This window comes from Cupriavidus sp. GW823-FHT07A04 (assembly GCF_058794615.1).
Genome location: NZ_JBXAHA010000006.1, coordinates 1 through 113,561 on the forward strand (window position 1 = coordinate 1; position 113,561 = coordinate 113,561).

Genomic DNA, 113,561 nt, shown 5'->3' on the forward strand with positions numbered 1-113,561 from the left:
GCTGCGCATATCATCGAGCAACGCATCGACAACAAGATCATCCGCCCCAGCGCCAACTACACCGGGCCGGAAAACCTGAAGTTCGTGCCGATCAAGGATCGCAAGTAATCTAGCCGGCTGCCGGTTTGCTCCCCTGTACCGCCCGTGGGAGAAGGGGGTAGTTGGCCGCAAAGCTGGGCCACTACCCCCTGATCATTACTCTCTTTCGTCCCTAAAAAATGAACACTGCAAACCGCAAACCGCTGCCCGGCACCCAGCTGGATTTCTTCGACACGCGTGCCGCGGTCGACGCCATCCAGCCGGGCGCTTATGACAAGCTGCCGTACACGTCGCGGGTGCTGGCCGAGAACCTCGTGCGCCGCTGCGACCCGGCTACGCTGACCGATTCCCTCAAGCAGATCATCGAACGCAAGCAGGAACTGGATTTCCCCTGGTTCCCGGCGCGCGTGGTCTGCCATGACATCCTGGGCCAGACCGCGCTGGTCGATCTCGCCGGGCTGCGCGATGCCATTGCTGCCCAGGGCGGCGACCCGGTCATGGTCAACCCGGTCGTGCCGACGCAACTGGTGGTGGACCACTCGCTGGCCGTCGAGTGCGGCGGTTTCGATCCCGATGCGTTCGCGAAGAACCGCGCCATCGAAGACCGCCGCAACGAAGACCGCTTCGACTTCATCAACTGGACCAAGAAGGCCTTCAAGAACGTCGACGTGATTCCGCCGGGCAACGGCATCCTGCACCAGATCAACCTCGAGCGCATGAGCCCGGTGGTGCAGGTGAAAGACGGCGTGGCCTTCCCCGATACGCTGGTCGGCACCGACTCCCACACCCCCATGGTGGACGCGCTGGGCGTGATCGCCATCGGCGTGGGCGGCCTGGAAGCCGAAAGCGTGATGCTGGGCCGCGCTTCCTGGATGCGCCTGCCGGACATCATCGGCGTGGAGTTGACCGGCAAGCCGCAGCCTGGCATCACCGCGACGGACACCGTGCTGGCCCTGACCGAATTCCTGCGCAAGGAAAAGGTCGTGTCGTCCTACCTTGAGTTCTTCGGCGAAGGCACCACCCACCTGACGCTGGGCGACCGCGCCACCATCTCCAACATGGCGCCGGAGTTTGGCTCCACTGCCGCGATGTTCTACATCGACGAGCAGACCATCAAGTACCTCAAGCTCACCGGCCGCGACGATGCGCTGGTCAAGCTGGTGGAAACGTATGCCAAGGAAACCGGCCTCTGGGCGGACAGCCTGAAACATGCCGAGTACCCGCGCGTGCTCAGGTTCGACCTGTCCACCGTGGTGCGCAACATCGCCGGCCCGTCCAATCCGCACAAGCGCGTGCCCACCTCCGAGCTGGCCGCGCGCGGCATCAGCGGCAAGGTCGAGAACGAGCCCGGCCTGATGCCGGACGGCGCGGTGATCATCGCCGCCGTCACCAGTTGCACCAACACCAACAACCCGCGCAACATGGTGGCCGCCGGGCTGCTGGCGCGCAACGCCAACAAGCTCGGCCTCACCCGCAAGCCGTGGGTGAAGAGCTCGCTGGCGCCGGGTTCCAAGGCGGTGACGCTCTACCTGGAAGAAGCCAACCTGCTGCCGGAACTGGAGCAGTTGGGCTTTGGCGTGGTGGCTTATGCCTGCACCTCCTGCAACGGCATGTCCGGCGCACTGGACCCGGTGATCCAGAAGGAAGTCGTGGACCGCGACCTGTACGCCACCGCCGTGCTGTCCGGCAACCGCAACTTCGACGGCCGCATCCATCCGTATGCCAAGCAGGCCTTCCTGGCCTCGCCGCCGCTGGTGGTGGCCTACGCCATTGCCGGCACCATCCGCTTCGATATCGAGAAGGATGTGCTGGGCACCGACGCAGATGGCAAGCCGGTGACGCTGAAAGACATCTGGCCGTCCGACGAAGAGATCGACGCGGTGGTTGCCGCCAGCGTGAAGCCTGCGCAGTTCCGCAAGGTCTACGAGCCAATGTTCGCCGTGACCGCCGACACCGGCGAAAAAGCCAACCCGCTGTACGACTGGCGCGAGATGAGCACCTACATCCGCCGCCCGCCCTACTGGGAAGGCGCATTGGCCGGCGAACGCGCGCTCACCGGCATGCGGCCCCTGGCCGTGCTGGGCGACAACATCACCACCGACCACCTGTCGCCGTCCAACGCCATCATGCTCGATAGCGCGGCCGGCGAGTACCTGGCCAAGATGGGCCTGCCGGAGGAAGACTTCAACTCCTACGCGACCCACCGCGGCGACCACCTGACGGCGCAGCGCGCCACCTTTGCCAACCCCACCCTGAAGAACGAAATGGTGGTGGTGGACGGCAAGGTCAAGCCGGGCTCGCTTGCCCGCATCGAGCCGGAGGGCAAGGTCACCCGCATGTGGGAAGCCATCGAGACCTACATGGCCCGCAAGCAGCCCCTGATCGTTGTGGCCGGCGCCGACTACGGCCAGGGCTCCTCGCGCGACTGGGCCGCCAAGGGCGTGCGCCTGGCCGGCGTGGAGGCGATCGTGGCCGAAGGCTTCGAGCGCATCCACCGCACCAACCTGGTCGGCATGGGCGTGCTGCCGCTGGAGTTCAAGCCTGGTGTCAACCGCACCACGCTGGGCATCGACGGCACCGAGACCTACGACGTGATCGGCGCACGCACGCCGCGCTGCGAGCTCACCCTGGTGATGCATCGCAAGAACGGCGAGCGCGTGGAAGTACCGGTGACCTGCCGCCTCGATACCGCGGAAGAAGTGTCGATCTACGAAGCCGGCGGCGTGCTGCAGCGCTTCGCGCAGGACTTCCTCGAATCGTCGAAGGCCGCTGCGTAAGCGCGCGCGGGCGCATCGACCAGCAACGTGTTCGGGCGGTATGGCGACGTACCGCCCGCTTTCATCAGGACGAATTTTCCATGGCCCACGTACCCCAGATCAAGATCCCCGCCACCTACATCCGTGGCGGGACCAGCAAAGGCGTGTTCTTCCGCCTGCAAGATCTGCCCGAAGCCGCGCAGGTGCCGGGCGCCGCCCGCGACGCGCTGCTGATGCGCGTCATCGGCAGCCCCGATCCCTATGGCAAGCAGATCGACGGCATGGGTGCCGCTACCTCCAGCACCAGCAAGACCGTCATCCTCTCAAAAAGCAGCAAGCCCGATCACGACGTCGACTACCTGTTCGGCCAGGTCTCCATCGACCAGCCGTTTGTCGACTGGAGCGGCAACTGCGGCAACCTCTCCGCCGCCGTCGGCCCCTTCGCCATCAGTGCCGGCCTGGTCGACCCCAGCCGCATCCCGCACAACGGCGTGGCCATCGTGCGCATCTGGCAGGCCAATATCGGCAAGACCATCATCGGGCACGTACCCATCACCAATGGCGCCGTGCAGGAAACCGGTGACTTCGAGCTGGACGGCGTGACCTTCCCCGCCGCCGAAGTCCAGCTCGAGTTCATGGATCCGGCGGCCGAGGAAGACGGCGCCGGCGGTGCCATGTTCCCCACCGGAAACCTGATCGACGATCTCGAGGTTCCCGGCGTCGGCGCGCTAAAGGTCACCATGATCAATGCGGGCATTCCGACCATCTTCCTGGATGCGGAATCCATCGGCTACAAAGGCACCGAGCTGCAGGACGCCATCAATGGCGATGCCAAGGCGCTGGCGATGTTCGAGACCATTCGCGCCCACGGCGCGGTGCGCATGGGCCTGATCAAACATATCGATGAGGCCGCCACCCGGCAGCACACGCCGAAGGTGGCCTTTGTCGCCAAGCCGGCCGACTACGTGGCCTCCAGCGGCAAACGGGTTGCCGCCGGCGACGTCGACCTGCTCGTGCGCGCCTTGTCCATGGGCAAGCTGCATCACGCCATGATGGGCACGGCCGCGGTCGCCATCGGCACCGCGGCGGCCATCACCGGCACGCTGGTGAACCTGGCTGCCGGCGGCGGCGAGCGCAACGCAGTGCGCTTTGGCCATCCCTCGGGCACCTTGCGGGTGGGCGCCGAAGCCAGCCAGGTCGACGGCGAATGGACCGTGACCAAGGCCATCATGAGCCGCAGCGCCCGCGTGCTGATGGAAGGATGGGTGCGCGTGCCCGGCGACGCGTTCTGAGGCACGCTGACGTGGCGGCATGGGTTTCACGCTGGAGTGCGCTTGAGCGGGTGAGCCATGTCCTTAGCTGCGTAGCTCCGTAGTGCCAGCCACGGCGCCCGCCACCGGGACTATCCCGAAGCTGCCACTATCTGCATCGATCGCCTGAGTGGATCAGCGTCTCCCGCCCCGTCCGCCCCGCTCGAATGGCAGTCCGGTCGCGTAGCGACCGGACTGCCATTTTCCATTCAAGCCGTACCTCTCGCCCTGCAGGCTTGCCTGGCCTGCCGAAGCCGCGTGTGGCCCAAATTGCGGTATCCCGTGAGGTGGCACCGGTTGGGTCGTAGGGCGCAAATACCTGGCCGTTAATTGCGCTAATGATGTCGATTCAGAGATCTCAATCGTGCTGCTCAGGTGGCTTGGCGGTCTGTGGCTCGACAGGCACGAAGATGACCTCGCCCGAGGCCACCAGCCGAAGCTCGCCACCGGCCTGTTCCGCGAACACTTCCGCCCTGGCAAACACCTGCCGCTTGCCTGCCTTGGTCACGCTGGCCCGCGCCACGAACGCCTGCCCCACGGCCGGCGCCATGCAGTTCACCGAATAGTGGGAAGCCATCACCGGCCCCCCTACCGTGGTGGCCGCGAATCCACAGGCGGTATCGACCAGGGCGCCGATCACGCCCGCATGGAGGAATCCCGCATATTGCGTGGCTTGGTCGTGCCAGGCCATGCGCAACTCCGCCGCCCCGCCCTGCGCGCTGATCACCTCGAAGCCCAGCCATCGGTTGAAGGCGGCGCTCTGGTTGACACGCTTGACCGTGTCCAGCGAATAGGCGCCGTTGGTGGTCGCGCTGGTGGCCGCGCTGGTGCTGCTCGTATCTGCTGTCATTGCATTGCCCTGCCTGATTGAGATCCAAGGAAAAAACTCACTGCATGGCCCGAAACGTAGCGTTGGCCCTGGCGCAAGCCACGCCGTCGGCGGTGACGAAAGCCTGGGCAAAGCACAGCGTGCCGCCAACCTTGGTGAATGACGTTTCGAACATCAGCCACTGCCCGATCCTGGCAACGTTGAGGAAGTCGATCGACAGGTTCACGGTGACCAGGCTGCGCGGCTCGGCGAACTGCATGCCGCACGACAGCCCCATGGCGTTGTCCGCCAAGGCCGTGATCAGCCCGCCATGGGCAAAGCCGCGTGCGTTGGTGTGGGCCTGGGCGAGCTTCACCGCCAGCACGATGGCCTGGTCAGTGCGCATCGAGTACAGCGGCTCCCAGGGGTCGGTCAGCGGACTATGGCGAAAATGCGGCGCGAAGCCGGCGGGAAGGTCGGCATGTTCGGCCGTGGCGTTGGTCATCGTGGTGTCTCCTGGTTGAATCGTTGAGGCTGTGATGGCTCAACCACTATTTTTAATGTAGACCAGTCTATATAATTCCAGCAGGATATCAACCCCTCCAACGACCGAGAACTTCATCACATGGCCGCTCAAGCCAAGCATCGGGACAAGATCGTCCGCGCCGCCGCCGTGCTCTTTCGCCGGTATGGTTACGCCGCCAGCGGCACCAATGACATCGTTGCATTGAGCGGTGCGCCAAAGGGCTCGCTCTATCACTACTTCCCGAAAGGTAAGGAGCAGATTGCCGAGGAAGTCATCGTGTACGCCGGCGAACTGGTGCGTGCGACGCTCGCGCAGCTATGCGCGGAACACGACTCGCCGGGGGCGATCGTGCGGGCCTATGGCGTCTTGATGGCCGGCTGGATGGCCCAGTCTGACTATCGTGACGGCTGCCCGATCTCCACCATCCTGCTGGAAATCGCCCCGGAGGCCGAGGGCGTGGCGGCAGCGGGCAACGCGGCCTTTGCCGCATGGGAAGCCGTGCTGGCCGATGCCTTCGCGGCGCGCGGGATCCCGCGGGTACGCGCCACCGAGCTCGCCGGCCTGGTGATCTGCGGCTGGCAAGGGGCACTGACGCTTGCCAAAGTAGCCAGGAGCGGTCAGCCAATCCGGCGCGCGGTGGATGAGCTGGCGCGACAACTCGACGCCGAGCCGCGGAACGTCGCCCAGGGCCAGCCCGGCTGACACGGCTTTCGCGAGTGGCTCGCCATCTCCCAGCCCAAGACACCTGATGTCCTACAACATGGAGCGCATCGCGAACCTCATTTGTACCAGCCTGCCAGCTGAGATTGGTGCCGAAGCACCATGATTCGTGACGGCACTTGCGAAAGACAACCAAGCTGCCGGACTTAGGCAAAGTTACCATACAACATCAAGCAAGCGAGCGCCCCGACATAGGTCAGCACGGCCCTACCGCACCTGGACAGGACGCGCGCCGGCTCACGACGATGAGTCAGGCACCCTCGAAGATTCGACGCCTGGCATTCTCGATATGCCGGCGCATCGCGATCGAGGCTTGAGTCGGCGACCGCTGCACAATAGCCTCGATGATCGCCAGATGCTCGGCCTGGACCTGCTCGAAGCGCGTGGGATTGCGCGTCTGCCCCAGGTTACGGGCCAGTTCCATGCACTGGCGAATCGGGCCGAGCGCATGCTCGACCGTGGGCACGAAGAAAGGATTGTGAGATGCCCGCGCAATGGACAGATGCAACTGCAGGTCCTCCTCCACGCCCGACGTCTCGCTTTCCTGTGTGCGGTCCAGCGCGGCGTAGGCGGCGCGAATGGCGTCGATGTCCGCATCGGTGCGCATCTGCGCTGAAATCTCAGCCACGCCGACTTCCACACAAAGGCGGAATGCATAGTAGTGCTCGATGTCGGCGATGCTGGAGATCTGGGGAGTGACCGGCTGCCCGCGTACCGGCATGCGCTGGATATAGCTTCCGGATCCCCGCCGCGAGACCACGATGCCTTCGGATCGCAAGCGCGACAGCGCCTCCCGCACGGTTGTCCGCGATACCGCATAACGGCTGGCCAGATTGGCTTCCGTCGGTAGCTTCTGGTCCGCGGAGAACTCTCCCCGCAGGATCGCTCCGATGATCAGCTTGCAAACCTGCTCCGAAAGACTGGTGCTGTCGGTTGCCGTCAATACCAATTCGTCCACACCTTGCTCCTGCTGCTGCGCCGGTTGGCCGGCGTATGGGTTGTTGCGCAAGCTGTCAGACTAACATACTGCATGTGAGGTCTATCAACAGTTCAGCAAGCCAATTCACTTTTTGAAATATGGTCATTAAGCCATCTACGGCCGGGGGTAAACCCGATTTCCCGATCGTTGTCGTTGACAACCCTTTGAAATCCTAAGAAAGTTGTCCTACTTTAAATGCGCTTGTCGGACAAATAAGTTTAAATTTAGTTGTATGACGTCCCATGAATGATTGCGATGCCAGTTCAGCTGGCACGCTCCATGGGATCCGGGCGCGAGCGCTCCATACGCCAGGCCAGACCAAACAAGACGGAGATTTCATATCGTGACCAAGATTGCATTAAGCGGCGCCGGCGGCCAGTTGGGCACCGTCCTGCGGACCGCCCTGCTGGCGCGAGGCTATGGCCTGCGTTCGTCGGGCAACTCGCAGTCGCTCGCACCGGTCGCCGAGGGCGAAGAGGTAATGCGTGGCGACTTGCGCGACCCGGCCGTGGTCGACCGCCTGCTGGACGGTGTCGACGTGCTGATTCACATGGCGGGAACGAGTGTCGAGCGCCCCCTGCCGGAGATCATCGACAACAACCTGCGGGCGCTCGTCGAGGTTTATGAGGGCGCGCGGCGCCAGAAAGTCGGCCGCATCGTGTTCGCCAGTTCCAATCACGCGATCGGCATGTATCCGGTGGACCAGCAACTCTCGACTGACTGCGAGTTTCGCCCGGATGGCTTTTACGGCTTGAGCAAGATGTGGGGCGAAGGGCTTGCCCGTCTTTACTGGGACAAGCACGGCATCGAGAGCGTCTGTGTGCGCATCGGCAGCTGCGTGGAGAGACCGCAAGAGTTTCGGCATCTGAGTACCTGGCTGGGACACGATGATCTCGTGCATCTCATCGAGCAGGGCATCACGGTGCCTGACCTTGGCTTCCTCGTTGTGTGGGGCGTCTCCGCCAATACGCGCAGCTGCTGGAACAACGATGGCGCGGCGCGCCTGCGCTACCAGCCCAAACAGAATGCCGAAGACTTCGCCGAAGAGATTCTCGCAGCCCCGAACCCGCTCGATGCCATCGGCCGCCAGTACCAGGGCGGCAGTTTCGCGAGCATCGATTTCACGCCAGAGGCGCAGCGCCATGGCGGCGCCCACGGGTAGCCCCTAAGCCAAGAGGCTTGATTTCCAACCGATGCCCCACGCCGAGGATCAATGGCCGCTTGCTTTGGCCACCTGACCTGCGTGGGCTGGCCCTGGGGCCAACCGGGATCGAGAACGACGTAGCGCGGCACACAGCTTTGCCGCGAATCCATAAATACAAGGAGACATGATGAAACACATAAAGGGCATGCGCTGGTGGATGGTCAGCCTGGTCACGATGGGCCTGATCGTCAACTACCTGGCGCGCAATACGCTATCCGTTGCCGCACCGACAATGATGTCGGAGTTGCATATGACGACCCAGCAGTACTCCTATGTGGTTGTGGCCTGGCAGGTCTGCTACGCCATGATGCAGCCGGTCGCCGGCCTGGTACTGGACGCCATCGGCACCAAGATCGGCTTTGGCATCTTCGCGCTGGCGTGGTCGCTGGCATGCGCCGCCGCCGCGCTGGCCTCCGGCTGGCAAGGCCTGGCGTTCTTTCGCGGCCTGCTCGGCCTGGCCGAAGCCGCCGGCATCCCCGGTGGCGTAAAGGCAACGACGGAATGGTTCCCCGCCAAGGAACGCTCGATCGCCATCGGCTGGTTCAACATTGGCTCGTCGATCGGCGCGCTGTGCGCCCCGCCGCTGGTCGTGTGGACGATCCTGAACGGCGGCTGGCAACGGGCCTTCATCATCGTCGGCGCGCTGGGCGTGGCATGGACCGTACTGTGGATGCTCTGCTACAAGCACCCGAAGAATCAGCAGCGCCTGTCGGACCAGGAACGCGAGTACATCCTTGCCGGCCAGGAGGCGCAGCACAAGGATGCCAACGCGGCCAAGGCAAGCTGGCTCGAGATCATGCGCAGCCGGAATTTCTGGTCGATCGCGATTCCCCGTTTCCTGTCGGAGCCGGCCTGGCAAACCTTCAACGCCTGGATTCCGCTTTACATGGCAACCGAGCGCCATATGAACATCAAGGAGATCGCGATGTTCGCATGGCTGCCCTTCCTCGCCGCCGACATTGGCTGCGTGCTGGGGGGCTATCTCAGCCCGTGGTTCCACAAGCACCTCAAGGTGTCGCTGTTTACCTCGCGCAAGCTGGTCATGCTGGTCGGCTGCCTGGCGATGATCGGTCCGGCCTGCGTTGGCCTGGTGGACAGCCCATACAGCGCCATCGCGCTGTTGTGCGTCGGCGGCTTCGCCCACCAGACCTTGTCGGGCGCGCTCTACTCGATCACGTCCGACACGTTCGGCAAGAACGAAGTGGCGACAGCCACCGGCCTGGCCGGCATGAGCGGCTACCTGGGCGCGACCCTGTTCACGCTGCTGTTCGGCATTGCCGTCACGCATATCGGCTACAGCCCGCTGTTCGTCCTGCTGGCAGTGTTCGACCTGATCGCCGCCGCCATCGTCTTCCTGATGGCGCGTGAACGCGCTGCGCCCAGCGCGGCAGCTGCCAACCTCGGCTCCCCCGCACTCCACTCCTGACACCTGACGAAACACAGGCCGCGACAAGCCTGCCGGGCCCGAACGCGCACGCGTTCGCGGCCTAGGCAAAGTGCTGCCCACGATTAGCGGATGCACGCCCATCGGCACGGCGCACGGCGCACGGCGCACTCATAGCGGCTCGCGGTTGTGCAAAAACATCGGCACGGGACCAGCCGTGCTCGAAAAAACCAAGAACCTTAGAGGAGATCGTTGAAATGAGAATGAAATTGCTTGCGGCCACAATGGCTGCCCTGGCCGCTGTCGGCGCAAATGCTCAGTCGAGCGTGACGCTGTATGGCGTGGCGGATGCCGGCCTCGAATACACAAACAAATCCTCCGCGACAGCCGCTGGCGCTCCCGGCGGCAACGCTTATCGGTTGACCTCGGGCAATCAGTCCGGCTCGCGTTGGGGCATGCGCGGCGTCGAGGATATCGGCGGCGGCCTGAAGGGCATCTTTGTACTAGAAAGCGGTGTGAACTTTGACACCGGCTCGTCGGGCCAAGGTGGCCGCCTCTTCGGGCGCGCAGCCTATGTCGGCCTGCAAAGCCCGTACGGCACGTTCACCCTGGGCCGCCACACGACCCCGTTCTTCGACTTCGGCCTGCTCTACGACCCGATGGCGATCTCGACACGCTACGGCATTACCTCGACCGCGCCGGAATTTGGCTCGCGTGCCGACAACAGCGGCAAGTACATTGGCACGTTCGGCGGCCTGACCGTGTCCGGTCTCTACAGCTTCACCAACAATGGCAACGAAGTGGCGGGAGCCTTCACCAACGGCCGCGAATACAGCTTCCTGGCCAGCTACGCGGCGGGTCCCTTCGCGGTGGGCGCGGCTTATGACCAGGCGAACAACACCGGCGCCGCCAGTGCGCAGATGATTCGCCGTGCCACCGCGGCTGGCTCGTACACGCTGGGTGCTGCCAAGGCATTCCTAGGCTACCGCTGGGCAAAGGCTTACAACGGCGCCTCGCTGCCTGGCGGCCAGTTCACCAACGGCGGGGCGAACCTGTACTGGGCAGGCCTGGCCTACCAGCTGACCCCGGCATTTTCGCTCACGGGCGCCGCGTACTATCAGGACTTCCGCAATAGCGGTGCCGACCCCTGGGACTTTGTCGCCACGGCGGATTACGCCTTGTCCAAGCGCACCGACCTTTACGCTTCCCTGTCTTACGTCAAGAACAAGGGCAACTCGAACCTGAGCGTGAACGGCTTCAACAACAACAGCCCGACCGATAGTGCGTACGTTCAGGCTGGCGCGAACCAGCTTGGCGCGACGGTCGGCATTCGCCACAAGTTCTGATCCGGTGCGAGACGCCGGCATCCTGACCGATGCCGGCGTGGCGGCGGTGCCAATTCAGGACGTCCTCTCTCTCAGGAACAAGGTGCTGCTCATCAAGGCCTTGGCCACCAGTTCAACCTGGTTCTCCCCTTGGGCATAGACCGAGACCTCCGTCACCACCTGGCGGCGCCCTCGCCGCACCACGCTGGCAACAGCGCGCAGGTTGGCCGCACTAGCCGCTTCGAGATACTGGATATTCAGCGAACTGGTAGCGCCGCCGCGCAGGTTGCCGGCATCGGCGCCCGAAGCCGCCGCTGCCGCGCCCGCCACGTCGATCAAGGTGGCGATCACACCGCCGTGCACGATCTCGCCGACCGTCACGTTGTCGGGCCGGAACGGGAGCAGCAATTCCACCTGGTCGACAGCCAGCACATCCAGCGTGATGCCCAGGGCACGGGCCACGGGCGAGCCCATCAGCACCTGCTCAACGGTATGGCGGATACGGGGGTCGACAGGCAGCGTGGCGGCGGCGCTCGCGGTGCTGGACAAGGCGGGAATCAGGGACAGCATCATGGTCTCCTTGGGAGGATCGGTACGATCAGGCTGGTTCCAGCGTAGACGCGACGGCGGCGCCGCTCAATGACCTCCCACGTCATCAACCGGCAGCCAAGGCCGGCGCAGCCAGCCGTTTATAATGAGCGCCCATCCGCCCCGCCACCCAGCCGCATGCCGTCAAACCCGCAAGACCCCAGCCAATCCGCCCAGCCAACCGACGGGCAGCCGGAGTCACAGCCGGAATCACAACCGAATGCACCACGCGGCGACGAAAGCCTGTTCGACCGCCCGGACAGCCCGTGCATCGGCATCTGCTCGACCTTGTTCGACGAGATCTGCCAGGGTTGCGGGCGCAGCGCCATGGAAGTCAGCAACTGGGTCTTCATGGACGACACGGAAAAGCAGGCCGTGTGGGAACGCATCACACGCGAGGGCAAAGGCAAGCGCTTCCGCCAGGGCTGAGCCAGGCCCGACTCTTCCGCCCACGGTGGCCGGCTTAGGCTTAGCCGCCTGCCAGCCGCCGCTCCATATCCTCCACCTCGCGCCGCTCCAGCCGCTGGCGCGCCAGCTTGCGCCAGTTCTCGGCCAGTGCCGGCAGCGTCGCCATGGCGTACAAGGCGCCCGCATCCAGGCGATCCACATAGAGCACGTGCAGCAGCCGCTGCAGGCTCCAGTCCGGATATGGCCGCTCGACCAGCACCAGGCTGTCGCCCCGCGCCAGGCCGCCCTCTTCCAGCACCCGGTAGTACCAGCCCGTGCGCAGGCTTTGCTGGACCGCGCGCGCCATGCCGGCGTGCCCGAACCGATGGTTCAGCTTCCAGCAAGGCTGGCGTGCCTGCGACACCTCGACCAACGCCCCGCCCAGGCGAAAACGATCGCCAATGCAGACATCGGCCTCGGTCAGGCCAGCGGTGCTCACGTTCTCGCCAAACGCGCCGGGCCTTGCCAGTACCTCGGCCGTCTGCGTGGAAAGCGGTGAGAGTTCCTCGCGCCAGGCCGGATAGTGATCGAAGGCGTAGTGGTGGATGGCCTTTTCCGGGCCGCCATGGTGCCTGGAGTCTCCCTGCCCGTCCCCGGCCAAACCCAGCACGGTGACGCGCACCGCCCCGTCCACCGCCTGCTTGTCGATGCCGCTAGGCACACCCTTGGGCCCAAACGGGCGCACGGTGCCCAGCAACACGCAGCCAATGGGAATGGACACCTCGGTCATCGTCATCGCCTGCCGGCCGGTTGCAGCACCAGCGTGTCGAAGGCCTCATTGCCCGGCGCGCGGCGGCCCGGCGCCATGGTGATGTACTGCACCGCGGCCCACTTGTCGGTCCAGTCGCGGTAATGGGTCGACGTCACGTTGCCCGATTGCCCGGTCGAATCCATGAAGCGCGACTCGGCCAGGTCTGACAGGTCGTAGATGGCACGCAGGCTGGCCGCGTGCACGCTCTCGAACGGCGCCGCCTCGTCGCGCAGGTTGTGGCGCCCTACGTTGACCGTATAGGTGTCGCCGCCACTGGGTACCTTGACGTTGAACAAACCCGCCAGGTAAGGCTGTTTGCCGAACGGCTTGTGCTCGGAGCGGGCCGCATGCGCCTGGCCCCAGCGCCAGCGCTCAGGCTTGTCGCCGTAGCGCCGGTCCAGGTCGGCAATGGCGAGGCGCCAGGCTTTGGCAACGGCATCGTCGCAGCTCTCCGGCGCCGGGGTCGTGCTGTCGTCGCACCAGAACGCGCCTTGCCCCCGCGGATTGCGCAATACGTTGAGCATGGGCTGCTGCACGTTACGCTGCTCCCACAGGCGGTTGAACAGCGTATCTCCGACCTTGTCCTCGAACAGCACGCGCGATAGCTCGCGCAGCCATGCGGTTGCGACCAGCGGCTCGGACAGCCTGGGCTGCATATCGCCATCCCATTTGCGCAGCGATGCGATCAGCGCGCGCTCGCGCTCCGGCAGCGCCGGGTCGCTGGCGATTGGAGATGCCAGCAGCAGCGGCAAGGCATCGCGCACGGCGAGCGAGAGCGTGTCTTTCTGGATCGCGCCAAAACTGTCCATGGTGTGCCGCTCGGTGGCGTCGATCAGCGTGCGGATGCGCTGGTAGCGATACGGCACGGTCCATTCGCTGGTCAGGAAATACGGGTAATCGTCCTCGACGATCTTCTGGTTGGCGGTGGCGATCACGCCCTCGGGCGGATTGAAGCTGCGCGGCAATTGCTCGAAGGGGATGAAGCCGCTCCAGTCGTAGCGCGCGTCCCAGCCGGGGGCCGGCGCTAACCCCTTCAGGTCATTGTCGGCGCGGCGCAGCGGCACGCGGCCCGGCGCGATAAAGCCGATGTTGCCGTCGACATCGGCGTAGACGATGTTCTGCTGCGGCGAATGGAAATCGCGCAGCGCCGCCAGGAAGCTGGCCCAGTCGGTGGCGCGGTTCAGCGCCAGCCCGGCCTGCACGGTCCGGTCATCGGCACGCAGCGCGGTCCACTGGAAAGCCACCACGTACTGCGCCCCGAGCGGGGCCGCGGCGGTCGCCACCGGCTCGGCCGCATCCGAAATCACCGGGCCGTGGCGCGTCTCGCGCACGTTCAGCGTCACGTCGGGCGCGCCCTTGACGTGGATGATCTCGGTGCGCATGACGAACTCAGCCCAGCCGTCCGGCGTCTGGTAACGCTGCGTGCTGCCAGGCTGCAAGCGCTCGATATAGAGATCCTGCACATCCGGCGCGGTATTGGTGAAGCCCCAGGCGATGCGCTGGTTATGCCCGAGCACCACCGCCGGCATGCCGGGCAGCGTGGCGCCCGTGACATCCAGCCCGGGAGCCTGCATCTGGGCGAAGTACCACAGCGCCGGCGCCTGCAGCCCGAGGTGCGGATCATTGGCCAGCAGCGGCTTACCCGAACGCGTATGGGCGCCAGATACCACCCAGTTGTTCGAGCCCATGCCCTCCACATAGCCTGCCGGCGCCTGCTGCTCGACACGCGCCATGGCCGTGGCCAGCGGCGCCAGGTGCCGGTAGAGATTGCCGTAGTCCATGGTGCGCAGCGGCCGTTCGCCAGGATAAGGCGCCAGCAGCTCGTTGATGCGCGACACGGGCAGCACCTGCGCGAGCCGCATGCGCAACGTCTCCTGGGTCCAGTTGCCGCCCAGGTCCCACGCCATCATGGTCTGCCAGGCCAATGTATCGGCCGGCTCCCAGCGCTCGGGCTGGGTACGCAAGATCAGGAACTCCGGCGGCAACGGCCCCTTGCGGCCATCGATATAGGCATTCACGCCATCGGCATAGGCCTGCAACATGGCCCGGGTCTCGGCGGAGGATTGGGCCAGGATGGCTTCGGCATTGCGCCGCACGCCCAGGGTACGCAGGAAACGGTCGGTATCCAGCGCGCTCGGCCCCAGGATTTCCGCCAGCCGGCCGGACACGATGCGCTTGCTCATCTGCAACTGCCACAGCCGATCCTGCGCATGGACGAAGCCGAGCGCAAAGTAGGCATCCTGCGCATTGGCCGCCTTGATATGCGGCACGGCATGGCGGTCCCGGACGATCGATACGCTCTCGCGCAAGCCGGGCAACTTCAGCGTGCCCGCGGTCTGCGGCTGCGATGCTTGCCGATACCAGACATAAGCGCCAAACGCGCAGACCAGCAGCAACACCGCCAGCGTCAATACCAGCCAGGTCAGCCGTTTCAACCAACGCATCGATCCCTCTCCCCGCGTGGCGTGTCGCGCCCGCGCTCTTATTTATGTTTTTGGTCCCATACCTCTTGCCCCGTCCGCAGGTCCGCGCTCAACTCCGCGTTCAGTCCCGCTTGCCGGCCAATGGCACTCCGGCATTATCGCCGAATCATGCCTGCAGCCAACGTGAATCGAGCCTGCGAACCCACCCATGAAAAATGCCCGGACCAGCCGGGCATTTTTCCTCGCCAACCGCCGGCCTCAGGCAGCCGGCTTCTTCATCTGCAGCGACTTGTACTCGAGGAATTCCTCGAGCCCGTACTTGCCGGCCTCGCGCCCGTTGCCGGACTGCTTGTAGCCGCCAAACGGCGCCTGCATGTTGAACGGGCCACCGTTGATATCAACCTGGCCGGTGCGGATCCGACGCGCCACGCGGATGGCGCGCGCCTCGTCGCCCGACCACACGCCGCCGCCCAGCCCGTAGATGCTGTCGTTGGCGATGCGCACGGCATCTTCCTCGGTGTCATAGCAGATGATCGACAGCACCGGGCCGAAGATCTCTTCCTGCGCCACCGTGGCCTTGGGATCGACATTGCCCAGCACCGTCGGCTTGACAAAGAAGCCCTTGTCCAGCCCTTCGGGCGCCTCGGGGCCGCCTGCAACCAGCTCAGCGCCCTCGTTGATGCCGCGCTGGATATAGCCGGTCACGCGGTCTTTCTGCGCGGCTGAGATCAGCGGGCCAAGGCGGCTGGTTTCCAGCAACGGGTCGCCCACGGTATAGCCCTCGACCACCTTCTTGGCAATGGCCTTGACCTCGTCGTAGCGCGCGCGCGGCACCAGCATGCGGGTATGCGCCGAGCAGGTCTGCCCGGAGTTGAGGAAACAGGCGCCAACGGTACCCTTGACCGCGGCAGCCAGGTCCGCGTCGTCCAGGATCACCGAAGCGGACTTGCCGCCCAGCTCCAGCGCCACGCGCTTGACACTCTGCGCGCCCAGCTCCGACACCCGCTTGCCAGCGCGCGTGGAACCCGTGAACGACACCATGTCGACTTCCGGGTGGCTGGCCAGTACCTCGCCCACCACCGGACCGTAGCCGGTGACCAGGTTGAACACCCCCGGCGGCAGCCCGGCGGCTTCAATCACCTCTGCCAGCACGAAGGCATTGAGCGGCGCCACCTCCGAAGGCTTGAGCACCACCGTGCAGCCCGCGGCCAGCGCCGGCGCCACTTTCAGCGTGATCTGGTTGAGCGGGTAGTTCCACGGCGTAATGGCCGCGACCACGCCCACCGGCTCCCGAACCACCAGGGAATTGCCGACTTCTTCCTCGAACGCGAAGGTCTCGAGCAGCTTGGCGGCCTGTGCCCAGTTGTAGACCGGGCCGCCCACCTGAATCGCGCGCGCCATCTTGATCGGCATGCCGACTTCGCCGGCGATCAGTTGCGCCAGTTCCTCGCTGCGCGCCTTCAGGCCCTCGGCAATCTTGCGGATATAGTCCGCGCGCACGCTGGGCGGCGTGGCCGACCAGCTGTCGAAGGCGGCTCGCGCTGCCTGGATAGCATCCTCGGCGTCGCGCGCGTGGCCTTCGGGGATGCGGCCCATGACGGCTTCGGTCGTGGAGTGGATGACGTTGATCAGGCCGGTACCGTGCGGGGCAACCCACTTACCGTTGATAAAGAGTTTGTCTCGTTGTTGCATGGCCACAGTTTTCAGTTGGGTGAATAGGCGGGTGCAAATTTTGTTACTTTTATGGTGCATCACATTGTAGTGCGCTTTGGCGACTCTTTTTTTTGCAGCGCGCCAGCAGCCCAAACAACGTGGCGATAATCGGCCGGCGAGCCGCATGACGCAAAGTGCGGTATGCCACACAGTGCTGCTCGGCCTATCACAATGGAGCGAGACATGACCGACCCGGTTTTTCATAAGACCGAGCAAGGCCAGGATGAAATCCGCACGCGCGCGCGCAAGCTGGACCATAAGCTGCGCGCCTTGCTGCTGATCGTCAATGGCGAGCGCCGGCGCAGCGAACTGCTGGCCCAGACCGGCGGCATGGGCGTAGGGCCGGAGAGCATTGACGCCCTGCTGGCTGCCAGTCTGATCCGCGCGGAGAATGCGCCGCAGCCTGCGGCAGTGGCTGCCAGCCCCGCAAACCCGCCCGCCAGCGGGGATCGCTATGGCGATGCCAAGGCCGACAGCCTGTTCTCCATGTACGGCATGCGTGGTGCCAATGTGCCGTCATGGGACGACGCCTTGCCTGCGCCAGCCTCCCCGCAAACCGTGGGCGGCACTTACCAGCAGCTTTATCACTTCTATACGGATGTCATCGGCCATCACCTGGGCCTGCGCGGCTACCTGCTGCAAGTCAAGGTGGAAAAGGCCGGCAGCCCGGCGGAACTGGCGGCGCTGCGCGACCCGCTATACAGCGCCCTGCACAAGGCCAAAGGGGAGATTACCGCCGGCGCCATCATCGACCAGCTCGACAGGATGGTGCGCGACGACGGGCATGCATCGGCTTGAGTTGCCTTTAGTGGCCTTTAGTGGCCGCAATGGATCCCGGCCACAAAAACAAGAAGGGCCGCACATGGCGGCCCTTCTTGTTGGCTCGGCTGGCGCTAGCGGCTCAGCCGTCAATACCCTGCGACTCCAGGTACTCGTCATACGTACCCAGGTAATCGGTCAGCGTGCCATCGTTGCGCACTTCGATCACGCGCGTGGCCAGGCCGCTGACGAACACGCGGTCGTGCGAGACGAAGACCAGCGTGCCGGTGAACTTGTCCAGCGCGATCTGCAGCGATTCGATGGATTCCATGTCCATGTGGTTGGTCGGCTCGTCGAGCGCCAGCACATTGTGGCGGCCCAGCATCAGCTTGCCCCAGATCATGCGGCCCTTCTCGCCGCCGGACAGCACCTTGACCGACTTCTTGATGTCGTCGGCCGAGAACAGCAGGCGGCCCATCGTGCCGCGCAGCGACTGGTCGTCGTCGCCGGCCTGGGTCCACTGGCTCATCCAGTCGATCAGGTCGCGGTCGACCGGGAATTCCTCGAAGGTGTCCTGCGGCATATAGCCGACATTGGCGTTCTCGGCCCACTTGATGGTGCCGCGATCGACTTCCACGCCGCCCTTGACGGTGCTGCCCAGCAGGCTGCGCAGCAAGGTGGTCTTGCCGGCGCCGTTTTCGCCAATGATGGCCACGCGCTCGCCGGCCTGGATCGCGATCGACAGGTTGTTGATGACCTTGCGATCGTAGGTCTTGGTCACGCCCTCGGCTTCCACGGCCAGGTTGTGCAGCTTCTTGTCGAACTCGAAGCGGATGAACGGGTTCTGGCGCGACGACGGCTTGATGTCCTCGACCTTGATCTTGTCGATCTGCTTCAGGCGCGAGGTGGCCTGGCGGGCCTTGGACTTGTTGGCCGAGAAGCGGCGCACGAAGTCCTGCAGCTCGCCGATGCGCTCCTTGGCGCGCGTATTGGCCGCCAGCTGGCGCTCGCGCGCCTGCATGGAGGCTTCCATGTAGTCGTCGTAGTTGCCCGGGTAGACCTTGAGCGTGCCGTAGTCCATGTCGGCCATGTGCGTGCACACGGAGTTCAGGAAGTGGCGATCGTGGGAGATGATGATCATGGTGGAATTGCGCTCGTTGAGCACTTGTTCCAGCCAGCGGATCGTATTGATGTCGAGGTTATTGGTCGGCTCGTCGAGCAGCAGCACGTCCGGGTTCGAGAACAGGGCCTGCGCCAGCAGCACGCGCAGCTTCCAGCCCGGCGCCACGTTGCTCATGGTGCCCTGATGCTGGTCGGTGGGGATGCCCACGCCCAGCAGCAGCTCGCCGGCGCGCGCTTCGGCCGTGTAGCCGTCGTACTCGGCATACTTGGCCTCCAGCTCGGCGGCCTTCATGTAGTCTTCGTCGGTGGCTTCCGGGTTAGCGTAGATCGCGTCGCGCTCGGCGGCGGCGGCCCACATCTCGGTGTGGCCCATCATGACCACGTCCAGCACGCGCATGTCTTCATAGGCGAACTGGTCCTGGCGCAGCTTGCCCAGGCGCACGCCAGGCTCCAGCATGACGGTGCCGGCGGACTGCTCGAGGTCCCCGCCGAGGATCTTCATGAAGGTGGACTTGCCGCAACCGTTCGCGCCGATCAAGCCGTAGCGGTTGCCCTCGCCGAACTTGACCGAGATATTCTCGAACAACGGCTTGGGGCCGAACTGCATGGTGATGTTTGCGGTAGAAAGCACGTCTGGGACCTTGTATGAATGATGAGGCGCGGGACTTGCCGCGCTTGCCTCGGGCTGCCGCCCTGCTGATGGCTGTGCAAATGGCTAATCGCTTGATTTGCTTAGCTGCGTGGACGGCGCAAAGCCAGGCATGGCGACCTGGTGGCGCGTTGGCGCGGGGCCCGGGCAGGGAATTCGGGAAACAACCCGCGATTTTACCACTGGCGGGCAAAGGAACGAAGCGATAAGCCTCAGATGTGGGCGCAAGGCGCCGCTTTCAACACCGGGTAACCCGACAGCGACAGCGAAAATCCATCCGCGCGTGCGCTCAACTGCGCCTGCCCTCCCACTGGCAGGGTCAACTTGCGCGGGCAGTGGCCGAACGGCAGGCCGGTGAGGACCGGCACCGACAGGCGCTCCTGCATGTACGCCACCACGGCAGGCAGGTCATAGCCGTTGTCGTAATCCGTCACGCGGTAATTGGAAAAGTCGCCCAGCAGGATCGCGCGCTGGGCGCCAAGCACGCCAGCCTGGTCCAGCTGCAGCAGCATGCGCTCGACCCGGTAAGGCGGCTCGTTGACGTCTTCCAGGAACAGGATGCCGCCCTGCACCGCCGGCATGAACGGCGTACCCAGCAAGCTGCACAGCATCGCCATGTTGCCGCCCCACAGCGTGCCTGACAACGCGCCCGTAAAAGGCTGCCCGCCAGCCTGCGGCGCATCCACGTCGATGGTGTACGCCGGATCTCGCAGCACGCCGTTGAAGTGCTGCCACATGAACGGGTCGACCACGTCCGCGCCAAAATCCGCCAGCAACATCGGGCCGGCAAAGGTGACGCCGCCGGTGGCCGCCAGGTACGCCAGCTGGAAGGCCGTGAAATCGCTGTGGCCGACGATGGGCGTCTGGCTCGCGCGCGCCTGCTCGGCGATGCGGGCAAAGTCCACCTGCTCCAGCAGCCGTGCAATACCGTAGCCGCCGCGCACAGCCAGCGTCAGCTCATGCGGCGCGCCGGTGCCGATGGCATGCAGGTCGGCCAGCCGTTCGGCATCGCTGCCGCCAAAACGCAGGTAGCGGCGCGCCAGCACATCCGGGTTGCCGACATGAAAGCCCTGCCCCTTGAGCCAGGCGCAGCCGCGCGCGGCGATGGCGACGTCGTGCGGATAGCCGGAAGACGCGATCAGGCGGACTTCGGTGGCTGGCGTAGGCGTGGGCTGGCTCATGCGTCGGGGTTCTGGCTTGGGTCGGTGTCGGTGGAGGCAGCAGGCGCGGCAGCGGCGCAATGCGCGCAGGCAGGCGCATCGCTTGTCCCCGCAACCTGCGCGGCTTCTTGTTCGGCTACTTGCGCCGCTTTCTGCGCGGCCTTCTGGGCCCGGCGCCTGCCGCCGAAGAAATCCTTCAGCATGCGCGAGCACGCGTCGGCCATCACGCCACCGGCAATGGTGGTCTGGTGATTGAGCTGCGCCTGCTCGAACAGGTTCAGCACACTGCCCGCGGCGCCGGTCTTGGGATCGGTGGCGCCAAACACCACGTGGCGAATCCGCGCATGCAGGATCGCGCCGCTGCACATCACGCAGGGTTCCAGCGTCACGTACAGCTCGCACTCCGGCATGCGGTAGTTGCCGATCACGCGGGCTGCGGCGCGCAGCGCCTGCATTTCAGCGTGCGCGGAAGGATCGACCGAGCGGATCGGCAGGTTGTGGCCGCGCGCGATGATGGTGTCGTTCCACACCACGACCGCGCCCACCGGGACTTCGCCGGCGGCTTCGGCCAGGCGCGCTTCGTCGAGCGCGGCCTGCATATAGCGGCGGTCGCGCGCAAGCGCCAGATCCATGGACAGATCCGGGCTTGCCAGGCTGGCCTCGGGCGGGAGGGTCGGCTCGGTCATCGCGGCTGCATCATGCGGCGAGTCAGTCCTGCGCCGGCAGGCTGAAGGCAGCGCTGACCTCGGCCCAGCAGTTCGGGGTCTCGAACAGCACCAGGCGGGTGAGCTGCAACTGGTGCCCGAAGCAATCCTTGAACACCGGGGCAAGCATGTCGAAGGCGATCTGGGCCAGGTTCTCCACGGTCGGGATGGCATCGAGCACCACCGTCTTGTGCCCGTCCATGGTCTGCAGGAAGTTCAGCAGCGCGGTATCGCCGCGATGGATCAGGAAGGCGTGGTCCCACTTGGACACCAGGTGTTCCGTGGCCAGCGCCTTGATATCGCTGAAGTCCAGGATCATGCCCTCATCCGAGGCGCCGGCGCGATGCAGCACCTCGCCCGACAGCGTCAGGTCCAGGCGATAGCGGTGGCCATGGATGTTGCGGCACTGGCCGCCATGGTTGGGAATGCGGTGGCCGGAGTCGAACTCCAGCCGGCGGGTAATGGAAACTTGCTTGTTCATGTGGGCCAATGGGTGCCGAGGTGTGCCGGTGCGTACCGGCGCGATTTGCGCGATTTGCCTACCGGATGCCGAGCAGCTTGTGGGTCTGCAGCGAAAGGCGCCAGAGCGGGCGGCGCTGGCAGAACTCCACCGCCAGCGCGGTATTTTGCCGTGCCAGCGGGCCATCCATGGCCTGCACCAGGAAATAGCGGAAATCAAGGTGCTCGTATGCGGCGAAATCCTGGCCATCCTGCGGGATCACCACCTTGAGTTCGTCGCCGCGCTTCACCACCAGTTCGGAACCCATCTTGGGGCTCACGCAAACCCAGTCGATGCCCTCGGGCACCGGCAATGTGCCATTGGTCTCGATGGCGATCTCGAAGCCGCGCGCATGCAGCGCGTCGATCAGCGGCGCATCCAGCTGCAGCAGCGGCTCGCCGCCCGTGCAGACCACTAGCGGACGCCCGGCGGCGCTGCTATCCACCGCCTGCGGCCACTGGGCCGCCACCTTGTCGGCGAGCGCCTCGGCAGTGCGGTACTTGCCGCCCTCGGTGCCATCGGTGCCGACGAAGTCGGTGTCGCAGAACTGGCAGACCGCGCTGGCACGGTCTTCCTCGCGCCCGCTCCAGAGATTGCATCCGGAGAAGCGGCAGAACACGGCTGCGCGGCCCGCGTTGGCGCCTTCGCCCTGCAGTGTGTAGAAGATTTCCTTGACGGCGTAAGTCATGCTGGCTGGTAAAGCTCTGATCGCTTTTATAGGTAGTGCTGTGGGCGGTGCAGTGAGGCAGTCGGTGCACGGCGCGCGGCGAATGCCGGGCGGGCAACTGGCGACGCGTGGCGACTCTTGGCCAGACTATTGGCCAGGAAACTGCGGCGAACTCGCTATTTTCGCACAGGAGCGCAATCCGCTCCAGCCGCCTCCTTGATTTCCCCTATTGCCAAGGCCACGCTCAGGCGCTGCCCATGGCCCGCGCCGGCCTAAAGTTGCGCCCAAGCCGCCTCACGCAGCTTGCCACCGACAAAATCCAGGAAGCTGGCGATGCGCGCCGAAAGCTGGGTATTGAGGTAGTAGACCGCATTGATCGACTGACGCTCGTCAATGGTGTGCGCCATCAGCACCTGCACCAGGTCGCCGCGACGCCGGTCCGCGTCGGTCATGAAGTCCGACAGGCAGACCAGGCCCTCGCCCGCCAGTGCCAGCTGGCGCAGGGTTTCGCCGCTCGACGCCGACAGATGCGGCGTGATCTGCACCTCTTCACCCACGGCACCGCGCAAGGGCCAGCGATTGAGCGACTCGGGCTGGTTAAAGCCAATCAGGCTGTGGCCGGCAAGGTCCGCCACGCTTTCCGGGCGGCCCCGCGCCTTGAGATAGGCTGGGCTGGCCAGCACGCGCACACGGCTGCTGGCCAGCGCGCGCGCATGCAGGGTGGAGTCGCGCAGCGTGCCGATACGGATCGCCACGTCGGTACGATGTTCGAGCAGGTCGATGATCTGGTCGTTGGTATTGAGCTCCAGCTCGATTTCCGGATACGCCCGGCGGAATTCCCCGATCAGCGGCACGATCACGTGCAGCATGAACGGGGATGCCGCGTTGACCCGCAGCCGTCCCGCCGGCCGCTGGCGGCGCACGGCCATCTGCTCCTCCGCCAGTTCCACGGAAGCCAGGATCGCGCGCGCGTGGGCCAGCAGTGCCTCACCCTCCTCGCTCAGCGCCAGCCGGCGCGTGGTCCGGTGCAGCAGGGTGGTGCCCACCTTGTCTTCCAGGCGGCTCAGCGCACGGCTGATGCCGGAGACGGTTTGCCCCAGTTGCTCGGCCGCAGCCGTGATGGAGCCGCTGTCCACGACGGTGGCAAAGGCCTGCAGTTCTTCGAGAGTGATCTTCATTGTTGAATACTAATCAAATATCTTATCCAGATCACCCACTTAATCTGCAAAGAAGACAGCGGCAAACTGCGCCCATCCTAATTCCGGACGCTCCTGGAGCCCACCATGCCCATTGCCCTGTTCGCGCTGACCATCAGCGCGTTTGCCATCGGGACCACCGAATTCGTCATCGTCGGCCTGATCCCCACCATCGCCGCCGATCTGCACATCACCCTGCCATCGGCCGGCCTGCTGGTCAGCCTCTATGCGCTCGGCGTGGCCATCGGCGCCCCGGTGCTGACCGCCCTCACCGGCCGCCTGCCGCGCAAGGCGCTGCTGCTGTCGCTGATGGCCCTGTTCACGCTGGGCAACCTGCTGGCGTGGAAGGCGCCCGGCTACGAATCGCTGATCCTGGCGCGTATCCTGACCGGCCTGGCCCACGGGGTGTTCTTCTCGATCGGCTCCACCATCGCCACCAGCCTGGTGCCGAAGGAAAAGGCCGCGAGCGCCATCGCCATCATGTTCACCGGCCTGACTGTGGCGCTCGTCACCGGCGTGCCGCTGGGCACCTTTATCGGCCAGCATTTCGGCTGGCGCGAGACCTTCCTCGCGGTGTCGGCGCTCGGCCTGGTCGCCTTCGTCGGCAGCCTGATGTTCGTTCCGGCCAACATCCGCCATGGCGCCCCTGCCTCGCTGCTGCAACAGGCCAAGGTGCTGGCCGAACCGCGCCTGCTGCTGGTCTACGCCAAGACCGCGATCGGCTATGGCGGCTCGTTCATCCCCTTCACCTTCCTCGCCCCCATCCTGCAGGACGTATCGGGCTTCAGCGCCGGCGCGGTCGGGCTGGTCATGCTGGTGTACGGCGTATCGGTCGCCGCGGGCAACATCTGGGGCGGCCGCCTGGCCGACCGCCACGGCCCCATCGCCGCGCTCAAGATCGTGTTCCTGCTGCTGTCCATCGTGCTGTTTTCGCTGACCTTCACCGCGCCGCACCGCTGGCTGGTGGTGGTGACCGTGCTGGCCTGGGGCGCCGTCGCCTTCGGCAATGTGCCGGCGCTGCAGGTCTATGTGGTCAAGCAGGCGGAGCGCTATGCGCCGGGTGCCGTCGATGTGGCATCGGGCCTCAATATCGCCGCGTTCAATCTGGGCATTGCCGGCGCGGCATGGGCAGGCGGGCTGATCGTGACCCATATGGGCCTGATGCATACGCCGTGGATTGGCGCGCTGGTGGTACTGGCGGCGCTTGGCCTGACCGTGTTGAGCGGGCGGCTGGACCAGCTGGACCGGCTGGCGCAACACCCCAAGAGCGAGCGCAAGCTGGCCGCCACCAGGGCCTGACCCCGGCGCATCACGCCTGTTCCAGCACGGACACGCCGCCAGCCCGATATTGATGACCAACGTATGCACGGTATTGACCAGCGGACCGGGATGGGCGGCCCGCATGGCGCGGGCTCCGCGCCGAGGCTGGCGCCTTGCGCGACGGCGGCACCATGGCTGGCATCCTAGATGGTCTGATTTGTACTGCTTGGTAAAAAAAGGCCATAGGCGCAGCAGGGGCGGCCGGCAAAGGCCGCCCTCTCGATCAGGACAGGCCGAGGTAGTCGCGCTTGCCCACCGGCACGCCTTTGTGGCGCAGGATGTCGTAAGCCGTGGTGACGTGAAAATAGAAGTTCGGCAGCACAAAGCCCAGCAAGTAGGACTTGCCGTCGAACGTGACGGGCTCGGGGCGCAGCTTGAGCTCGATGGTGCGCGTTTCGCTGCCCTCTAGCTGGGCGGGCTGGATGGTGTTCAGGAAGGCCACCGTCCTGGCGATGCGCTCCTGCAGTTCCGGGAAGGTGGTTTCGGTGTCGGCAAAGGACGGCATCTCGATGCCAGCCAGCCGCGCCGCGCAACCCTTTGCGCTGTCGCTGGCGCGCTGCACCTGTGCCGGCAGCGGGTCCATGTCCGCCACCAGGCGGGTCTGGATCAGGTCGGCCGGGTCCATGCCCTGCGCCTGCGCGAATGCGGCGCCCTTGTCCAGGATGGCCGACAAGCTGCCGAAAGCCCGGATAAAGGCCGGGATCGATACTTCATACATCGAGAGCGACATGGGGGTGTCCTTGGATAGTGATTGCCAGACGCGGCATCCCGCCAGCGCGCAAATTGCGCCGCGGCGGGTTGCGCGACACGGCGAGGATAAACCTTCCTGCGGTTTCTCGCCGGCCGGCCGCTGGGGGCCGCGGGCGTGCACAAACCGGCGAGCGGGAATGAAGGCCGGGAAGCCTCAGGCCGGTCCCCGCCACTCGCGGACAAAGCCCTCGGGCGCCGGCCGGCTGGCCGGGCGCACCGCGTCCTTGGGCGTGCCGACATACAGGAAGCCAACCAGCGTTTCCTCCTCACCAAGGCCGAGCGCCTGCCGGACACTTTCGTCATAGCTGTTCAGGCCAGTTGCCCAGAAGCCGCCGTAACCCAGGATATGCAGGGCGTTGAGCATATTCATGGTGGCCGCGGCCGTTGCCAGCAACTGCTCGATCTCCGGCACCTTGTGCCCGCGCTCCACGTGTACGCCAAGCGCAATCAGCATCGGTGCGGCCATGGCCTTGGCCCGGAAGCGCTCGCCATCGCTCTGCGGGTCGCGGGCCCGCGCCGCCCGCACGAACACCTCGCCGAGCGCGGCGCACGCCTCGTCGCGGATCACAATAAAGCGCCAGGGCTGGAGCTGGCCATGATCCGGCGCCCGCAAGGCCGCCTCGAACACCAGGTCCAGTTCCTTCGGCGACGGCGCGGGCGCGCCCAGCGGCCACGGCGACTGCCGCGTCAGCAGGAAGTCAAAGGCCACCTTCTGCGGGTCGGAAAGCGCCAGATCGGCCAGATCGATATCGGCAGACATTACATCCTCTCCATAGGGTTCGATGGCACGCTCGGCGCGCCAGTCATTCCTGGTGGCTCGCTTGCGCCGACGGCGCTTGCGCGCTGCGCACGAACTGCATGGCCTGCGGCTGCTCGACCAGCACGCACTGCTTGCCCGTACGCGTGCAATGGTCCCGCACGCGCCAATAGGCGTTGTGGCTGACGCAGCCTGCCTGGCAGATCACCAGGTCGGCTGCGATCAGGCTGGCTTCCAGTGCCTCCCCGTCGTCAGGATCGGCGGCGTCGCCGCCATCGTGGTGCAGAAACTGGCCACCGGCCATCTCCACCACGCGCTGCGCGACGCTGGCACCCGATTTGTCCTGCCCCACGCAGAGCACGGACTTCGCGCGCAGACTAGCCCTCTCGCCGACCGGTTCGGTGTGCGTTGCCGACGCCCCCCCACGGCCAAAGCACGCGCTCGTCCATTCACGCAGGCGCATCCACAGCGCAATGCCGCCGCCAAGCCATGTCATGCGTCCAAGGCGGATCGGCACGACACCATCCTCGCGCGCATAGGCCAGCGCCGTGTCGCGCACGATCACCGCGGCGCGAAGGCGCATGGCCTCAGCCTGCAAGCGCACGATCTCGGCGGCCTGCGTGACCAGCAGTTCACTGCAGCGCGCCTGCGCGTAGCCATATTGCAGCATCAGCACACCATGCTCCTGCGCCAGGCATTCGAAGTCCTGGGCTTTGGTCATGCGCTATGCACGCTGGCGGCGTGCGTTGCGGGTGTGCGGGCGAGGTGGAGTACGGGCATGGGAGGCCTCAAGTGAAAGTCGGGCATGGCGGTCACGGGCGCGGAGCCAAGATCCGGATGTTGTTGACTCCTTTAGTATAAATGAGAATCATTACTATTATTTGTGCTTTGCGGGCACACGTCAAGCCGCTTTCGCTCGCGCCGGCCCTGTCGGGTTCAATCCCAACAAGGGCCAGCGCCCAGTTGGCCTCTTGATTTAAGATATCCCCTCCCCCTCCGGATGAGGCGCATATCGCCTCGACGACATGAACGTCCCCTTTCCGATTCGCAAGGAGTGTCCGCCAGGCGCCTGCACGTGCGGTCGCGAAGCGCTGCTGGACGACCCGCAATCCGACATGCGGATCCTGAGGCTGACCCGGGAAGAGGAAAAGCGACTGATCGCCCGCCTGGAAAGCCTGTCGAGTCTTGCCGAGCTCAAGGACATGGAAAAGCGCATGCATGCGCAACTGGGCATCGTGCTGACGATCACGCCCAGCATCCACGAAGTGCGCACGGTGCGCGGCATCAACATCCAGGTGGAAGAGCAAACCGGGTTATGCCGCAAGACCAAGCAGGCGATTCCCGCGGCGATACGCCGTTGCCTGGAGACAAAGCCGGATATAGCGTACGCGATCCTGAACGCGCGCGACTTGCTGGGCGGCGCCTGAGGGGCCTATGCCCGCCCCTCATTCCGCCACGATCTTCCTGCCGCTGGCGATGTGCTTCCACTGCGCAAGATCCTGCCTCATGCGCGCGCCGAATTCGGACGGACTCATTGCCTTGGGCGCCGAGCCGTCCGGCTCAAGCACGACACGCACATCCTGCGACGCAGCGATCTCATTGATCTCGCGGTTCAGCCGCTGGACCAGCGGCGCGGGCGTGCCGGCAGGTGCGAGGACACCGACCCAGATCTCGATCCCGTAGCCTGGCACCGATGCCGCCAGTGACGGCAATTCGGGAAACGCCGGGTTCGGCCGCTGCGAGGTCACCGCCAGCGCCCGTACCTTGCCGGACTTCAACTGCGTCACCAGCGAGCTGTAGTTGGACATCATGACGTCGATCTGCCCCGCGGCCAGATCGATCATCGCGTTGGAGGCCCCTTTGTACGGGACATGCATCATCTGGACTTTCGAGATGTCGCACAGCAACTCCGTCGCCAGCTGCGCCAGCGAACCGATCCCCGCCGAGCCGTAGGTCAGCGCGCCCGGCTTCGCGCGCGCTGCCGCGATCAGCTCGGCCGGCGACCTGATCTGGGTCGAGGACGAGACCGCCAGCAACAGCGGCCCCTCGGCGACCATGGACACCGGCGCGAACGCGGCGAGCGGATCGTAGGGCGAGCGCGGCTGGGTGGCGGCAGCGGTCAGGAAGGTCGATGACGTCAGAAGCAGCACGGACCCGTCCCGTGGCGCCTTGGCAACCGAATCGGCACCGACGACGCCTGCCGCACCCGGCTTGTTTTCCACGATGACCGTGGTCCCCAGGCGCTTTGCCAGCCCCGGCGCGATCGCACGCGCGATCACGTCGTTGCTCGCGCCCGCCGAAAACGGCACGACAATTCTGATCAAAGGCGGCACCTTGGCATCGGTCTGGGCCGCCACCATGGTTACCGCGGACATCGCGGCAAGCAACAGCGCAATGTGGGCTAACGTCTTTCGCATTCGGCGCTCCTGTCTCAATGGGTAGCAATGGGTAGCAATGGGGAGAGCAGCATGGATGTCAGGATCCGGGAGCCGGATGTCCACCCGGGGTCCCGTGGAATCCGGCGACGTCCTGCCTAGACGGGGATATCAAGGTCCAGCAGCGGCGCGTACTGCTGGGCGCCAAAGATGTCGCCATCGCCGGCGCTGCCGCTGGGCCGGGTGCGATAGATCGTGAACTTGATGGCGTACGCGGGATCGTATTCGACGAAATCGGAGATCCGTTCGACCGGGATCCCATATAGCGCGGCCATGCTTTCCCGGCTCAGCACGCGCGAGCGCTTGACGCGTTCGTACTCGTGCGCCTCGCGAAAGATGATGTCGAAGGTGATCTTGTTGACCCCCGCGTTCTTGCTGCGTATGGTCTTGGCGAGTTGATGCAGTTTTTGCGTTGCCATCGTTGTCGTCGTAGTCATCGTAGTCGTCGTTGTCGTCGTTGTCGTCGTTGTCATATGCGGCACCAGGCTCAGACGCCAACTTCAATGAGGTGGGTGGGGAACAGCGCCATGGGGTCTTGCACCTCCACCGTGTGGTTCAGCGTCCAACGATAGGCCGCGCTGGCGTGCAGGACTTCATCCAGCGGGAACGACACCGAACCGGCCGTGCCTTTGACGTCAGGCAGCCGCGCATAGAACATCTGGCGCAAGCCGATCATCGTCACCTCCTCGGCCATCGCGCGGGTCGGGGCGACCCCCTGCACCAGCACGCAGAGCTCATGCCCCGGCCGGTCGCGCAGCGGCTCCAGCTCGCCCATCACGCCATCGCGGCCGTACACGCTGTAGTGCAGTTGATAGCCGCTGTCGCCAAAACGCGCGCGCACCTGCTCGCGCGCCCACGCAATCACCCGGTCCACGTTGGCGATGGTGTAGGGGTCGCGGATGCCGCACAGGCCGACGAAGCGCTCGCCCACCTTCCCCGCGCCTTCCAGCTTGACCCGGACCGTTTCCGCCTCGATAAAGCGCGAGCCCGTGATGCGCGTGGTGCGATCGTCCACCTGCGCGTAGCGGCAATGCGTCATGTCCAGCCTGCCCCCGGCGACGAACTCCTCGTACGGATTGGAGCGCTCGTACATCGCATGGCCGGATACCGAGGCGACGGTGCAGCGCTGCTCGGGATGCATCGCCGTGACCTGGACGTCCTCGTGGGAAATGACGCCCATCACGGTCTCCTTGCCGCCATAGGGCTCGGCACAGAACGATGCGCACTCGAGCACCTTGCCCAGGTAATAGGCATGATCGGCGGAAAAGCCGTGGTGTAGCGCCGGCGCGGCAAAGACCGCGGCATCCGAGCTGCGCCCGCCGATAATCACGTCGGCGCCCTGGCGCAGCAGCGCCACATAGGGATGGACACCGGCCATGGCAACGATACGGTCGGTTGCATCGAGTTCGCTTTCGGTCAGGTCTGCAAACCCATCGAGCCCGCTCACCGTCTTTCCGCGCCGCATTGACTCGCGAAGAAAAGCCTTGTCCACCTCGGAATAGAAGTAGCCGACCCGGAACTTCTTCAGGCCATGCTTGGCGGCCAGTTCGCCGATGATCCGCACGTACAGGTCCACGCGGCTGTTCGACCCCGTATCGCCGGCCGAGCCGATGATCATCGGCACGCCGAGACGGCGCGACGCCAGCAGCATTTGCTCCAGATCGTGGCATTGCCAAGCTTCGGGACTCGTCGAGGTGTCCGAGCCCAGCGGCACCGGGCCCACGTCGTCGCTTCCCGAATCGGCCGCGATATAGTCAGGGCCCGCCTCCACCCCCAACCCAAAGCTCTCAGTGCGCAACGGCGCAAAGCCGAGATGGCCATTAGGGCAAATGATCTTCAGGGACTGCATGCAGTGTTCTCCAGATGGTGTCTTCCCCAAGCCGGGCTTGACGATTCATCTAGAGCAGATTGCGTGCCACAGGGCGAATCATGAAAAAATCTTTATATTTCATAGATTTAGCGCCACACCCTCCGCCTTTCGCGTGATTTTCACGCAAAAAACCATGCCGTAATTGCGTGAAGTTCACGCATCCCCCTCGTCGCTTCCGGCAGTCGGGGCCAGCAGTCCCAGCTTCATCATCTGGTGCCGCAAAGCGTGCCGGCTCAACCCCAGTTTCTCGGCCGCCGCACTGACGTTCTGGCCGCACGACACCAGCGTCTGCTCAATCAGCGCACGCTGGAAGCGAGCCGTGGCCTCCTGATAGTCCTGCCCCTGCTCGGACGCAACGTGCCCGTTCATTGCAGCCGGCTGCGCCACGGCATCGTCCACCGCGCCCGCGGGCCGCGCCACGTCCCGCAGGATGCGCGCCGGCAGGTGATGCGGCCGGATGCAATCGCCCTCCTCCAGCAGGCAGATGCGCTCCAGCAGGTTCTCGAGTTCACGCACATTTCCCGGCCACCGGTACGCGCGGAAAATGCGCGCCACCTCCGGTTCCAGCCGCTGGAAGTGGCTGCCGTACTGCGCGTTGTACTTCGCCAGCGCGTTGCTCGCGAGCAGGAAGATGTCGTCGCCACGCTCGCGCAGCGGCGGGATATTGATGGCAATCACCTGCAGCCGGTAATACAGATCCTCGCGAAACTTGCCGGCCTTGACCTCGCTCAGCAGGATCTTGTTGGTCGCTGCGATAAAGCGGGCGTCCACGCTGATGGGACGCACCGCGCCGACCCGCCGGAACCGCCGCGTGTCCAGCAGCGTCAGGATCTTGGACTGCATCACAGGATCGAGCTCGCGGACTTCGTCCAGGAAGACCGTGCCGCCATTCGCCGCCTCGATCAGTCCCTCCTTCCTGCTGACCGCGCCGGTAAACGATCCACGCTCATGGCCAAACAACTCGGATTCGAGCAACTGGGCGGGAATCGCAGCGCAATTGATATCGATGAACTCGCGCCCGGCCCGATTGGACTGCGCGTGGAGCATGCGCGCCACCAGGCTCTTCCCCGTCCCGGTCTCGCCATAGATCAGCACGGTGCTAGCCTGGCTGCGCCCGACGCGGGCGACCAGTTCACGCAGGGCGACGATGGAGGGATGCTCCCCAACGAGCTGCGGGCGAGAAGGTTCGTTCATCATGGGATACGAGAGCCGGCACCGGGGCGGAGGACGCCCCGGAGGCCGGCAAGTTGAGGTCGGTCATCTGCGCGGAAGATTAACCTATTCCAAAACGGCGACGGGGGGGTGAGCGGATGGGTGCATGTGCCAGGGGGACAAACACCGCGGCGGCAAGCGCTGGTCCAGCCGGGAATGATGGCGTGGGCGTTGCCATGGCACTGGCCCGGCACCCACTGTTGCCAGCAGGCCCGCCGGTGGCGATCAGCCTGCGAGACAGGCGGTCGCATTTCCTTCATGAGCGTATTCATAGGCAGATATGCCGCTCTACGCTCTAGGACTCAGGGCAATGCTTCTGCAGTATGCGCAAGTAGTCGCGGCTGACCGAAAAACCGGCAACGCCATGGGGCATCAACACTCGCCGCAAGGCGTCGCTGCCATATTGGTGATGGCCGCCGTTGCCCATGCCGTCCCTAAAGTACAGATTGACAAAGCCCTCGACAAAGCTGTCACGGAGACGCGCTTTCCACTCGGGGAACGGCAGCGGCACCACTGGCCGCCGGCAGACAATAAGAATAAATGCTGTCGCCATCCTGGCGCCGCACGATTTCGACCTCGATGCCGAACAATTGGCGCACCAGCTCGGGCGACACCATCGCGTCCGGCGCACCGTCGGCGACAAGGCGGCCGGCCTGCATCGCCAGCAGGCGATCTGCGAACTGACTGGCTTGGTTCAGGTCGTGCAAGACCATGACAATGGTCAGGCCGTAGGCGCGATTGAGCGCGCGCAACAGGCTCAGTATTTCGATCTGATGGCCGATGTCCAGAAACGTGGTCGGCTCGTCCAGGAGCAGCCAGGCGGATTGCTGCGCCAGCGCCATGGCGATCCAAGCGCGCTGACGTTCTCCGCCGGATAGTGTCCGGATATCGCGCTCACGCAAGCGACGTAGGCCGGTGGCCTCGAGCGCCCAATCCAGTGCTGTCTGATCGTCCCGCGACCAGCCGCCGAGCAAGCCATGATGTGGATAGCGACCATATCGCACCAGTTGCTGCAAGGACAACCCGTCCGGCGCGGAGGGCGACTGCGGCAGTGTTGCCATGGCCCGCGCCAGCGCTGCGGCCGGCCAGGCGGACAACGCCCGCCCGTCCAGTGAGACCTGCCCTGCCTGCGGCGCAAGCATCCCGGCCAGACCGCGCAGCAGCGTGGATTTGCCGCAGCCATTGGGGCCGATCAGACAGGTGATCCGGCCCGGCTCCAACGTCAGCGAAGTGGGCCGCACCACCACGTGCCGGCCATAGCCCAATTGCAATGCCGTGGCTTGCAGAATCATGGACACCTCCCACTCTGTCGCTGCAACAGTGTCAAGAACACCGGCACGCCGATCAAGGTGGTGAGCGCGCCGGCCGGCAGCTCCAGCGGCGCAAACAAGACGCGCCCCATCAGGTCGGCCGCGAGCATCAGGCCGGCCCCGCACACGGCACTGGCCGGTGCGAGGAAGCGCAGTTCGCCACCGACCAACTGCCGCGCCAAATGCGGCACCACCAGGCCGACAAAGCCTACCGGCCCGGCTACCGCCACCGCGCTGGCGGCGAATACAACCGCCACAAGCACCGCCGCCAGCCGCCAGCGGCGCACCGCCAAGCCTAGCGACCTTGCCATGTCGTCGTCAAAGCGCAGCACGGCCAGCGGCCGCAGCACCACGACCACGCCCAGCACGCCGACGCCCAGCCAGGGCAACAGCACCGCGATATGTTCGACATCGCGCCCATAAAGGCTGCCGCTCAGCCACAGCAGGGTGATTTCCGTGCGCCCGCCGCCCCAGCCCACCACCACCCACATCACCGCCGCGTTCAACATGGCGCCCAGCGCCACCCCGTACAAAGCCATGCGTAGTGGATGAAGCCGGTGGCGCCAGCTCAAACCCAGCAATAACAGCGCGGTCGACACCGCGCCGGCTATGGCGACAAAGGGCAGCATGCCGATGGACAATTCGAAATGCGCCTGGGCGCTTGCCACCAGCTTCAAGGCATCCAGCCACAAAATGAAACCCACCACGAACAGGCTGGCGCCGGCCGAGACGCCCATCACGCCCGGGTCGGCCAGCGGATTGCGGATCACGGTCTGCAACAACAACCCGGACAATGCAAACTGCGCACCCACCATCAGCGCCAGCAAGCTGCGCGGCAAACGCAAGCGCCAGACCAAGTGGTGGGCCAGCGGCGCCTCAGCAGCCGGCCGGGTCAGGCCGGCCCAAATTTGCTCGATGGGCAGGGCCACTGAACCAAAAGCGAGCGCCGCCAGCAACAGCGCCGTCAGTCCCAATAGCAGCGCCGCCATCAACGGCCAGAAGGGGTAGCGGCCAGCCGACCAGGCTGGTGGCCGAGACAAAGCCTTTACGCGGATCTCCGTCATCGTCAACGCACCCGTCGACCGATCAGATACAGAAACAGCGGCCCGCCCAGCACCACCATCAGAATGCCGACTGGTATGTCCTGCCTCGTTGCCACGACATCGGCCGACGCCAGCAACGCCGCGCCGACCAGCGCGGCCAATGGCAACAGCACCCGGTGGTCGCTGGCTGCATGGCCGACCGAGAGGCGCACGATATGCGGCACCATCAGGCCGATGAAGCCGATCGGCCCGGCCACGGCCACACTGGCCGCCGTCAGGATTACCGCCGCCAGTCCGGCCAGCACGCGCCAAGTCAACACCTTGACGCCCAATGCCTGGCAGACGGCGTCATCCAGCATCAGGACATTGAGAGGCCGGGAAAACAGCAAGCCCAGCACCAGACCCAGCGCCACCCAGGGAAACAGCTGCGCCAGATGCGCGGAGGTGCGGTCCGCCAAGCCGCCGATCAACCAGAAATACAGGCCATTGGCTTCATTGGCCGCCACCACCAGAACCACCATGATCGCCGCCGAGCAAAGGATCGCCACGCTCATGCCTGCCAAGGTCAACTGGATCGGATCGAGCCGAGCGCGCCAGGCGATCAGCATAGTCATGAGCGCCGCCAGCAGGCCACCGCCGATGCCCGCCAGCACCATGCCCGCCACCGACAGCGGCAGCCATATGGTGGCAACAACGATAGTCAATGCGGCGCCAGCGCTGACGCCGAGCAGATCCGGCGAGGCCAGCGGATTACGCGTGACTGACTGCGCGATCGCGCCGGCCATCCCAAGCGCCGCGCCGACCAGAATGCCGGCCAGCAGGCGTGGCAAGCGCAACTCCCACAACACGAAGCCAGCGGCAGAGTCGTCCGGCCGCCACAACAACGCAGCCAATTGCGGCAGCGACACGACGGCGTCGCCGTGGGTCAACGACAGCACGGCAGCGCCGACGGTCAGCGCCACCGCCGTTGCCGCCATCAACGCGACTCTGGCGAGGCCCTCCGAAAATGCAGCCATCCCGCTCAATCCCTGAAGCTCAGCGGCCGCGCCCGAGCCGCATCCGGAATGTCTTGCACCGGGGGAAAGACGCCTGGATACAGCAAGTGCGCCATTTCCCGCAGCACCATGTCGCGCGCCAGCGGACCGTGTACCTCGGCATATTGATTGCCAACGCGATACGCCTGCCTTCGCTGCACCGCCCGCAAGCGCGGCCAGACCGGATGGGCGCGGATCGGCGCATCGCCGGCCTGGAATGAGAAGATAAAATCCGGATTGAGCCGCAGCAGTTGCTCCATGCTGATCGCCTTGCCATGTGGGTTCATCTGCCGTGGATGCGGACTCGGCCCCAGCGCGTTGCGGACCTTCAGCGCCCGCATCAGCGTGGCGGTCATATGGTGATCGTAGTGTGCCCACAGGGTATCCGCCCAGTGCCAGATGAAGATGGCGGACGCCCCACCAGGAGCGCGCCGTCCGACTTCGCTCAGCCGCTGCGCGAAGTCGGCGTTCAAGCGGCGCCCCTGCTCGGCGAAGCCGGCCGCCGTTGCGGCCGAGGCGATGGCATAACGGGACTGCTCGTAGGTCACAAGGTCATAGGCCAGGAAGCCGCCGATCTCCTCGAACTGCTTTTCGAACATCTCCGTGTAGGTGCGAATGCCGATGGTCAGATCCGGCGCCAGTTGCGCCAGCATTTCCATATTGGTCTCGTTGGCTGTGCCCAGATCGACCGCCTTGGCGACATGGCGGCCAAGAAAGGCCGGCTTCTGATTGCCCATTGAGGACACGCCCACTACATCGCGGCCCAAGGCGCCCATCAGGTCGGCACCGAAGGCCGAGACCGAGGCTACCCTCGCCGGCTGCTTGACGATAGTTACGGCCTTGCCGCGGCCGTCCTGCACGCGCACAGGAAACGTGTCGGCCAGCACCGGCCCGACAGCCAGCAGCGCGACCAACAGCGCAGCACATTGCAGCATTCGCTTCATCGACGACGTCCTTCTCTCAGCGTAAGGAAGGTCATCCTAGTCGTCGCGGCCGTCGGTCGGCTACCCGAAAGCGGAGCGAATCCCCCGAAAACACAGTTGCGCGGCCGGACAAATCGACGTGCGGATGCAACAAATATTCCTGATCCGGCCATTAGCACTACCGTTGCGGGGAGCGGGCCTGTAGCGGCTGGCCCAGAGTGGTCGGCATCAATCCTGCAAGCCCATCAGGCCTGCCTGCGCCTATCGCGAGAACCCAAAGATGCCGACCTCCGCCGCTCTCCTCCGCCGGTTACTTTGCCTGGCGAGCACGGAAAAGAAACGATTGCTCGCCGCCCTGCCGCTCACGGTGGCCGCTGCGGCCCTGGAGCTACTACCCTACTGGATACTGTACCGCGCCATCGCACTGACGCTGCTGGCCGACGACGCACTTGCGGCCAGCGCGCTGTACCAGTTGGCTGCCTGGCTGGCGCTGGCGCTGCTCGGCAAATATCTGTGCTACACCGCCGCCTACGCCCTCAGCCACCAAGCCGCCTACCAGTTGCTAGCCTACCTGCGGCAGCAACTGGCGCGGCGCCTGTCGTGGTTGCCGCTGCGCGACTTGCAGAGCTTTCGCTCTGGCGAGCTCAAGCGCATTCTGCTGCAGGACGTCGAACAACTGGAATCCTTCATTGCCCACCATACGGTGGAACTGCTGGCCGCCCTGGTCACTCCGCTGTGCGTCGCGCTGCTGCTGTTCTGGACCGACTGGCGGCTAGCGCTGGCCACCCTGGCCACGGTGCCGCTAGCGGCGCTGGCCTCGGCGCTGCCGCTGCGCCGGATGAACGCACACTTCGAGCGCTACACCCGTGCCGAAGCAGCGCTCAATGCCACCCTGGTCGAATATGTGCGCAATATGCCGGTAATGAAGGCCTTTAATCAGGACGTCACGCGCTTCGAGCAGCTGCGTCAACAGTTGCACGACTATTACGCCTTGATCCGCGAGGTGACCCACAAAACCGTACCCGGCTGGTCGCTGTTTACGGTCCTGTTGAGCGCCAGTGCTTTTCTGATTCTGCCGCTGGGCGCCTGGTTGCACCGAGAGGGTCATATCGATCTGGCCGGCGTGATGCTAGCGATGATGCTCGGCGCCGGCATGCTCAAGCCGCTGCTCAAGCTGACCCAGTTTTTCTCGGACTTCCAAGCGGCGCGAACCAGCCTGGGGCGCATCCTGCCGCTGCTGGACGCGGCAACCGCGGCCCCCGGGCCCGAGCAGGCGCTGCCGGCGCCGCTGAACGTCGAACTGCGCGCCGTGTCCTGCGCCTATGGCACGCGCCAGGTGCTGCACACGGTCGACCTGCAGTTGCCGGCGGGTAGCGTCACGGCGCTGGTCGGCCCCTCGGGCGCCGGCAAATCCACGCTGGTGCATTTGCTGGGCGGACTTCTGCAGCCGTCGCAGGGCACGATCACGCTCAATGGCATCGCGCTCGACACGCTGTCCGATGCGCAGCGCTGCCTCTTGATCGGTGTCGCCACCCAGGAGGCCTTTCTGTTCCAGGGCACCTTGCTGGAAAACCTGCGCCTGGCGCGCACCGACGCCAGCGACGAGGAAGTGCGGCAGGCAGCGCGGGTCGCCCAAGCCGACGCCTTCATCCAGGCGCTGCCAAGCGGCTACGATACAGAGTTGGGCGAACGCGGTCTGACGCTGTCCGGCGGCGAACGCCAACGTCTCGCCGTCGCCCGCGCGCTACTGGCCGCCACCCCCATCCTGCTGCTGGACGAAGCCACCGCCTTTGCCGACAACCTGACCGAGCACCGTTTCTACCAGGCCTTGCGCCAAACCTATCCTGACAAGACCATTCTCATCGTCGCCCACCGCATGCACGCTGTGGCGCAGGCCGATCAAATCGTGGTGCTGGCGGACGGCCGGGTCCAGGACTGCGGCCGCCACCAGGTGCTCTTGCACCGCAATCTGCTGTACCGCGGCATGTGGCGGCGCCATCTGGATAGCGAAGACTGGCGGCTGCTCCCGCAAGATGCCGGCAACCTGGCCGCGCCGGCCACGGCGGGAGGCTGAGATGCACGACCCCAACTCCTCCACCCGCCAGTCCGAGCCCGGCCTGTTGCGCATGCTGCAGCGAGTCATTGCGCTCAGTGGCGCCTCGCCGCGCACCTTCTATCTCGGTCTTGGCTTGCGCGGGCTGGAACGCGCGCTGGCGCTGACGCCGTTCCTGATCGGCTACGCCTGGTTCCGCGACGCCGTCGCCGGCGGCGCGCCCACGGCGCAGCCGGCCAGCATCGGCGCGCTGGCCCTGGCGTTGCTGCTGGCGCTCGCCGCGCAATGTTTGTGCGGCTACGTCGGCCAGTTATGCTGCTTTCTGGGCGCTTACCGGCTAATGGGTGGCTATCGCGAGCATGTGCTCGCCACCGTACAGCGCCTGCCCTTGCACACCCTGCGGCAGCAGCGCGCCGGGCAATTGGCGGAAGTGCTGTCGGCTGACATCAAGAACGTGGAAAGCATCTTCACCCACGTCACCGCCGATCTGGTCACGGCATTCGCCGTGCCCCTGCTCGGTCTGGCGGCGCTGGCCTGGCTGGACTGGCGCCTGGCCACTTGCCTGCTGCTGGCGCTGCCCTTGGCGCTGTGGCTGCTCAATGCCGCGCGCGCGCTGTTCCTGCGCGCCGGACGGCGCAAACAGGAGCAATTCCGCGAAGCGTCCGGGCTGCTGGTCGAGTACGTCACCGGCATCGTCACCTTGCGGCTGTTCAATCAGTTCCGCCCGTGGCTCGCCCGGCTCGACCGCCATTTCGAACGCATGCGCCAGAGCAGCATTGACGCCGAGGCCTGGGGCGCAGGCCCAGTCCAGCTCTATCGCCTCTGCCTGGAGTGCGGACTGGTGGCGCTCCTGCTGACCGGCGGTTACCTGGCCGGTGCCAGCGCGTTGCCGACGCTGCACTGGTTCCTGTCCCTCGTCGTCGCCTACAAGCTACTGGACCCGCTGCTCGATGCTGCCGTCTACTTGACCGTGCTGCGCATCGCTGCGCAAAGCGAAGCCCGCATCCAGGCCGTGCTCGAACAGCCGCCGCTGCCGCAGGCCGTGCCCGACCACACAACGCCGCTGGCCTTGCCGGCGGGCTATGACATTACCTTCGATGCAGTCGAGTTCGCCTACCAAGATGCCCAGCCGGCCAGGGCGTCGCGTTGGCACTTGCAAACCCTTTCGTTTCATGTGCCCGAGCGTAGCTTCACCGCAATCGTCGGCCCGTCCGGCGCGGGAAAAAGCTCACTGGCCCACCTGATCGCGCGTTTCTTCGATCCGCAACAAGGCCGCATCCTGCTCGGTGGCGTCGATCTGCGCCAACTCGACAGTGCGGCGCTTTACCGGCGCATCGGCATGGTGTTCCAGGACGTACAGTTGTTCGACGGCAGCCTTCTCGACAATGTACGCATCGGCCGCACCGACGCCAGCGACGAGGCGGTCATCGAGGCCTGCCGGCAAGCCTATTGCGAGGAATTCGCGCAGGCCCTGCCCGAGGGCTATCACACCCGCATCGGCGAAGGCGGGCAACGGCTCTCCGGCGGCGAGCGCCAGCGCCTGTCGATCGCGCGCGCCTTGCTGCGTGATGCCCCCGTCCTGCTGCTGGACGAAGCCACCGCCTCGGTGGACGCCGAAGCCCAGCACCGGATCCAGCAGGCGCTGTCGCGGCTGGCTCGGGGCAGGACAGTGATCATGATCGCCCACCGCCTCAACACCATACGCCACGCCGACCAGATCCTCGTGCTGGACCAAGGCCGGCTGGTCGAGTCCGGCTGCCACGACACCCTGCTCGCCAAGCAGGGACTCTATGCGCGGCTCTGGCACGGCCAGCATGCCGAAGAGATCGACGCCGAGGTTGAGGATGCGCGTTGAGCGCCGCGGTGCACGCTGAGCCGCCCGCCGGCTTTCTGCAAGCCGATAGCGGCTTCGACGCTTTCGGGCCGGCCCACGTCGCTTTGCGCGCCACCCATTACGAGCTGCGGGCCTTTAGCGACGCGCTGTACCGCCATTACGGCATCGAGCAGCCGCCGGGTATCCGACGCGCCGTCGCAAAACGGCGTGCCGAATTCCTAGCCGGCCGCCTGTGCGTCGCCGACGCCATGGCCGCTCTCGGCGTGAATCCCGCGCCAGTGGCAATCGGCGCGCAGCGCGCGCCGGCATGGCCGCATGGGCTGGTCGGTTCGATCAGCCATGCCGAAGGCCTGGCCCTGGCTGCGGTTGCTCGCAACGATCAAGTCCATGCGCTCGGCATCGACTGCGAACGCTTGCTGTGCGCCGCTACGGTGGCCGAGGTGAGCGCCAGCGTGCTGCGCGCGGAAGAGAGGCGCTGGGCGGCAACGTTGGCGCCGTGCGCTCGGCAGCGGTTCGTCACCTTGGTGTTCTCAGCCAAGGAAAGCCTCTTCAAAGCACTCTATCCCAGCGTCAATGCCTATTTCGACTGCCAGGACGCCGAAGTCTTCGCCGTGGACGCAGACCGTTTCCAGGTCCGGCTAGCGCGCACCTTGAACGCAGGCTGGCGCCAAGGCCAGTGCTTCACCGGGCGTTATCGCACATGCGGCCAGCATATGGCCACGCTGCTGGTGGTGAGCGCGGTCTGAAGCCGACAACGCGCACAGCGACAAAAACTCCCGATAGGAGCACTGACACGACGGTTTCGGGGAGTTCGCCCCAGGCCGTCGCTGCGACATTATGGGAATGATTCTTGTTTCTCATCATCTCAAAGCATGACCGCATGCCTATGACCAAGCCTACGTCAGCGCATCACGGCACAATGCCAGCCACCCGTAGCGCGCTGCAGCCGACCCTGATTGCCGTGGCGCTGGCCATCCTGCCGTCACTGGCATGGGCGCAGGCCAGCGTAGATCCCGTCACGCTGCCCGCCATCGAAATCACTGCCGAAAAGCGGAGCGCCAGAGCCCAGGACGTAGCCGTCAGCCTGTCGGTCAAAACCAGTGCCGACCTGGAAGATGCCGAGATCCGCTCCCTCGCCGAACTCTCAAGCCTGGTTCCGAATCTGAACCTCTTTTCCTGGGGCGGCCGGCGCGACACCAACGTCTTCATCCGCGGCATCGGCCCGGGACTGTTTACTGAACCCACGGTCGGCTTCTATGTCGATGGCGTCAACTACCTCGGCAACGGCTTGTTCGACCTCGACCTGCTTGACATCGAACGCATTGAAGTGTTGCGCGGCCCGCAGGGCACGCTCTATGGCGGTAACTCACTGGCCGGCGTAATCAACATCGTCACCCGTCCTCCTGCGGACACGCCGCAAGGCAAGTTGTCGGTGCAAGCCGACGATCGCGCCACGCGCGGCGTCAAAGGCGTGCTTGACGTGCCGCTGATCGCAGACACCTTGGCGTGGAACCTGGCCTTCGCCGGCACCGAGGGCGACGGCTACGTCAAGAGCGGCATCACCGGCAAGAAGCTCAACGCGCGCGAAGACTACTCGCTACGCTCCAAATTGCGCTGGACGGCAAGCCCTCGCCTGACGTTGAACTGGAGCCTGGACGCGGAGAGTTTCTCCGGCGGCTCCTATACCTACGGTCCGCTGGAGGATATGAAACGGGACCGCTACACCTCGACCACCGTCTTGAGCGGCAATGACCAGCGCGAGTCACTCGGCAGTGCGCTGCATATCCGCTGGGCGGGTGATGATGTCGACCTCACCTCGGTGACCAGCTGGCGCGACTGGCGCTCCAACAACCGAATCGACCAGTTGAGTGCGTCCTACGGCTTCTACGACAGTCATAGCCGAGACACGCTGACGCAACTCACGCAGGAACTGCGCCTAGCCTCCAAGGGCGAACCGACATTGGGTTGGCTGGCCGGCCTATACGCTTATGACACCACGACCCGCTCCCGCTCGGTCAGCAACGCCGACTATACCGGCGTGGTGCTGGGCGGCCCGATCACTGACCGCTATGCCTACAACAAAGACAGTTTCGGCTACGCCCTGTTCGGGCAGATCAACTACCGGCTGACGGACACGCTCACCCTTAGCGGTGGCTTGCGCATGGATGACGAAACCCGCAAGCTTGACGCGCAAGTCAACCGCCAGAGCATGGGCACCGACTACCCACTGCAGGGGCGCCTGTCGTTCCGGAAGTGGCTACCCAAAGCCACGCTGTCGTATGCCCCCGCGAAGAACACACTGTGGTATGGCACTGTTGCCAAAGGCTACCGCGCGGGCGGCTTCGACACCTTGTACCTGGATCGTGAGCGTCCAACGTTCCGGCCCGAAGAGAGCACCAGCTACGAATTGGGCTACAAGGCTTCCTGGTTCGAACAGCGCGCCGAATTCAGCGCCGCGCTATTTCAGACCGACCTGAAAGACCAGCAAGTGCAGCGCATCATCCCCGGTGCCACCGCCTTCAATGTCGTCACCGACAATGCAGGCCGCGGCCGCAGCCGTGGGCTGGAAGCCGAAATCCGCGCGCTTCCCGCACGCGGCTGGATGCTCAGTGCAGGCGCCGCCTATACGCAGACGCGCTTTTTGCAGTACCAGTTCGACCAGGCCACCGACTATGCCGGCAATCGTTTCCCTTTCGCGCCGCAGTTCAGCGCCAACCTGGCGCTGCAGCACCGACGCCCGCTGAACGACGCCTTATACGTGCTGGCCCGGGTCGATCTGCAATACAAGGGCAAGCATTATTTCAACGCCGCCAACACCCTCAAACAGGACGCCTATACGTTGGTCAACCTCAAGCTCGGCGTTGAAGCACAAAGGTGGGATGCCTATCTCTGGGTGAAGAACCTGACCAACCGCTTTTACGCCACCGTGATCTCGCAGCAGGGACTGGTGCCGCTGGCCGAGATCGGCAGCCCTCGCACTATTGGCGCCACATTGACACTGCGCTACTGACGCGCCAAAACAGGGTTCCCCATGTTGAATCACGTTCACTCAGCTACCGTCACGCAACGCGCCGGCACGCCGGCCGCGCCCCTTACAGCGTGGTTGCGCTGTTGGCTACCACGCCCCCAGGCCCGGGTGCGCCTGCTCTGCCTGCCCCACGCCGGCGGCTCAGCCAGCTTCTTCCGCCCATGGAGCCTGGCATTGCCGGCGTGGATCGAAATGTCGGCTATCCAGTATCCGGGCCGCGAAGACCGCATCAACGAGGAACCCGTGCGTGACCTGCCAGCATTGGCCGCGCAGATCGCCCAGCAATTGCAGGCCGCGCCGCGATGGCTGGACCGGCCTTATCTGCTATTTGGCCACAGCATGGGCGCAGCGCTGGCATACGAGCTGAGCTTGGCCCTATGGCGCGCCGGCTGCCAGCTGCCGGGTCACCTGCTGCTATCGGCTAGTGAAGCGCCCAGCCGCCGACGGCCAAGCCGATTGCACGCCGGCCCGGATGCAGCGCTAATCCAGGAGGTGCTGCGACTAGGCGGCACCCGAGCCGCGGCGGGGTCCTCTCCCGAATTGGTCGCGCTGATCCTGCCAGCGTTGCGCGGGGATTACCAGGCCATCGAAACCTATGCGCCGCGCCCGGACCGCCCATGTCTGACGACGCCGATTACTGCACTAGTCGGTGACAGCGATACGGAACTGTTTCCTTGCGACGCCCAGGCTTGGGCCGAGGAGACCACTGGCGCCTTCACGCTGCGGCGTCTTCCTGGCGGCCATTTCTACCTGGTCCCGCAGCAAGCAGCGGTGCTCGCCACTGTGCTTGAGGCCGGTGTGTCGGTACCACAATCCGCGCCGTGGCCGAGCACACCTTAACTGGCCCGCCCGCATGCCCGCCGACATCGCCCTCTCCCGTCTGGACGCCTCGATGGCACGCTGCGGCGTGACCTTCGTCTGCGGCTACCGTTTCCACGGCGCCATTGACGCGGAGCGACTACATCAGAGCATCGCCGGCGTCCTTAGCCAAGTGTCCCGACTAGCGCGCTCGATCTGCAGCGATGCGCGCGGACGCGGACACTGGCAAGCGGCGCCAGCCGCCAGCGAGTACTTCTGGACCATGATGGTCTCCGACCTGGATGCCGGTTATCGCCAAGTATTCCGCGATGTCTTCGCCTTGAAGTCGCAGCGCCGCTGCGCCCCGATGTTCTTCATTCTGATGCGTACCGCGTTGTCGCCAGACGAGTTCATGATTCTCCAGTGCGGCGATCACAGCCATTGTGATGGCGGCAGTGTCGCGCTGCTCTTCAACCAGGTGATCCGCTACTACAATGCGCTATGCGCCGGGGATAGCCCGGTGATCGAAGGCATACAAGCTAGCCTGCGTCGATTGACCTCGCCTGCCCCCGACGCTATCTACGCCTTCGGTCGCGGCAAGACTTTGATCCGGCTTGGCCATGTCCGGCATCTCGCCAATCTCTGCCGGCTTGCCGCCTATCGCACGACAGACGCTGGCCAGTATGCCACCCCCTATCCAGCGATGGCCGGCCAGCTGGCACGGCACTCTCCGCAGATGGCGCAATGCGCGAGCGTAAGCTTCGATCTCTCCCGACTGATGCGCCAATGCCAGGGACAAGACCCTGACCTCACGCCTAACAGTTTGGTCTGTGCGTTGATTGCCAAGGCCTTGTATGAGCTGAACCACGGCTCGCGCAAGATCGCGCACACCGACACAATCAGTCTGCGAATCTTGATGGATATCCTGCCGCCCGCGCTGCGCCAATGCTGCATCGGCAATTACATCGCCTATCTGCCAGTAACGGTCGCCGGCGGACAAGCGCTGCACCAGATCGGACGGCAGATCCAGAACCTGCTGCTTGCCTGGCAAGCCATGGGCGCCCATCTCAGCCTGTACAAGATGCTTGAATTCGCCCTCGCCCGTGGCTTGGCCGGCGGTTTCAACGATACGACCTCGTGCACCCTGTCCAACTTTTCCAATTACCAACTGGACCGGCATCCAAACTGCCTTGCCGGCGCGCAGTGCCGCGACTATGTGGCGAGCGCCAACAGCAACCCCAAGGACCTGATCGGCGCACGGCTAAACAACCGGCCGGTCCTGTCCTTCCGCTTGTCGCCCGCCCATCGCCTGCAGCTCGGGTTTTTTCATACGCTGGGAGATCCCGGACTGAATCGGCAGGTCGCTGATCAGATAGATCGCATCATTCAACGCTAAACGCCGCAGCCGACGGCAGCGTGCTTGTTTCCGTTCTTTCTAAATATTCAAATGACCAGCACTCATGACAACAGCAAACATAAACTCTGCCCAACGCATTGTCATCATGGGCGGCAACGGGCGGGTCGGGCGCGAAACAGCACGTTATCTGCTCAAGCATACCCACCACGCTCTGGTCCTGGCGTCGCGACAGGGCGCTCCCGCAGATGACACCAGCTCGCTGCCGGTCTCGTCCCGGCTTTCCTGGATCCGGCTGGACGCGTTTGACCGCGAGGCGCTCAAAGCCATTTTGTGCGATGCCGCGCTGGTCGTCTCCTGCGTCGGCCCGTCCGGCCTGATTGGCGACCGCATCGCCAGCGTCTGCCGGGAAGTGGCGACTCCCTTGATCGACGCCGGGGGCTACGACCCCCTGCTCCAGGCCCTGGAGGCTGCCGAACCGTCGCCGGTTCCGCTGATCATCAGCGTCGGCCTGCTACCGGGGCTGTCGGGATTATTCCCCAAATACCTGATCGAGCGCAGCGCGCTTGGGCGCAGCCCGCTCAGCCTGCGCACCTACTGCATCGGCCGCGATGCATGGAGTTACAACTCGGCCTGGGACATCATTCATGGCCTCGGCGACTTCGGCCAGCGACGCGGTTTCCCCGAAATTCGCAATGGCAACCATCAACGGCTGCCATTGCACCGGGCTAGCCATCGAACCTGCTTCCCCAAGCCGGCGGGCCGGGTCACCACCCTGCTAATGCCGGCCGAGGAGCTAGCACGCTTGGCGCGTCAGCTGAACATCCCGCAGGCGCGCGCCTACGGCAGCAATATCGGGCCGCGCGCGGCCATGGTCTGCCTGCTGGCCAAGCTGTTCGCGCTCTATCGCCGCCATGAAACCATCGCGTGCGCCGCGAAATGGCTGGTCCGCGCCGCGCGGCAGGATATGCGGCATTTGCCGCCGGTATACGGCCTCAAAGCGGAAGTGCGCTACGAAGACGGCGAAAGCGCTAACGCGACGCTGATGATCTCTGACACCTACCGGGCCACTGGTGCCACCATCGCGATTGCCGCGCGCTGCTTGCTGGAAGGCCCCGCCATTCCCCCCGGCGTGCATCTATTGCATGAGGCCATGGACTGCCAGCGCTTCGTTGCGCTGTTGCAGGTCGAAGGGCTGATCGTCATCGATGGCTTGACGCAATCCGTAAGCCCCGTCAGGCAGGAGTCTGCGACATGAAGCCATTCTCGAACTTGCCGCCAGCCCGCATTGTCGTCATCGGCGGCAATGGCGAAACCGGTCGCCGCATCTTGCGCATGCTGCGCGCCCGGCACCCGACGCTAATCCTGACCAGCGCCTCGCGCCGCGCCGCCATTGGGGACCGCCTTCCCCCTGACGTGCGGCACATCGCTATCGACATGCGCGACTCTGATAGTGCCATCGCAGTGCTACGCCAGTTCGATCTGGCCATCCTCGCTCTCGGCCCCATGAACGCGTTCGCCGCCACACCGCATGCGCTATGCCTGCAAGCGGGCATAGATTGCATTGACATCAACGACAACCTGGACGCCGCAGACGCGATCCTGGCCTTGGACAGCGAAGCAAGTCGCGCCGGCCGACGCATTCTCACGGGCATGGGGCTAGCACCCGGGCTATCGACACTATTGCTGATGCAGTTGGCGCGGGAACTGGCTTCGCCCAGCGGCACCTACCGCAGCCGCTTTTACGCCGGCGCGGCCTATGGCGGCGGCGAGTCCAGCCCCCATGCGATCCTGGACAGCTTCCGCTCCCAGCGCACCTGCTTGACACAGGGCCAGCGCTGCCAGGAAAGCACACCACGCCGCGATGCTCGGCATCAGTTCCATTTTCCCGGACAGCGCGAAGCGCTGCCCTTGATCCCCTACTCGAGCCCGGAAATCGCCGGGTTGGCCAGCGCGCGCGGCAGGACCGGCTGCGCCGCCATCGCCACGCTAGACGCGCGTTACCACATCCAGTTTCTGTCACCGGGCATGGCCAGCCTGTTCGCACGCCTCGACCGCGGGCGCGGTATGCGCCAGCGACTGGCACGCCTGTTCTACAGCAACGGACAGTCGATCAAACGACGCAAGAACGCCGACCCGGACTGCAGCCTATGGGTGTACCCCGACGACCGGCCGCAGGATGGCCTGTTAGTGCACGGCGGCATTTCGTCCTACGATTTCACCGCCGCGATGGCTTGCGCTGCCGTCGAAACGATGCTCGACCGCGCGCTCGATGTCCAAGCCGGGGCGCATGCGGTCGAACATTTGCCAGACACGGCGCATGCGGCGCTGAGCGCCGCGCTGCGCAGCCACGGCGTCACCTATCGGCGGGCCAGTGATCTCCAGTACCAACGCGATCCCTTGCATTTCGGCTGGTGCCAGATCGTCGCCGACAAGGGGGAAGATTGGCCGCACTATGCACAGTGCTGGTATGACATAGCCCTCCATCCGCGCATGAGCGCGTTGCAAACCCGCTACCTCACCGAGTCGGCATTGTGGCGTCAGCTCAAGGCCAGCCTGTCGCCGCTGGGCCTTGCCCGCTTCGTGGCTCGGGTGATGCTCCACTGGCGCCGCCATTACATCGCCCTGGCACCAATGCGCAAGCGGCACGCCACGCAAGCTGGGCATTGGGCACGCATTACGCGCGATATCAGCATGTTCACCGCCGGCTATAGCCAGGCTCGCGCGCTGCTGGGCCAGGAACAGGCGTTCACCCTGTACCGGCGCATGTTTCTCGACACTGGGCGCATGGAAATGCGCTGGCTCTGGCCAATGCCGGAAGTGGTCGCGGAAAGCGCGTCGCCAGAGGTCGGCATCCGGGCGTACTGGCAAGCTTTCGCCGAACGCTGTCGAGAACTCGGCCTGCTGTCTGGCAACAGCACCGCCCAAGGCTACGACGTCGCGTACTGCGCTTATGCAGACATGTTCGGCCAACTTGAGTGCCCCGAACTCGGCAATCTGGTCAGAGAGATGGAGTGCGAGGCGTTGACGTACATGGCATCGGCGTCGCGGGTGCGCATAGACTGGCGCCAGGAAGAGTACGGACGGGCCAGCATCCGCATCGAAACGGCCTCGCTTGCCGATACCGAAGCACGTGGGCGCACGACGGGCGAGGAAGCGTGTCCGCCGCCATGAACTAACCGTCACGCAACGCGCTGCTAAGGCACGAAGGGGGTGGAAATGCTGGTGACCGTTTGCCAACCTAGCCGTTGCGCACGGCGCTGGGCAACATACCGAAATGTTTGCGAAAAGCCGAACTGAAATGACTGACGTTGCTGTACCCCAGCATCATCGCCGTTTCCGTGACATTGTGCTTGCGCAAAAACTGCCTCGCTTGCCGCATACGCTCCGCCTGGAAACAGGCATAGATGCTACTAGCGAACAGACTCCTAAAGCCCTGTTTCAACTTGAATTGATTCAGTCCCACCTTGCGGGAGATTTCGGCGATGGTGGGCGGCGCACTGAGATCGTGCAAGAGATAGTCCCTCGCCTCCAGCAGTCTGCGGCGCTCCCGCAGGCAGATATCGCCATGCCCGCAGTCTGCGTGAAATGCCTGCAGATGCCAATAAAGAAATTCGAGCGAGGCGGAGGACAGCAAGAGCTTGGCATCGCGGGCCTGTTGAAAACAGTGGACCAGTTGTCCCGCCGCCGCACTCACACGATGGCAGCCACGGCGGCTACGTGTAAAGAAGCGGTCGACGGTGATGTCGTCCACCAACGGACCGTCGCCACCGGCCAACTCCATGAGCAACTCGAAATCAACCATCAGTTCGACATCAAGCAAACTGCAGCAATGCGCTATGTCAAATCGTTCACCATTCGCGAACCCCACGTTCAAGTCGCCAGGCGACATCGCGATGGTCTGGCCCCTCACCTTGGCCTCGAACCGCCCTTGCATCAAGTAATTGAAGTGAATGTAGTCGCTCTGGTGTTGATAGGAAACCGCCTTCACAGGTTCGGACTGGCGGCTAGACGAAACGAGGTTGATGATCAGGCCGCGCTGCAACTCGACACACTCGGCCTTGATATCGAGTAGATCAATCTCCTGCTGCTCGCGATTCATGGTCTCACCCTTCCATTCAGATTGCTCCACATATGACATTGATGACGATCATCGCCCCGCTAATCCAACTGGAGACTCGACAAGCGCAGCAATACCCTCGCGCAAACGGTTCCACAGTCCAATATAATTGCTAATGCTTCTCATTACAATGCATATTCAATCCACTCGCTTCCGCCCTGTCAGCTGCCTTCTCGTTTCCAACGAATGGATGCGAGGCCCGGAGCTGGGTGCTCATGCCGGCGCCCCAGCTAGTGGAGGGGCGCAGGCTATGCTGACGGCCAAGGCAGCGCTGGGGAGAACCAGGCTGCCATGGTCCTCGCCCTCAAGCAAACGGAACTCGGCCCGCAATCCCTGCACGCCCTGCAGGCTCTGCGTGAGGGCGCGGGCAGAGCCGACCTGCTTGCGCGCCTGCTGGCGGCGCGCGCGTTCCGGATCCGCGTTCGGCACGCCTTCTTCGAGGCTGCCTGCCGTGATCAGCAAGCCGACGGGTGGCTCAAGCGGCGACGCCTGCCGCACGAAGTGGTCCCGGAATGGCAGGATGGCGCGATCGCCCCACCAGATCGACGGGCTGGCCGCAACGTAGTTCTGAAACATGCGGCTGCGGGTGAACAACGCGTACAAGGTCAGCAATCCGCCATAGGAATGGCCGAACAGAATCTGCCGTTGTGGGTCGATGGGAAGCTGCCGCGCCAGCCACGGCTGCACGTCATGCTCGATAAAGGCCAGGAAGCGATCTGCGCCGCTGCGGCTCGCTCCGGGCGTCGGGCCCGGCATCGCGGCCAGAGTGTAATCGTCGGTGCGCCCCTGCATGTCGTAAGGCCCGTCCGTCGCATATCCCAGCCCGACCACTACCGGTGTACTGGCCCGCGCTCCATCGGGGCGCGCCGCGCGGTTGCGCGCCAACTGCGCGAGCAGGGGAAACGACGCGTTACCGTCCAGCGCGTACAGGACGGGATATCCCTGCTGCGGCGCCGGCTCCGGCGGCAATGCGACGAAAATGCGCCGGCGTTGCCCGGCGATTGTCACGTCGAGCTGCCGGCTCGCAGGGACCTGAACGGGCGGCGAAGCGGCGAGGCTCGGCAAGTCACGGGACGAGGCGCCGGATCTCATGGCCGTGAGGCAGCCGGAGAGCGCGCCGCCCAGGCCCGCCAACAGCAGCGTGCGGCGCGTGATGGTTGCGGATATCGGCATGTCAAAGCCCGAGGCTCGTCCAGTATTCGCCCTGCAGCGCGACCGCGCAGAGCCGCAACAAAAATTTGCTTGTCTTTCTCACGCCGACTCCGATAATGCTAATGATTCTCATTTCATTTTATCCTGGAAAGGATGTGTGTTGTGGCGCCGTTTGTTTGGCAAAGCAACGAAATGGTTTGCGCTGCCCCGCCGGATAAGCAGTCGGCGCCGCCAAGCTCAAAGGGGTAGGCAGCATGGATGCGCGCGAAGACCGTCTTCTTGATCCCGGCAAGCCAGGATTGGCTACACACATCGCCAAGATCCGTGAGATGCGACCGGGCCTGCGCATGCACGCCGATGACGCGACGGACGAATTCAATGGCACCGTCTCCGGATGCTGCGCCCCCGGCCTGCACCTGGTGGTGCTGCTCGAGGGAAATCTGGACCTGTCGTATGGCAATCGGCGCGTGGTACTGACGACCGCCTGCCCACGCAACGCACACGAGCTATCCCAGCGGCCACCGGGCTACGCGAAGGCGTTCCTGATGAACGCCATCGAACCCGAAACCTTCAGCCGTCGATTCAGCAAAGGAACCTATGCGCGACGACTTAGTGCCGTCGTCTCCGGCGAATGGCTGCAGCACCTCCAAGAGGCCAGTTGCGCAGCGATGCCCGCGCGCTTGCGTTCTCTGCTGTCTTCTCACCTGCTGGCGCAGCCCTGGCAACCTACGCCACGCGCGATAGCCTTGGCCGAGCAGATCGTCCGACCGCCAGCCTTTGAACCGATCTTGCAGGCGATTTACCTGGAAAGCCGCATGCTGGACCTGCTGGCAGAGGCATTGGCACCGCCGCGGGGCAGCCAGAGCATCATCCACAATATCGCGCAGCCAAATGCGACAGGCCTTAGCTCAAGAGGGTATTGCCGCATGGCGGAGCTGCGGGCATTCCTTAGCGGCGCGGCAGCCAACCAGCTTTCGCTCGAGGATATGGCGCGCCAAATGGGCATGAACGCCAACACCATGCAGCGGCAATTCCGTACCGCCTACGGCACGACCATATTCGACTTTTTGCGCGAGAACTCCCTGCAGCGAGCCCGGCTGGCGCTGGAGCGCGACGCCCTCAGCATCAAGCAAGCTGCAGCACTAGCCGGCTATACCAGCCCTGCAAATTTCGCAACTGCCTACAAACGGCGCTTCGGGGTGACACCGAAACTTGCCCGGCGCAGCGGTCAGCGCTGAAGACAGTCGCGCAAACAAGTTCGTTTCTTGCACAAACACTTCACATGCCTTCAACGCAGATAATGAAAACGCGAATGACTCTCATTACCTAAATTGAAACCATGTCACATTCCTTACCCTGTTTTGTCCTCAAGTCCGCAGTGGCTGCCGGCGTCCTGGGGGCATCCGGTGCCTGGGCGCAGATACAGCCGGCGAAGCCATCAGATGGCGAGGTAACGCTGGAGGCCGTGGTCGTGACTGCCAGCCAGCGCGAGCAGGCCATCAAGGAGGCGCCGGCCAGCATTTCCGTGATCACGCGCAAGGACATCGAGGCCAGACCCTACAACTCGCTGGCCGACATCCTGCGCTCCGTGGAAGGCGTCAGCGTGGTGGGCGCCGGGCCGAACGACCAAGACATCTCGATCCGCGGAATGCCGGGCGAATACACGCTGATACTGGTGGACGGCAAACGTCAGAATACCCGGGAGACGATGAATCGGAGCACGGCTGGCGTTCAAGGCAATCTGCTACCTCCGTTGAGCGCGATCGAGCGCATCGAGGTGGTGCGGGGCCCGATGTCGTCGTTGTACGGTGCGGATGCGATGGGTGGCGTGATCAACGTCATCACGCGCAAGGTCCCCGAGAAATGGGGCGGCACGGTCACCGTCGGCGGCGTGTTGCAGCAGGAGAAAAACCAGGGCGACACCCGGAGCGTCGATTTCTGGGTCGGCGGCCCGATCAAGAAGGATGTGGTCGGCTTGCAGGTGTCGGGCAAGGCGTTGCATCGCGGCGAGGACAATATCTATTACCCGCTCAATGGCACCAGCGGGGCAAATGGTCAACGCGACCTCAGCTTTGACATCAAGCTGGCGGTCAAGCCGGCGCGCAATCAGGATCTCAGCCTGAATGCGGGACGAGAGCAACTGACCTATCTCAGCACGCCTGGACGGAGTATCGCGGTCGCGACACCACGCAATGTGCCGACGACCATCGTTGAGACTCGCCATGCGCGCGAGTACTGGGGCGTCACGCACAATGGGCGATGGGACCTCGGCAACTCCACCTTGTCCCTGTATGGAGAGCGGGGCACGCAGGACCAGTGGACGGCATCGGGCCGGACTCCGGTCAAGCCGGCGATTACCGACACGGTGCTCGAAGGCAAACTTGAGGTGCCATGGGCAGGAGAGCGCAATATCCTGACCGCGGGTGGTCAGCATATCTGGTCCCGGCTGTCCGGCGTGGGAAGGCAGGATGCGGTGCCGAAGGGGCATGCGCCGAATTCGGACAGCATCAAGCGCGATGCCTGGGCCCTGTTCGGCGAGAACGATTATTTCGTCAACAGCAAATTCACGCTGACCACGGGCTTGCGGCTCGACCATGACGATCGGTATGGCAGCCATGTCAGCCCGCGCATCTACGGCGTATACAAACTCAGCCCGACATGGACGATGCGCGGCGGCGTGTCCTCCGGCTTCAAACCCCCTACCCTGCGTCAGAGCACTGCTGGCTATTGCATGACAACCGGCGGCGTGGCGGGCGCTGTCCCCGGCACCTTGTGCGGGAACGCGAACCTCAAGCCCGAAACCAGCCTCACGCAGGAGCTGGGCGTGCGTTACGACCAGGGCAAGAGTCAAGTCAGCCTCACCCTGTTCAACAACCTGTTCAAAAACAAAGTATCCAGTTATGACACGGGGGTCGCTGACCCCAGCTCCCCTGGCCGCAATATCTACGCGTACAACAATATCGACAAAGTCAAACTGTACGGCCTCGAACTTGGCGCCGGCACGCATCTGGCCACGCAATGGAGAATTTCCGGGTCGTACACGATGACCCAATCGCGACGCGAGGGCAAAGCGGAAAGAGCATTCGATGGCAGCTCGCTGAACGGTTACCCTTTGGATAAGACACCAAAACACAAGCTCAATATGCAGGTGGATTGGACACCCCTGCCCCAGCTGAATCTCTATGCCGACATCAACTACATCGGCAGGGAGCAATGGGCAGCATTCCGGAATGGCGCCCGGGGCGTACGCGAAAGACCCTCCACCACCACGTTCGATCTGGGCGGCAGGTATCGCATATCCAAGAATCTCGCACTCAATTTTGGCGTGCTGAACCTGACAAACAAGATGGTACCCGTGGACGACCGTAGTCGCGCCAACGGCTTGAGCGGCAACTGGATGGTGGATCAAGGCCGCCGCTTTGCGCTGAGCCTGACAGCTCAGATGTGAAGAGCTTCAATCGTACTCACGGCGCTACTTCCCATGAGTTCATTAATGATGCGGTCCATTTAGATTGTTCGCATGACGATTGGCTCGTTCGTCATTGCTTGGCCATGGCCAGCACAATGAAAAGCAGCCCATTGCGCATGGCCGGGATAGGTGAAAAGAAACATGGGGACCGGTATGCGAATCCTTCCACGTCAACCTAAGTTGGGGCAGAAAGAATGAATGCAATTCCTCGCGCGGAATCTTCGCTCACGACACAGATCCTCCTGGACCTATACCGACCAGATTCACGTCTTTTTCTCTCCAGCCCCAGTCATACGTTGCTGGCCCAGGATGTCATCGACGAAGTGCCTCATTCGGATGATCCGCTAGGACAGCGTGTACAGCTTGCGCTGAACCGAGCCAGCGACACGGGGCATCCGAACGCGGTGGCGGCCGGCGCGATCCCGTTCGATGTTGGCAAGCGCGCAGCGCTTGGTGTCGTCCGCGCGTTGCTGCGTGCCGGGCCCTTGACCGTTTCGCAGGCGCCGCTGCCCGCAGCCGAACGCTACGCGACGCGTGCAGTTCCCCCGGGCGACGCTTACGCGGCTGGGGTGGCGCAGGCCATAGCGAACATTCACGCCGGATATCTGGACAAGGTCGTGCTGGCGCGGGTGCTGGAATTGTCCGGCGAGCACCCGGTAGATGTGCGCGCATTGCTCACCCGTCTCGCGGCGCGTAATCCCCACGGCTACACCTTCTCGGTGAAGGTCGGCGAAGGACGCACGCTGCTCGGAGCCAGCCCCGAATTGCTGGTCAGCCGCTACCAAGGCGTAGTGCGGGCCAATCCTCTGGCTGGATCTGCCCCCCGCAGCAGCGACCCGCTTGAAGATCGCCGTCGCGCAGAAGCGCTGATGGAGTCCGCTAAGGATCTGGAAGAGCACCGCGTGGTTGTCGATGCGGTGAAGGAGAGCCTGGCTCCGCTGTGCAAGACGCTGAATGTGCCCGGGCGGCCAGCGCTGATGCATACCGAGACGATGTGGCATCTGTCGACTGAAATCGGTGGCACGACACAGGCCGATGCATTGACGCTGGCACTTGCATTGCATCCCACACCCGCGGTGTGCGGCTATCCGCGCAGTGCCGCGCGGGAACTGATTCTGCAAACCGAACCGTTCGATCGCGGCTTTTACGCCGGCATGCTGGGCTGGGTGGACGCGCGCGGCGACGGCGAGTGGATCGTCACCATCCGCTGCGCGGAAGTCGCCGCTAATACCTTGCGTCTGTTTGCCGGAGCTGGCGTGGTGAGGGATTCGCTGCCGGATGGGGAGCTGGCGGAAACGACGGCCAAGTTCCGCACGATGCTCGACGCAATGGGTGTGGCGCATGATGCCGCGAGCGGTGCGGCGACGGAGGTAGCGGCATGATGCAGGCTCATTGCACGCCCTGGCCGGATGCGGTCGCGAATGAGTATCGCAGGAAGGGATATTGGCAGGGTCAGTCCTTTCCACAGTGGTTGGCGCGACTGGCCGAGCAATATGGCACGCGTACCGCGTTGGTGCAGGGCGAGACGCGTTGGACATACCGCCAACTCGCGGATGAGGCACAGCGTCTGGCCGGCGGTTTCGTCACACTGGGGATTCGCCCGCGCGATCGCGTTGTGCTGCAGTTGCCGAATTGCGCTGCGTTCTTCGCCGTTGTCTTCGCGCTGTTCAGAATCGGTGCGCTGCCGGTCTTTGCACTGCCGGCCCACCGCAAGCAGGAGATCGGCTATTTTTGCCGGCATGCCGAAGCGGTGGCCTATATCGCGGCGGACCGTCATGCCGGATTCGACTACCGTGAACTGGCGAAGAGCGTGCAAGCGGAAGCGCCGACGCTCAAGCATGTGCTGATAGCCGGCGATGCAGGAGGTCACATCGCGCTGGACAGCTTGCCTGCACGCGTAGACGAATTGCCCGCGGCTCCCGCCGCCAGCGACGTCGCCCTTCTACAGTTGTCCGGCGGCAGCACCGGCACCCCGAAGCTGATCCCGCGCACGCATGACGACTATCTCTACAGCATTCGCGAAAGCGTGCGCATCTGCGGCCTGACCGAGGACAGCGTCTACCTGTGCGTTTTGCCCGTCGCGCACAACTATGCAATGAGTTCGCCCGGCACACTGGGCACGCTGCATGCGGGCGGTACCGTCGTGTTGAGCGACAGCGGCAACCCTGATGCGGCCTTTCTGTTGATTGCGCGGGAACGGGTGACCATCACCGCGCTGGTGCCGCCACTCGTACCGGTCTGGCTCTCGGCCGCCTGGCGGCGCCGGGATGCGCTGGCCAGTTTGCAGGTGGTGCAGGTCGGAGGCGCCCGGTTCGGCGGCACGCTGGCGCAGCGGCTGGAGATCGGGTTGGGCGCGAAGCTGCAGCAGGTGTTCGGGATGGCCGAAGGACTCGTCAACTATACGCGGCTCGATGACCCTGTTGATGTGGTGGTGCGCTCGCAAGGCCGCCCGATTTCGCCGGACGATGAAATCCGCATCGTGGATGACGAGGATCAGCCCGTCGCGCCGGGCGAGGTGGGGCATCTGCTGACCCGCGGCCCTTACACCATTCGCGGCTATTACAAGGCCGATGCGCATAACGCGCGCGCCTTTACGCCGGACGGCTTTTACCGCACCGGCGACCGTGTGCGCATGACGGAAGCGGGCTATCTGGTGGTGGAAGGCCGCGCGAAGGATCAGATCAATCGCGGCGGAGAGAAGGTCTCGGCTGAAGAAGTGGAGCACTTTCTGATGACACATCCCGAGGTCGTCGATGCGGCGCTCGTGCCGATGCCCGACGCCTATCTGGGCGAGAAAAGTTGCGCCTATGTGATCCGCGGCAATCCGGCGCTGCACGCGGCGGGCCTTTTGCGTTTTCTGCGCGCGCAAGGCATTGCCGCCTACAAGATTCCTGACCGGGTCGAGTTCGTCGACGTACTCCCGAAGACGGCCGTCGGAAAGACCGACAAGCAGGCATTGCGCCGGGACATTGCGAATCGGCTGGCTGCCGCTGAGGTGGCGGTCAGATAAATCACGGTGAATGAACAGCTTATAACGCGTCATTCATCGCATCAGGTAAACACTCTTATCGTTGATATGGCAATCCCAAAGATCTCCTCTTACACCATGCCTGCGGATTTTCCTGCCAATCGGGTGGCATGGCGTTTCGACGTCAGCCGCGCGGCTTTGCTGGTGCACGACATGCAGGACTATTTCCTGGATTTCTATGACCGTCAGGCGGCTCCCATTCCTGATCTGCTGGCGCACACACGGCGCCTGATCGATATCGCGCACGCCACCGGCATGCCGGTGTATTACACCGCGCAACTGCCGCAGCAGACGGCAACCGAACGAGGCCTGCTGACTGACATGTGGGGCCCGGGATTGACGGCGCAACCAACCCGCAGCGCCATTTGCCCGAGCCTGGCCCCCGCGCCTGGCGATCATATTCTCGACAAATGGCGCTACAGCGCGTTTCAGCGTTCAGAACTCGAATCCATGCTGCGCCATCAACAAAAGGACCAGCTTGCCATTTGCGGCGTCTATGCGCACATCGGCTGCTTGATGACAGCCTGCGAGGCGTTCATGAGAGACATCCAGCCGTTCTTTGTCGCCGATGCGCTGGCCGATTTTTCACCGGAGGCGCACCGTATGGCGCTTGACTATGTGGCGCAGCGCTGCGGCAAGGTCGTGCGCACGGAAGAACTGGCCGCCGGAGTCGCCGCGCGTGGCTTCGTCAAGCCGCCGTCGCTCGCCGCGCTGACGGCACAGGTCGCGCGCAGCCTGCAGATAGCGGAAACGGAACTACAGCCGCAAGACAACCTGATGGACTGGGGACTGGACTCGGTGCGCATCATGGCCTGGGTCGAGGAATTGCGCCAGGCTGGCGCGGACGTCAGCTTCGTGCAATTGGCGCAGGAGCCGACGCTCGCCGCCTGGTGGCGATTGCTGCAAGGCGCCACCCACACGCGCGCATGAAGCGAGTGTTCCTATACACGTAACGCCCAATCTCACGAGCGAACGAGAACGCCATGCTTGTCAGTACCGCCGCAATCGCCTTGGCGCAAGCCGACAGAATCCTGTTCAAGATGTGCAAGCACTACGCCATCAAGGTGAGAGTCAAGTTTGACGAGAAGGCCGCCGCCATCGATTTTCCGTATGGCAGATGCCATATAACGCGCACGGATGACGTACTGAGCATGCGTTGCGAAGCCGAGTCAGCGGAAAAGCTGGAGAAGATTCAGGACGTCATGGACGAACATCTGGCGCTCATGGCACGCAACAAGCAACTCGTGATCGACTGGCAGCGTGCTTGATCCCCTGCCCGCTCTCTTCGCCGTCTATGCATTTCTCCCGTGGGACGCCACCTCATGCTGCAAACAAGTCAACGCATGCACACTACCTCCGCGCAATACGGCATCTGGGTAGCACAACAAGTCGATACCCACGATCCTGGCTATCTAACGGCGGAAACGATCGAACTCGGCGGCACCCTGGACATGGCTGCGTTCATGGCCAGCGTGCAAGAGGTGCTTGACCACTGCGATGCGCTGCACATGCGTTTCGAGTGGGATGACGACATCCTGTGGCAACGCCGCCAGCCGGCCTGCACGCAAGTGCCGCTGGTGGATTTCGGCGCGCAGGCCGATCCGGTGCGGGCTGCACAGGACTGGATGCAGACCTCCCTGTCCATCTGTTGCGACGTGACGTCGGACGCCTTGTATCGCACGGCGCTGTTCAGGCTCTCGGCGCAATGCCATTGGTGGTATTTGCAGGTACACCACATCGCACTCGACGGTTTCGGCTACAGCCTGATCCAGCAGGCCGTGGCTGCCCGCTACAACGCCCGCGTAACGCGCGCGCCCCTGCCGCCGTTGCCCGATTGGAAGCTGGACAACGTCGTGGCCGCGCAAGCGCATTACAGGCAAACAGGCAAGTTCGACATCGACCGGGCATTTTGGCGTGAACACCTGCGTGAGGTGCCCTCTGCCGCACGATTGGCACCAGAGCAAGACTTCGGCAACACGGCGATCCGCCATACGTTGTTGCTGGATCCGGCGCACGTCAAGGTCTTGCGCGCCGCCGCCGAAGCCGCTCGGGCCGATTGGGCCGCATGGATACTCACGGCCATCGGCATGTGGCTCGGCAAGCAGGCAGGCCAGCGGCACCTGACGTTCGGCCTGCCGGTACTGAACCGGCTAGGCACGCCAGCGCTGAGTGTGCCGTGCATGGCGATGAATATCGTGCCGCTGAGCGCGCATGTGCGCGCCGAGGCGTCGCTGCAGGCGCTGGTGGCCGAAACTGTCGGCAGGCTGCGCGCGATCAAACCCCATCTGTACTATCGCTACGGATGGATACGCGGCGACCTGGGACTGCTGGAGAGCAACAAGTTCCTGTTCAACCAGGCCGTCAACCTGATGCCGTTCGATCGGCAGGTAGCCTTCGCTCATCTGTCCAGCGAAACGCGCCCCGTGAGCGGGGGGCCCGTCAAGGACTTGAACGTGACGCTGGCCGTGCGCAACGGCGCATGGCACGTGACACTGGAAGCCAATCCCAACGCCTATGACGTGACGCGGCTGACGGCGCTGGCCGGCAGTCTGTCCGAGTGGCTCTTTGCGCTGGCCAGCCACGCGCCCGATGCGCCCCTGGCGCCGTTGCTGGGCGATATGCCGTCGCTGTCGATCTGCCGGGGCGAGCCGCTGGCCAAGCCGGCACTCGACGTGATCGCGTTGCTGCAACGAATGGCGGCGCGCTACCCCAACCAGATCGCCATCGAATCGAACGGCGCTCGCCTGGACTACCAAAGCCTCCTGAAACAGGTCGAGGCGTTGGCTGCCGCGTTAGCGCAGCGCGGCATGAGCGAGCACTGCCGGATCGCGGTACTGGCACCGCGCTCGCCGGCCGCTATCGTCGCGATGCTGGCTGTCCTGTGGGTGGGCGCGGTATTCGTGCCGCTGGATCCCGAGGGGCCCGCGCAGCGCACGGCGAGCATCCTGGCCAACGCGGCGCCCGACTTGGTGCTGACGCGTATGCCGTGGCAAGGGCTGGCCGGATCGCTGCCCGTGCTGGATCTGGATCAGGCCGGCGTCGTGATCGACGGCCCCGCGCGTTGCTGTTCGCCGCAACCGCAACATCCGGCGTATCTGCTATACACGTCGGGCTCCACCGGCGAGCCCAATGGCGTGCTGGTCGGGCGCGGGGCGCTCGCGCATTTTGTGGCCAGCACCCGTGCGGTGTACGGCATCGAGCCGGCGGACCGGGTGTTGCAGTTCGCTCCGCTGCATTTCGACACCAGTCTTGAAGAGATCCTCATCACGCTTTGCCACGGCGCTACGCTAGTCATGCGCGACGATGCGATGCTCGATTCGGTGACGGTGTTCGCCGCGTCGGTGAAACGCCTCGGCATCACCGTACTCGATCTGCCCACCGCGTACTGGCATGTGCTGGCGCATGCCCTGGATCCAGACACGGCACGTAAGCTGGATCGCCTGCGCCTGACCATCATTGGCGGCGAAGCCGCCCTGCCCGAGCGGGTAGCGCGCTGGCGAGACCTGCTGCCCGGACAGGTGCTGCTGAACACCTACGGCCCGACCGAAACCACCATCATCGCGACCACCGCGCGGCTGTGCGGTCCGCAAGCCGCATGGGAGCCCGGCGATGCCGTGCCTATCGGCTTGCCTCGTCCCGGCGTCGAAGCGCGCATCGTGGACGATCGCCTGTATCCCGTGGCGGCAGGCGTGCCGGGCGAACTCGTGTTGAGCGGCGACGCGCTGGCGCTGCATTATCTGCACGACCCACAACTCACGGCAGCGCGCTTTGTCCGCTTGCCCGATTGCGGCCAGCGCGCCTATCGCACCGGCGATCTGGCGCAACTGCAAGGCGGGCAACTGCGCTTTCTGGGACGCATGGATCATCAGGTCAAGATCAGCGGACTGCGCATCGATCCGCTGGAAATAGAAAACCTGCTGCTCGGCGCACCCGCTGTGCGCGAAGCGGCCGTGGTGCCAGTGCAGCGCGGGCCTGGCATATGCACGCTGGCAGCGTTCGTGGCGGGCACGGGCGACGTGCAGGCGCTGCGGGCGATGCTGGCCCAGTCATTGCCAGCGCCCGCGGTTCCGGACGCCTGGCATGTGCTCGAGCAATTGCCGCGCAACCCCAACGGCAAGACGGATCGCAAGGCCCTGTTGGCCCACGCCGCAGGCCGGATCGCGGACACGGATCTCGATGCGGACGGCGCGGGTGCGCTCGAGCGGCAGGTGATGCGGATCTGGCGTCAGGTGCTGGGCGACGTGCCGTTGACAACAGCATCGAATTTCTTCGATCTGGGCGGCAAGTCGTTGCAGGCGATGCAGACGGCCAGCCAGCTCGCGCTGGAGCTGCGCCGGGACGTGCCGGTGTCCATGCTGTTTCGCCACGGGACGGTGCAGGCGCTTGCCGACGCGCTGGCGGCGCCGCAGGCTTACCGGCCACAGGCCTTGCACGATGCCTTTGCGCCGTTGCTTCCCATCCAGACCGGCTCGTCCGCCGCCCCGGCGCTCTTCTGCCTGCATCCGGCCGACGGGCTCGCCTGGAGTTATCTGCGTTTGGCGCGCCACCTGCCCGATATGACGGTGCATGGCCTGCAGATGTCGATGGCGCAAACGCTGGAGGCGCAAGACTTCGACGCGTTGGTCGAGGGCTACATGCAGCGTGTGCGTGCGTTGCAGTCTGACGGGCCATACCACCTGCTGGGATGGTCTCTGGGCGGCGCGCTGGCCCATGCCGTCGCCGCCAGGCTAGCGCGGCAGGGCCACGCGATTGGCTTGCTGGCGCTAATGGACAGCTATCCCGCCTCGGCCTGGGCGGGGCACCCGCAGCCTATCCTGCGCGACGCGTTGCAGATACTGCTCACCGTCAACGGCGATTTCGATACGGGAGGACTGGCGGACGAAACGCTGCGTCAGCGGCTGTTGCGCACGAATAGCCCGTTCGCCGCGCTGGGCCGGTCCGGGCTCGACGCGTTCGCGCGGCAGACGCTGCGCCAGATGCAGTTGTTCCGCGCGAGCCAGACGCCATCGTATGACGGTGATTTTCTGCTCTTCCGGGCCTCCCTTAGTCCCGGCCACTTACCTGGCCCCGACAGCTGGCGGCCGCATCTGCGGCCAGGCCGCTTGCAATGCGTCGTGCTCGACTGCTCGCACGACGGCATGTCCGACCCAGCGCCCATGGCCGCCATCGGCGCAACGCTGGCTGCGCGCCTGGCATAGCCGGGCCGGCCGGCGACAGCTGCCGCATCCCCTCGTTCTACAGGAGTTTTATCGCATGGATAGCACCATCTCCGATTTCCCGGAATCCGTTGCCGTGGTAAGCGGCGCGGCCCAAGGCATAGGCGCGGCCGTGGTTCGCGCGCTCTGCGCGCGCGGCGTGACCGTCGCCGCGCTCGACATCCAGGCGGAAGTGCTGGAACAACTAGCGGCCGACGGTGCCGCAGCCGGGTATCGGATTCATCCTGTTAGGCTAGATATCGCCGATGGCGCCGCCGTGCGCGCTGCGGTGGATCGCATCGACGCGCAGATCGGCCCGATCGGCATGCTGGCCAACGTGGCGGGCATTTTGCCCGTCGCGAGCGTCGACGTCCTGCGCGACGAAGACTGGCACCGCAGCTTTGCCGTCAACATGCACGGCGTGTTCCACTTGTCGCGTGCAGTGGCGCAACGGATGATGCCGCGCCGAGCGGGCAGCATCGTCACGGTTGGCTCGAACGCGGCGTTCGTGCCACGCATGCAGATGGCAGCCTATGCGGCATCCAAGGCGGCTGCGCATCAGTTCACCAGATGTCTTGGCCTGGAGCTCGCCGAGCACGGCATTCGCTGCAACATCGTCGCGCCCGGCTCGACCGACACCCGGATGCAGCGCCAACTATGGACGGATAGGAACAGCAAGGAAGGCGTCATTGCGGGTTCGTTGCCCGCATATCGCACGGGCATCCCGCTGGGCCGCATTGCAGATCCCGAAGACATCGCGTCAGCCGTGCTGTTCCTGCTATCGAACGCATCTCGGCACGTCACGCTGCACAGTTTGTGCGTGGACGGCGGCGCCACGTTGGGCGTGTGACTCCAGCCGAATCTCGTCAGCGCCCCAGTCACTCAATCAAAACGTAGTGACTGACTTCGCTTGTTATCGCTCCCCCACCAGTACCTCTCCCTTCAGGACCGCCATGTCCACCAAATCTACCCAGACAACGTCCGCAGCCACTCTGCCCGTCGCAGAGTTGATGCCGCTATTGATCACCAATCTCACGACCATGGGCGGCAGCTACGCCTTTATCGCCGTGGCGGGCCCGATGGCCCGCCTGATGCATCTGCAGGCCTGGCATGTCGGCGCCATCATCGGCATGGTCGGTCTGGTTTGGATCGTAACCGCCCGCCTCTGGGGCCGAGCCGTGGATGCACGGGGCCGTGTGCCAGTGCTTCGCATGGCGATCGTCGGCTTCACCGTCTCCTACGTACTGTTGGCGTGTTACGTCTGGTGGGCACTGCAAGGTGGTACGCATCACGTTCCTGCCATGGGCTTGAATATTGCGGCGCTACTGCTCACGCGCGCGGCGATGGGTGGCTTCTTTGCCGGCCTGCCCGTAGCGGCCACCGCCTGGATCGCCGACCACACCGCAGCCGAGTCACGGGCTGCCGCCATAGCACGATTTGGCGCAGCTGGCGCCATTGGCATGGTATTCGCTCCGCCCTTGGCGGGTTGGATTGGTCAATACAACCTATCCGTTGCGCTGCTCGTCTTTGCGCTGCTCCCGCTCGCCGGACTGCCATGGTTGGGGCGCCTGCAAGACACGCACAAACCACAAGCTCTGCGCGCTCCGCAACGCCTGAAGATCACCGACATGCGCATCCGCCTGCCGTGGCTGAGTTCCTTTACGCTGTTCAGCGTCATCATGATGGCCAACAGCTCGCTGGGCTTTTTCGTTATCGACCGCCTGGACGTCCCGGCCCACCAAGCGGCCGCCGTTGCAGGCTATGCCCTGGGCTGCGCGGGGCTGGCCTTGATCCTGATGCAAGCGATTGTTGGCAGGCTGCCGCATGTCGCGCCCCAGCAATGGCTGCGATGGGGTGCATTGGCAGGTGCGGCGGGCTTTGCATCCGTCTTGCTGGTCGGACCAACGCAGCCGATGGCCGTGTGCCTGAGCTATTCCGTGGCCGCTCTGGGCATGGGCGCCGCGCTCCCGGCAGTTGCCGCGCTGGCTAGCAATGCTGTCTGCGCTTCCGAGCAAGGCGCTTGCGCCGGAGCCATGTCCGCTGCGCAAGGCTTAAGCATGGTGGTAGCGCCGCTACTCGGCACGGTGCTCTATGACCTGCTGCCGCACGCACCTTTTGCGTTGATCAGCATCCTGTTGCTGGTGCTGTTCGGCGCGACCTGGCGAGGCACACAGGAACATGTCGCGGCATGACGCTTGTCGCGTCCTGGTTCATTTCAGCAAGTGTGATTCCTCGCGCGTCGACAGCATGTCCATGGCAAGCCAGAATCTTTTTGAAATGGCCTCTAAATGGCGAGCATGAGCGGCGTTGCGATGGATCTCTCCATCAAGCAATCGCATGACCATCGCGCAAACGCCTTGCGCGACTCAGAATGCCCTCAGACGACAGACAGCGGCGAAGGCGCCAGATCGAGCATGATACGAAGCTCGACGTTGTCCGGATTGCGCGGCTGCCAAACGCGACCGATGACCACAAAGATGATTGGCTGTCCTGGGAACTGAATCAGGTCGCCGATCACGGGTGTTATCGCGCCGGTGTGGGGAGTCAGATCCAAGTCGATGTCTCTTGCCGCGGCTTGCGCGGCTAGGGTGAACTCAAGGGTGATCGTGAGTTTCATATGGACCCGTTCGTGGTTGAGAATATTGGATCATTGGATGCTTCCATTCTTCCACATTGCGCTGGCCCGCTCCTGCGCCACCGCGACCTGCTTGCGCGGCGCATGCGCTTTGCCGGCCTAGCTCTTCTGATTGGTATGTTCGCCGTAGTAGAACATTGCCGAGCGGGCTGTGTGAGTTAGGAAGGATCGGCAGTCTTCGTCTCCGATGCAGATCTTGGAGCGTTCCGTCGCGGCGCCAAGCAATACCTCCTTCGCCGCGCTGTCGGCCCGATCAAGGGCGACGGCCCGTGCGCGCTGGTCGGTGAGATCGTCATCGACAAGGAAATAGCGCTTTGAGAGCAGATGCGAAAGCATGAAGTCACTCAGTGCCTCCTGTACCGATATCGACAGGCCAAACACTCTCTTCGGCATGTTTGCCGGATTAACGCCTCCCCAGTCATATGTCCCACCCTCTCGGTTTCGACGTGGGTTGACGGTGAATTTCGATGACATGGTACCGACCGCCATCACGTGAATGCGGTCTGTCGGTTGCCCCATGGACGACTGCGCTTCGTGGACCGCGAGCATGCCCGGCGCATTGGCGTACAGACCGCCGTCAACATATTGATTGTTGTTGAACGTATATCGTGGAAAGTATGCGGGCGCCGCGCTAGTCGCCATGGCGACATCTACCAGCCGGCATTTATGATCTCGCTTGAAATCCGGATGATGCGGCGTCTTGAAGATCTGCGGCCTGCCTGTCGAGTAATTGATCACCGGTATGATGACCGGATGCCTGCATGCTCCGAGGACTTGATCACCAAATATCATCTTGTCACGAAGCAGCGACTGCAAAGGTGCGGAAGAAAATGGTGCGCGCCAGATTCCCGCCAGAGACCAGCGCCGCTTGAAGATCAATCCCCCATGACTGGCGAGAAGTTCGACAATGCGCTGCGCAGGGATTTCCATCGCAATGGCCAATGCCAGGATGCCACCGATCGATGTGCCCGTGACAAGATCGAACCGAGTGGCGATTGGCGCGCCAATCTCTTCTTCGAAGTCAGCTAGCAATTTGGCCGTATAAAGGCCTCGGAAGCCTCCGCCTGACAGCGCCAGGATCTGAAACCGTCCGGAGTCTGCATTTGTCATTCGGGACCTCCTCGCCGGAATTTCGATGACACGTCTTTATCCCGTTGCGTCGCTGTGCAGCAAGAAGCATGATAATCACTTGTCGAAGCAGTTGTCAGCATTCAGAAATGCAGCCTGACGCTGGCGCCGCGCATGCAGATGGTCAACGAGGGCATGCAAGCCTAGGCCGGGGGGCGCAACAGATCAACCAAGCCCTGATAGGCATATTACGACTGCTATAGCAAGCTTATCGACGTGTATCTTGACATGCCCCCTGGATGCCGGACCATACGATATGATCGCCTTTCCGGGCGCAATGACACAAAAGCATACGTTATGCCTGCTATTCGAAGCACATCGACAGGCGATGAAATCGCTGCTGAAATCGGTGCCCGCCTGCGCTCCAAGCGCATAGAACGCAACGTCACGATCGAGGACCTGGCGAAACGCGCCGGGGTCGGCCGGACCGCTCTGGGCGACCTGGAGGCCGGACGGGATGTGCGCGTATCCACACTGGTAAAGGTGATGCGAGCGCTGAGCATGATCGGCAGCCTGGACGCAGCCTTCCCGGATACCTTGCCACCAAGCGAAGCGCTGTCTGCGCGAGGCGAAGTCCGCAAGCGCGCCTACAAGCCCAAGGAACGATAGTTTGGTGACGCAAGGGAAGCCGCGCTCGCCGCGGCGCGCCCGTCCGGTACAAGGCGTTCCCGCGAGCGCCCATGTCCTCATGCGCGGTCAGACCGTTGGCGCCGTTATAGTGGGGCGCAACATGGAGCCTGCCACCGGCCTATGACCTGACGTTCTCCGCAGGTGCGGGTTATGTGTTCAACGGCCGGGCGGCGCTGGCCCGGCTCTGGAAAGTGGCACCGAAGGAGATTGAGGCGCGCGCCGGGCGCCCGCGCATGTTTACACTCTGCGCGCGTAAGTGCAACCGTTGCCAAAGCGGCCCTGGTGCAAACCGGAGGGACGTACACGACGGTCGTGTCGCCGCGGGAGACCCGCTTCATCCACGGCGACACCTCACACCAGCTCAAGAGCGCCAGAGCGGCAGTAGCCGGGGACTTACATGCCAGCAGCTTCGAGCTCGCGGCCACGGGTTTCCGGCAGCGTCAGCGCGGCAATGATGAGCACGCCATAGGCCGCCGCGGCGAAGATGCCGATGCTGGCGCCGAGTCCATATTGCTTGGACAGCGCGCCGATCAGGAAGGGAAAGAGTGCGCCGACAGCCCGGCCGAAGTTGTAGCAAAAGCCCTGGCCGGAGCCACGCACCCGCGTCGGGAACAGTTCGGTCAGGAACGCGCCCATGCCGCTGAAAATGCCCGAAGCGAAGAACCCGAGCGGGAAGCCCAGCCAGAACATGGCGCCGTTGCTCAACGGCAGCATCGTGTAGCCAAAGGCAACCGTCATCGAACCCACCGCGAAGAGAATGAAGTTCGGCTTGCGGCCAAGCCTGTCGGTCAGATAGGAACTGACGAGGTAGCCGATCCACGAGCCGAAGATGATCATGGCCAGGTATCCCCCCGTCCCCATCACCGTCAGGTGACGCTCGGTCTTCAGGTACGTCGGCAGCCAGGTCGTGATCGCGTAGTACCCGCCTTGTGCGCCGGTCGCCAGCAGCGCCGCGCGCACCGTCGTCGACAGCAGCTTCGGGCTGAAGATCTCCGTGAAACGGGGACGATCGCTCGCCTTGCCTTGCGCCGCCTTCTCTTTTTCGTAGACGTCCGGCTCCTTCACGTAGCGGCGGATGACCACCACCAGCAGCGCCGGAAGCAGGCCGATGAGGAACAGCGCGCGCCACGCCAGTTCGGCCGGCAAGACCGAGAACAGCACGGAGTACAGGATGGCCGTCAGACCCCAGCCAATCGCCCAGCCCGATTGCACCAGGCCGACGGCCTTGCCGCGATCCTTGGCGCGGATCACCTCCCCGATCAGCACGGCGCCGGCGGTCCATTCGCCGCCGAAGCCGAAGCCCATCAGTGCGCGCGCGGCCAGCAGTTGCTCGTAGTTCTGCGCCAGCCCGCACAGGCCGGTAAAGACCGCGAACCACACCACCGTCAATTGCAGCGTCCGCACCCGGCCGATGCGGTCCGACAGGATGCCGGCGGCCCAGCCGCCCAGTGCCGAAGCCAGCAAGGTGAGCGTACCGATGAAGCCGGCGTCGGCCAGGCTGATACCCCAGGTGGCGACCAGCGTCGGAATGACGAAGGAGAGCATCTGCGTATCCATGCCGTCGAGCATATAGCCGACCTTGCAGCTCCAGAAGGCGCGCTTCTGGCGAGACGATGCATCGCCGTACCAGGAGAACAGGTTGCCGCCGGCGTCGACAGACGCCGTTGGTGCAACGGAGGAAACCATTGCGGGATTGGGGGGGGGCGCCGCCGCGGGGGTCTTGTTGTCCATGAAACGCTCCTGGGCGCGTGGGTTGAACGGTCTTTCGCGCGGCTACCGGGGCCGGCCCATTGCCCATCGCCCATCGATGGATGAACGCAGCCCTCGGACTCGCGCGGATCTTTCGTTGGCCGCCGGTGGACTAGAACACGGCAAGCGAGGCGTTCTTGATATCGGTCACCAACATGTGGCCGGGCTTGTGCGCGATCGCCAGCGGCAACCTCGCGGCCATGATCGCGGTCTGGGGTGTGACGCCGCAGGCCCAGTAGACCGGCAGCTCTCCCGGCTTGATCGTGACGGGATCGCCGAACTCCGGCTTGGCCAGGTCTTCGATCCCCAACTCGTGCGGGTCGCCGATGTGGATTGGCGCTCCATGGACGGCAGGGAAACGGCTGGTGATCTGCACGGCGCGAATCGCCTCGGCACCGCGCATGGGCCGCATCGACACCACCAGCTCGCCACCGAAAACGCCCGCGCGCCGGTTCGCGATCCTGGTGCGGTACATCGGCACGTTGCGGCCTTGCTCGACATGCCGCAAGGGGATGCCTTCCTGCGCCAGCATGTGCTCGAACGAGAACGAGCAGCCGATGGCGAACACCACGAAGTCGCTCTGCCACAGGTCGGCCAGCGATTCGCTCTCTTCGGCCAACCGCCCGTCGCGATAGATGTTGTAAGCCGGCACATCGTTGCGGATATCCACCTCGCGCCCGAGTACCGGCACATGCCATTGTCCCGGTTCACCGACGCCCAGCAACGGACACGGCTTCGGATTGGCCTGGCAGAAGCGCAGGAAATCGCTAGCGTACGCCGACGGCAGGATGGCCAGGTTGGCCTGGGCGTAGTCGCCGCAATAGCCTGCGGTGGGGCCACGGAACTGCCCGCTGCGCACGGTCCGGCGAAAGTCGAAAGGCATCAGGTCTTCGGGCATCTGCGTTCTCATGGCGTTATGACATCGTCGTGGTTGCCTTGAACGATAGAGAGTAAAATTTTTTATCGCCAACGACTTTTTGTTGGCACCTATGTATAGAATTTCTTAACAACCTTACGGGTTTCCCCCTACCCGCACCGAGCTGGTGCCAAACCGGGATTAACGCCAACTGTCGGGATATCCCAAGCAATTTGGCGCCTTCTGCACCGATTCACTCCACAGCCGGATGAATACGCGATTCCTCGAAACCTTCGTCACGCTAGCCAAATTGCACAGCTTTCGTGCAACGGCAGCCGCGCTGCATGCGACGCCAGCTGCCATTTCCCAACGGATAAAGGCACTGGAAGATGAGCTGCAAACCGCGCTGGTCGACCGGGAGAGCCGCGAATTTCGATTGACACCCAATGGCGAGTACCTGCTCGGGTACGCAAAGGGAGTGGTAGAGGCCGCACGGCGGCTGCAGGCCGCCGCCTCTGGCGACAGCAAGATCCGCGGGCGCCTGCGCCTGGGCGTGATCGAGACCGTGGTGCACAGCTGGCTGCCGAACTACATGCGACGGCTCGCCGCGGACTACCCACAGCTGGAAGTCGAACTGACCGCCGACGTGAGCGTGGTGCTCCAGCGCAGGCTGATTGCCGACGAGCTCGATCTCATCATTCGCGTCGAAGGCAGTGACGAAAGCAACGTGGTGTGCAATGCGCTCGCCAACTATCCCGTGCACTGGGTGGCGCGCGCAGGCTTGCTGTCGCACACGCGCGGCTCGCTTGCCAGGCAGGTGCTGCAACATCCCATCCTGACGTTCGGCCGGGGGACCGCGCCGCATCGCGCGCTGGAGGACATCGTGTCCAAACTCGCGGGAGCCCACGGTGTGCCGCTTTCGGAAACCCGCATTACCGGGTCGCCGTCGATTGCCGTGATCGTGCAGCTCGTGCGCGATGGTTTCGGCGTGGCCGCGATTCCGCGCCTGTTCGTCGACAAGCTGATCGAGAGCGGCGAAGTCGTGGAGTTGCCGCTGCAGCCCGCGCCTCCGTCCATCGTGGTGTCGATGTCGCGGCGTGCCGACGCGCCGCTATTCGTGCACGGCGCAGCCACCTCGGCACGCGCAGCCTGCGCGGAATACTGCCGCAACAGCAACAGGCGGCTGGTTGAGCCGCTGTGACGGCACGTTGGCCAGCGCCCAGAGGCAGCCGACGGCCTTGCGGCTGGCGGCCTTCCCTGGTGCTTTCGCGCCCCGATTCAGCTCAGGGCTTCTTTGGCCGTACTGCGTCTGCCGTACCCTGGATGAAAGCCTGAATCTTCTCCACGTCCTGCGCGGTCAGCTTGCCGGTGAAATCCGGCATGCCCTGCTGCACGAAGGGACCGTTGAACACGATCTTGCCCAGGTTCTCGATCAGGCCGGACCCGACGTAAGCCAGATTGGGGATATTGCCGCCCTTGTCCACCCCCGGCACGCCATGACAGAACACGCAGTTGTTGACGTACAGCTTCTGCCCTTCCTGCACATGGGCGGGGTTGTACTTGACGCCGGACAACAACTCGGCCATCGGATATGCTGCCGCTTCGGCGGCCTTGGCCTTGCCGCCCACGGCAAACGTGTAGACCGTGCCGGGTGCCTTGCGGTCGGTGGCGCGTGCGCTCAGGCCGAACACGCCACCCCACCCTACCGCAATCGACACGTACTGCTTGCCGTCGACCAGGTAGGTGACCGGCGGGGCCACGACCCCCGTACCGACCGGCGCCTCCCATAGCTTTTCGCCATTAGCCGCGTTATAGGCGATGAAGCGGCCGTCCGCGGTGCCCTGGAACACCAGGTTGCCGGCCGTGGTCAGCGTGCCGCCGTTCCACGGCCCCGCATAGTCCTGGTGCCAGACCGCCTTCTGCGCGATCGGGTCCCATGCGATCAGCCTGCCAAACGGCTTGCTCGTCGGTGGCTCGGCATTGACCAGCATGCCGAGATTCCATCCTACCCCGCTGTGCGCTTCCTGAGAGTCCTTCTGGTTGCGCGCCCACGCCTTGTCGTCCGCCAGGGTCAGGGGCACGTGCTGCGCCGGAATATAGGCCAGGCCGGTGCGCGGGTTGAACGACATGGCATGCCAGTTGTGCGCGCCGAACGGGCCAGGCACCACGTCGACCGGCTTGAGGCTGGTATTGGCAAGCGGACTCTCGACCGGCCGCCCATCCTTGTCGTAGCCCGTGGCCCAGTTCACGTCGACGAAGTTCTTCGCCGAGATGAACTTGCCGTTGGTGCGGTCGATCACGAAGAAGAAGCCGTTCTTTGGCGCGTGCAGGATCACCTTGCGCGGCTGGCCGTCGATCTTGAGGTCGGCCAGGATGATGTCCTGCGTCGAGGTGTAGTCGGAATTGTCGCCCGGCGTTTCCTGGTAGTGCCAGACGTATTCGCCGGTATCGGGATTGAGCGCCACCACCGAGGCCAGGTAGAGATTGTCGCCGCCGCCGGGGCTGCGCAGCTTGCGGCTCCAGGGCGCACCGTTGCCGGTGCCGATATACATCAGGTTCAGCTCGGGGTCGAAGGCCATGGTGTTCCACACGGTGCCGCCGCCGCCATTGAGCCAGTATTTGCCGCTCGGGTCCCAGGTGCCGGCCGCGCGGGCCATGGCCTCGTTCTCGAACGGCTTGGCGGGGTCTCCCGGCACCGTGAACCAGCGCCACCGCTGCGCACCGGTCTCGGCGTCGTAGGCGGTGATGTAGCCGCGCGCGCCGTACTCCGCCCCACCGTTGCCGATGATGACCTTGCCCTTGTACACGCGCGGCGCGCCCGTGATGGTGTAGGAGAACTTGTGATCCACCACGGTGTCCTGCTCCCACGCCTTCTTGCCGGTCGCGGCGTCGATGGCCACCAGCCGGCCGTCGAAGGCACCGACGAAGACCTTGCCCTTGTAGACCGCCACGCCGCGGTTCACCACGTCGCAGCAACCCTTGTAGCCGAGATTGCGCGGCACCTTGGGATCGTAGGTCCAGAGCCGCTTGCCGGTGCGCGCGTCGATGGCATGGACGACGCTCCACGGCGCCGTCACATACATCACGCCATCGACCACCAGCGGCGTGGCCTCGACCCCGCGCGTCGATTCCAGGTCATAGGACCAGGCCAGGCCCAGCTGCGCGGCGTTGCCGGTGTTGACCTGGTCGAGCTGGCTGAAACGCGTTTCCGCGTAGTCCAGCCCGTAGGAAGGCCAGTTGGCGGTGCCGCGCTCATTGGCGCGGATCGCCGCGCCGTCGATACCTGCGGTGATGGCACGCACCTTTTGCACAGTGAGTGCCCTGGCGGGCGCGGCGTCGGCGCCGAGCGCCGCGCCCGCCGGTGATGCCAGCGCAACCGCCGCGAACGTTCCCAGCCACAGCGCGGCTGCCCTGTCCTGCTTGCTCTTGCTCCTGCTCCTGCTCCTGCTTCTTCTCATCATGGTCTGCTTTCCTTGTCAGGTCCGGTCAAAATACTTTGAGCACGCGAAGATTGAAACGGCTGCCTTCCATCGGCCCGTTGCGCACCGAGATGTCCTGCCCATAGGTGCCCAGCACCTGTACGGTCGGCGTCGGGAACCACGCCATCCCCAGTGAAAACTTGGAACTATTGGTGTTGTCGTTGCGGGAGACGCCGTTCACCTTGCTTTCGCCGCCGGCCGTGTAGGACAGCCCGCCGCGGATGTCGAAGGTGTCGGTGACGTTGTAGCGCAGCCAGCCCTGGCCCTGGAACAGCGGGGCTTGCTTCAGGGTGGCCGAGGCCGCGCCAAACTTGTTGTTGTCGCCATAGAAGGTCACGTCGGCGATCAGGTCGAGGGTGAACTTGCCGACCAGGGGCGTGATGTAGCCCGCCTGCAAGGCAAACTTCCAGCGGTTCTCGCCAAGGTTGAGTGCCCGTTCCTTGTCGTAGCTGCCAACCGGCACGTAGAGGAACGGCGTCATGCCGAAGTACCGCTTCTGCTGCGGCTGGTTGACCAGCCATACGGTCGCGGCCAGGATCGGATCGCCCATGCCGCCACTGCTGCCGAGCCCGCTCAGCTGGTCGCGCCCGCGCAGGTTGCCGAACGGCAGCAGGATCTGCGGGTCGACGGTAAAACCGGCGATGTCCATGAAATGCACATAGCGCGCGATGCCGATATCCGAGTTCAGGTTGCCGCCGGCCACCTGCCTGCCGCTGGCGTAGACCTTGTCACGCTCCGCGTGCTGGTAGTAAAGCATGCCCAGGTTGGTGCCCGCCGGCAGCGCGGTATAGTCGCCGGCGTCCACGTCGATGGCGTGCGCGGGCGCTGCCGCCAGCAGCAGGGCCGCGATGACGCTGCCATGGCGCAGGGCCGAACGCGTCCTCCGGCGCATGGCCGGTCCTTGTTGTTGCATGTCTCCTCCATTTTTTGTTGTGTGCCCATGCCGCGGCACAGCCAGAGGGCCGTGCCGGGTCTGACGGGCAGGATGCCGCAGGCGCTCAGGCTGCCTGCTGGCGCGCGATATTGATCACGCTCAGTTGCGCATATTCGGCCAGGCCCTCGGCGGCGAACTCCACGCCCACGCCGGACTCCTTGGCGCCCACCAGGGGGATGTGCGGGCCGAAATGCAGGTGATGGTTGACCCACGCAGTGCCCACGTCGAGCCGCTGCGCCACGGCATAGGCACGCGCCTGGTCGGACGACCAGACCGAGCCACCCAGGCCGTAGGGCGAGCCGTTTACGCGCGCCACGGCATCGTCCAGGTCTTCGTACCTGAGCACCGGCAGGATCGGCGCGAACTGTTCCTCGGCAACCAGCGCATTGGTGTCGGGCAGGTCGCGCACGATGGTGGGCGCGATAAAGTAGCCATCGCCCTTGAGCGCGGCGCCACCGGCCAGCACCTTGCCGTCGCGCCGGGCCGCGGCCAGGAAGCGGCCGGCCTTGTCGAACTGCATGGCGTTCTGCAACGGCCCGAGGGTCACGCCGGGCTCGGCGCCGTTGCCAACCACGGCCTGCCTGGCCAGTTCGGCCAGCGCATCGCAAAGCGCGTCATGGATGGAGGCATGCACGTACAGGCGCTTGAGCGCCAGGCATACCTGCCCGCAGTTGTAGAAGGCGCTGCCGAAGATCCTGGGCGCGATTTGCGCCACGTCGGCGTCGTCGAGCACGATCGCACCGTCGTTGCCGCCAAGCTCCAGCGTGATGCGCTTGAGGCGGGGCCCGGCGCTTTCCATCACTTTCTTGCCCGTCGCGGTGGAGCCGGTAAACGAGACCTTGGCCACGTCGGGATGCGACGTCAGCAGGCCGCCCAGATCGTTGAGATCGGTGATCACGTTGAGCACGCCTGCTGGGAAGATGCCGTTGGCGATGGCGCCGAGCTGCAGCGAAGCCAGCGGCGTGGTCGGCGCGGGCTTGAGCACCACGGTATTGCCCATCAGCAGCGCGGGCGCGATCTTGTAGGCGGCGATCAGCACCGGGAAATTCCACGCGGCAATGGCGGCGACCACGCCCAGCGGCTTATGATGGACTTCGATGCGATGGGTCGCATCGTCCTGCACCACCGATACCGGCAGCTCCATGCCGGCGATATGGCGCACGAACGCCAGCGCGAACTGCAGCTCCTGGCGTGCCTCGGCCAGCGGCTTGCCCTGCTCCAGCACCAGCGACGCGGAAAGGTCTTCCGCGTTGGCCGCCATTTCGTCAGCGAAGCGCAGCAGCAAGGCCCGGCGCGCTGGCAGGCCGAGCGCCGCCCAGGCCGGCTGGGCCGCCTTGGCCGCCGCCACCGCCGCGTGCGCATCGCGCTCGGTCGCGCGGGATACCGTATTGAACACCTTGCCCGTGGCGGGATTGATCACGTCCAGCAGGGCCCCGCCCTCGACCAGCTTGCCACCGATCACCAGTGCTGCATTGCTTGGCATATTGTCTGTCTCCTTTGTCTGTGCAGGCAGCGCTCATGCGCTCGTACTGCTAATTGCAAAGGCCGTGCCCAGCACACCGTGTGTGCGCTCGCCTGCCGCCGAATCCACGCCATCCAGCGCGTTGCGGCCGTTCCCCAAGCCGGATGGGCCCAGGTGTGCGTGCAAGCGGCGCCGTATTGCTGTCTCAAACTGCGCCGGTGTCTCGACACAACTGAGACATGCAGGGAAAAGAAAAAGCCCCCGATAACCGCGCACGCGATCATCGGGGGCCCTGAGAGAGGATGCTAGTCCGGCTGCGATCAGCCGGGGTTGTGGCGCGCCAGCTTGCGATACAGGGTGGCGCGCGAGATGCCCAGCGCGCGCGCAGCCTGCGAGCGATTGCCACTGAGCTGAGCCAGGGTCCTGTGGATCAGCTCGTTCTGCACATCCGCCATGACGGTGGAGTGGCCAAGGGCTGGCCGCGCCTCCAGCGCCGGTGTGCCGGCCGCCGCCGCCACCCAGCAGTCGTCGAAATGCTCGCGCCGCACGATTTCGCTATCGCCGGACAATGCAATGGCTGCGCGCAGCACCTGGTGGAGTTCGCGTACATTGCCGGGCCAGTGGTGCGACACGACCAGGGCCATGGCATCGGCGTCGAGCCACTTGGACCGCCCGCGCGCGAGCGACTGCAGCACGGACGCCACCAGCTCGGGCATGTCCGTGCGCTCGCGCAGGGCAGGCATGCGCACCGACATGCCATTCAGGCGGTAGAACAAGTCCTCCCGGAAGGTGCCCTCGCGCACCAGGTCGGGAAGATGGCGGTGGGTCGCGCAGATCACGGAGATATCGACCGGCACCGGCTTGCTGCTGCCGATCCGGGTCAGGCTGCGCTCCTGCAGCACGCTCAGCAGCCGGGTCTGCAGCGCCAGCGGCATATCGCCGATCTCATCGAGGAAGAGCGTGCCATGATTTGCCTGTTCTATCTTGCCCGCGCTGCCGCCCTTGCGGCTGCCAGTAAATGCACCGTCGGCATAGCCGAACAGTTCGGCTTCGGCCAGGCTTTCGGGAATCGCCGAGCAGTTGAGCGAGACGAAGGCTTCGCCCGGCCGGCTGGCCTCGTGCAGGGCGCGCGCCAGCATGCTCTTGCCGGTACCGGTCTCGCCCAGCACGATCACCGGCACCTGCTCGCGGATCACGGTCACGGCCTTCTCGACGGTGCGGGACAGCGCCGCATCGGCAATCACGCATGACCCGTTGTCGGCCGGCTTGGCGCCATCGCTGCCATGCTGCTGACGCCCGCGCCTGGGCGCCGTTGGCTGGTCAAGCGAAACAAAGAAGCGCTCGCCGCCGAGCGCGCTCAGCGATCCATGGCTGGATACCACCGTGCCATGCAGACCGCTGGCGAAGACCTGGCGCAACTCAGTACCGGCACCGCCAGCGCCGCGCAGTTTCAGCATCTGCCGCGCGGCACGGTTGGCGGCCACAATCACGTCATCGCCCGAGATCGCGACAACGCCCTCGGCCGGCGTGTGCAGCATGCGATGGTCATGATGCAGATGCAGGATGCGGCAGCCATGCAGCCTGGCGTACAGCCGGTTCTCGATCGACATGGCGGCCGACTGCACGAGGCTGAGCGCGTAGCTGGGCAGGTCCACGCCGAAACCGGTGATGTCGATCACGCCGATCAGCTGGTCGTGGCAGTCGTAGATCGGCGCCGCCGCGCATACCACGTCGACAGGCTCATTGAGATAATGCTCGCCGCGCCGAATCTCCACCGCCCCGCCGCCTTCGATCAGCACGCAGGCCGGCGCGTTGGTGCCGAGCGAACTCTCGCATACGCGCTTGCCGCCCCGGAGCACGGCCGCGGCAGCCGGGCCAATCCCGGCACGGGCGCCCGCGTTGGAGCTGACGATCATGCCGTCGGCGTTGGTGCAGAACACGAGCCAGTGCTGCGCGGGAAACGCGCGCGCCAGAATCTCAATGTCCTCGCCGGAGGCCTCGATCAGCACCCGATGTTCATCCTCGATCCATTGCAGCTGCGTGCGCGAGACAGCGATGCTGAACAGCGCCTGATCCTCGGGCCGCATGCCAGCGTTAGAGGCGCGTTGCCAGCTCCTGGCAATCAGGTCGGATACGGTCCCGGGAGGAATGCGCTTCCCGTCGAAAAAATTCCGTCTCGCAAGCTGCACGTCTGTTGCCGGGCCAATCGATGCATGCCTCATTCAGTCGTCTCCGTACGGTCTTGTTCTGATGGCGCTAACTGCCGCTGCTGCCGCGGCGGGGGGCGCGCGCTGGAGAGGAACTGTAAGTGAGGCACCCCCCGTTTTCAAGCGCATGACGGTGCGGAACATGGTTTTCACCTAGCGCGCAAGCACGAGGCCGGCTCCCCGCCCACGAAACGAGCGGCACACCGTCTCAATTTGAGACAGTGCCGGCCAATGCCGGCCAATTTTGCCAGGAACACTACAGGTACGGCCGGCACCACTAGACCCGCTTTGCCAGCCGCCGTTGCGCCAGGCAGTCGCCATTTTTGACGTGGCCTCCTGGTTGGCCACGCAGGCCGGATCCACTTCAGGCAGCAAAAATGCATCCCAGCGCCTAGTCTTTCCTTGTGGCAGCAGCCAGGAGAGCGCAATGAACGAAGAAACCTTCAACCTCAGCATCCGCAAGTTCCTCAAAGTCGTCGGCGTGAGCTCGCAGCGGGAAATCGAGCTGGCGGTGTCCAAGGCGATCGCCGCCGGCACCATCACCGGAACCGAACGCTTCCCGGTCGTGGTCACGCTGGAACTGGCCGCCTTGCAGGTCAAGGTCCAGTTCGACGGCGAGATTCAGCTCGAGTGAAGTCGCTTGCCAATGCACTGGCGCCACCATCAGTTGGATGATCCCGCTCGACGGGCGAAGCCCATGCGTTGATGTCGATGGCCGTTGAGTGAGCGAACTGCGATCCACCATGCAGATCGCGGTCAATGCCGATACTACGGCTGGAGAACCTCACGGCGTTTGCAGCGACACCCCGTACTGCGCGAAGATCTGCTGCAGCTCGCCGCTGCGGCGGATCGCGTCCAGCGCGTTCTGCAGTGACTCGGCGAGTTCGCTCTCGTGCGCCTTGACCGCCATGCCAATGGCCCAGCCGCGCGCCGGCAGCAGCGGCGAGGCAACGTCCACCGCGGCGAAACGCGCGGCGGACTGGCCGGCCGCCTTGAGCGCGCTTTCGTATTGCGAGCGCGTGACCATTGCCGCAGCAATCTCGCCGGCAAACAGCGCGCGCAGCGTTTCGTCTGGCCCGGCATAGATCTTCACCTTGTCGCGCAGCGCGCCCTGCGCTCCGGACAACAGGGCATTGGCACCGGCGGAGCCCGCTTCCGCGCCGGTAGGCTGCCCGGCCAGATCCCCTAGCTGGCGGACCTCGGGGACGCGCTCACGGTCGTGTACCAGCACGAACATCTCGCGGTGATAGGGCGCAAAGATCAGCGCCTTGTCGTTCGCGCGCATGAACGCACGGTCCACCGGCACATGCAGCATCACATCCGCCGGGCCATAGCCCAGGTAATGGCCACGCCAGACCATGTTGCGCAGGTCGTCGGACATGTTCTCGTCAGCGTCAAACGGCAGCAGCGACACCGCCAGCCCCATCTGCTTGCTCAGGGCCTTCGCCAGCGCCACGTCGATGCCCGGCAACGGGTTGCCCGCTGCCGTGGAGAATGGCGGCAGGCTCTTATAGACGGCCACCTTCAAGGTCCCGCTCTGGCGGATCTTGGCCATATCGGCCAGCGACGGCTGGGCGCAGGCGAGCGCGGCAACCGCCAGCAGTGCGCCGGCCAGGCGACGGGGGCCAGCCGGGACTGGCATGGAGGGAGCGAGGCCGCGGAAAGAGCTGGCGCGCATGGGAGGTCTCCTGTTTTTTTGATCTTTGTGGTTGTGAATCCGGGGGTACGGGAATCCGGGCAAGCGCGGGCAGCCCCCCTCCTCCCCTTACTCGTGGCGCGATTCAAGGTAAGTCTTGATGGACCAGACGGCTTCCTGGCTCAGCACCCCGTCGAACGGCGGCATGTAGACCCGGCCGTCGCGCGTACGCCCCTTGCGCACGGTGGCGGTGAAGTATTGCGAGACCTCGCCCATGCATTCCTGCTTCTTCTTCGCGTTGGCCAGCGCCGTGCAATCGCCATCGAGCTTGCGCAGATCCGGCGCGATGCCGCCGGACACCGCTTCCAGCCCATGGCAGCGCGCGCAGTTCTGGTTGTAGGCCGAGGAGCCGATACGCAGTGCTTCCTGCTGCGCATCGCCGGTCCTGTATGGATTATCCGGACGCCATTCTTCACCGAGTTGCGGTAGTGTCTTGGTGTCCACAGCTTGCGGCGTGACGTCGCCATGAGCCGATGCGGCTTGGGGTAGCGCTGCGGCCAGGAGCGTGCAGATGGCAATCAGGGCAAGTGTGCGGCGTGGTGTTTTCATCAGTGTCACCTCCAGTTCCAGTTGTTGAACTCGTTTTGAAGGTGACTTCCGCAAAAGCCATACCAAGCGCAAAGTGGGCCAAAAACCGGGCCGGGCCCCGGCAAATGGTTAGCGTGTGACACAGCAGGCCAACACCAGTGCCCTGGAATGCAACACCCTGGCAAGCGTTTTGCTTCATGACGCAACACTTCCGGGCCATGTCGATCACGCCAGGACCCGGAACGACCCGCGCACAGATCGCGGGCGACTTCCACAGGAGACAGAAAAAATGACATTCCAAGCGGCCGCTGGCCCGCATGTGCCCGGCGTCTCGCCGGCGGTAACGGGCAACCCGGCGGAGGGCGACCGGCCCGGCCTGATCGCCCAGGCCCACCAGCGCTCCGAATCCTATGGCTTGCGGCCCTATGAATCGCCGGACTTCTGCCCGGTGCTCCAGAACGAGCTGAAAACCCAGATAGAGCGCAGCCAGTCGCTGTTTACCTACGCGCTGCCGGTCATGGAGACACTCTATGACCAGATCGTCAACACGCAGAGCATGGTGATCCTGACGGACGCTGCCGGCCTGATCCTGCACTCGCTGGGCGATGACGATTTCCTGGCCAAGGCCAGCAAGGTGGCCTTGCAGCCCGGCGCCCTGTGGTCCGAGGAAAGCCGGGGCACCAACGCCATCGGCACCGCGCTGGCCGAGAACAAGGCCACGCTGGTCCACGGCGCGGAGCATTTCCTGGAGGCCAACCGCTTCCTCACGTGCTCGTGCATGCCCATCCTCGATGCCTACGGCAAGACGGTCGGCGCGCTCGACGTGACGGGTGACCAGCGCGGGTTCCACAAGCACACCATGGCGCTGGTGCGGATGTCGGCGCAAATGATCGAGAACCAGCTGTTCGCCAATGCCTTCCAGGACATGGTGTGTGTCCGGTTCCACTCGCGCGCGGAGTTTATCGGCACCCTGGTCGAGGGCATCGCCTCCTTTACGCCGGGCGGACGCTTCCTGTCGGCCAACCGCAGCGCGCAGTTCCAGCTTGGGATGTCGGTCGGCGCCTTGCACGCGCACACCTTCTCCTCGCTGTTCGGCCTGTCGCTGTCGCAGTTGTTCGACGCCGAGCGCAAGGTCCAGGGAGGCGTCGTGCACTTGCCGCTGCCAAGCGGCGTCAAGGTCAGCGCACGCATCGAGTGGAAAGCGCCCGCCGCTTCCGTTCCGGCGGTGGCCATCGACCGTGGCAGCGCGCAGGCCCAATGCAGGCCTGAAGCCACCTCCCTGCCCCACCGTGCTGCCACGCAGCCAACCCAGCCCGGGCTGGACGACCTGGACACCGGCGACGCCCAGATCCAAGGTGTCATCACCAAGCTGCGCAAGGTGATCGGCAAGGATATTCCCATCATGGTGTTGGGGGAAACCGGCACCGGCAAGGAACTGCTGGCCCGCGCCATCCACGCCGACAGCCCGCGCCATGCCGGGCCCTTCATCGCGGTCAACTGCGCCTCGATACCCGAGACGCTGATCGAATCCGAACTGTTCGGCTACGAGGAAGGCGCCTTCACCGGCGCCCGCAAGAAGGGCGGCATCGGCAAGATGCTGCTGGCCAATGGCGGCACCCTCTTCCTCGATGAAATCGGCGATATGCCCTTGCACCTGCAGGCGCGCATGCTGCGAGCGCTGCAGGAGCGCGCGGTCACGCCGCTGGGCAGCAGCAAGGTGATCCACGTCGACGTGTCCGTGATCTGCGCCACCAATCGCAATATGCGGGAACAGGTCGCCAATGGCTTGTTCCGGGAAGACCTTTACTACCGCCTGAACGGCCTCGTGGTGCGGCTGCCGGCATTGCGCGAGCGCAGCGACCTCGATGTGGTGGCCAACAAGCTGTTGCGCGAGGGCCAGGCCAGCGGGGGACCGCGCATCAAGGATGCGGTCATGGCAATGTTCCGCAGCTATCACTGGCCGGGTAATATCCGCCAGCTTGGCAACCTGCTGCGCACCGCGCGGCTGATGGCCGAAGGCGAGCCGGAGATCACCGAGGACCACCTGCCCGACGATTTCCTGGAAGACCGGCTGGCGCGCCAGGCCACCCACCCCACGCACGACGCCACGGTGGCGGCAGACGCCGCACCGGACGGCGAGCGCGCCGCGGGGGCAGCGCCCCGCGCCCAGCCCACCCGCCTGTCCGACGTCGAGGTGCTGACCATCGCCGCCGCGGTCAAGGCGCACCACGGCAATATTTCCGCGGCGGCCAAGGCGCTCGGCATCTCGCGCAATACGGTCTACCGGAAGCTGGACGAGGCCAACGCGCTGCCGCAGCAGGATGGCTGAGACGGCAGCCGTGCGCGCCGGCTGGCGCTCAGGCCAGCGGCTCGCCGTTCATCCACAGGTCTTCCAGTTCGCGCCAGGCGTGCTGCACATTCAAGGGATGGCGCGAAGCGAAATAGCGCCAATGGCGGTACGGCTCGGCGGCGGCAGGGCTGAGCACGCGCGCCGCATCGCCCCCTGCTTGCAGTGCGGCGGCAACACCGCCGGCCAACGCGTCCAGGTAAGCCAGCGTGGGCGCCAGCGTTTGCGCAGGCGTGCCCGGCGCGGTGCCCACCACGATATCGGCGGGTAGCGCGGACACGGCGCGCAGCGCGCGCCGCCAGCCTTGCAGGGAAGCCTCCTGCATCTCCGGAACGCGGTCGCGGTAGGCCAGGCTGCCCACGCATAATAGCCGCCGCCGCGGCGCATACAGCACAGTATCCGAAGCGCTATGCGCCCCCGCGTGGACCTGCACCTCCCATGCGGTGGCGCCGGTCTGCAGGCGCTCGCCATGGCGCAAGCCGGGTTCAGGCAACACGATCTGCGTGCCACGCATCGCCGCTGGCCCCAGTTGCGCGGCCAGCCGGGCCAGGCACGCCTCGCAGCGCTGCCGCATCAGGCCAGCGGTGGCGGCAGAGGCCAGGAACGCGGGGCGCGGCCGCAAGCGTGCGAACGCCGCGTTGGCCAGCACGTTCTCGGGATGCGCATGGGTATTGACCACCCAGCGCACCGGCTCGGGCGTCACGGCCCGGATCGCCGCCAGCAGCCCGTTCCCCCAGGCCAGATGCGGGCCCGGGTCGACCACCAGCACCCCGGCTCCGGTCACATGGACCAGGGTCGGCACCACCTCTGCGGCATTGGCCCGCGCTACCTCGGCATTGGCCGCGCTGGCTACATACACACCAGGCTGCAACCTCACCAGCACCACGCGGCCAAATGCCGCGGCCGGCCCGGCGCCGCCGAGCGCCATCACCAGCAGGCCGCCCATGAATCCGCGCCGGGTGGGATCCGTCACCGCTGCCGGCCCGCCGCGCGAATGGCGGCCCGCAGGGCCTCGGCCATGGCACCGACAGGCAAGTGTCCGCCAGGCACCCAGACCATCCGCGCCTGGGGCATGACCGCCTGCAAACGCACGGCGTTGGCCGGCCGGCAGACCGCATCGGCACGGCCATGCAGCAACGTCACCGGCACGTCCCGCGCGCCGATCTGCGCCGCTGCCTTCAGCAGCGCCGGCTTGCCCAGCCCGGCGCGGCGGCGCAGGTAATGCGCCTGGACCCGGTATTTGTCCACCGTCGCCATGCGCTCGCGCCACGGCTGGCGCACCAGCTGCGTCCGGCCAAGACCCAGCATCCGCCGTTCGGCGCGCTGCCACTGTCCGGCAGTGTCCAGTTTTTGAACAGTCGTACCACTTTGCAACACTCGCGACACAGTGAGCAGGCGGGCCCGGGCATCGGACGACCGCTCGCCCCTTGCCATGACGCGCCGCAACATTGCGCCGCCGCGCGGAGAAAAAAGCCGATGGATATCGTCGCGGCCAGTCAGGAAAGCGCCCCGCAGGACCAGGGCCGCCACCGCGTCGGGATAGCGCGCGGCATAGGCCAGCGCCAGCGCTGCACCCCAGGATCCGCCCACCACGCTCCAGCGCTGGACGCCAAGCGCTCGGCGCAACTGCTCCAGGTCTGCCAGCAGCGCGCCCGCCGTATTCCGGCGCAGCGTCCCGGCGGGCCGCGAACGGCCCGCGCCACGCTGGTCAGGCATCACTACGCGGTGCCGCAACGGATCGAACCACGCCACCATCGACGGGCTGCAGCCGCTGCCCGGCCCGCCGTGAAGCACCAGCCAAGGATCACCCGTGGCCGAGCCAGCCTGTCGCACATGCATGCGGTGGCCATCCCGCATACGGAGAAAAGAACAGTGGGATGGCGGCGGCGCTGCGGGCATGGATGTTGCCTCGGAAAGAACGCGGCGATGTCCGCCGCAAGACAACACGATGCATTCACTAACTATGCCACCCCTGAGGAGGAGACATGAACTGGACCACCCCCGCCTACAAAGAACTACGCCTGGGTTTCGAGATCACGATGTACATCGCCAACCGCTGAGCCTCTTTGCCTGAACGCGCCAACCTGGCAAGGCCCGCTCCCCGCGGGCCTTTTTTCTCGCTGGCGGGCTTTTTGCTCTTCGACTCTGTCACGAACCCTATCGATACGCGCCATGACAATACTCCGGGTCCTGGGATCGGCCGCAGGCGGTGGCTTTCCCCAGTGGAACTGCAACTGCCGCCAATGCGATGGCGTACGCAACGGCACGCTGCGCGCCACGCCACGCACGCAGTCGTCGATCGCCTTGAGCGACGCAGGGCAGGACTGGGTGCTGGTCAACGCCTCCCCCGACATCCTCGAGCAGCTGCGCCAGGCGCCAGCGCTGCAGCCGGCGCGCCAGCCGCGCGACACTGGCATTGCCGGGGTGGTGCTGATGGATGCGCAGATCGATCACGTGACCGGCCTCTTGATGTTGCGCGAGCATCGGCAAGCGCTGCCGGTCTACGCCACCGCGGCGGTCCTGCAGGATCTCGGCACAGCGTTCCCGCTGACACGCATGCTGTCGCACTACTGCGGGCTGGACACGCACACGCTGGCCCTGGACGACGCGCCCTTCACGGTGCCACCGCTCCATAGTGTGATGCTCACGGCGGTGCCGCTGGAGAGCAAGGCGCCGCCCTATTCTCCCAACCGCAACGCGCCGCAGCGTGGCGACAATATCGGGCTGCGCATTGTCGATGCCGCCACCGGCCGGCGCGCCTTCTATGCGCCCGGGCTGGGCCGCATCGAGCCGCGCGTGCTCGACGAACTGCAGCGCGCCGACGTGGTGCTGGTGGACGGCACCTGCTGGCGCGACGATGAGATGCAGCAGCTTGGCTTCTCCGCCAAGACCGCCGCGGACATGGGGCATCTCGCGCTGTCCGGCCCGGGCGGCATGATCGAGACGCTCGACCGCCTGCCCAAGGCACGCAAGATCCTGATCCACATCAACAACACCAACCCGATCCTGGTGGACGACTCGCCGCAGCGCGGCCTGCTGGCGGACCACGGCATCGAGGTGGCCTACGACGGCATGGAAATCTCGCTATGACACAAGCCACGGCCTGGAGCCCCGCCGAATTCGAAGCGCGCCTGCGCGCGAAAGAGACGGGCTATCACATCCACCACCCGTTCAACCTGCGCATGGCGGCCGGGCAATGCACGCCGGCGCAGATTCGCGCGTGGGTGGCCAACCGCTTCTACTACCAGACCAGCATCCCGCTCAAGGACGCTGCCGTGCTCTCCAACTGCCCCGACCGCGCCACGCGCCGCGAGTGGGTTGTGCGCATCCTGGACCATGACGGCACAGACACCCAGGAAGGTGGCATCGAAGCCTGGCTGCGGCTGGGCCAGGCGGTGGGACTCACGCGGGATGCGCTGTGGTCGCACCGGCACGTGCTGCCCGGCGTGCGCTTCGCCGTCGACGCCTATGTGAACTTCGCGCGGCGCTCGCCCTGGCAGGAGGCCGTGTGCTCCTCGCTGACCGAGATGTTCGCCCCGGAAATCCACAAGGAGCGCCTGGCCGGCTGGCCCGGGCACTATCCGTGGATCGAAGCGCAAGGCCTGGATTATTTCCGCTCGCGCATTCCGCTTGCGCAGCGCGACGTCGATCACGGCCTGCGCGTGACGCTTGGCTACTTCCGCACGCCGGAGCAGCAGCAGCGCGCGCTGGACATCCTGCAATTCAAGCTCGACATCCTGTGGTCGATGCTCGACGCCATCCAACTCGCCCAACCATGACCCCGACCGAAGCCGACCTGACCAAGCCGACGCTGCACCGGACCTTTCGCCTGCAGTGGGAAGACGCCCAGCAGAGCTGGATCCTGCTGTATCCGGAAGGCATGGTCACGCTCAACGACAGCGCGGCTGCCATCCTGCAGCGCTGCGACGGCAGCCACACTCTCGACATGCTGATCGACGACCTGCAGTCCGCCTTCGGCGTGCAGGGCATCGCACCGGAGGTACACGCCTTTGTCAAACATGCCATCGAACGCGGCTGGCTGGTCTGAGCCGCCAGCAGCCATGGCGCCGCCGGGGCCGCCGCTATGGCTGCTGGCGGAACTGACCTACCGCTGCCCGCTCCATTGCGCCTTCTGCTCGAACCCGGTGGACTATGCCCGGCATGATGCCGAGCTCGACACCGCCCAGTGGCGCGACGTCTTCACCCAAGCGCGCGCACTGGGCGCCGTGCAACTGGGCCTGTCGGGCGGCGAACCCCTGCTGCGCAAAGACCTGGAAACACTGGTCGAACATGCCCACGGGCTGGGCTTTTACACCAACCTCATCACCTCCGGCATCGGCCTCACGGATGCGCGGCTGGCCGCCTTGCGCGTCGCCGGGCTTGACCATATCCAGCTATCGTTCCAGGACTCCACGCGCGAACTCAACGATTTTCTCTCCAGCACCCGTACCTTCAACCTGAAGCAACGCGTGGCCCGCCTGATCAAGGCGCACGGCTATCCGATGGTGATGAACTGCGTGCTGCACCGGCATAACCTGCCCCATGTCGGCGCCATCATCGAGATGGCGCTGGAGATGGGCGCCGAATACCTGGAACTGGCCAACACCCAATATTACGGATGGGCCTGGGAGAACCGGCAGGCGTTGATGCCCACGCATGAGCAGCTGCGCGAAGCCGAAGCGGTCGTGAATGCATACCGCGCACGCATCGGCAACCGGTGCAAGATCCTGTTCGTGGTGCCCGATTACTTCGAGCAACGGCCCAAGAAATGCATGAACGGGTGGGGCACCACCTTCCTTGGCGTGGCGCCCGACGGCGTCGCGCTGCCCTGCCACGCGGCCCGCATGCTGCCCGGGCTCGACCTGCCGAACGTCACCACGCAATCGCTGCGTGAAATATGGCGCAACAGCGACGCCTTCCAGCGTTTTCGCGGCACGCACTGGCTGCCGCAGCCTTGCCGCTCCTGCGACTCGCAGGCGCAAGACCATGGCGGGTGCCGCTGCCAGGCGTTCCTGTTGACCGGCGATGCCGCCGCCACGGATCCGGTGTGCGATCGGTCGGGAGACCATGGGAAGGTCATGGAGATCGTGCTACAGGGCAGGCTGGCCGAGGCACAGGCGCGCGGCCGGGAGCACGGGATGGTCTTCCGCAGCGATGGGAATTCGCTCAGGCTAAGCAGCGAAGCGGACTGCGCTGGTAGTGAAAGAGGTAAATAGAAAATCGAGAACAGAAAAATCAAAGACGTTTCACACCGTGCCTGGGCAGCCATGCGGGCCGATGTGAAACGTCCTTGCGAATCCTTCCTTCGTCTCCGGTTTTTATCCGACCGTCAGGTCTGACACCGGTCTCCTCCAATGCTCCTCCAATGCTCATCCGATACTCAGAACCCACTCTGCCAGTTTCCTGGCATCCGTCTCACTGAGCTGATCGTGTGGCGGCATGGGAATCCGTCCCCAAACGCCTTTCCCGCCCTCACGGATCTTTTTCGCGAGCCGCTCGGGTGCTTCCCCGTCGCCCTTGTACTTGCCCGCTACCTCGGCAAAGCCTGGCCCGACTACCTTGGTCTTCATGCTGTGACAAGAAAAGCAGCCGCTCTTGTCGGCCAGCGCCTGCATATCGGGCGCCGCTTCGACCCGGGTGGCACACAGCACCATCGCCACCATCGCGACCGTGGCCGTGGCCGTCAACGGCAGGAATCCTTTCGCCTTCTGCATATCTACGTCCCAATGCTCTGATCATCGACCCGCCCTTGCGCGTGCCGGCGCCGGTGTGCGATGCCGGCACGCGCAGGGCAGCTACGCTACATGGTGTCCGGCAACATTCAGCTCTTGTGCAGCTTGAACACCCACACCGATCCGCCCTGCTCCAGGAAATTCACGCGCTTGGCGACTTCCCCGCCCCACAGCGGCACGGCGCCGCCCCAGCCCGACACCACCGCCACATACTGCTCGCCGCCCTCCTCCCAGGTAACCGGAGGCGCCACCACGCCGCTGCCCGTCTGGAACTTCCACAGTTCCTTGCCGGTCTTGGCATCCGCGGCCTTCAGGTAGCCCTCCGGCGTGCCCCAGAACACCAGCCCGCCGGCAGTGGTCATCACCCCGCCCCACAGCGGCGCGTAGTTCTTGACTTCCCACTCGATCTTGCCGGTCTTGGGGTTGATCGCGCGCAGCGAGCCGATGTAGTCCTCGTTGAGCGGATGGATGGTGAAGCCGGCGCCGAGGAAGGCGGCGCCCTTCTTGTAGCCCACGGGTTCGTTCCAGATATCCATGCCCCATTCATTGGCTGGCACATAGAACAGGCCGGTCTGCGGGCTGTAGGCCATCGGCTGCTGGTTCTTGCCCCCGAGGAAGCCCGGCGCGGCGAACACGGACTGGCCCTTCTTCGGATCGCTGCCCGCCGCCGGGTCGCCCGGCCGGCTTTCCGCGACCATGTTGGGTCGTCCGGTCTTAAGGTCGATGCTGCTGGCCCAGGTGATCTTCTTGACGAAGGGAAAGGCGTTCACCAGCTTGCCGCTGGTGGCGTCGTTGACGTAGAAGAAGCCGTTGCGGTCGGCCTTGCCGCCCAGGCGCTTGCCGTCCTGGTCGAAGGTCACGAACTCGTTGACGCCGTCAAAGTCCCAGCCATCGTTCGGGGTGTTCTGGTAGTGCCAGACAATCTTGCCGGTGGCGGGATCGAGCGCAACGGTCGAGGCCGAATACAGGTTGTCGCCCTTGCGCATGTGGCTGTTCCACGGCCCCGGGTTGCCGGTGCCGAAGTAGGCAAGGCCGGTCTGCGGATCGTAGGTGCCGCCAAGCCAGGTGGCCGCGCCGCCGGTCTTCCAGGTCTCGCCGGGCCAGCTGGCGTTCTGGGTGCCGGTCACACCGTTCTCGGTCTTGTTGCCGTCCTTGTCATACTTGTAGCCCATATGGCCTTCCACCACTGGCCTGGACCACACCATCTGCCCGGTCTTGGCGTCGCGTGCCTCGACCCGTCCCACCACGCCGAACTCGCCGCCCGAGACGCCGGTCAGCACCATGCCTTTGACGATCAGGGGGGCCGCCGTGTAGGAGTATCCGGCAGCATAGTCTTCGATCTTCTCCTTCCACACCACCTTGCCGGTCTTCTGGTCCAGCGCCACCAGTTGCGCGTCGAGCGTGCCGAAGATCACCAGGTTGTCGTACAGGGCCGCGCCACGGTTGACCACGTCGCAGCAGGGCATGATGCCCTCGGGCAGGCGGTGCTCATATTTCCACAGCTTGGCGCCTGTCTTCAGGTCGAGCGCGTAGATGCGGGAATAGGAGGCGGTCACGAACATCTTGCCGTCGTGGATCAACGGCTGCGCTTCCTGCCCGCGCTGCTTCTCGCCGCCGAAAGAGAATGACCACGCCGGCACCAGCTGGCCGATGTTCTTGGTGTTGATGCGGTTCAGCGTGGAAAAGCGCTGGCCTTGCGGGCCCATCCCCCACGACAGCACGTCGCCCGGCGACTTCGCGTCGTTCTCGATCATGGCATCGGTCACCGCGGCCTGCGCCACCAGGCTCGCGGTAGTCGCCGCGAGCACCATCATCACGCGTAACGTCCTCATTGTCTGCTCCTCTCTCTTGTTGTCGATCTTCGCCGGTGTGCCACGCACACCAGACAGACTCTTGGCAATTCCCATGCCAATGGAAAACACCCGCATCCGGGCCCGCGGCAGCCTGCCAATGCCTGGATGGCGTACCAGCGCGGAACACTCCGCTGCCGTTGTTGCGGAATTGAACAGCACACCTGCCCTGACTCAGCGTCCCAACGCGGCGTCCTCATACGCCGGGTAGAGGTGCGTCACATTGCGTACGTACTCCGCCGGCATGGCGCCCCAGCGTGCATATGCGTGCGGCACCGGCATGGCGATCACCTCGGCCAAGTCGCGCCCCTGGGCTGCCGCCTGGGTCATGCGGGCATCCAGCCACTGCAGGTAGCCGCGTGTCTGCGCGACGGCATCCGCGCTGCCGAGCGCCGGTCCGTGGCTGGGGATCAGCAGCCGCGCGCCGCTGTCGCGCAGCAGCACCTGCAATTGGTCCAGGCTGGCCAGCCAGCGCTTGAGATCCGCGTGGGGTGTGGTCGGCACGCGCTCGCGAAACGCCACGCCGCCCGCGAACACAATGCCGGCGCTGCGGTCCACGATCACCAGGTCGTCGGCGGTGTGGCCGTCCATCCGGATCAGATCGAAGGTGTGCCTGCCGATCGTGCGCCGGCCCGGGGTCAGCACGTGGCGCGGCGGCGCCGGTTCGGTGTCGCGCATCCAGTTGCCGCACAGGCGATAGAGGTTGTCGGCATAGGCAGGCCCTTCGCGCCGGGCGCCGTCGATGGTGCCGGCCAGCGCGCTGCCGCCCACGTCGGCATAGGCCTGGTTGCCGAAGAAGTAGTCCGGATGCAGGTTCAGATTGAGCACCAGCCGTACCGGCGCCGCCGTGACCGAAGCAATGGCACGGCGCTGCTGCTCGCCATATTGGCGCGACGGCCCGGTATTGATCACCACCACGCCATCACCCGTGTCGATAAAGGCGGTGTTGATGATGTTGCAGCCGTTGTCCGGCGCGAAATCCGCGTTCGCCCCTTCCAGCAGCCACACGTCGGCGGCGACCTGGCGTGGCGCCAGGCGATAGTCCCCCGCCTGCGCCAGCGCCGCCTGCGCTGCCAGCCATAGCAGGATACCGAGCACGCGCTTCATGGCGTCACCTGCGCCGCGAACCGGTTGCCGTTGTTATCGCGCCCGGTCACCGTCATGCCGCGCTCGCTGGCCCCGCGCAGGTCGAAGGAGAAGATCGGGTTTTCAGCGACCGGTTCGTATAGCGTCAGCCGCAGCATCGCTTCCCGCGTGGCGTCGAGCAGGTTCAGCGACTCCACATGGAAGGCGGGGATACCGGCCACCAGCCCGGTGTCCATCGGGTGCATCACGCGTAGCCGCACCCGGCCACCGGCGCCGCCGAGGCCGGGGAACACGCGCGATTCGACCCGGTTCAGCGTGGTGCTCCATGAGCCGTCGCGGCGGGTCGCGCCCGGCACCGTGCAGCCGCCGCCGCTGGCATCCACCATCACCCCGCCCACATGCCACACGCCGTCCGGCGTGCGGGCCGCCACGCGCACCGGCGAGGCCTGCTCCAGCTTGAAGCGGAACGACAGCGAGGGGCGCACCTTGAGCGGCTCGAACTCCAGCACCTTGCGGATCGGGTTGCGGTCCACCACCACCACGATGCGATCCACCTCGCCGAGCGCCGATGCATCGAAGGCGATCGGCACCCGCATCGGATCTTCGGCAAAGGCCGGCCCGGTGACCTTGACGCGGCTGTCGAACATGAACGGTGCCTGCTGCAGCGCTTCCTTGTGCACCAGCGGCCATTGCGGCGACTGCAACGGATCGCGGCTCTCCAATGCCCACGCGCCCGCTGCGGCCAAGGCCAGGCAAGCCGCCAGCGGCACGGCATGCCTCATGCCGCCCCCCCGGCCTGGCGCACGCGGCGCGCCATCCCGCGCTGCGGGTCGTAGCCGAGCAGCGCCAAGGCGAAAAACACTGCCGTGCAACCGGCCACCACCGCGAGGCTGACTGGCGCGGCCTGCCCGTACAAGGCGAAGCGGATCGCTTCCACGGCATGGGTGAAGGGATTGAAGCGCGCGAGCTGGTAGACCACGGTGGCGCCGGACTCCTCCAGCTTCCAGAGCGGATACAGCGCCGAGCTGATGAAGAACATCGGGAAGATCACGAAGTTCATGGTGCCGGCGAAGTTCTCCAGTTGCCGCACGTGCACCGACAGCAGCAAACCCAACGCCCCCAGCATCAGCGCGGCCAGCACCATCACCGCCAGCGCGCCGGGCAGGCATGCCGGCGCGAAGGTCACGTCGAAGGCCATGGCGACAAGCAAGAAGGCGATCATCTGCAGCAACGAAAGCAAAGTGCCGGCGGCCAGCTTGCAGGCCAGCAGCCAGGCCCTGGGCAGCGGCGCGGTCAGCAGCAAGCGCATCACGCCCATCTCGCGGTCGTACACCATCGCCAGCGAGGACTGCATGCCGTTGAACAGCGCGATCATGCCAAGCAGGCCGGGCGTGACAAAGACCTTGTATTCGACATAGGTGTCATAGGGCGGCACGATGGCAACGCCGAGCGCGTTCTGGAAGCCGGCCGCGAAGACCAGCAGCCACAGCAGCGGCCGCACGAGGGACGAGAACAACCGTCCAGGCTGCCGGAAGAACTTGTGCAATTCGCGCCCGGCCACCGCGCGCAAGGCGCGCCAGGCGTGGATCAGGGTGGTAGTCATGGCTCGGGCGTCGCCTCCTTACTTGCCTGGCCGGCACGCGGTGTCGGCGGCGTCGGCGCCCAGCGTGTCGAGATTGTTCTTCGGATGCAGCACGCCCTCCACCGGGGCCACGCCGACCACGCCGTCGGGATGCGCCAGCAGGACCGGCTGGCGCAGCTGGCGGTCCCAGCGCCGGAAGGACAGCGGCGGCCCCTTGAAGCCATCCACCACCACCGCTTCGGTGACCAGGGCCTCGGCTTGCCCGGCAAAGCCGCCCTTGGGCTGCCGCGCCACGCTTTCGGCGATCGCCTTCACAGCCACCCATGCGGCCCAGTCGTATCCGGTCATGGGACGGCCCGTTGCCTTGATAAAACGCCGGTTCAACTGCGGCCCGCCGTTGCGCTCCCAGGCCCAGTGCCAGGCCTGAGCGGTCAGGCCGCTGGCACCCACCACCGGGCGCGGCAACTGGGTGGCGTAGGGCACGCTGCGTGCGAACTCGCCGTCGGCATCGGCCACCACCACCACGTCGTAGTCCACGCCGGTGGTCAGCAGGCTGAGATTGCCCAGCTCGCGCTCGCGCGGATCGTTCGACAGCTTGAACGCGCGCTGCGCCGACCACGTAATGCCAAAGCGGCGGGCTGCCTGCGTGAGCACGGCGCGCTGCGCCGCGTCTTGCGGCGACGGCCCGCTCAGCAACAGCGCACGGCGCCACTTTCGCAGTGCCAGGTATTGCATCAGCGCATCCGCCTGCATGCGCTGGCTGGGCAGCGTGTGGAGCAGGTGCGCAGCGCAGCCGGCGCCGCGCAGTTCATCGTCGGCGGCGGAAACGTTGAACAGCAGCGCTTCGCCGGGCTTGACCGCGCGCGCCGCCAGCCTGACCGCCGGAGCCGGCAGGTCGAGCAGGATAAAGCGCGTGCCCTGGCGCGCCAGCGCGGCTACCATCGGCCCCACCTCGGCTTCGCTGCCGGCTTCCTGCGCATCGAGCCGCAAGACCTGCCCGGCGGCTTCCAGCGCAAAGCGCGATTCCGCCGCTGCCACGCGCGCGCCGTCCACGGGACGGCCTTGCTGCTGGCCGGGATAGCGTTGCTCCATCCGCCTGGGCGCATAGCGCGCATCGTCGGCCATGGAAACCACGGCCACCCGTACGTCAGCCGCGTGCGCGGTGGCCGCCAGCCACGCGAACACGGCCAGCCAGCGCAGCCCGGTCGCCGGGCTAGTCATCGATCGCCACCGAATGCGGCACCCTGCCCGCCTTGAGCGTGGTCACGGCCTTGCGGCTTGCGGTGTCGACCACGCTGACGTCATCCGACAGCCCGTTGGCCACGTAGAGCAAGGCGTTATCGCGTGTCAGCGCCAGGCCCCAGGCGCGGCGGCCCACCAGCATGTAGTCCAGCACCCGGCGCGAAGCCACATCGACCACGGCCACGTGATTGGCGCGGCCCAGCCCGATATAGGCGCGCTTGCCATCGCTGCTGGCGACCAGCCCGACCGGGGTCACGTCCTCGGCCCGGAAGCCCTTTGGCGTGAAGGCGATGGTCTGCACCACTTCCAGCGTATCGGTGCGGATCACGCTGACGCTGGCGGCCAGTTCATTGGTCACCCACAGCTCCTTGCCGTCCATGGCCAGCAGCAGGCGGCGCGGGCGGTTGCCGACCTGGATATTCCTGATCAGCTTGCGCGATGCCACGTCGATCACATGGACCAGGTTGGCCACTTCCGAGGTGACGTACACCCGCTTGCCATCCGCGCTGGCCTTCACGCCCTCGGGCTCTTCACCCACCTTGATGGCAAACACCTTCTTGCCGGATGCGATGTCGTAGGCCGACAGCAATCCGTCCTCCTCGTTGGAGACGTAGAGCGTGCGGCCGTCGGGACTGAGGTCGAACAGTTCCGGATCGTCGCCGACCGGCAGCGAGGCCACGGTCTTGCGGCTCGCCACGTCGACCACGTCCACCCGGTTATCGTCGCTGCAGGCCACGTAAAGGCGCCGCCGGTCCGGCGACAGCTGCAGGTGGCGCGGGCGCTTGCATTGCCGCCAGACGGCGATCAGTTGCCTGCTGGCGGCGCTATAAGCGGCCACGGCATCGTCTTTTTCGCTGGAGACGAAGACCTGCCCGGTGGCATTGCGGCTTTCGGCGGCACCGGCCACGCCGGCGGCAATCAGCAGCAGCATGGCGGCCACGGTGGCGCAGGCGATAAAGCCAAGGGTGGGCGGCTTGTTCATGCGGGGATGCGCTCGGTGGCTCGCTCGGTGGCACGGACAGGCGATGCGGGGAAGGTAGTCAGGGCCAGGAAGGCCTGCTCCAGGCTGTCACGCTCGGCGGCGCCGCGCAGCGCGGCCGGGGTGCCATCGAAGCGCACCGCGCCGCGATGCAACACGATCACGCGATCCGCCTGCTCGACCTCCTGCACCAGGTGCGTGGCCCACAGCACGCCGGCTTGCGCCTGCGCGGCAAGCCGGCGCGCATCGGCAACGAGCTGCGCGCGCGAGGCCGGATCGAGCCCGACAGTGGGCTCGTCCATCAGCAGCACGGCAGGCTCGTGCAACAGCGCGCGCGCCAGCTCCACCTTGCGCCGGTTGCCGCCCGAGAGCTCGCGCACGGCCGCCCCGGCCCGCTCGGCCAGGCCGAAATCCTCCAGCAGCCGGGCAATCCGCCCGGCGGCAACGCGGCGCGGCAGCCCGTGCAGGCCGGCATGGAAATGCAGGTTGGACAGCACCGACAAGTCCAGGTCGATGGCCGGCTGCTGGAACACGATGCCGAGCCGGGCCAGCGCGCGCACCGGGTGGCGCCGCATATCCATCCCCATGACCGTGACCCGCCCCGCGTCGGCCACGAACAAGCCGCTGAGGATCTGGAACAGCGTGGTCTTGCCTGCGCCGTTGGGGCCCAGCAGCGCAACGAATTCGCCGCGCCGCACGTCGAGCGAAACGCCGTCCAGCGCATGCTGGTTGCCAAAGCGCTTGCGCACGGCCTCACAGCGCAGCGCCAGCTGGGATTCCGGGGCCATCACAGGTGCTCCTTCGGCAGCGCCGTGCCCACCCGCTCGGCAAAGCGCCGCTCAACGTCCCAGGCGCGCTGCAGGTAGGCTTCGTACCGGGCGGTGTTCAGGTAGGTCAGTTCCTGGTCGTACCTGGCCAGCTCGGCCACGTGGCGAGGCTGGTACATGGCGATGCGGAACGCGTCGTGCAGGCGGCTGACGATCAGCGGGTTGGTGCCGCGCGGCACGCCGATGCCATAGGGCGAGTTGTGGATCGCGTGGTCGAAGCCCAGCTCGCTGACGGTCGGCACCTCGGGCCAGCGCGCCGAGCGCTGCGCGCTGAACACGGCCAGCAGGCGCATCCGAGCGCTGTCCACGAAGGGCGCGAAGCCGGTCGAGTTCACGCCCGCCATCAGCGAGCCATTGGCCACCGCCAGCATCTGGTCCGCGGTGCCGCGGTAAGGCACGTGCACATAGCGCACGCCGCTGCGCCCGAGCACATCCTCCATGGCGAGGTGCGCGGTGGTGCCGATGCCGGTGGAACCCACCGTCAGCGCCCCGGGATGGGCACGGCCCCAGGCAATCAGGTCATCCAGCGTGTGGAAGGGGCTGTCCGCGGGCACCACGATGCCGAACGTGTAGCCGGAGATCATCAGCACCGGCTGGATGTCGCGCAGCGGCTGCCATGCGGTTTTCTGCTGATGCGGGAAGCGATAGACCGTCAGCGGCAACTGGCCGATGGTGTAGCCATCCGGCCGCGCGGCGGCAAGCGCGCCGCCCACCAGCGTGCCGCCGGCGCCCGGTTTGTTCTCCACCACGATGGGCTGGCCGAGCTCGCGCCCGGCCAGCTCCGCCAGCACACGCATCGAGATATCGGTGGCACCGCCCGCCGGCCATGGCACGATCAACGTGATCGGGCGCACCGGAAAGCGTTGCGCGTCCTCCGCCGGCGCGGCCAGCGCATTGGCCAGCCCATGGGACAACCCCAGGCAGAGCAGCAGCGCGAAAGCAAGGCGACGAAGCATGGCGTGGCAGGAGGTGGAAGTGTTTATGCCAGTTAGAGGAGCAAGGCCGATACCATCTGCGGTGCAGCATGAGCGCTGTGCGCCGCCAGGCCTTCTCCCGCATCGTCCCGGAGGGCGCCTGCCAATCAAGCAGGGACGCGCGTTGTGCAGTGCGCTGGCGAGCGTTGTACCGCCACGGAACACGGCTTGCGCGCGCGGGGCAGCGCTGTCCCGTTTTGACACAGAGGCTCAGCCGAAGCCGTGCTCCACCGCATAGCGATGCATTTCGACCCGGTTGGCCAGGCCCATCTTCTTGCGGATCAGCGTCTGGTAGTTCGCCACCGTCTTGGTGCTGAGGTAGAGCTGCGCGGCCACTTCCTCGATCGCCGTGCCGCGCGCAAACAGGCGGAACAGGTCGAACTCGCGCGGCGACAAGGCCAGGTGGGGCGGCAGCTGGCTGCCGGCATCGACCAGGCCCGCGACATCGTCGGACAGCGCCTGCCGCCCGTTGGCCACCTTGCGCACCGCATCCACCAAGGCCTCCGGCGCGCTGCTCTTGGTCAGGTAGCCGGCGGCGCCGGCCCGCATGGCCTGGCTAACGATGGCGGCGCTGTCGTGCATGCTGAACACCAGGATCCGCAATGCGGGCACCCGCGCGCCCAGCCGCTGCAGCACTTCCATGCCGCCGCGCCCGGGCATCGACAAGTCCAGGATCAGCACGTCGGCGGGATGCTGCGCCAGCCAGGCGTAGGCGGCATCGCTATCGCCGAACTCGGCCACGACGCGCACCCCTTCCTCGAGTTCGAGCAAGCGACGGTATCCGGTGCGCACTACCGCGTGATCATCGGCAAGGACGACGTCGATCGTTTTCATTCGCTCTGGCTCCCATGCGGTTGAACCGGTTGAACCGGCTTGGCGCAGGCCTGCGGCACCAGCGGAAAGCTCGCACTCAGGCGGCAGCCGGGTGTGGCGAGGGCCGCAGCGCAGGCAGGTTCGATGTGCAGCGTGCCGAGATGGGCCCATGCACGCTCCTGCATGCCCCGCAGGCCATGACTGCGCTGCAGGGCCGCGGCGACGTCGGCAATGCCCTGGCCGTCGTCCTCCACGCTCCAGCGCACCGCTTGCCCGGCGGCCGTGGCAGCAATGCGGATCGCCACGCGGCGTGCGCCGGCATGGCGCATCACGTTGGTCAGTGCTTCCTGCGTCATGCGGTACAGCGTCAGGATCAGGTCCGGGCCCGGCGCCACGCCGCCAAGCGCCACCGCATAGTCCACCTGCACCTGCTGGCCCGGCTGGTCGCGCCAGGCCTGCACCAGATCCTGCAGCAGGCGCTCCACCGAAGCCAGCCGGCCGTCGGGCTGCACGCCGTGCGGCCGCAGCCGGTGCAGCAGATGGCGTACCTCGTGCTGGATCCTGGCGCAATGCCCGGCCAGGTCGTTGGCAACGAGTTGCAGCACGGGCTCATGGACGCTCTTGCGCACCAGGTAGGCGGCATCGGCGCGCATCGCGGTGAGCACCTGGCCGAACTCGTCGTGCAGTTCTCGCGCCAGGCGCGCGCGCTCGCTTTCCTGGGCGGTCAGCAGCTTGCGGCTCAACGCGCGGCGCTCTGCCTGGGTTTCGTCCAGCGTGCCGGCCAGGTGGTTGAGCGCGCGGCGGAGCTGGTCCATCTCGCGCGTGCGCATGGGCGGCAGGCGGGCACTGTAGTCCTTGTCTTCGTAGCCCCGGATAGCCGCCAGGATCTGTTGCAGGGGCGCGAGGGCCCGTCCCAGGGCCCAGTGGATGCCAAGCAGTAGCAGCGCGCCATAGAGCGCCAGCACGGCGAGGTTGGCGGCCATGTCGCCGCTGGCTTCCCGGATTTCGCTCTGCGGATTCCAGCGCAAGGCGGCGCGGTAGGTGGCGCCGTCGCGGGTGTGGATCTGCCAGCTGCTTTCCAGCCGCGCCGCATCGGCACCCAAACCCGGAAGCGCAAGCAGGCCGCCCAAGGGGGAGCTATCCCGTGGCTGCGGCGCGCTCACCAGCACCTGGCCCGTTGCATCCTCCAGATGCAGCCACAAATGGCGCATTTGCGCCGATGCGTTGATGGTGCGCAGGGCGGCAAGATGCGCCTCGCGTGCGGCCGGCGCCGCCGTCTGCAAGGCCGACAGGCGCGGAATCAGCTTCGCCATGGCGTGCGCGCCACGCCGCTCGTCGTCGATGGCGCGCACCGCGAGCCATAGCGCCACCACCAGCGCGCAGCACAGGCAGGCCGCGCAGATCCAGATGGCGCGGCTTAACAGATAGCGAGACATCGTCATGGCAATGACGCCCCCGGGAGGTTGCAGTGGACGGTAGGGATGGCCTGCGGATCGGGAGGTTTTCCCGAAGCCCGAGGTACGGAACCTGCTCCCCGTCCCTCAAGTTGTTTCCCCCAAGCCGGCACCCAACGCAGGTGCCCCGGCCAATCATTCCGAGGAGATGCAAGATGCCAGCCAACCTACCCCCACCCAGGCGCAGGACCCCGCCGGGACGCGCGACCCTGCGCCGCGGCGCGCCACGGCGCGGCGCGGCCACTGCCATCGCACTGGCCGTGGCATTGCTGGCCGCCCTGCCCGCTGTTGCACAACAGGACAGTGGTGTGCAATCCGGGGACAGTGCCACGCTGCCCGAAGTCATGGTGGTAGCCACCGCACCGCTGCCGGGCATTGGCGTGGACCGCGACCTGGTGCCGTACACGGTGCAGACGGTCAGTGGCGACGACCTGAACGGCACGCGCACCGGCACCCTCGCCGAATACCTGGCGCGTAACTTCACCGGCGTCAACGTCAACGACATCCAGGGCAGCCCCTTCCAGACCGATGTCACCTACCGCGGCTTTCGCGCCTCGTCGATCCCGGGTGTGCCGCAAGGGCTATCTATCTACCTGGACGGGATCCGCGTCAACGAGCCCTTCGGCGATGTGGTGAGCTGGGACATGATTCCCGAAGCCGCCCTGGAAAGCGTCTCGCTGGTTTCCAGCGCCAACCCCGCCTACGGCCTCAACACGCTCGGCGGCGCGCTGGCCATGACCACCCGCTCTGGCCTCACTTCCCCCGGTTTCACCGCCGATCTCTCCTATGGCAGCGGCAACCGCAAGCGCGCCGACCTGTCGGGCGGCATCCGCAGCGACAGCGGCTGGCACGCCTTCGCCGCCGGCACCCTGTTCCAGGAACACGGCTGGCGCGATCATGCCGAAGGCCGGCTCGGCAACCTGTTCCTCAAGGCCGGGTTTGAGGGCGAGACCAACAGCTGGGACGTCTCCATGCTGCACGGGCGCAGCACCCTGATCGGCAACGGCCTGGTGCCCAGCTACCGCGCTAGCGGCAATGCCATGCTGCCCGGGCTCTACGAGAGCAATCGCGGCGCCGTCTATACCTATCCCGACAAAACCGAGAACATGGTCACCCAGGCCGCCTTCAACGGCCGCCACTGGTTCGACGACAAGACCAGCGCCGCCGTGCTCGCCTATGTGCGCACCAGCCGCCGCGATACCACCAACGGGGACGTGAACCCGGTCTACGACGCCTACGCGGAAGACTGCGAAGATGGCTTCAAGGCCGACGGCAGCCCGCGCAAGTCCCGCTGCGGCTACACCCGGAGCGAAGGCGCGGCGCTGGATCCGGCGGTGCTGAACACCACGCACATGTGGCAGCAGTCCGTCGGCATGGCGTTCAGCTTCGCCAAGGAGACGGAAAAGCACCTGCTCAACGCCGGGCTGACGTTCGACCGCAGCCGCCTGACTTACTCGCAGTATGAGCAGCTAGGCACCTTTACCGACGACCGCGGCGTGATCGCGGACCCGAATGCACCGAACGAACTGTTCTCCGGCGTCAGCGGCACCTCGCGCGCGATTGGCGTGTACCTGTCGGACACCTGGGCCGTGACGCCCAGCACCTTCGTGACGGGTTCGGCCCGCTGGAACCACGTGGCCGTGAACAATACGCTGCGCAACAGCGACGGCAGCGAGCAGCCGAGCGAGAGCTTCACCTACCGCCGGCTCAACCCCGCGCTTGGCATGACGCAGAAGCTGGGCGCCGGGGTCTCGCTATTTGGCGGCTATGCCCAGAACAACCGCGTGCCGACGGTGCTGGAGCTGGGTTGCGCCGATCCCGCCCAGCCCTGCCGCCTGCCCGCCGGCCTGCAGGCCGACCCTTACCTCAAGCAGGTCGTCTCGCATTCCTATGAAGTGGGCGCGCGCTGGCGGCCCTCGAAGGACACGGAAGTATCCGGCTCGTTCTACCGCATTGATAACCACGATGACATCCTCTTCTTGCGCGCACCCAACACGCAGCAGGGCTACTTCGCCAACTTCGACCGGACCCGCAACCAGGGCTTCGACCTGTCCGCCCGGCAGCGTTTTGGCAATGTCACGCTGCGCCTCGGCTACAGCTATCTCGAAGCCACCTACCAGGCCACCGGGCAGCTCGCGGTGGGCGAACGGACCATCGACGTCAAGCCGGGCATGCGCATGGCCGGCCTGCCGCGCCACACCATCAAGCTGGGCGCGGACTGGCAGGCACTGCCCGAATTGACCTTGGGCGTCGACCTGGTTGGCGTGTCAAGCAGCGTGACCAGCGGCAACGAAGACGGCCTGCGCGCCGACCCGCAGCCCGGCAAGGCGCCCAAGTACGCGGACTGGAGCACGCCCGGATACGCCACGGTGAACCTGCGGGCGTCCTACCGCGTCAACAAGCATTTCGAGATCTATGCGCGCGTGGCCAACCTGTTCGACCGCCGTTACGAGACCTATGGCCAGATCTCTAACGATCTGTTTCCCAACGGCAACTTGCTGCGTCCGCACGTGACGCCGCAAGACAACGCCAGCGCACTGTTCGTCGCGCCCGGCGCGCCGCGCAGCGCCTGGGTCGGCGTGGTCTACCGCATGTAATCCGACAATGGGAGCGCACCTGGCTACGGTCAATGGGCGATGCCGGCTTCAGGCCATTGGCGGTTAGCCGGGGCGTCTGCGCGCAGACTTCGACCACATGGAGGCTGGCCGTGACGCCCGCCCGGCGGCATCGGGCGGATCACGGCGCGGGTCAGACCAGATGCAGTTCAACCTGGACGTTGCCGCGCGTGGCTTTCGAATACGGACAGATCTGATGCGCCGCTTCAACCACCGCCTGCGCCACCTCCTGGTCGAGACCCGGCAGGCTGACGTTCAGGCGGGCCTGCAGGAAAAAGGCGCCATCGGTGGTGCCGAGGTCCACCTCGGTATCCAGTGCAAGGTCCGCTGGCAGCTTGATCTTCATCTGGCTGGCGGCGCGGCCCATTGCCCCGATAAAGCAAGCCGACCATCCCGCGGCAAACAGCTGCTCAGGGTTTGTGCCGGCGCCGCTGCTGCCCGGTGAGGACAGCGTCAGATTCAGCCGGCCATCGTCGCTATGGGCTTGGCCATCGCGGCCGCCGGTGACGTGGACTTTGCCGGTGTACAGGACGTTCTCGATGCGGGTCATGATGTTTTCCTTGAGATGGGTTTGCGCTGGGCATTGCGCGGCCGGAGATCGCTTCGCATGTGCTCGGCATCGGGCCACGGAACGTATTAAAGGCGGTCGACGTATCAGGCACGTAGCACGTCGCGGCCGGTTCTGTCTGGCTATGTATCCCGATTGCCGCGTGATACAGACGCATACAAAAAACCTGCGCCAGGTAGCGCAGACGCGACACGGGACCGCGATGCGTGATGTGGCTTTGTATCGCTCTGTATCCGGCGGCCTGCCGCATACGCAACGTTTCAAATCAGAGGGTTCGGGAAACAGGCGCGATACGTCGGTCGCCGATGCTTCCCATCGGCAGCATTCCCAATGGAGAGAACCATGTCCGAACCGATCAATCAAAAACGGCGCCGCCTGTTTGGCTCGGCCGCGCTCACGCTGGCCGCCGCGCCATTTGGCTTATCTGACCTGGCGCACGCGCAATCCAGCAAGACGGCAGCACGCCTGCCAACCGCGCGGCCGGGTACGCATGCCCGATTCACGACGATCAAGCAGGTGACTGCCGGCGAACTCGATATCGGCTACGCCGAAGAAGGTCCTGCCGATGGGCCTGCCGTCATCCTCCTGCATGGCTGGCCGTATGACATTCACAGCTTTGTCGACGTCGCGCCGGCGCTGGCGGCGGCGGGGTACCGCGTGATCGTGCCGTACGCACGCGGCTATGGCAGCACACGCTTCATTTCCGATGCGACGTTTCGCAATGGCGAGCAGGTGGCGCTCGCGCTCGACACCCTCGCCCTGATGGACGCGCTGGGCATCGGCAAGGCGATCCTCGCCGGCTACGATTGGGGCGCGCGGACGGCGTGCATCATCGCGGCGCTCTGGCCGGAGCGCTGCAAGGCGCTGGTTTCCGTCAGCGGCTACCTGATCGGCAGTGTCGAGGGCAACCGAAAGCCGCTTGCGCCGCAGGCCGAGCTCCAATGGTGGTATCAGTTCTATTTCGCCACCGAGCGCGGGCGGATCGGCTATGAGCAGCACCGGCACGCGTTCACGAAGCTGATCTGGCAACTCGCCTCGCCGACATGGAAATTCGATGACCGCACGTTCGATCGTAGCGCCGTGGCTTTCGACAACCCGGACCACGTGAGCATCGTGATCCACAACTACCGCTGGCGGCTCGGCCTTGCCGAGGGCGAAGCCCGATACGCCGATCTGGAACGGCGGCTTGCTGCGTTTCCGAGCATCGGTGTGCCAACCATCACGATGGAAGGTGACGCCAATGGCGCGCCGCACCCGGAACCGAGTGCCTACGCCAGCAAGTTCTCAGGCAAGTATCAGCATCGGCTCATCACAGGCTGTATTGGCCACAACTTGCCGCAGGAAGCGCCGCAGGACTTTGTCAGCGCCGTGATCGACGCAGGCCAGCTCTGACGGCAGGTTGCCTGGTCAGGCACGTTGCCGCGAGCGTGGCCAGGCTGCTTAGAGGTGGACAGCGACACATGGAAACCGGGGCCCCGCCGAGCCACCGAGCAGGCCTGCCCCCTCTCCTTTGATCAGCCTAGCCTGACGATCGCTGCCAGCCCGCCCCCTTCACGGTTGCATAGCTTGAGCGAGCCGCCGATGGCCACCGCAAGCTGATGGGCAATCGCGAGGCCCAGGCCGGAGCCGCCGGTCTCGCGGCTGCGCGAGCTTTCCAGCCGGACGAATGGCTGCAGCACGGCTTCGAGCTTGTCTTCCGGGATGCCCGAGCCGCGATCGAGCACCTCGATGATCACGGTGTCGTGCTCGTGGTCCACGCGCAGTTCCGCCGCGCCGCCAAACTTGATCGCGTTGTCGATCAGGTTGGTCAGGATCCGGCGCAGCGCATGGGGGCGCGTCACGATGGCGCCGCCGATGTTCTGCAGGATGCTCACTGTCTTACCGGTGTCCTGATAATCGTAGGCCAGGCTCTCGATGAACGATCCGAGGTCGATTCGCGATGGCTTCTCGCCATCGCCATGCGTGGCGCGCGCGTAAGCCAGCCCTTCCTGCACGAGCCTTTCGATCTCGGCCAGGTCCTGCACCATCTTGCGCTTGCCCTCGGAGTCCTCCGCCAGCTCGGCGCGCAGTTTCATGCGCGTGATCGGCGTCTGCAGATCGTGCGAGATGGCCGCCAGGATCTGCACGCGCTCCTCGATGAACCGGGCGATGCGCTCGCGCATGGCATTGAACGCCCGCGCGGCGCGCGTCAGCTCGGTGGGGCCTGTTTCAGCCAGCGGCGGTGACTTCATGTTGGGATTGAGCGTATCAGCGGCATCGGCCAGTGCCACCAGCGGCCGAATCGACACGCGTACGGCGAACCAGCAGCACACAACCAGCAACAACAGCTGGATCACCAGCACATATGGCAGCCACTGCGCGATCGGGAGCATGCGCGGATGCACGTCGATGGTCAGGGCGCTGCCATCGCTCAGCGTCAGGTGCGCCTGCAGCTGCTTGCCGTCGCCCGGGATCGACTCCACCGTGACGGGAAAGCGGCCTTCGCTGGCTTGGGTGATCCGCTCGGCAATATCCTTGCCGCGTGGCGTCATCTCGGGCACGCCAGGTGAGCCCGGCCCCAATATGTATTGATAGTTGCCGCGATTCACGCGCGGCAGCCATTGCGCACGCTCGGCGGCGGGAACGCGGTCGAGGATGGCAATCGAGGTGGCCACATCGGTCTCCAGCGTGCCGAGCATGACTTCGCGCGCTGTCATGTATCGCTCGGAGAACAGCACGCCAAACGACAAACCATGCGCGACCACCAGCCCGGCAAGCAAGATCAGGAACAGGCGCGAACCCAGCGAGCGCGGCCAGGGCCAAAGGCGCGTGCGCATTGTGCTCGTTGTGCTCATTGGCGGGCCTCCTTGATCTGCACCGGCATCGCAAGAACGTAGCCCTCGCTGCGCACGGTCTTGATATAGCTGGGTTCGCGTGCGTCGTCTCTCAGGCGCTGGCGCAGGCGGCTGACCAGCAGGTCGATGGAGCGCTCGAACATGTCCGCCTCGCGGCCCTGCGTGAGGTTGAGGAGCTGGTCGCGGTTGAGCACGCGCTGCGGATGGTCGACGAACACGCGCAGCAGCCGGTACTCCGCGCCGCTCAGCGTGACGATGGTGCCGTCGCTGTCGATCAGGTGGCGCGCGGTAGTATCCAGTTGCCAGTGACCAAACGCGAGCATCTGCCCTGCTTCGGTAATCTGCAGATTGGGCGGCAGCATCCTGGTGCGGCGTAGCACAGCCTTGATGCGCGCCAGCAGCTCGCGCGCGGCAAAGGGCTTGGCGAGGTAATCATCCGCGCCCATTTCGAGGCCGATGATGCGATCCGTTTCATCGTCGCGCGCGGTCAGCATCAGCACGGGCGTGGCCTTGTGCTTTCCGGATCGCAATTCGCGGCACAGCACCAGGCCGTCATCGCCGGGCAGCATCAGATCGAGCACGATCAGGTCGACGGTATTGGCCTCCAGGAACGACCGCATGTGGCGGCCATCCGGCGCCACCGTCACGCGCAAGCCGTTCTTGGTGAGATAGGCCGAGACGAGTTCACGGATTTCCCGGTCGTCATCGACGATCAAGATATGGTCGATGTGCGCTTCCATCGGGTTCACCTCGGCAGGATTGGGCGTGTTCGGCCAGTCGGTTTCGTCGCCATTGTATGGCGGCCTTCGGCCCCGCGTGTATCGCCATGTATCCGGCCGCCGCACTGGCACACAGAGGTACATACCCGCTTGTTTGCCACACATCCAGGCGATGTCCGCGGTGCCTGATGGAGGGCTTGCCCAGCCGCACCTCCCGAAGCCGGTTGAGCGCGTGATGGATTCCCAAGCCCCGATCTCTCCGCCCAAGGCGGCTTATCGGCTGTCCTGCGCACCGGGGACTGAAGCGGGATTCGACTGCTTGCGAATCTCGGTGGTCGTGCGGCCCCCGAAACCCCAGTTGTCGGTATCCACCTCCTCGATCGCGATGTGCGTCCATTCGGGCGGTTTGTGCAGCACGCGCTCCAGGGTCTCGGTCACTTCCTTGATGACCTGGGCTTTCTGCTCGGCGGTGGTTCCCTCGCGGGTAATGCGAATGCTGACGAAAGGCATGGCGGCCTCCTGCATGGATTGACGTTTCGAGATGAGCGCGATGGATTCCGGGCCGCGGCAGGACACACGTCCGGCCGCGGCTGCCGGCTTCAGCGGCCTGCGCTGAAGCCGCCGTCCACCGGCAGCACGGTGCCGGAGACAAAGTCGGCCTTTGCCAGGTAGAGCACGGCGTCGCTGATCTCGGCGATGTTGGCGATGCGGCCCAGCGGGTGCAGGCTGCCGAGTGCGGCATGGGTTTCGGCGGCATGCATCGGGGTGTCCACGACGCCCGGGGCGACCGCGTTGACCGTCACGCCGTGGGGCGCCAGTTCCAGCGCAAGCGCGCGCGTGGCCTGGTTGATGCCGCCCTTGAGGGCCACGGCCAGCAGCGCTGGCACGCCGCCGTGCGGCTGAAGCGCCAGAGACGCGGTGATGTTGATGATCTTGCCGCGCTTGCGTTCGCTCATGTGCCTGGCCGCTTCCTGGGACGGATACAGCACGCCCTTCAGGTTGGTGGAGATCTGCTCCTCCACTTCGTCCGGCGTGAACTGCACGAAGGGCTTGGCCGTGAAGATGCCCGCGTTGTTCACCAGCACGTCGACCTTGCCGTACTTGGCAATGGCCTGCGCGAAGACCTGGCGCGCCGATTCGGGCTTGCCGACGTCGCCCGCGACACCCAGGAAGCGCTCGCCGGCATTCAGCCGTTCAGCGGTGGCTTGCAGGCGCTCGGTGGAACGGCCGGTGCCGACGACGTTGTAGCCCGCCTTGAGGAAGGCTTCGGCCAAGCCCAGGCCGATGCCGCTGGTGGCGCCGGTGATGATGACGGTGTTGTCGGTGTTGTCGGTGTTGCTCATGATGGTCCTCCGATGGATCCAAATTCAGGTTCAGATTCAGGTTCAGGGTCCGGTGCCGGACTCCAGAGCCGTCACCGGTGTGGAGGGACTATATTGCTGCTGTTGAGCGCAATAAACGGGGTTTGCTACACTTGTCCTATTACATGACGTAAAGAATATGCATCGGCAATTCGACGACATCCTGCTCGGCAGCATCGAGCTCTTTTGCCTGGCCGCCGAGGCCGGCAGCTTCACGGCGGCTGCCAATACCGCAGGCGTCACGCCTGCCGCCGTCAGCCGCTCGATCTCGCGCCTGGAAAAGCGCCTGGGCGTGCGCCTGTTCGTGCGCTCCACGCGCAGCATCCGGCTGACCGAAGGTGGCAAGGAATACTTCGAGCAATGCCGCGCCGCGCTCAATCAGCTGGTCGAAGCCGAGCGCAAGGTCACCGGCGAGCAGGTGCAGCCCTCGGGCACGATCCGCATCAGCGCGCCGACCACCTATGGGCACCATCGGCTGTTGCCGCTCCTGCCCGCGTTTCGCGCCAGGTACCCGCTGATCAAGGTGGAAGCCCACATCAGCAACCGCAACGTCGATTTCCATGAGGAGAACTTCGACGTGGCGATCCGCTTGCGTGCGCAGCCGGACTCGATGATGGTCTCCCGGCACCTTGAAGACGCGGCACTGGTGGTGGTCGCGAGCCCCGCCTATCTGAAGCGCGCCGGGGTACCTAGAATGCTGTCGGACCTGGACCAGCACGAGTGCATCCAGTTCGATCTACCGAGCAGCGGGCGGCAGATCTCCTGGCTGTTCAAGGAAGGTGAGCACGAGAAGGAGATCTTCTCGACGGGCAACTACATGTGCGCGGAAGACGTGCTGGCCGGCGTGACGCTGGCCAAGGCGGGCGCGGGGCTGTTCCAGACCTACCAATTCGTCGTCGAGCGGGACCTGGCGCAAGGCGATCTGGTCGAGGTACTGCAAGCTTTTGCCGGGCGCATGCGCCCCGTCAGCCTGATGTATCCGCACGGCCGTTTGCTGCCATCGCGCGTGCGTGCGTTCGTCGATTTCATGATGGAACAGGCGCGTCCGCCGACGGCTGATCAACACGGGGCTTGATGACGTTGGCAGCCGTATTGAGCATGATTTTCGGTGCATCGGTCGCGCCTTTTTGCTCACATTCCGCAGCGAATCACCCAAACGCCACAATCCTCGCGCCCAACGATCCCAGCCCCCCCACAGGGGCGTAAGGAAATGTATCCAGCGTTGCGAGCTTGTGCGTCTCGATAGAAAGTGTGTTGGCATTTCCATGACGCAGCCGCTGGCTGTAAAGCAAGCAGCCCATCCCCTTCGCCGGAGACGAAGATGCTCAGCCCACATGAAATCGCCGCCTTGATGATACTCAAGAGTGCAAACGAGAATCTTGATTTAGACCCCGCTGACCTCAAGACTCTTGAGCGACAGCGGCTTGTAAAACGGCATCGAGCCGCGCAAGACCTGGGACAAGTTCGCCTCACGAACGAGGGGCGAGACTATCTGGACACGGTCGCCAAAATGTGTTGACGCGTGGCCTGTGCGGGCCACGCCCACTCGCCCGTCAGAATATCGTCTAGGAACAGAGGACGGCCTGGCCGATCCGGCGGCCTACTGCCAGCAACCGGGCGCCCACCTCACCGCGCTCGCGCCCGATCGACCACGGCGGCGCGCCATCGCGCGCCCGTGGCTGGTGGTCGAGAAGATCCTCGCAGAGAAGGAGACGCTGCGCGCGGACCGGCGTGCCCGACCGCTACCAGGGCGCCGAGGACCGGGATCTCAGCCTGGTCGATCCCGACAACCGCCGTCCCGTGGATTTCGAGTCGCTGCGCGCCCGGCTGGTTGACACATCTGGGTGGCCCGAATGGCTTGCCAACTGGCAGAACGGCCGCGTCAAGCTGCAGTTGATCCGCAGCGGCTTGGCCGCATGGCAGGCACATGCGGGGTTGTTTGTCGCCGGCGACTATGACCCCATCGCGCTGGCCGGCCTGCTCGCCGCGCACGCGCTTGCATTCATGCGCCGTCGTGGGCAAGAGCAGGCATTGGTGGCCGGCACCCGACTGGCCGCCCGGTTGGCCGAGAGCGACCGGTCCATTCTCGCGCCAGCACAATGGCGCGACACCGTCCTGCGAGTCGGACACGGGGACGACAGTCATTGGGTGGATGTCCTGACCAGCCGCCCGCTGGACACGCGCGCCGGCCGCTTGGCCTTGGCCAAGGTGCTGGAGATGCTGCCAGTGGCGCTACTGTTGCGCACCCGGTGACGCGCATCTGATCTGCGGCATTGGGAAAATGCCGCATGGCCCTTGCGACGTCGGCCGGCTACCAATTCAAATGCACGTTCCGATCACCCATCCGCAATTGGGTGTGCTTTTCTACGCCATTGTAGGTTGCCACGACCTGATAAGTCGCCCTTGGTGCTTTGATGAGGCAGCGCGGCCCACTCGAACGGAAGGATGCAACCTCGACTCCGTTGCGCGAAAGGGTGATTGCCACATCGGATAGATACTCACCGCGCGCGCCCTCAGTGAATAACAGTCCCATATCAAAATCCTTCGATTCCGACTTGATTGCCTGCTGCTCGTCCTCACCAACACCTCCGCAAACGTAGCTGACCGGGCCTATGGTCTGGCGCGCAAGATCGGTTGCGTGTGCGCCAGGGCTCGCCAACAAGGCAACAAGTGCGCCGGCAGTAAGCGCGCAGAGGCTGTTCTGCTTGAGCGTCGGACTGCCCATAGGGAACAGGCGGCGCCATACATGAATATGACGAATTGCTTGCATGGAGTATCTCCAACTATATCCATACAAATTTGACGACTTTACATTGGAATTGTTCTTCCTTATTTTAAATTACTTAATTCTATTAAGTACATTAACCAATAGATAATAATTATACTTAATCATGTGTGTTTCGTTGTCAAAAATCGACAAGATGACCCGAACCGACAGATTATAAAATAGTGGAATATCCACTCGTTGACAAATCGATGCACGCCGCCGATCGCTCCCCGAATCGAAGGCATGGCGAGCGGCGGGTTCCCGATCATGTTGGTGCCACACCCCGGGAGTTTCGCCGGGGCGGGCCGGTTGCGGACTAGCGCGATAACACCTTCAGCTCGTCGTTCACCGAACTCACCCCCTCGACATTACGCGTAGCATCGATTGCGATCTGGTGCTGTTCCTTCGTCGGCACCGAGCCGCTCAGGTTGACCGTGCCGTTTTTGGTCTTCACGTGAATGCCCGTGGACTTCAAGTCCTTGGTGGCAAGCAGCTTAGTCTTCACCTTGGTTGTAATGGCGCTGTCGCTGACGGAATGCTCGGCCTTCTCTGCGCTCATTTCAGTGGCGGCCGCAAGCCGCTGGTCGCGGTCACCCTCGGCCTGGCCCGGCATGACAGGGGCCGGGCTGGGTGGCGCAGCCATGGTGGTGTCGGTGGCGACGCGCATGATGCCGCCCGTATCGAGCGCGAACGCGCCGCCAGCAGCTGCCGCCATCGCTGCAGCGACACAAGTCATACGCAGGGTAAGTGCCGGAATCTTCATCGCTCTCTCCTGATGGTGTGGTCACACGGTTCGTCATGAGGACTCGCGGGAGATGCATGCATCGAAACCACCAGTTCTCGTGAGCCGCAAGAACATGAACCGCAAGGAGCGTACCTGCCGACAGGCGCGGGAAGCCGCGGCGACCTGCTGCGTTTGTCACGCTCGGGCCACGCCGCTATATGTAATTTGGAGCCGGATTTTGTAATTTCGGCCAACACATAAGCGAAACCAACACCGCTTCTGCACGCCGAGGATTGCTATCCCAGGCACCAGAGGAGCGACATTTACGTGGCGCCCCGGCCGGGTTTCGGTAACCGCCCGGCAGGGTTAAATAGGAGTGCCGTCCGGGCCACGGTCTGCGCTGTCAAGGGGCGGAGCGATGTCGGAGCTATTCGCCGAAGGCGACGCCGTCGCAGTCCTATGCGAGCAGGGTGTTGACTAGTGCGAGCGGCTTGCCTCCTTGTTTGTCAAGCGCGTTCGCGCGGCCTTGCGGGCCGCTTCGGAGCGTACAGCCGGCCCCTTGGTGCTAGCGGCCTTTTTGGCGGAAGCTGAACGATCAGCAGCAGTGCGGGTGCTTGCCGCGCGCTTGGCCTGGGCGGACAGCGCCTGACGTGACACGCCTGCTGTGCCCTCGCGCTTGAGCGCCTTGATGGCAGCGCGCGCGCGCGTGGCCTTGCTTTCTGAGCTGGCCCGTCGCGGCGTCACCTTGCCGTTGCCACCCTTGCCGGCGGATTTGGGCGCTGAACTGGTGCCTGCGGGCTTGGTCTGCGTCCTTGTAGCGCCCTTCTTCGGCGGCACCTCAATGCCAGCGCGGCGTGCCTCCGACAACCCGATCGCTATGGCCTGCTTTGCCGAGCGCACGCCGTGCTTACCCCGGCGCACTGCTTCGATCGCATCGTGAACGAAATGGCCTGCCTGCGTGGTCGGTGCCTTGCCCGCTCGCTGGTCTGCTCTGGCCTTGGCTATGCTTGATGCTCTGGGCATGGTCGTCTCCATGACTGTCCGCGGTCATCCGGCAACGGGTCATGGCAGATGCGACGTCCGCGGCGCCGATATCGGAGCCCGCCATCTGCCAGCGGGCTAAGAATGCTCGACGCAATTGCCGTTCCAGGCTCGCATCCGTGGGACCGCTTGGAAGCACTGCGTCCGCAGCACAGCAATTGTGTTCCCTGGCAGCATAGGTCGCCGGGCACTCCGAGAATCTTGCCGATCTCACTGCCTTCCCGGCACAGAGCCCCTCGCTGCCTCCCGCTCAGCCATGGTGGGCCGCCGGCAAGAGACCAGGCCGAGTGCTGACAAGTAGGTAGGACGGTGTCCGATGGCGAGTTTTTACCGCCTTTCCTACCCTGTAGTTACCGTCTCCAGAGGAGTTCAGATGCGAAGAGACATTATGGTTTGTGCCGTGCGCGCCGGTTGGATCTTGAAAACCTGTGGTGCGGCCACCGCAATCTTGGAATTCGAAGGCAAAGACGAAGCAATCCACATTGGTCAGTCCCTGGCATCACGCTACGGCGTGAATCTCATCATCGAAGAATCGCACGGTACGTTGCAGTTCGCTCGCCCGGCTTTGGAATTGGCGGCGTGAGCGATGTCCTGTAGAAGCCTCCCCCGCGTGGGCAGGTCCGCATGATCCTGCCAGCGATTTCGCCCCGTCGTCCCATCCCTGCGTCGGCGGGGCGCTTTTCCTGTGAAGGGTGCGCCCTGATATCTGCGATGGCTATTTCTCGACCTCCAGGCCGTCCACCACGGATTGCACGCCCTCCACTGCACGGATGGCGTTCAAAGCTGTCAGCTTCTCTGAATCGTTTCGAACCTTGCCATCGAGATGCACAACACCGTTTTCGGTTCTCACTCGGATCGCGGTGGGCCGGAGTCCCTTCGTGGCAAGGAGCTCGGCTTTGACTTTCGTCGTGATCGCGTTGTCACTGAGCTTCGTCGCTAACTCGGTAGACGGTGCCATGCTGTCAGACTCGGTGCGCACCGGCGTTCCAGGCGAGCTGTTCATGAGCAAAGCGCCATCCGTTGCGGCTAGAGTTCCGGCACCCGCCAAACTAGTAGCAGCCGAAGCGGCAAGCAAGGCGGCAAGCAAGGCGGCAACACTAGCAAAGCATATCCTTTGAATTGATTTCATCACTGTCTCCTGCTGTTATTCGCGCAGGCCGCGACACATATCCCCCGGGCAACGCGCCCCTGCAATTGCTCCTTCTCCTATATAAAAGGGACCATCCAGAAAAACAGTGAGTTCCGCAGTGACGTGGCTACGTTACACACGGAAATAGGTATTGCGATTCGGTCACAATGGAAGGCTCTAAGACGCGTGAAAAAGTGTATTGGCTGGAGCCTCTAACCTGGCGTGATCGCTGCCGTCGATCTGGATCAGTTCGCTGAGACACGTCCGACGGTTGCGCGGCTGGTGAAGCTTGGGCGGGCGCTGCCTGTGCAGTACCCCGAAGCGTGCGTCGACCATGATCCGCTGCACCGTCTCGTTGTCCAAGTGGACGCCGTGTCGCTCGCGCAGCTTAACGCAGGGCCAGCGCCGGGCCAAAAATCGGCGGGGCGATCATCAGTGCGACATGTTTTTGTATGCCGTGAGTCACTTGGCAACATGTGGCCGGCCCGACACGACTGAGTCTTCTTAGCGTGGCGAAGGCCCGGCACCGGCCGCAAGCCGCGGTACGGCGCATTCGCCGATAGCCGTCGTCGCAAAGCGACCGGGCTAGCCACGGCCCCGGGGTAACCAGAAATGCTGCAACCCTGCGAATGTCCTATTATGCACTACAGTGAATTCGGAATTTTTCGGGTACTTCTGCCGGTTATCGAACGTTGGGATATTTGCCTTTCTTCCCTTTTGGAGCGGACCCTACGAGAACAATGACGTGCAGGGAACTCGGCGGAAAATGCGACCAAAAGCTGTCGGCCAGTTCTTGGGATGAGATGATCAAGGTCATGACGAGACACGTCCTGGAGAAGCACCCGGACGTAGAAAAAATGATGGAGAAAATGCATAACGAAGATCCTACGAAATGGGGCAAGGAAATGAGGAAAAAATGGGATGCGGCTCCGGAAACCTAATGCGGATAATATCGTCCAGACTTTGCCAAAAATCCTTGCTGCTTGAGACAGCGCGGGACTTTTGCCACGGGTTGCTAAGATAAGACATAGGAGATATGTCAATGAAAACGCCAAAAAACATCGACGTGCTTTTCGTCGCCGGTTTTGGCCCGATCGTTCGCGACCCGGCCGCAAGCCGAAAATTCTATTCAGAGGCATTGGGACTGTCGTTCCAGGAAGATGCCAACGGCTATCTGCATACGGGAGGGCTAGATGGCG

Annotated in this window: 101 protein-coding genes (1 of these 101 running past the window's edge); 43 read left to right on the top strand and 58 right to left on the bottom strand. The window is 64.9% G+C overall.

What is annotated here, in order from left to right:
- The first annotated feature begins 218 nt into the window (after positions 1-218).
- Together acnD and prpF are read left to right on the top strand one after the other, a co-directional pair.
- The gene (gene acnD, locus AC1Q7Q_RS11745) at positions 219-2,816 is read left to right on the top strand and encodes a Fe/S-dependent 2-methylisocitrate dehydratase AcnD (RefSeq protein WP_492375537.1); all 2,598 of its coding nucleotides are present in this window, start codon (positions 219-221) and stop codon (positions 2,814-2,816) included.
- An 80-nt stretch (positions 2,817-2,896) separates the two neighbouring features.
- Entirely contained in the window at positions 2,897-4,087 is a 1,191-nt protein-coding gene (gene prpF, locus AC1Q7Q_RS11750; protein WP_492375536.1) for a 2-methylaconitate cis-trans isomerase PrpF, read from the top strand.
- 376 nt (positions 4,088-4,463) lie between these two features.
- On the opposite strand, the gene AC1Q7Q_RS11755 is transcribed toward prpF, so the two are convergent.
- Positions 4,464-4,955: a PaaI family thioesterase gene (locus AC1Q7Q_RS11755; protein WP_492375535.1), complete on the bottom strand. Its 492-nt coding sequence runs from the start codon at positions 4,953-4,955 to the stop codon at positions 4,464-4,466.
- A gap of 37 nt (positions 4,956-4,992) precedes the next feature.
- Positions 4,993-5,418, bottom strand: coding sequence for a PaaI family thioesterase (locus AC1Q7Q_RS11760; RefSeq protein ID WP_492375534.1), 426 nt, complete (start codon positions 5,416-5,418; stop codon positions 4,993-4,995).
- A gap of 120 nt (positions 5,419-5,538) precedes the next feature.
- On the opposite strand from AC1Q7Q_RS11760, the gene AC1Q7Q_RS11765 reads away from it, so the two are divergent.
- On the top strand, positions 5,539-6,141 hold the full coding sequence (locus tag AC1Q7Q_RS11765; protein ID WP_492375533.1) for a TetR/AcrR family transcriptional regulator: 603 nt from the start codon (positions 5,539-5,541) through the stop codon (positions 6,139-6,141).
- Between the two features lie 268 nt (positions 6,142-6,409).
- Here AC1Q7Q_RS11765 and AC1Q7Q_RS11770 read toward each other — a convergent pair whose 3' ends face one another.
- On the bottom strand, positions 6,410-7,117 hold the full coding sequence (locus AC1Q7Q_RS11770) for a FadR/GntR family transcriptional regulator (protein ID WP_492375532.1): 708 nt from the start codon (positions 7,115-7,117) through the stop codon (positions 6,410-6,412).
- A gap of 364 nt (positions 7,118-7,481) precedes the next feature.
- On the opposite strand from AC1Q7Q_RS11770, the gene AC1Q7Q_RS11775 reads away from it, so the two are divergent.
- From AC1Q7Q_RS11775 to AC1Q7Q_RS11785, 3 genes are all read left to right on the top strand, one after another.
- Positions 7,482-8,300 carry an NAD-dependent epimerase/dehydratase family protein gene (locus AC1Q7Q_RS11775; RefSeq protein ID WP_492375531.1) on the top strand — a complete coding sequence of 273 codons (819 nt, stop codon included), beginning with the start codon at positions 7,482-7,484 and terminating at the stop codon, positions 8,298-8,300.
- Positions 8,301-8,469: 169 nt separating this feature from the next.
- Positions 8,470-9,768, top strand: coding sequence for an MFS transporter (locus tag AC1Q7Q_RS11780; protein ID WP_492375539.1), 1,299 nt, complete (start codon positions 8,470-8,472; stop codon positions 9,766-9,768).
- A 215-nt stretch (positions 9,769-9,983) separates the two neighbouring features.
- Complete coding sequence (locus AC1Q7Q_RS11785) at positions 9,984-11,072, top strand: porin (protein WP_492375530.1); 1,089 nt, start codon at positions 9,984-9,986, stop codon at positions 11,070-11,072.
- Positions 11,073-11,126: 54 nt separating this feature from the next.
- Here the strand turns inward: AC1Q7Q_RS11785 and AC1Q7Q_RS11790 are convergent, their stop codons facing one another.
- Positions 11,127-11,621, bottom strand: coding sequence for a PaaI family thioesterase (locus tag AC1Q7Q_RS11790; RefSeq protein WP_492375538.1), 495 nt, complete (start codon positions 11,619-11,621; stop codon positions 11,127-11,129).
- A gap of 156 nt (positions 11,622-11,777) precedes the next feature.
- On the opposite strand from AC1Q7Q_RS11790, the gene AC1Q7Q_RS11795 reads away from it, so the two are divergent.
- Entirely contained in the window at positions 11,778-12,068 is a 291-nt protein-coding gene (locus tag AC1Q7Q_RS11795) for a DUF1289 domain-containing protein (RefSeq protein ID WP_492375529.1), read from the top strand.
- A gap of 40 nt (positions 12,069-12,108) precedes the next feature.
- Here AC1Q7Q_RS11795 and AC1Q7Q_RS11800 read toward each other — a convergent pair whose 3' ends face one another.
- From AC1Q7Q_RS11800 to AC1Q7Q_RS11810, 3 genes are all read right to left on the bottom strand, one after another.
- Positions 12,109-12,816 carry an MOSC domain-containing protein gene (locus AC1Q7Q_RS11800; protein WP_492375528.1) on the bottom strand — a complete coding sequence of 236 codons (708 nt, stop codon included), beginning with the start codon at positions 12,814-12,816 and terminating at the stop codon, positions 12,109-12,111.
- 2 nt (positions 12,817-12,818) lie between these two features.
- On the bottom strand, positions 12,819-15,281 hold the full coding sequence (locus AC1Q7Q_RS11805) for a penicillin acylase family protein (protein WP_492375527.1): 2,463 nt from the start codon (positions 15,279-15,281) through the stop codon (positions 12,819-12,821).
- 237 nt (positions 15,282-15,518) lie between these two features.
- Positions 15,519-16,952 carry an aldehyde dehydrogenase family protein gene (locus AC1Q7Q_RS11810; RefSeq protein ID WP_183031158.1) on the bottom strand — a complete coding sequence of 478 codons (1,434 nt, stop codon included), beginning with the start codon at positions 16,950-16,952 and terminating at the stop codon, positions 15,519-15,521.
- Positions 16,953-17,156: 204 nt separating this feature from the next.
- Here AC1Q7Q_RS11810 and AC1Q7Q_RS11815 point away from each other — a divergent pair, with 204 nt between their 5' ends.
- On the top strand, positions 17,157-17,771 hold the full coding sequence (locus AC1Q7Q_RS11815) for a hypothetical protein (protein ID WP_492375526.1): 615 nt from the start codon (positions 17,157-17,159) through the stop codon (positions 17,769-17,771).
- Positions 17,772-17,874: 103 nt separating this feature from the next.
- Here AC1Q7Q_RS11815 and AC1Q7Q_RS11820 read toward each other — a convergent pair whose 3' ends face one another.
- The 6 genes from AC1Q7Q_RS11820 to AC1Q7Q_RS11845 form a co-directional block, all read right to left on the bottom strand.
- Positions 17,875-19,485: an ABC-F family ATPase gene (locus tag AC1Q7Q_RS11820; RefSeq protein ID WP_492375525.1), complete on the bottom strand. Its 1,611-nt coding sequence runs from the start codon at positions 19,483-19,485 to the stop codon at positions 17,875-17,877.
- Between the two features lie 230 nt (positions 19,486-19,715).
- Positions 19,716-20,684 (bottom strand): muramoyltetrapeptide carboxypeptidase, encoded by a 969-nt coding sequence (gene ldcA, locus AC1Q7Q_RS11825; RefSeq protein ID WP_492375524.1) that lies wholly within the window; start codon positions 20,682-20,684, stop codon positions 19,716-19,718.
- On the bottom strand, positions 20,681-21,349 hold the full coding sequence (gene tadA / locus AC1Q7Q_RS11830) for a tRNA adenosine(34) deaminase TadA (RefSeq protein WP_492375523.1): 669 nt from the start codon (positions 21,347-21,349) through the stop codon (positions 20,681-20,683). The genes ldcA and tadA overlap by 4 nt, the downstream gene beginning before the upstream one ends.
- A 22-nt stretch (positions 21,350-21,371) precedes the next feature.
- The gene (gene queD, locus AC1Q7Q_RS11835; protein WP_006159634.1) at positions 21,372-21,848 is read right to left on the bottom strand and encodes a 6-carboxytetrahydropterin synthase QueD; all 477 of its coding nucleotides are present in this window, start codon (positions 21,846-21,848) and stop codon (positions 21,372-21,374) included.
- Positions 21,849-21,906: 58 nt separating this feature from the next.
- Complete coding sequence (gene queE, locus AC1Q7Q_RS11840) at positions 21,907-22,554, bottom strand: 7-carboxy-7-deazaguanine synthase (RefSeq protein WP_492375522.1); 648 nt, start codon at positions 22,552-22,554, stop codon at positions 21,907-21,909.
- Between the two features lie 251 nt (positions 22,555-22,805).
- Positions 22,806-23,711, bottom strand: a complete 906-nt coding sequence (locus tag AC1Q7Q_RS11845; protein WP_150983378.1) for a LysR substrate-binding domain-containing protein — start codon at positions 23,709-23,711, stop codon at positions 22,806-22,808.
- A 105-nt stretch (positions 23,712-23,816) separates the two neighbouring features.
- Here AC1Q7Q_RS11845 and AC1Q7Q_RS11850 point away from each other — a divergent pair, with 105 nt between their 5' ends.
- The gene (locus AC1Q7Q_RS11850) at positions 23,817-25,028 is read left to right on the top strand and encodes an MFS transporter (protein WP_492375521.1); all 1,212 of its coding nucleotides are present in this window, start codon (positions 23,817-23,819) and stop codon (positions 25,026-25,028) included.
- A 244-nt stretch (positions 25,029-25,272) separates the two neighbouring features.
- On the opposite strand, the gene AC1Q7Q_RS11855 is transcribed toward AC1Q7Q_RS11850, so the two are convergent.
- From AC1Q7Q_RS11855 to AC1Q7Q_RS11865, 3 genes are all read right to left on the bottom strand, one after another.
- Positions 25,273-25,779, bottom strand: coding sequence for a DUF1993 domain-containing protein (locus AC1Q7Q_RS11855; protein ID WP_492375520.1), 507 nt, complete (start codon positions 25,777-25,779; stop codon positions 25,273-25,275).
- Positions 25,780-25,953: 174 nt separating this feature from the next.
- A complete protein-coding gene (locus AC1Q7Q_RS11860; RefSeq protein ID WP_492375519.1) occupies positions 25,954-26,559 on the bottom strand; it encodes a nitroreductase family protein in 606 nt (201 codons plus the stop codon).
- Positions 26,560-26,602: 43 nt separating this feature from the next.
- Positions 26,603-27,277: a DUF2325 domain-containing protein gene (locus AC1Q7Q_RS11865; RefSeq protein ID WP_492375518.1), complete on the bottom strand. Its 675-nt coding sequence runs from the start codon at positions 27,275-27,277 to the stop codon at positions 26,603-26,605.
- A gap of 304 nt (positions 27,278-27,581) precedes the next feature.
- Between AC1Q7Q_RS11865 and AC1Q7Q_RS11870 the strand changes: the two genes are divergently transcribed.
- Positions 27,582-27,983, top strand: coding sequence for a hypothetical protein (locus AC1Q7Q_RS11870; protein ID WP_492375517.1), 402 nt, complete (start codon positions 27,582-27,584; stop codon positions 27,981-27,983).
- 18 nt (positions 27,984-28,001) lie between these two features.
- On the opposite strand, the gene AC1Q7Q_RS11875 is transcribed toward AC1Q7Q_RS11870, so the two are convergent.
- The 8 genes from AC1Q7Q_RS11875 to AC1Q7Q_RS11910 form a co-directional block, all read right to left on the bottom strand.
- Entirely contained in the window at positions 28,002-28,973 is a 972-nt protein-coding gene (locus tag AC1Q7Q_RS11875; protein WP_492375516.1) for a tripartite tricarboxylate transporter substrate binding protein, read from the bottom strand.
- Between the two features lie 116 nt (positions 28,974-29,089).
- Positions 29,090-29,410, bottom strand: a complete 321-nt coding sequence (locus AC1Q7Q_RS11880; RefSeq protein ID WP_492375515.1) for a DUF4387 domain-containing protein — start codon at positions 29,408-29,410, stop codon at positions 29,090-29,092.
- 68 nt (positions 29,411-29,478) lie between these two features.
- A complete protein-coding gene (locus tag AC1Q7Q_RS11885; protein ID WP_492375514.1) occupies positions 29,479-30,840 on the bottom strand; it encodes an acyclic terpene utilization AtuA family protein in 1,362 nt (453 codons plus the stop codon).
- Between the two features lie 174 nt (positions 30,841-31,014).
- Positions 31,015-32,058: a sigma-54 interaction domain-containing protein gene (locus AC1Q7Q_RS11890; protein ID WP_492375513.1), complete on the bottom strand. Its 1,044-nt coding sequence runs from the start codon at positions 32,056-32,058 to the stop codon at positions 31,015-31,017.
- Positions 32,059-32,543: 485 nt separating this feature from the next.
- Positions 32,544-33,365 carry an ABC transporter ATP-binding protein gene (locus AC1Q7Q_RS11895; RefSeq protein WP_492375512.1) on the bottom strand — a complete coding sequence of 274 codons (822 nt, stop codon included), beginning with the start codon at positions 33,363-33,365 and terminating at the stop codon, positions 32,544-32,546.
- Positions 33,362-34,447, bottom strand: coding sequence for a FecCD family ABC transporter permease (locus AC1Q7Q_RS11900; RefSeq protein ID WP_492387163.1), 1,086 nt, complete (start codon positions 34,445-34,447; stop codon positions 33,362-33,364). Before AC1Q7Q_RS11900 ends, AC1Q7Q_RS11895 begins: the two co-directional genes overlap by 4 nt.
- 2 nt (positions 34,448-34,449) lie before the next feature.
- Entirely contained in the window at positions 34,450-35,442 is a 993-nt protein-coding gene (locus AC1Q7Q_RS11905; RefSeq protein ID WP_492387169.1) for a FecCD family ABC transporter permease, read from the bottom strand.
- A gap of 5 nt (positions 35,443-35,447) precedes the next feature.
- Complete coding sequence (locus AC1Q7Q_RS11910; RefSeq protein WP_492372526.1) at positions 35,448-36,404, bottom strand: ABC transporter substrate-binding protein; 957 nt, start codon at positions 36,402-36,404, stop codon at positions 35,448-35,450.
- A 322-nt stretch (positions 36,405-36,726) separates the two neighbouring features.
- Here AC1Q7Q_RS11910 and AC1Q7Q_RS11915 point away from each other — a divergent pair, with 322 nt between their 5' ends.
- The 8 genes from AC1Q7Q_RS11915 to AC1Q7Q_RS11950 all read left to right on the top strand — a co-directional run bounded on the left by AC1Q7Q_RS11915 (position 36,727) and on the right by AC1Q7Q_RS11950 (position 48,624).
- Complete coding sequence (locus tag AC1Q7Q_RS11915) at positions 36,727-38,457, top strand: ABC transporter ATP-binding protein (RefSeq protein WP_492372525.1); 1,731 nt, start codon at positions 36,727-36,729, stop codon at positions 38,455-38,457.
- A gap of 1 nt (position 38,458) precedes the next feature.
- The gene (locus tag AC1Q7Q_RS11920; protein ID WP_492372524.1) at positions 38,459-40,291 is read left to right on the top strand and encodes an ABC transporter ATP-binding protein; all 1,833 of its coding nucleotides are present in this window, start codon (positions 38,459-38,461) and stop codon (positions 40,289-40,291) included.
- On the top strand, positions 40,288-41,016 hold the full coding sequence (locus AC1Q7Q_RS11925; RefSeq protein WP_492372523.1) for a 4'-phosphopantetheinyl transferase family protein: 729 nt from the start codon (positions 40,288-40,290) through the stop codon (positions 41,014-41,016). The genes AC1Q7Q_RS11920 and AC1Q7Q_RS11925 overlap by 4 nt, the downstream gene beginning before the upstream one ends.
- 215 nt (positions 41,017-41,231) lie before the next feature.
- Complete coding sequence (locus tag AC1Q7Q_RS11930) at positions 41,232-43,280, top strand: TonB-dependent receptor (protein ID WP_492372522.1); 2,049 nt, start codon at positions 41,232-41,234, stop codon at positions 43,278-43,280.
- Positions 43,281-43,301: 21 nt separating this feature from the next.
- On the top strand, positions 43,302-44,138 hold the full coding sequence (locus AC1Q7Q_RS11935; RefSeq protein ID WP_492372521.1) for a thioesterase II family protein: 837 nt from the start codon (positions 43,302-43,304) through the stop codon (positions 44,136-44,138).
- A 13-nt stretch (positions 44,139-44,151) separates the two neighbouring features.
- Positions 44,152-45,492 carry a hypothetical protein gene (locus AC1Q7Q_RS11940; protein WP_492372520.1) on the top strand — a complete coding sequence of 447 codons (1,341 nt, stop codon included), beginning with the start codon at positions 44,152-44,154 and terminating at the stop codon, positions 45,490-45,492.
- Positions 45,493-45,556: 64 nt separating this feature from the next.
- Positions 45,557-46,708, top strand: a complete 1,152-nt coding sequence (locus AC1Q7Q_RS11945; RefSeq protein ID WP_492372519.1) for a saccharopine dehydrogenase NADP-binding domain-containing protein — start codon at positions 45,557-45,559, stop codon at positions 46,706-46,708.
- A complete protein-coding gene (locus tag AC1Q7Q_RS11950) occupies positions 46,705-48,624 on the top strand; it encodes a saccharopine dehydrogenase NADP-binding domain-containing protein (protein WP_492372518.1) in 1,920 nt (639 codons plus the stop codon). Before AC1Q7Q_RS11945 ends, AC1Q7Q_RS11950 begins: the two co-directional genes overlap by 4 nt.
- 67 nt (positions 48,625-48,691) lie before the next feature.
- Here AC1Q7Q_RS11950 and AC1Q7Q_RS11955 read toward each other — a convergent pair whose 3' ends face one another.
- Entirely contained in the window at positions 48,692-49,552 is an 861-nt protein-coding gene (locus AC1Q7Q_RS11955) for a helix-turn-helix transcriptional regulator (RefSeq protein ID WP_492372517.1), read from the bottom strand.
- 231 nt (positions 49,553-49,783) lie between these two features.
- Positions 49,784-50,743 (bottom strand): alpha/beta hydrolase, encoded by a 960-nt coding sequence (locus tag AC1Q7Q_RS11960; RefSeq protein WP_492372516.1) that lies wholly within the window; start codon positions 50,741-50,743, stop codon positions 49,784-49,786.
- A 308-nt stretch (positions 50,744-51,051) separates the two neighbouring features.
- Between AC1Q7Q_RS11960 and AC1Q7Q_RS11965 the strand changes: the two genes are divergently transcribed.
- The 9 genes from AC1Q7Q_RS11965 to AC1Q7Q_RS12005 all read left to right on the top strand — a co-directional run bounded on the left by AC1Q7Q_RS11965 (position 51,052) and on the right by AC1Q7Q_RS12005 (position 64,606).
- Positions 51,052-51,960: a helix-turn-helix transcriptional regulator gene (locus tag AC1Q7Q_RS11965; RefSeq protein WP_492372535.1), complete on the top strand. Its 909-nt coding sequence runs from the start codon at positions 51,052-51,054 to the stop codon at positions 51,958-51,960.
- A 101-nt stretch (positions 51,961-52,061) separates the two neighbouring features.
- Positions 52,062-54,170 (top strand): TonB-dependent receptor domain-containing protein, encoded by a 2,109-nt coding sequence (locus AC1Q7Q_RS11970; protein WP_492372515.1) that lies wholly within the window; start codon positions 52,062-52,064, stop codon positions 54,168-54,170.
- A 215-nt stretch (positions 54,171-54,385) separates the two neighbouring features.
- Positions 54,386-55,573, top strand: coding sequence for an isochorismate synthase (locus AC1Q7Q_RS11975; RefSeq protein ID WP_492372514.1), 1,188 nt, complete (start codon positions 54,386-54,388; stop codon positions 55,571-55,573).
- Positions 55,573-57,201 (top strand): (2,3-dihydroxybenzoyl)adenylate synthase, encoded by a 1,629-nt coding sequence (locus AC1Q7Q_RS11980; RefSeq protein ID WP_492372534.1) that lies wholly within the window; start codon positions 55,573-55,575, stop codon positions 57,199-57,201. Before AC1Q7Q_RS11975 ends, AC1Q7Q_RS11980 begins: the two co-directional genes overlap by 1 nt.
- Positions 57,202-57,207: 6 nt before the next feature.
- Positions 57,208-58,149 (top strand): isochorismatase, encoded by a 942-nt coding sequence (locus AC1Q7Q_RS11985; protein WP_492372513.1) that lies wholly within the window; start codon positions 57,208-57,210, stop codon positions 58,147-58,149.
- A 53-nt stretch (positions 58,150-58,202) separates the two neighbouring features.
- A complete protein-coding gene (locus AC1Q7Q_RS11990; RefSeq protein WP_492372512.1) occupies positions 58,203-58,487 on the top strand; it encodes a DUF2218 domain-containing protein in 285 nt (94 codons plus the stop codon).
- 75 nt (positions 58,488-58,562) lie between these two features.
- Positions 58,563-62,417, top strand: coding sequence for an amino acid adenylation domain-containing protein (locus tag AC1Q7Q_RS11995; protein WP_492372511.1), 3,855 nt, complete (start codon positions 58,563-58,565; stop codon positions 62,415-62,417).
- A 55-nt stretch (positions 62,418-62,472) separates the two neighbouring features.
- Complete coding sequence (locus tag AC1Q7Q_RS12000) at positions 62,473-63,264, top strand: 2,3-dihydro-2,3-dihydroxybenzoate dehydrogenase (RefSeq protein ID WP_492372510.1); 792 nt, start codon at positions 62,473-62,475, stop codon at positions 63,262-63,264.
- A 46-nt stretch (positions 63,265-63,310) separates the two neighbouring features.
- Positions 63,311-64,606 (top strand): MFS transporter, encoded by a 1,296-nt coding sequence (locus tag AC1Q7Q_RS12005; RefSeq protein WP_492372509.1) that lies wholly within the window; start codon positions 63,311-63,313, stop codon positions 64,604-64,606.
- A 185-nt stretch (positions 64,607-64,791) separates the two neighbouring features.
- Here AC1Q7Q_RS12005 and AC1Q7Q_RS12010 read toward each other — a convergent pair whose 3' ends face one another.
- A complete protein-coding gene (locus tag AC1Q7Q_RS12010) occupies positions 64,792-65,031 on the bottom strand; it encodes a hypothetical protein (protein WP_492372508.1) in 240 nt (79 codons plus the stop codon).
- A gap of 117 nt (positions 65,032-65,148) precedes the next feature.
- Complete coding sequence (locus tag AC1Q7Q_RS12015; RefSeq protein WP_492372507.1) at positions 65,149-66,159, bottom strand: CBASS cGAMP-activated phospholipase; 1,011 nt, start codon at positions 66,157-66,159, stop codon at positions 65,149-65,151.
- 315 nt (positions 66,160-66,474) lie between these two features.
- On the opposite strand from AC1Q7Q_RS12015, the gene AC1Q7Q_RS12020 reads away from it, so the two are divergent.
- The gene (locus AC1Q7Q_RS12020; protein ID WP_492372506.1) at positions 66,475-66,786 is read left to right on the top strand and encodes a helix-turn-helix domain-containing protein; all 312 of its coding nucleotides are present in this window, start codon (positions 66,475-66,477) and stop codon (positions 66,784-66,786) included.
- Positions 66,787-67,200: 414 nt separating this feature from the next.
- Here AC1Q7Q_RS12020 and AC1Q7Q_RS12025 read toward each other — a convergent pair whose 3' ends face one another.
- On the bottom strand, positions 67,201-68,493 hold the full coding sequence (locus tag AC1Q7Q_RS12025) for an MFS transporter (RefSeq protein WP_492372533.1): 1,293 nt from the start codon (positions 68,491-68,493) through the stop codon (positions 67,201-67,203).
- Positions 68,494-68,668: 175 nt separating this feature from the next.
- Positions 68,669-69,442: a putative hydro-lyase gene (locus AC1Q7Q_RS12030; RefSeq protein ID WP_492372532.1), complete on the bottom strand. Its 774-nt coding sequence runs from the start codon at positions 69,440-69,442 to the stop codon at positions 68,669-68,671.
- A gap of 238 nt (positions 69,443-69,680) precedes the next feature.
- Here AC1Q7Q_RS12030 and AC1Q7Q_RS12035 point away from each other — a divergent pair, with 238 nt between their 5' ends.
- The gene (locus AC1Q7Q_RS12035; protein ID WP_492372505.1) at positions 69,681-70,613 is read left to right on the top strand and encodes a LysR family transcriptional regulator; all 933 of its coding nucleotides are present in this window, start codon (positions 69,681-69,683) and stop codon (positions 70,611-70,613) included.
- An 82-nt stretch (positions 70,614-70,695) separates the two neighbouring features.
- On the opposite strand, the gene AC1Q7Q_RS12040 is transcribed toward AC1Q7Q_RS12035, so the two are convergent.
- The 4 genes from AC1Q7Q_RS12040 to AC1Q7Q_RS12055 all read right to left on the bottom strand — a co-directional run bounded on the left by AC1Q7Q_RS12040 (position 70,696) and on the right by AC1Q7Q_RS12055 (position 77,509).
- Positions 70,696-72,870: a PQQ-dependent dehydrogenase, methanol/ethanol family gene (locus AC1Q7Q_RS12040; RefSeq protein WP_492387170.1), complete on the bottom strand. Its 2,175-nt coding sequence runs from the start codon at positions 72,868-72,870 to the stop codon at positions 70,696-70,698.
- 28 nt (positions 72,871-72,898) lie between these two features.
- Positions 72,899-73,804, bottom strand: a complete 906-nt coding sequence (locus AC1Q7Q_RS12045) for a transporter (protein ID WP_492372504.1) — start codon at positions 73,802-73,804, stop codon at positions 72,899-72,901.
- Between the two features lie 85 nt (positions 73,805-73,889).
- Positions 73,890-75,308, bottom strand: coding sequence for an aldehyde dehydrogenase family protein (locus AC1Q7Q_RS12050; protein WP_492372503.1), 1,419 nt, complete (start codon positions 75,306-75,308; stop codon positions 73,890-73,892).
- 299 nt (positions 75,309-75,607) lie between these two features.
- Entirely contained in the window at positions 75,608-77,509 is a 1,902-nt protein-coding gene (locus AC1Q7Q_RS12055) for a sigma-54-dependent Fis family transcriptional regulator (protein ID WP_492372502.1), read from the bottom strand.
- Positions 77,510-77,921: 412 nt separating this feature from the next.
- Here AC1Q7Q_RS12055 and AC1Q7Q_RS12060 point away from each other — a divergent pair, with 412 nt between their 5' ends.
- Positions 77,922-78,128, top strand: coding sequence for a DUF6494 family protein (locus AC1Q7Q_RS12060; RefSeq protein WP_416048726.1), 207 nt, complete (start codon positions 77,922-77,924; stop codon positions 78,126-78,128).
- Positions 78,129-78,278: 150 nt separating this feature from the next.
- Here the strand turns inward: AC1Q7Q_RS12060 and AC1Q7Q_RS12065 are convergent, their stop codons facing one another.
- On the bottom strand, positions 78,279-79,172 hold the full coding sequence (locus AC1Q7Q_RS12065) for a substrate-binding periplasmic protein (protein ID WP_492372501.1): 894 nt from the start codon (positions 79,170-79,172) through the stop codon (positions 78,279-78,281).
- 87 nt (positions 79,173-79,259) lie between these two features.
- Positions 79,260-79,739, bottom strand: a complete 480-nt coding sequence (pedF, locus tag AC1Q7Q_RS12070; RefSeq protein ID WP_492372500.1) for a cytochrome c-550 PedF — start codon at positions 79,737-79,739, stop codon at positions 79,260-79,262.
- Between the two features lie 268 nt (positions 79,740-80,007).
- Here pedF and AC1Q7Q_RS12075 point away from each other — a divergent pair, with 268 nt between their 5' ends.
- Entirely contained in the window at positions 80,008-82,047 is a 2,040-nt protein-coding gene (locus tag AC1Q7Q_RS12075) for a sigma-54-dependent Fis family transcriptional regulator (protein ID WP_492372499.1), read from the top strand.
- A gap of 28 nt (positions 82,048-82,075) precedes the next feature.
- On the opposite strand, the gene AC1Q7Q_RS12080 is transcribed toward AC1Q7Q_RS12075, so the two are convergent.
- Together AC1Q7Q_RS12080 and AC1Q7Q_RS12085 are read right to left on the bottom strand one after the other, a co-directional pair.
- A complete protein-coding gene (locus AC1Q7Q_RS12080) occupies positions 82,076-83,011 on the bottom strand; it encodes an MBL fold metallo-hydrolase (protein ID WP_492372498.1) in 936 nt (311 codons plus the stop codon).
- A gap of 23 nt (positions 83,012-83,034) precedes the next feature.
- Positions 83,035-83,964 carry an alpha/beta fold hydrolase gene (locus AC1Q7Q_RS12085; protein ID WP_492372497.1) on the bottom strand — a complete coding sequence of 310 codons (930 nt, stop codon included), beginning with the start codon at positions 83,962-83,964 and terminating at the stop codon, positions 83,035-83,037.
- An 86-nt stretch (positions 83,965-84,050) separates the two neighbouring features.
- Between AC1Q7Q_RS12085 and pqqA the strand changes: the two genes are divergently transcribed.
- From pqqA to pqqE, 5 genes are all read left to right on the top strand, one after another.
- Positions 84,051-84,125, top strand: a complete 75-nt coding sequence (gene pqqA, locus AC1Q7Q_RS12090; protein ID WP_006161450.1) for a pyrroloquinoline quinone precursor peptide PqqA — start codon at positions 84,051-84,053, stop codon at positions 84,123-84,125.
- Between the two features lie 112 nt (positions 84,126-84,237).
- Complete coding sequence (gene pqqB, locus AC1Q7Q_RS12095; RefSeq protein ID WP_492372496.1) at positions 84,238-85,155, top strand: pyrroloquinoline quinone biosynthesis protein PqqB; 918 nt, start codon at positions 84,238-84,240, stop codon at positions 85,153-85,155.
- Positions 85,152-85,844, top strand: coding sequence for a pyrroloquinoline-quinone synthase PqqC (gene pqqC / locus AC1Q7Q_RS12100; protein WP_492372495.1), 693 nt, complete (start codon positions 85,152-85,154; stop codon positions 85,842-85,844). The genes pqqB and pqqC overlap by 4 nt, the downstream gene beginning before the upstream one ends.
- On the top strand, positions 85,841-86,113 hold the full coding sequence (gene pqqD, locus AC1Q7Q_RS12105) for a pyrroloquinoline quinone biosynthesis peptide chaperone PqqD (RefSeq protein WP_035862268.1): 273 nt from the start codon (positions 85,841-85,843) through the stop codon (positions 86,111-86,113). Before pqqC ends, pqqD begins: the two co-directional genes overlap by 4 nt.
- Positions 86,085-87,281, top strand: coding sequence for a pyrroloquinoline quinone biosynthesis protein PqqE (gene pqqE / locus AC1Q7Q_RS12110; RefSeq protein WP_492372494.1), 1,197 nt, complete (start codon positions 86,085-86,087; stop codon positions 87,279-87,281). The genes pqqD and pqqE overlap by 29 nt, the downstream gene beginning before the upstream one ends.
- Before the next feature lie 153 nt (positions 87,282-87,434).
- Here pqqE and AC1Q7Q_RS12115 read toward each other — a convergent pair whose 3' ends face one another.
- The 11 genes from AC1Q7Q_RS12115 to AC1Q7Q_RS12165 form a co-directional block, all read right to left on the bottom strand.
- The gene (locus AC1Q7Q_RS12115) at positions 87,435-87,728 is read right to left on the bottom strand and encodes a c-type cytochrome (RefSeq protein WP_492372530.1); all 294 of its coding nucleotides are present in this window, start codon (positions 87,726-87,728) and stop codon (positions 87,435-87,437) included.
- A gap of 158 nt (positions 87,729-87,886) precedes the next feature.
- Positions 87,887-89,629 carry a PQQ-dependent methanol/ethanol family dehydrogenase gene (locus AC1Q7Q_RS12120; protein WP_492372493.1) on the bottom strand — a complete coding sequence of 581 codons (1,743 nt, stop codon included), beginning with the start codon at positions 89,627-89,629 and terminating at the stop codon, positions 87,887-87,889.
- Positions 89,630-89,821: 192 nt separating this feature from the next.
- Complete coding sequence (locus AC1Q7Q_RS12125) at positions 89,822-90,754, bottom strand: quinoprotein relay system zinc metallohydrolase 1 (RefSeq protein WP_492372492.1); 933 nt, start codon at positions 90,752-90,754, stop codon at positions 89,822-89,824.
- On the bottom strand, positions 90,751-91,515 hold the full coding sequence (locus tag AC1Q7Q_RS12130) for a quinoprotein dehydrogenase-associated SoxYZ-like carrier (RefSeq protein WP_492372491.1): 765 nt from the start codon (positions 91,513-91,515) through the stop codon (positions 90,751-90,753). Before AC1Q7Q_RS12130 ends, AC1Q7Q_RS12125 begins: the two co-directional genes overlap by 4 nt.
- Complete coding sequence (locus AC1Q7Q_RS12135; protein ID WP_492372490.1) at positions 91,512-92,336, bottom strand: ABC transporter permease; 825 nt, start codon at positions 92,334-92,336, stop codon at positions 91,512-91,514. Before AC1Q7Q_RS12135 ends, AC1Q7Q_RS12130 begins: the two co-directional genes overlap by 4 nt.
- Before the next feature lie 18 nt (positions 92,337-92,354).
- A complete protein-coding gene (locus AC1Q7Q_RS12140) occupies positions 92,355-93,536 on the bottom strand; it encodes an ABC transporter substrate-binding protein (RefSeq protein WP_492372489.1) in 1,182 nt (393 codons plus the stop codon).
- Positions 93,529-94,539 carry a PQQ-dependent catabolism-associated beta-propeller protein gene (locus AC1Q7Q_RS12145; protein WP_492372488.1) on the bottom strand — a complete coding sequence of 337 codons (1,011 nt, stop codon included), beginning with the start codon at positions 94,537-94,539 and terminating at the stop codon, positions 93,529-93,531. The genes AC1Q7Q_RS12140 and AC1Q7Q_RS12145 overlap by 8 nt, the downstream gene beginning before the upstream one ends.
- Complete coding sequence (locus AC1Q7Q_RS12150; RefSeq protein WP_492372487.1) at positions 94,536-95,324, bottom strand: ABC transporter ATP-binding protein; 789 nt, start codon at positions 95,322-95,324, stop codon at positions 94,536-94,538. Before AC1Q7Q_RS12150 ends, AC1Q7Q_RS12145 begins: the two co-directional genes overlap by 4 nt.
- On the bottom strand, positions 95,324-96,319 hold the full coding sequence (locus tag AC1Q7Q_RS12155) for a tripartite tricarboxylate transporter substrate binding protein (protein ID WP_492372486.1): 996 nt from the start codon (positions 96,317-96,319) through the stop codon (positions 95,324-95,326). The genes AC1Q7Q_RS12150 and AC1Q7Q_RS12155 overlap by 1 nt, the downstream gene beginning before the upstream one ends.
- Positions 96,320-96,547: 228 nt before the next feature.
- Entirely contained in the window at positions 96,548-97,171 is a 624-nt protein-coding gene (locus AC1Q7Q_RS12160; RefSeq protein ID WP_492372485.1) for a response regulator, read from the bottom strand.
- Entirely contained in the window at positions 97,168-98,592 is a 1,425-nt protein-coding gene (locus AC1Q7Q_RS12165) for a histidine kinase (RefSeq protein WP_492372484.1), read from the bottom strand. The genes AC1Q7Q_RS12160 and AC1Q7Q_RS12165 overlap by 4 nt, the downstream gene beginning before the upstream one ends.
- Positions 98,593-98,759: 167 nt before the next feature.
- Between AC1Q7Q_RS12165 and AC1Q7Q_RS12170 the strand changes: the two genes are divergently transcribed.
- A complete protein-coding gene (locus AC1Q7Q_RS12170; RefSeq protein ID WP_492372483.1) occupies positions 98,760-101,201 on the top strand; it encodes a TonB-dependent receptor in 2,442 nt (813 codons plus the stop codon).
- A 151-nt stretch (positions 101,202-101,352) separates the two neighbouring features.
- On the opposite strand, the gene AC1Q7Q_RS12175 is transcribed toward AC1Q7Q_RS12170, so the two are convergent.
- On the bottom strand, positions 101,353-101,769 hold the full coding sequence (locus tag AC1Q7Q_RS12175; protein WP_492372482.1) for an organic hydroperoxide resistance protein: 417 nt from the start codon (positions 101,767-101,769) through the stop codon (positions 101,353-101,355).
- Between the two features lie 360 nt (positions 101,770-102,129).
- Here AC1Q7Q_RS12175 and AC1Q7Q_RS12180 point away from each other — a divergent pair, with 360 nt between their 5' ends.
- Entirely contained in the window at positions 102,130-103,179 is a 1,050-nt protein-coding gene (locus AC1Q7Q_RS12180) for an alpha/beta hydrolase (RefSeq protein ID WP_492372481.1), read from the top strand.
- Positions 103,180-103,301: 122 nt separating this feature from the next.
- Here the strand turns inward: AC1Q7Q_RS12180 and AC1Q7Q_RS12185 are convergent, their stop codons facing one another.
- The 4 genes from AC1Q7Q_RS12185 to AC1Q7Q_RS12200 form a co-directional block, all read right to left on the bottom strand.
- Positions 103,302-104,603: an ATP-binding protein gene (locus tag AC1Q7Q_RS12185; protein ID WP_492372529.1), complete on the bottom strand. Its 1,302-nt coding sequence runs from the start codon at positions 104,601-104,603 to the stop codon at positions 103,302-103,304.
- Positions 104,604-104,617: 14 nt separating this feature from the next.
- Positions 104,618-105,361 carry a response regulator gene (locus AC1Q7Q_RS12190; protein ID WP_492372480.1) on the bottom strand — a complete coding sequence of 248 codons (744 nt, stop codon included), beginning with the start codon at positions 105,359-105,361 and terminating at the stop codon, positions 104,618-104,620.
- Positions 105,362-105,613: 252 nt separating this feature from the next.
- Positions 105,614-105,850 (bottom strand): tautomerase family protein, encoded by a 237-nt coding sequence (locus AC1Q7Q_RS12195; RefSeq protein ID WP_492372479.1) that lies wholly within the window; start codon positions 105,848-105,850, stop codon positions 105,614-105,616.
- A gap of 89 nt (positions 105,851-105,939) precedes the next feature.
- A complete protein-coding gene (locus tag AC1Q7Q_RS12200; RefSeq protein WP_492372478.1) occupies positions 105,940-106,683 on the bottom strand; it encodes an SDR family NAD(P)-dependent oxidoreductase in 744 nt (247 codons plus the stop codon).
- Positions 106,684-106,840: 157 nt separating this feature from the next.
- On the opposite strand from AC1Q7Q_RS12200, the gene AC1Q7Q_RS12205 reads away from it, so the two are divergent.
- Positions 106,841-107,776, top strand: coding sequence for a LysR family transcriptional regulator (locus tag AC1Q7Q_RS12205; protein WP_492372477.1), 936 nt, complete (start codon positions 106,841-106,843; stop codon positions 107,774-107,776).
- Positions 107,777-108,432: 656 nt separating this feature from the next.
- Positions 108,433-108,954, top strand: coding sequence for a hypothetical protein (locus AC1Q7Q_RS12210; protein WP_492372476.1), 522 nt, complete (start codon positions 108,433-108,435; stop codon positions 108,952-108,954).
- Positions 108,955-109,012: 58 nt separating this feature from the next.
- On the opposite strand, the gene AC1Q7Q_RS12215 is transcribed toward AC1Q7Q_RS12210, so the two are convergent.
- The 3 genes from AC1Q7Q_RS12215 to AC1Q7Q_RS12225 form a co-directional block, all read right to left on the bottom strand.
- Positions 109,013-109,471, bottom strand: a complete 459-nt coding sequence (locus tag AC1Q7Q_RS12215; protein ID WP_492372475.1) for a hypothetical protein — start codon at positions 109,469-109,471, stop codon at positions 109,013-109,015.
- Positions 109,472-109,784: 313 nt separating this feature from the next.
- Positions 109,785-110,231, bottom strand: a complete 447-nt coding sequence (locus AC1Q7Q_RS12220; RefSeq protein WP_492372474.1) for a BON domain-containing protein — start codon at positions 110,229-110,231, stop codon at positions 109,785-109,787.
- Between the two features lie 438 nt (positions 110,232-110,669).
- On the bottom strand, positions 110,670-111,215 hold the full coding sequence (locus tag AC1Q7Q_RS12225) for a DUF6496 domain-containing protein (RefSeq protein ID WP_492372528.1): 546 nt from the start codon (positions 111,213-111,215) through the stop codon (positions 110,670-110,672).
- Between the two features lie 391 nt (positions 111,216-111,606).
- On the opposite strand from AC1Q7Q_RS12225, the gene AC1Q7Q_RS12230 reads away from it, so the two are divergent.
- The gene (locus tag AC1Q7Q_RS12230) at positions 111,607-111,816 is read left to right on the top strand and encodes a DUF2188 domain-containing protein (RefSeq protein WP_492372473.1); all 210 of its coding nucleotides are present in this window, start codon (positions 111,607-111,609) and stop codon (positions 111,814-111,816) included.
- 132 nt (positions 111,817-111,948) lie between these two features.
- On the opposite strand, the gene AC1Q7Q_RS12235 is transcribed toward AC1Q7Q_RS12230, so the two are convergent.
- Positions 111,949-112,362, bottom strand: a complete 414-nt coding sequence (locus tag AC1Q7Q_RS12235) for a BON domain-containing protein (protein ID WP_492372472.1) — start codon at positions 112,360-112,362, stop codon at positions 111,949-111,951.
- 740 nt (positions 112,363-113,102) lie between these two features.
- On the opposite strand from AC1Q7Q_RS12235, the gene AC1Q7Q_RS12240 reads away from it, so the two are divergent.
- Positions 113,103-113,303, top strand: a complete 201-nt coding sequence (locus tag AC1Q7Q_RS12240) for a hypothetical protein (protein WP_492372471.1) — start codon at positions 113,103-113,105, stop codon at positions 113,301-113,303.
- 101 nt (positions 113,304-113,404) lie between these two features.
- Positions 113,405-113,561: the 5' end (the start) of a VOC family protein gene (locus AC1Q7Q_RS12245; RefSeq protein WP_492372470.1), read on the top strand. It continues 266 nt past the right edge of the window; only the first 157 of its 423 coding nucleotides appear in the window; the start codon lies at positions 113,405-113,407; the stop codon falls past the right edge of the window.

Bases quoted from the DNA above. Each gene is read 5' to 3' on its own strand.
- AC1Q7Q_RS12010 (WP_492372508.1), bottom strand. From the start codon at position 65,031: ATGAAACTCACGATCACCCTTGAGTTCACCCTAGCCGCGCAAGCCGCG.
- AC1Q7Q_RS12185 (WP_492372529.1), bottom strand. From the start codon at position 104,603: ATGCGCACGCGCCTTTGGCCCTGGCCGCGCTCGCTGGGTTCGCGCCTG.
- AC1Q7Q_RS12145 (WP_492372488.1), bottom strand. From the start codon at position 94,539: ATGAACAAGCCGCCCACCCTTGGCTTTATCGCCTGCGCCACCGTGGCC.
- AC1Q7Q_RS11760 (WP_492375534.1), bottom strand. From the start codon at position 5,418: ATGACCAACGCCACGGCCGAACATGCCGACCTTCCCGCCGGCTTCGCG.
- AC1Q7Q_RS12120 (WP_492372493.1), bottom strand. From the start codon at position 89,629: ATGAGGACGTTACGCGTGATGATGGTGCTCGCGGCGACTACCGCGAGC.
- AC1Q7Q_RS11790 (WP_492375538.1), bottom strand. From the start codon at position 11,621: ATGCTGTCCCTGATTCCCGCCTTGTCCAGCACCGCGAGCGCCGCCGCC.
- AC1Q7Q_RS11990 (WP_492372512.1), top strand. From the start codon at position 58,203: ATGCTTGTCAGTACCGCCGCAATCGCCTTGGCGCAAGCCGACAGAATC.
- AC1Q7Q_RS11975 (WP_492372514.1), top strand. From the start codon at position 54,386: ATGAATGCAATTCCTCGCGCGGAATCTTCGCTCACGACACAGATCCTC.
- AC1Q7Q_RS11875 (WP_492375516.1), bottom strand. From the start codon at position 28,973: ATGCGAAAGACGTTAGCCCACATTGCGCTGTTGCTTGCCGCGATGTCC.
- AC1Q7Q_RS12220 (WP_492372474.1), bottom strand. From the start codon at position 110,231: ATGAAGATTCCGGCACTTACCCTGCGTATGACTTGTGTCGCTGCAGCG.
- AC1Q7Q_RS11980 (WP_492372534.1), top strand. From the start codon at position 55,573: ATGCAGGCTCATTGCACGCCCTGGCCGGATGCGGTCGCGAATGAGTAT.
- pqqD (WP_035862268.1), top strand. From the start codon at position 85,841: ATGACCCCGACCGAAGCCGACCTGACCAAGCCGACGCTGCACCGGACC.
- AC1Q7Q_RS11855 (WP_492375520.1), bottom strand. From the start codon at position 25,779: ATGTCGCTCTCGATGTATGAAGTATCGATCCCGGCCTTTATCCGGGCT.
- pqqB (WP_492372496.1), top strand. From the start codon at position 84,238: ATGACAATACTCCGGGTCCTGGGATCGGCCGCAGGCGGTGGCTTTCCC.
- AC1Q7Q_RS12195 (WP_492372479.1), bottom strand. From the start codon at position 105,850: ATGCCTTTCGTCAGCATTCGCATTACCCGCGAGGGAACCACCGCCGAG.
- AC1Q7Q_RS11935 (WP_492372521.1), top strand. From the start codon at position 43,302: ATGTTGAATCACGTTCACTCAGCTACCGTCACGCAACGCGCCGGCACG.
- AC1Q7Q_RS11950 (WP_492372518.1), top strand. From the start codon at position 46,705: ATGAAGCCATTCTCGAACTTGCCGCCAGCCCGCATTGTCGTCATCGGC.
- AC1Q7Q_RS11785 (WP_492375530.1), top strand. From the start codon at position 9,984: ATGAGAATGAAATTGCTTGCGGCCACAATGGCTGCCCTGGCCGCTGTC.
- AC1Q7Q_RS12045 (WP_492372504.1), bottom strand. From the start codon at position 73,804: ATGCAACAACAAGGACCGGCCATGCGCCGGAGGACGCGTTCGGCCCTG.
- AC1Q7Q_RS12150 (WP_492372487.1), bottom strand. From the start codon at position 95,324: ATGGCCCCGGAATCCCAGCTGGCGCTGCGCTGTGAGGCCGTGCGCAAG.
- AC1Q7Q_RS11870 (WP_492375517.1), top strand. From the start codon at position 27,582: ATGAACGTCCCCTTTCCGATTCGCAAGGAGTGTCCGCCAGGCGCCTGC.
- AC1Q7Q_RS12240 (WP_492372471.1), top strand. From the start codon at position 113,103: ATGACGTGCAGGGAACTCGGCGGAAAATGCGACCAAAAGCTGTCGGCC.
- AC1Q7Q_RS11805 (WP_492375527.1), bottom strand. From the start codon at position 15,281: ATGCGTTGGTTGAAACGGCTGACCTGGCTGGTATTGACGCTGGCGGTG.
- AC1Q7Q_RS12180 (WP_492372481.1), top strand. From the start codon at position 102,130: ATGTCCGAACCGATCAATCAAAAACGGCGCCGCCTGTTTGGCTCGGCC.
- AC1Q7Q_RS11940 (WP_492372520.1), top strand. From the start codon at position 44,152: ATGCCCGCCGACATCGCCCTCTCCCGTCTGGACGCCTCGATGGCACGC.
- AC1Q7Q_RS12130 (WP_492372491.1), bottom strand. From the start codon at position 91,515: ATGAGGCATGCCGTGCCGCTGGCGGCTTGCCTGGCCTTGGCCGCAGCG.
- AC1Q7Q_RS11965 (WP_492372535.1), top strand. From the start codon at position 51,052: ATGCGACCGGGCCTGCGCATGCACGCCGATGACGCGACGGACGAATTC.
- AC1Q7Q_RS11895 (WP_492375512.1), bottom strand. From the start codon at position 33,365: ATGATTCTGCAAGCCACGGCATTGCAATTGGGCTATGGCCGGCACGTG.
- AC1Q7Q_RS12115 (WP_492372530.1), bottom strand. From the start codon at position 87,728: ATGGTGGCGATGGTGCTGTGTGCCACCCGGGTCGAAGCGGCGCCCGAT.
- AC1Q7Q_RS12160 (WP_492372485.1), bottom strand. From the start codon at position 97,171: ATGAAAACGATCGACGTCGTCCTTGCCGATGATCACGCGGTAGTGCGC.
- pedF (WP_492372500.1), bottom strand. From the start codon at position 79,739: ATGAAAACACCACGCCGCACACTTGCCCTGATTGCCATCTGCACGCTC.
- AC1Q7Q_RS12060 (WP_416048726.1), top strand. From the start codon at position 77,922: ATGAACGAAGAAACCTTCAACCTCAGCATCCGCAAGTTCCTCAAAGTC.
- AC1Q7Q_RS12025 (WP_492372533.1), bottom strand. From the start codon at position 68,493: ATGGTTTCCTCCGTTGCACCAACGGCGTCTGTCGACGCCGGCGGCAAC.
- AC1Q7Q_RS12155 (WP_492372486.1), bottom strand. From the start codon at position 96,319: ATGCTTCGTCGCCTTGCTTTCGCGCTGCTGCTCTGCCTGGGGTTGTCC.
- AC1Q7Q_RS11865 (WP_492375518.1), bottom strand. From the start codon at position 27,277: ATGACCAAAGCCCAGGACTTCGAATGCCTGGCGCAGGAGCATGGTGTG.
- AC1Q7Q_RS12135 (WP_492372490.1), bottom strand. From the start codon at position 92,336: ATGACTACCACCCTGATCCACGCCTGGCGCGCCTTGCGCGCGGTGGCC.
- AC1Q7Q_RS12165 (WP_492372484.1), bottom strand. From the start codon at position 98,592: ATGACGATGTCTCGCTATCTGTTAAGCCGCGCCATCTGGATCTGCGCG.
- AC1Q7Q_RS12000 (WP_492372510.1), top strand. From the start codon at position 62,473: ATGGATAGCACCATCTCCGATTTCCCGGAATCCGTTGCCGTGGTAAGC.
- AC1Q7Q_RS12200 (WP_492372478.1), bottom strand. From the start codon at position 106,683: ATGAGCAACACCGACAACACCGACAACACCGTCATCATCACCGGCGCC.
- pqqE (WP_492372494.1), top strand. From the start codon at position 86,085: ATGCCATCGAACGCGGCTGGCTGGTCTGAGCCGCCAGCAGCCATGGCG.
- AC1Q7Q_RS12055 (WP_492372502.1), bottom strand. From the start codon at position 77,509: ATGAGGCATGCATCGATTGGCCCGGCAACAGACGTGCAGCTTGCGAGA.
- AC1Q7Q_RS11995 (WP_492372511.1), top strand. From the start codon at position 58,563: ATGCACACTACCTCCGCGCAATACGGCATCTGGGTAGCACAACAAGTC.
- AC1Q7Q_RS12035 (WP_492372505.1), top strand. From the start codon at position 69,681: ATGAATACGCGATTCCTCGAAACCTTCGTCACGCTAGCCAAATTGCAC.
- AC1Q7Q_RS11755 (WP_492375535.1), bottom strand. From the start codon at position 4,955: ATGACAGCAGATACGAGCAGCACCAGCGCGGCCACCAGCGCGACCACC.
- AC1Q7Q_RS12140 (WP_492372489.1), bottom strand. From the start codon at position 93,536: ATGACTAGCCCGGCGACCGGGCTGCGCTGGCTGGCCGTGTTCGCGTGG.
- AC1Q7Q_RS11945 (WP_492372519.1), top strand. From the start codon at position 45,557: ATGACAACAGCAAACATAAACTCTGCCCAACGCATTGTCATCATGGGC.
- tadA (WP_492375523.1), bottom strand. From the start codon at position 21,349: ATGACCGAGCCGACCCTCCCGCCCGAGGCCAGCCTGGCAAGCCCGGAT.
- AC1Q7Q_RS12170 (WP_492372483.1), top strand. From the start codon at position 98,760: ATGCCAGCCAACCTACCCCCACCCAGGCGCAGGACCCCGCCGGGACGC.
- AC1Q7Q_RS12230 (WP_492372473.1), top strand. From the start codon at position 111,607: ATGCGAAGAGACATTATGGTTTGTGCCGTGCGCGCCGGTTGGATCTTG.
- AC1Q7Q_RS12190 (WP_492372480.1), bottom strand. From the start codon at position 105,361: ATGGAAGCGCACATCGACCATATCTTGATCGTCGATGACGACCGGGAA.
- AC1Q7Q_RS12175 (WP_492372482.1), bottom strand. From the start codon at position 101,769: ATGACCCGCATCGAGAACGTCCTGTACACCGGCAAAGTCCACGTCACC.
- AC1Q7Q_RS11955 (WP_492372517.1), bottom strand. From the start codon at position 49,552: ATGAATCGCGAGCAGCAGGAGATTGATCTACTCGATATCAAGGCCGAG.
- AC1Q7Q_RS12080 (WP_492372498.1), bottom strand. From the start codon at position 83,011: ATGGGCGGCCTGCTGGTGATGGCGCTCGGCGGCGCCGGGCCGGCCGCG.
- AC1Q7Q_RS11920 (WP_492372524.1), top strand. From the start codon at position 38,459: ATGCACGACCCCAACTCCTCCACCCGCCAGTCCGAGCCCGGCCTGTTG.
- AC1Q7Q_RS11765 (WP_492375533.1), top strand. From the start codon at position 5,539: ATGGCCGCTCAAGCCAAGCATCGGGACAAGATCGTCCGCGCCGCCGCC.
- AC1Q7Q_RS12065 (WP_492372501.1), bottom strand. From the start codon at position 79,172: ATGCGCGCCAGCTCTTTCCGCGGCCTCGCTCCCTCCATGCCAGTCCCG.
- AC1Q7Q_RS12125 (WP_492372492.1), bottom strand. From the start codon at position 90,754: ATGAAGCGCGTGCTCGGTATCCTGCTATGGCTGGCAGCGCAGGCGGCG.
- AC1Q7Q_RS12085 (WP_492372497.1), bottom strand. From the start codon at position 83,964: ATGCCCGCAGCGCCGCCGCCATCCCACTGTTCTTTTCTCCGTATGCGG.
- acnD (WP_492375537.1), top strand. From the start codon at position 219: ATGAACACTGCAAACCGCAAACCGCTGCCCGGCACCCAGCTGGATTTC.
- AC1Q7Q_RS11800 (WP_492375528.1), bottom strand. From the start codon at position 12,816: ATGACCGAGGTGTCCATTCCCATTGGCTGCGTGTTGCTGGGCACCGTG.
- AC1Q7Q_RS11900 (WP_492387163.1), bottom strand. From the start codon at position 34,447: ATGACGGAGATCCGCGTAAAGGCTTTGTCTCGGCCACCAGCCTGGTCG.
- AC1Q7Q_RS11885 (WP_492375514.1), bottom strand. From the start codon at position 30,840: ATGCAGTCCCTGAAGATCATTTGCCCTAATGGCCATCTCGGCTTTGCG.
- AC1Q7Q_RS11910 (WP_492372526.1), bottom strand. From the start codon at position 36,404: ATGAAGCGAATGCTGCAATGTGCTGCGCTGTTGGTCGCGCTGCTGGCT.
- AC1Q7Q_RS11850 (WP_492375521.1), top strand. From the start codon at position 23,817: ATGCCCATTGCCCTGTTCGCGCTGACCATCAGCGCGTTTGCCATCGGG.
- AC1Q7Q_RS11890 (WP_492375513.1), bottom strand. From the start codon at position 32,058: ATGATGAACGAACCTTCTCGCCCGCAGCTCGTTGGGGAGCATCCCTCC.
- AC1Q7Q_RS11880 (WP_492375515.1), bottom strand. From the start codon at position 29,410: ATGGCAACGCAAAAACTGCATCAACTCGCCAAGACCATACGCAGCAAG.
- AC1Q7Q_RS11795 (WP_492375529.1), top strand. From the start codon at position 11,778: ATGCCGTCAAACCCGCAAGACCCCAGCCAATCCGCCCAGCCAACCGAC.
- ldcA (WP_492375524.1), bottom strand. From the start codon at position 20,684: ATGAGCCAGCCCACGCCTACGCCAGCCACCGAAGTCCGCCTGATCGCG.
- AC1Q7Q_RS12015 (WP_492372507.1), bottom strand. From the start codon at position 66,159: ATGACAAATGCAGACTCCGGACGGTTTCAGATCCTGGCGCTGTCAGGC.
- AC1Q7Q_RS11815 (WP_492375526.1), top strand. From the start codon at position 17,157: ATGACCGACCCGGTTTTTCATAAGACCGAGCAAGGCCAGGATGAAATC.
- AC1Q7Q_RS11960 (WP_492372516.1), bottom strand. From the start codon at position 50,743: ATGCCGATATCCGCAACCATCACGCGCCGCACGCTGCTGTTGGCGGGC.
- AC1Q7Q_RS11970 (WP_492372515.1), top strand. From the start codon at position 52,062: ATGTCACATTCCTTACCCTGTTTTGTCCTCAAGTCCGCAGTGGCTGCC.
- AC1Q7Q_RS12225 (WP_492372528.1), bottom strand. From the start codon at position 111,215: ATGCCCAGAGCATCAAGCATAGCCAAGGCCAGAGCAGACCAGCGAGCG.
- AC1Q7Q_RS12205 (WP_492372477.1), top strand. From the start codon at position 106,841: ATGCATCGGCAATTCGACGACATCCTGCTCGGCAGCATCGAGCTCTTT.
- queE (WP_492375522.1), bottom strand. From the start codon at position 22,554: ATGACTTACGCCGTCAAGGAAATCTTCTACACACTGCAGGGCGAAGGC.
- AC1Q7Q_RS12050 (WP_492372503.1), bottom strand. From the start codon at position 75,308: ATGCCAAGCAATGCAGCACTGGTGATCGGTGGCAAGCTGGTCGAGGGC.
- AC1Q7Q_RS12020 (WP_492372506.1), top strand. From the start codon at position 66,475: ATGCCTGCTATTCGAAGCACATCGACAGGCGATGAAATCGCTGCTGAA.
- AC1Q7Q_RS11810 (WP_183031158.1), bottom strand. From the start codon at position 16,952: ATGCAACAACGAGACAAACTCTTTATCAACGGTAAGTGGGTTGCCCCG.
- pqqC (WP_492372495.1), top strand. From the start codon at position 85,152: ATGACACAAGCCACGGCCTGGAGCCCCGCCGAATTCGAAGCGCGCCTG.
- AC1Q7Q_RS12235 (WP_492372472.1), bottom strand. From the start codon at position 112,362: ATGAAATCAATTCAAAGGATATGCTTTGCTAGTGTTGCCGCCTTGCTT.
- AC1Q7Q_RS11780 (WP_492375539.1), top strand. From the start codon at position 8,470: ATGAAACACATAAAGGGCATGCGCTGGTGGATGGTCAGCCTGGTCACG.
- AC1Q7Q_RS12075 (WP_492372499.1), top strand. From the start codon at position 80,008: ATGACATTCCAAGCGGCCGCTGGCCCGCATGTGCCCGGCGTCTCGCCG.
- AC1Q7Q_RS12040 (WP_492387170.1), bottom strand. From the start codon at position 72,870: ATGAGAAGAAGCAGGAGCAGGAGCAGGAGCAAGAGCAAGCAGGACAGG.
- prpF (WP_492375536.1), top strand. From the start codon at position 2,897: ATGGCCCACGTACCCCAGATCAAGATCCCCGCCACCTACATCCGTGGC.
- AC1Q7Q_RS11905 (WP_492387169.1), bottom strand. From the start codon at position 35,442: ATGGCTGCATTTTCGGAGGGCCTCGCCAGAGTCGCGTTGATGGCGGCA.
- AC1Q7Q_RS11845 (WP_150983378.1), bottom strand. From the start codon at position 23,711: ATGAAGATCACTCTCGAAGAACTGCAGGCCTTTGCCACCGTCGTGGAC.
- queD (WP_006159634.1), bottom strand. From the start codon at position 21,848: ATGAACAAGCAAGTTTCCATTACCCGCCGGCTGGAGTTCGACTCCGGC.
- AC1Q7Q_RS12215 (WP_492372475.1), bottom strand. From the start codon at position 109,471: ATGCAAGCAATTCGTCATATTCATGTATGGCGCCGCCTGTTCCCTATG.
- AC1Q7Q_RS11860 (WP_492375519.1), bottom strand. From the start codon at position 26,559: ATGTCTGCCGATATCGATCTGGCCGATCTGGCGCTTTCCGACCCGCAG.